96 protein-coding genes, 3 tRNA genes, 1 other RNA gene and 2 pseudogenes (1 of these 102 running past the window's edge) are annotated in these 115343 nt (G+C 59.2%); 75 read left to right on the forward strand and 27 right to left on the reverse strand.

Annotation, left to right across the window (positions count from 1 at the left end):
- The first annotated feature begins 121 nt into the window (after window positions 1-121).
- From recC to yfiB, 6 genes are all read left to right on the forward strand, one after another.
- Window positions 122-3571 (forward strand): exodeoxyribonuclease V subunit gamma, encoded by a 3450-nt coding sequence (recC, locus tag VC35_RS06500; protein ID WP_046038604.1) that lies wholly within the window; start codon window positions 122-124, stop codon window positions 3569-3571.
- Window positions 3571-7260: an exodeoxyribonuclease V subunit beta gene (recB, locus tag VC35_RS06505; RefSeq protein ID WP_046038606.1), complete on the forward strand. Its 3690-nt coding sequence runs from the start codon at window positions 3571-3573 to the stop codon at window positions 7258-7260. The genes recC and recB overlap by 1 nt, the downstream gene beginning before the upstream one ends.
- Complete coding sequence (gene recD, locus VC35_RS06510; RefSeq protein WP_046038607.1) at window positions 7257-9359, forward strand: exodeoxyribonuclease V subunit alpha; 2103 nt, start codon at window positions 7257-7259, stop codon at window positions 9357-9359. Before recB ends, recD begins: the two co-directional genes overlap by 4 nt.
- 119 nt (window positions 9360-9478) lie before the next feature.
- Window positions 9479-10054, forward strand: coding sequence for a regulatory sequestration protein YfiR (gene yfiR / locus VC35_RS06515; RefSeq protein WP_046038609.1), 576 nt, complete (start codon window positions 9479-9481; stop codon window positions 10052-10054).
- Window positions 10051-11319, forward strand: coding sequence for a diguanylate cyclase DgcN/YfiN (dgcN, locus tag VC35_RS06520; RefSeq protein ID WP_046038611.1), 1269 nt, complete (start codon window positions 10051-10053; stop codon window positions 11317-11319). Before yfiR ends, dgcN begins: the two co-directional genes overlap by 4 nt.
- A gap of 5 nt (window positions 11320-11324) precedes the next feature.
- A complete protein-coding gene (gene yfiB, locus VC35_RS06525; RefSeq protein WP_046038612.1) occupies window positions 11325-11825 on the forward strand; it encodes an outer membrane lipoprotein YfiB in 501 nt (166 codons plus the stop codon).
- Here yfiB and VC35_RS06530 read toward each other — a convergent pair.
- Window positions 11822-12769, reverse strand: coding sequence for a LysR family transcriptional regulator (locus tag VC35_RS06530; protein WP_046038614.1), 948 nt, complete (start codon window positions 12767-12769; stop codon window positions 11822-11824). The two genes, yfiB and VC35_RS06530, sit on opposite strands and share 4 nt — an antisense overlap.
- 150 nt (window positions 12770-12919) lie before the next feature.
- Here VC35_RS06530 and VC35_RS06535 point away from each other — a divergent pair, with 150 nt between their 5' ends.
- Both VC35_RS06535 and mmsB read left to right on the forward strand, forming a co-directional pair.
- Window positions 12920-14446, forward strand: a complete 1527-nt coding sequence (locus tag VC35_RS06535; protein WP_046038615.1) for a CoA-acylating methylmalonate-semialdehyde dehydrogenase — start codon at window positions 12920-12922, stop codon at window positions 14444-14446.
- Between the two features lie 10 nt (window positions 14447-14456).
- The gene (mmsB, locus tag VC35_RS06540) at window positions 14457-15344 is read left to right on the forward strand and encodes a 3-hydroxyisobutyrate dehydrogenase (protein WP_046038616.1); all 888 of its coding nucleotides are present in this window, start codon (window positions 14457-14459) and stop codon (window positions 15342-15344) included.
- A 226-nt stretch (window positions 15345-15570) separates the two neighbouring features.
- On the opposite strand, the gene VC35_RS06545 is transcribed toward mmsB, so the two are convergent.
- Together VC35_RS06545 and VC35_RS06550 are read right to left on the reverse strand one after the other, a co-directional pair.
- A complete protein-coding gene (locus tag VC35_RS06545; RefSeq protein WP_046038617.1) occupies window positions 15571-15915 on the reverse strand; it encodes a cupin domain-containing protein in 345 nt (114 codons plus the stop codon).
- Window positions 15916-16035: 120 nt separating this feature from the next.
- A complete protein-coding gene (locus tag VC35_RS06550) occupies window positions 16036-16914 on the reverse strand; it encodes a LysR family transcriptional regulator (RefSeq protein WP_046038618.1) in 879 nt (292 codons plus the stop codon).
- Window positions 16915-17042: 128 nt separating this feature from the next.
- Here VC35_RS06550 and VC35_RS06555 point away from each other — a divergent pair, with 128 nt between their 5' ends.
- Window positions 17043-17807 carry a sulfite exporter TauE/SafE family protein gene (locus VC35_RS06555; protein WP_046038619.1) on the forward strand — a complete coding sequence of 255 codons (765 nt, stop codon included), beginning with the start codon at window positions 17043-17045 and terminating at the stop codon, window positions 17805-17807.
- Here VC35_RS06555 and VC35_RS06560 read toward each other — a convergent pair.
- Entirely contained in the window at window positions 17797-18111 is a 315-nt protein-coding gene (locus tag VC35_RS06560) for a putative quinol monooxygenase (protein ID WP_046038621.1), read from the reverse strand. The genes VC35_RS06555 and VC35_RS06560 overlap by 11 nt on opposite strands.
- Before the next feature lie 162 nt (window positions 18112-18273).
- On the opposite strand from VC35_RS06560, the gene mdaB reads away from it, so the two are divergent.
- The 8 genes from mdaB to VC35_RS06600 all read left to right on the forward strand — a co-directional run bounded on the left by mdaB (window position 18274) and on the right by VC35_RS06600 (window position 27004).
- Window positions 18274-18864 (forward strand): NADPH:quinone oxidoreductase MdaB, encoded by a 591-nt coding sequence (gene mdaB / locus VC35_RS06565; protein ID WP_046038623.1) that lies wholly within the window; start codon window positions 18274-18276, stop codon window positions 18862-18864.
- A gap of 228 nt (window positions 18865-19092) precedes the next feature.
- Window positions 19093-20004: a LysR family transcriptional regulator gene (locus VC35_RS06570; RefSeq protein WP_046038625.1), complete on the forward strand. Its 912-nt coding sequence runs from the start codon at window positions 19093-19095 to the stop codon at window positions 20002-20004.
- Window positions 20005-20107: 103 nt separating this feature from the next.
- On the forward strand, window positions 20108-21001 hold the full coding sequence (locus VC35_RS06575) for an NAD-dependent epimerase/dehydratase family protein (RefSeq protein WP_046038626.1): 894 nt from the start codon (window positions 20108-20110) through the stop codon (window positions 20999-21001).
- A 201-nt stretch (window positions 21002-21202) separates the two neighbouring features.
- Window positions 21203-22648 (forward strand): SulP family inorganic anion transporter, encoded by a 1446-nt coding sequence (locus tag VC35_RS06580; RefSeq protein WP_046038628.1) that lies wholly within the window; start codon window positions 21203-21205, stop codon window positions 22646-22648.
- A 185-nt stretch (window positions 22649-22833) separates the two neighbouring features.
- Entirely contained in the window at window positions 22834-24183 is a 1350-nt protein-coding gene (locus VC35_RS06585; protein WP_046038629.1) for a GntP family permease, read from the forward strand.
- A gap of 14 nt (window positions 24184-24197) precedes the next feature.
- On the forward strand, window positions 24198-25058 hold the full coding sequence (locus tag VC35_RS06590) for a MurR/RpiR family transcriptional regulator (RefSeq protein ID WP_046038631.1): 861 nt from the start codon (window positions 24198-24200) through the stop codon (window positions 25056-25058).
- Window position 25059: 1 nt separating this feature from the next.
- On the forward strand, window positions 25060-26517 hold the full coding sequence (locus tag VC35_RS06595; protein WP_046038633.1) for an N-acyl-D-amino-acid deacylase family protein: 1458 nt from the start codon (window positions 25060-25062) through the stop codon (window positions 26515-26517).
- Window positions 26518-26635: 118 nt separating this feature from the next.
- Window positions 26636-27004, forward strand: coding sequence for a glyoxalase superfamily protein (locus VC35_RS06600; RefSeq protein WP_007994548.1), 369 nt, complete (start codon window positions 26636-26638; stop codon window positions 27002-27004).
- Window positions 27005-27030: 26 nt separating this feature from the next.
- On the opposite strand, the gene gliR is transcribed toward VC35_RS06600, so the two are convergent.
- Window positions 27031-28059, reverse strand: a complete 1029-nt coding sequence (gene gliR / locus VC35_RS06605) for an AraC family transcriptional regulator GliR (protein ID WP_046038637.1) — start codon at window positions 28057-28059, stop codon at window positions 27031-27033.
- Between the two features lie 210 nt (window positions 28060-28269).
- On the opposite strand from gliR, the gene VC35_RS06610 reads away from it, so the two are divergent.
- The 8 genes from VC35_RS06610 (at window position 28270) to VC35_RS06645 (ending at window position 38855) form a co-directional block, all read left to right on the forward strand.
- Window positions 28270-29865, forward strand: coding sequence for an FAD-binding oxidoreductase (locus tag VC35_RS06610; RefSeq protein ID WP_046038639.1), 1596 nt, complete (start codon window positions 28270-28272; stop codon window positions 29863-29865).
- A gap of 5 nt (window positions 29866-29870) precedes the next feature.
- The gene (locus tag VC35_RS06615) at window positions 29871-31466 is read left to right on the forward strand and encodes a glycerol-3-phosphate dehydrogenase/oxidase (RefSeq protein ID WP_046038640.1); all 1596 of its coding nucleotides are present in this window, start codon (window positions 29871-29873) and stop codon (window positions 31464-31466) included.
- Window positions 31467-31486: 20 nt separating this feature from the next.
- On the forward strand, window positions 31487-33055 hold the full coding sequence (locus VC35_RS06620) for an FGGY-family carbohydrate kinase (protein ID WP_046038750.1): 1569 nt from the start codon (window positions 31487-31489) through the stop codon (window positions 33053-33055).
- 239 nt (window positions 33056-33294) lie between these two features.
- On the forward strand, window positions 33295-34584 hold the full coding sequence (locus VC35_RS06625) for a phospholipase C/P1 nuclease family protein (protein WP_046038641.1): 1290 nt from the start codon (window positions 33295-33297) through the stop codon (window positions 34582-34584).
- A gap of 60 nt (window positions 34585-34644) precedes the next feature.
- Window positions 34645-36600: a DUF1302 domain-containing protein gene (locus VC35_RS06630; RefSeq protein WP_185754753.1), complete on the forward strand. Its 1956-nt coding sequence runs from the start codon at window positions 34645-34647 to the stop codon at window positions 36598-36600.
- A gap of 132 nt (window positions 36601-36732) precedes the next feature.
- On the forward strand, window positions 36733-38106 hold the full coding sequence (locus VC35_RS06635) for a DUF1329 domain-containing protein (RefSeq protein ID WP_046038643.1): 1374 nt from the start codon (window positions 36733-36735) through the stop codon (window positions 38104-38106).
- Between the two features lie 87 nt (window positions 38107-38193).
- Window positions 38194-38439 (forward strand): FitA-like ribbon-helix-helix domain-containing protein, encoded by a 246-nt coding sequence (locus VC35_RS06640; protein WP_046038645.1) that lies wholly within the window; start codon window positions 38194-38196, stop codon window positions 38437-38439.
- The gene (locus VC35_RS06645) at window positions 38436-38855 is read left to right on the forward strand and encodes a type II toxin-antitoxin system VapC family toxin (RefSeq protein ID WP_046038647.1); all 420 of its coding nucleotides are present in this window, start codon (window positions 38436-38438) and stop codon (window positions 38853-38855) included. Before VC35_RS06640 ends, VC35_RS06645 begins: the two co-directional genes overlap by 4 nt.
- A 138-nt stretch (window positions 38856-38993) precedes the next feature.
- Here VC35_RS06645 and VC35_RS30280 read toward each other — a convergent pair whose 3' ends face one another.
- Together VC35_RS30280 and VC35_RS30285 are read right to left on the reverse strand one after the other, a co-directional pair.
- Complete coding sequence (locus VC35_RS30280; protein ID WP_404942349.1) at window positions 38994-39857, reverse strand: methyl-accepting chemotaxis protein; 864 nt, start codon at window positions 39855-39857, stop codon at window positions 38994-38996.
- A 42-nt stretch (window positions 39858-39899) separates the two neighbouring features.
- A pseudogene (locus tag VC35_RS30285) lies at window positions 39900-40913 on the reverse strand (methyl-accepting chemotaxis protein); the annotation flags it as partial.
- Window positions 40914-41173: 260 nt separating this feature from the next.
- On the opposite strand from VC35_RS30285, the gene pmrG reads away from it, so the two are divergent.
- From pmrG to VC35_RS06665, 3 genes are all read left to right on the forward strand, one after another.
- Window positions 41174-41845, forward strand: a complete 672-nt coding sequence (pmrG, locus tag VC35_RS06655; RefSeq protein WP_046038650.1) for a lipopolysaccharide core heptose(II)-phosphate phosphatase PmrG — start codon at window positions 41174-41176, stop codon at window positions 41843-41845.
- A gap of 34 nt (window positions 41846-41879) precedes the next feature.
- Window positions 41880-42713 (forward strand): phosphatase PAP2 family protein, encoded by an 834-nt coding sequence (locus VC35_RS06660; protein WP_046038652.1) that lies wholly within the window; start codon window positions 41880-41882, stop codon window positions 42711-42713.
- A 341-nt stretch (window positions 42714-43054) separates the two neighbouring features.
- Window positions 43055-44107, forward strand: coding sequence for a metallophosphoesterase (locus tag VC35_RS06665; protein WP_259674429.1), 1053 nt, complete (start codon window positions 43055-43057; stop codon window positions 44105-44107).
- Window positions 44108-44261: 154 nt separating this feature from the next.
- Here the strand turns inward: VC35_RS06665 and VC35_RS06670 are convergent, their stop codons facing one another.
- Window positions 44262-45668: a DUF2252 domain-containing protein gene (locus tag VC35_RS06670; protein WP_046038653.1), complete on the reverse strand. Its 1407-nt coding sequence runs from the start codon at window positions 45666-45668 to the stop codon at window positions 44262-44264.
- 142 nt (window positions 45669-45810) lie between these two features.
- Between VC35_RS06670 and VC35_RS06675 the strand changes: the two genes are divergently transcribed.
- The gene (locus VC35_RS06675) at window positions 45811-46719 is read left to right on the forward strand and encodes a YeeE/YedE thiosulfate transporter family protein (protein ID WP_046038654.1); all 909 of its coding nucleotides are present in this window, start codon (window positions 45811-45813) and stop codon (window positions 46717-46719) included.
- A 166-nt stretch (window positions 46720-46885) separates the two neighbouring features.
- On the opposite strand, the gene VC35_RS06680 is transcribed toward VC35_RS06675, so the two are convergent.
- On the reverse strand, window positions 46886-47248 hold the full coding sequence (locus tag VC35_RS06680; protein ID WP_046038655.1) for a DUF6124 family protein: 363 nt from the start codon (window positions 47246-47248) through the stop codon (window positions 46886-46888).
- A 332-nt stretch (window positions 47249-47580) separates the two neighbouring features.
- On the reverse strand, window positions 47581-48042 hold the full coding sequence (locus VC35_RS06685; RefSeq protein ID WP_046038657.1) for an isochorismatase family protein: 462 nt from the start codon (window positions 48040-48042) through the stop codon (window positions 47581-47583).
- A gap of 282 nt (window positions 48043-48324) precedes the next feature.
- Here VC35_RS06685 and VC35_RS06690 point away from each other — a divergent pair, with 282 nt between their 5' ends.
- The 6 genes from VC35_RS06690 to VC35_RS06710 all read left to right on the forward strand — a co-directional run bounded on the left by VC35_RS06690 (window position 48325) and on the right by VC35_RS06710 (window position 56260).
- Window positions 48325-48588 (forward strand): hypothetical protein, encoded by a 264-nt coding sequence (locus VC35_RS06690; RefSeq protein WP_046038659.1) that lies wholly within the window; start codon window positions 48325-48327, stop codon window positions 48586-48588.
- A gap of 365 nt (window positions 48589-48953) precedes the next feature.
- Window positions 48954-49097, forward strand: a complete 144-nt coding sequence (locus VC35_RS29480; protein WP_404942348.1) for a hypothetical protein — start codon at window positions 48954-48956, stop codon at window positions 49095-49097.
- A 195-nt stretch (window positions 49098-49292) separates the two neighbouring features.
- The gene (locus VC35_RS06695) at window positions 49293-52301 is read left to right on the forward strand and encodes a type I restriction endonuclease subunit R (protein ID WP_185754754.1); all 3009 of its coding nucleotides are present in this window, start codon (window positions 49293-49295) and stop codon (window positions 52299-52301) included.
- Window positions 52291-53511: a restriction endonuclease subunit S gene (locus VC35_RS06700; protein WP_046038662.1), complete on the forward strand. Its 1221-nt coding sequence runs from the start codon at window positions 52291-52293 to the stop codon at window positions 53509-53511. Before VC35_RS06695 ends, VC35_RS06700 begins: the two co-directional genes overlap by 11 nt.
- Window positions 53511-54635 (forward strand): AAA family ATPase, encoded by a 1125-nt coding sequence (locus VC35_RS06705; protein ID WP_046038664.1) that lies wholly within the window; start codon window positions 53511-53513, stop codon window positions 54633-54635. The genes VC35_RS06700 and VC35_RS06705 overlap by 1 nt, the downstream gene beginning before the upstream one ends.
- A 5-nt stretch (window positions 54636-54640) precedes the next feature.
- Window positions 54641-56260, forward strand: a complete 1620-nt coding sequence (locus VC35_RS06710) for a type I restriction-modification system subunit M (protein WP_046038666.1) — start codon at window positions 54641-54643, stop codon at window positions 56258-56260.
- 323 nt (window positions 56261-56583) lie between these two features.
- Here the strand turns inward: VC35_RS06710 and VC35_RS06715 are convergent, their stop codons facing one another.
- Window positions 56584-56916 (reverse strand): hypothetical protein, encoded by a 333-nt coding sequence (locus tag VC35_RS06715; RefSeq protein WP_046038755.1) that lies wholly within the window; start codon window positions 56914-56916, stop codon window positions 56584-56586.
- Between the two features lie 535 nt (window positions 56917-57451).
- On the opposite strand from VC35_RS06715, the gene VC35_RS06720 reads away from it, so the two are divergent.
- From VC35_RS06720 to VC35_RS06740, 5 genes are all read left to right on the forward strand, one after another.
- Window positions 57452-57988, forward strand: coding sequence for a LasR-specific antiactivator QslA (locus VC35_RS06720; protein WP_046038667.1), 537 nt, complete (start codon window positions 57452-57454; stop codon window positions 57986-57988).
- Window positions 57989-59059: 1071 nt separating this feature from the next.
- A complete protein-coding gene (locus VC35_RS06725) occupies window positions 59060-60457 on the forward strand; it encodes a YfjI family protein (protein WP_046038669.1) in 1398 nt (465 codons plus the stop codon).
- Window positions 60444-60797, forward strand: coding sequence for a hypothetical protein (locus tag VC35_RS06730; protein ID WP_046038671.1), 354 nt, complete (start codon window positions 60444-60446; stop codon window positions 60795-60797). Before VC35_RS06725 ends, VC35_RS06730 begins: the two co-directional genes overlap by 14 nt.
- Window positions 60781-61761 (forward strand): integrase domain-containing protein, encoded by a 981-nt coding sequence (locus VC35_RS06735; RefSeq protein ID WP_046038673.1) that lies wholly within the window; start codon window positions 60781-60783, stop codon window positions 61759-61761. Before VC35_RS06730 ends, VC35_RS06735 begins: the two co-directional genes overlap by 17 nt.
- Window positions 61758-62027, forward strand: a complete 270-nt coding sequence (locus VC35_RS06740; protein ID WP_046038675.1) for a hypothetical protein — start codon at window positions 61758-61760, stop codon at window positions 62025-62027. Before VC35_RS06735 ends, VC35_RS06740 begins: the two co-directional genes overlap by 4 nt.
- 146 nt (window positions 62028-62173) lie before the next feature.
- Here VC35_RS06740 and VC35_RS06745 read toward each other — a convergent pair whose 3' ends face one another.
- The 9 genes and pseudogenes from VC35_RS06745 to VC35_RS06780 form a co-directional block, all read right to left on the reverse strand.
- Window positions 62174-63430: an integrase domain-containing protein gene (locus VC35_RS06745; protein ID WP_046038677.1), complete on the reverse strand. Its 1257-nt coding sequence runs from the start codon at window positions 63428-63430 to the stop codon at window positions 62174-62176.
- Window positions 63431-63617: 187 nt separating this feature from the next.
- Window positions 63618-64014, reverse strand: a transfer-messenger RNA (tmRNA) gene (gene ssrA / locus VC35_RS28695).
- 94 nt (window positions 64015-64108) lie between these two features.
- Window positions 64109-64387, reverse strand: coding sequence for a hypothetical protein (locus VC35_RS06750; RefSeq protein ID WP_046038678.1), 279 nt, complete (start codon window positions 64385-64387; stop codon window positions 64109-64111).
- 330 nt (window positions 64388-64717) lie between these two features.
- On the reverse strand, window positions 64718-64993 hold the full coding sequence (locus VC35_RS06755) for a hypothetical protein (RefSeq protein ID WP_046038679.1): 276 nt from the start codon (window positions 64991-64993) through the stop codon (window positions 64718-64720).
- Window positions 64994-65195: 202 nt separating this feature from the next.
- A complete protein-coding gene (locus tag VC35_RS06760; RefSeq protein WP_046038680.1) occupies window positions 65196-68006 on the reverse strand; it encodes an FAD-binding and (Fe-S)-binding domain-containing protein in 2811 nt (936 codons plus the stop codon).
- The gene (locus tag VC35_RS06765) at window positions 68003-68674 is read right to left on the reverse strand and encodes a LutC/YkgG family protein (protein WP_046038681.1); all 672 of its coding nucleotides are present in this window, start codon (window positions 68672-68674) and stop codon (window positions 68003-68005) included. Before VC35_RS06765 ends, VC35_RS06760 begins: the two co-directional genes overlap by 4 nt.
- Window positions 68674-70128 (reverse strand): LutB/LldF family L-lactate oxidation iron-sulfur protein, encoded by a 1455-nt coding sequence (locus VC35_RS06770; RefSeq protein WP_046038682.1) that lies wholly within the window; start codon window positions 70126-70128, stop codon window positions 68674-68676. The genes VC35_RS06765 and VC35_RS06770 overlap by 1 nt, the downstream gene beginning before the upstream one ends.
- On the reverse strand, window positions 70125-70949 hold the full coding sequence (locus VC35_RS06775; protein ID WP_046038683.1) for a (Fe-S)-binding protein: 825 nt from the start codon (window positions 70947-70949) through the stop codon (window positions 70125-70127). The genes VC35_RS06770 and VC35_RS06775 overlap by 4 nt, the downstream gene beginning before the upstream one ends.
- Window positions 70950-71099: 150 nt before the next feature.
- Window positions 71100-72794: pseudogene (locus VC35_RS06780) on the reverse strand (lactate permease LctP family transporter).
- Window positions 72795-73055: 261 nt separating this feature from the next.
- Between VC35_RS06780 and VC35_RS06785 the strand changes: the two are divergent.
- Window positions 73056-73823, forward strand: coding sequence for a GntR family transcriptional regulator (locus VC35_RS06785; protein ID WP_046038685.1), 768 nt, complete (start codon window positions 73056-73058; stop codon window positions 73821-73823).
- Window positions 73824-73994: 171 nt separating this feature from the next.
- Here VC35_RS06785 and smpB read toward each other — a convergent pair whose 3' ends face one another.
- On the reverse strand, window positions 73995-74477 hold the full coding sequence (gene smpB / locus VC35_RS06790; protein WP_008057382.1) for an SsrA-binding protein SmpB: 483 nt from the start codon (window positions 74475-74477) through the stop codon (window positions 73995-73997).
- Window positions 74478-74595: 118 nt separating this feature from the next.
- Here smpB and VC35_RS06795 point away from each other — a divergent pair, with 118 nt between their 5' ends.
- The 3 genes from VC35_RS06795 to VC35_RS06805 are packed head-to-tail and all read left to right on the forward strand — an operon-like array spanning window position 74596 to window position 76748.
- Window positions 74596-75999, forward strand: coding sequence for a sodium-dependent transporter (locus tag VC35_RS06795; RefSeq protein ID WP_046038688.1), 1404 nt, complete (start codon window positions 74596-74598; stop codon window positions 75997-75999).
- A 7-nt stretch (window positions 76000-76006) separates the two neighbouring features.
- Complete coding sequence (locus VC35_RS06800) at window positions 76007-76441, forward strand: type II toxin-antitoxin system RatA family toxin (protein ID WP_046038689.1); 435 nt, start codon at window positions 76007-76009, stop codon at window positions 76439-76441.
- Window positions 76434-76748, forward strand: coding sequence for an RnfH family protein (locus tag VC35_RS06805; protein ID WP_046038690.1), 315 nt, complete (start codon window positions 76434-76436; stop codon window positions 76746-76748). Before VC35_RS06800 ends, VC35_RS06805 begins: the two co-directional genes overlap by 8 nt.
- 61 nt (window positions 76749-76809) lie before the next feature.
- Here VC35_RS06805 and VC35_RS06810 read toward each other — a convergent pair whose 3' ends face one another.
- Entirely contained in the window at window positions 76810-77337 is a 528-nt protein-coding gene (locus VC35_RS06810) for an outer membrane protein assembly factor BamE (RefSeq protein WP_046038691.1), read from the reverse strand.
- A 97-nt stretch (window positions 77338-77434) separates the two neighbouring features.
- Here VC35_RS06810 and fur point away from each other — a divergent pair, with 97 nt between their 5' ends.
- A complete protein-coding gene (gene fur, locus VC35_RS06815; RefSeq protein WP_003197684.1) occupies window positions 77435-77839 on the forward strand; it encodes a ferric iron uptake transcriptional regulator in 405 nt (134 codons plus the stop codon).
- 77 nt (window positions 77840-77916) lie between these two features.
- Here fur and recN read toward each other — a convergent pair whose 3' ends face one another.
- Window positions 77917-79590, reverse strand: coding sequence for a DNA repair protein RecN (recN, locus tag VC35_RS06820; RefSeq protein ID WP_008047468.1), 1674 nt, complete (start codon window positions 79588-79590; stop codon window positions 77917-77919).
- 240 nt (window positions 79591-79830) lie between these two features.
- Here recN and grpE point away from each other — a divergent pair, with 240 nt between their 5' ends.
- From grpE to VC35_RS06860, 8 genes are all read left to right on the forward strand, one after another.
- Window positions 79831-80397, forward strand: coding sequence for a nucleotide exchange factor GrpE (gene grpE / locus VC35_RS06825; protein WP_046038692.1), 567 nt, complete (start codon window positions 79831-79833; stop codon window positions 80395-80397).
- Between the two features lie 102 nt (window positions 80398-80499).
- The gene (gene dnaK, locus VC35_RS06830; protein ID WP_046038693.1) at window positions 80500-82416 is read left to right on the forward strand and encodes a molecular chaperone DnaK; all 1917 of its coding nucleotides are present in this window, start codon (window positions 80500-80502) and stop codon (window positions 82414-82416) included.
- 295 nt (window positions 82417-82711) lie between these two features.
- Window positions 82712-83836 carry a molecular chaperone DnaJ gene (gene dnaJ, locus VC35_RS06835; RefSeq protein ID WP_046038694.1) on the forward strand — a complete coding sequence of 375 codons (1125 nt, stop codon included), beginning with the start codon at window positions 82712-82714 and terminating at the stop codon, window positions 83834-83836.
- A 10-nt stretch (window positions 83837-83846) separates the two neighbouring features.
- A complete protein-coding gene (gene dapB, locus VC35_RS06840; protein WP_046038695.1) occupies window positions 83847-84650 on the forward strand; it encodes a 4-hydroxy-tetrahydrodipicolinate reductase in 804 nt (267 codons plus the stop codon).
- Between the two features lie 259 nt (window positions 84651-84909).
- On the forward strand, window positions 84910-86046 hold the full coding sequence (gene carA / locus VC35_RS06845; RefSeq protein WP_046038697.1) for a glutamine-hydrolyzing carbamoyl-phosphate synthase small subunit: 1137 nt from the start codon (window positions 84910-84912) through the stop codon (window positions 86044-86046).
- Window positions 86047-86163: 117 nt separating this feature from the next.
- Entirely contained in the window at window positions 86164-89385 is a 3222-nt protein-coding gene (carB, locus tag VC35_RS06850; protein ID WP_046038699.1) for a carbamoyl-phosphate synthase large subunit, read from the forward strand.
- A 2-nt stretch (window positions 89386-89387) separates the two neighbouring features.
- A complete protein-coding gene (gene greA / locus VC35_RS06855; RefSeq protein WP_046038757.1) occupies window positions 89388-89864 on the forward strand; it encodes a transcription elongation factor GreA in 477 nt (158 codons plus the stop codon).
- Window positions 89865-89892: 28 nt separating this feature from the next.
- Window positions 89893-90297, forward strand: coding sequence for a hypothetical protein (locus VC35_RS06860; protein WP_046038759.1), 405 nt, complete (start codon window positions 89893-89895; stop codon window positions 90295-90297).
- Between the two features lie 9 nt (window positions 90298-90306).
- Here the strand turns inward: VC35_RS06860 and VC35_RS06865 are convergent, their stop codons facing one another.
- On the reverse strand, window positions 90307-90615 hold the full coding sequence (locus VC35_RS06865; RefSeq protein WP_007942889.1) for a YhbY family RNA-binding protein: 309 nt from the start codon (window positions 90613-90615) through the stop codon (window positions 90307-90309).
- A 105-nt stretch (window positions 90616-90720) separates the two neighbouring features.
- Between VC35_RS06865 and rlmE the strand changes: the two genes are divergently transcribed.
- From rlmE to VC35_RS06950, 17 genes are all read left to right on the forward strand, one after another.
- Window positions 90721-91353 (forward strand): 23S rRNA (uridine(2552)-2'-O)-methyltransferase RlmE, encoded by a 633-nt coding sequence (gene rlmE / locus VC35_RS06870; RefSeq protein WP_046038702.1) that lies wholly within the window; start codon window positions 90721-90723, stop codon window positions 91351-91353.
- A 199-nt stretch (window positions 91354-91552) separates the two neighbouring features.
- The gene (gene ftsH / locus VC35_RS06875) at window positions 91553-93463 is read left to right on the forward strand and encodes an ATP-dependent zinc metalloprotease FtsH (protein WP_015093436.1); all 1911 of its coding nucleotides are present in this window, start codon (window positions 91553-91555) and stop codon (window positions 93461-93463) included.
- Window positions 93464-93471: 8 nt separating this feature from the next.
- The gene (gene folP, locus VC35_RS06880) at window positions 93472-94323 is read left to right on the forward strand and encodes a dihydropteroate synthase (protein ID WP_046038707.1); all 852 of its coding nucleotides are present in this window, start codon (window positions 93472-93474) and stop codon (window positions 94321-94323) included.
- Window positions 94324-94339: 16 nt separating this feature from the next.
- Complete coding sequence (glmM, locus tag VC35_RS06885; RefSeq protein ID WP_046038709.1) at window positions 94340-95677, forward strand: phosphoglucosamine mutase; 1338 nt, start codon at window positions 94340-94342, stop codon at window positions 95675-95677.
- A gap of 66 nt (window positions 95678-95743) precedes the next feature.
- The gene (tpiA, locus tag VC35_RS06890) at window positions 95744-96499 is read left to right on the forward strand and encodes a triose-phosphate isomerase (protein WP_046038710.1); all 756 of its coding nucleotides are present in this window, start codon (window positions 95744-95746) and stop codon (window positions 96497-96499) included.
- Between the two features lie 4 nt (window positions 96500-96503).
- Window positions 96504-96887 carry a preprotein translocase subunit SecG gene (secG, locus tag VC35_RS06895; RefSeq protein WP_017336473.1) on the forward strand — a complete coding sequence of 128 codons (384 nt, stop codon included), beginning with the start codon at window positions 96504-96506 and terminating at the stop codon, window positions 96885-96887.
- A gap of 22 nt (window positions 96888-96909) precedes the next feature.
- Window positions 96910-96995, forward strand: a tRNA-Leu gene (locus tag VC35_RS06900).
- 97 nt (window positions 96996-97092) lie between these two features.
- Window positions 97093-97169: transfer RNA gene (locus tag VC35_RS06905), tRNA-Met, on the forward strand.
- 138 nt (window positions 97170-97307) lie between these two features.
- On the forward strand, window positions 97308-97766 hold the full coding sequence (rimP, locus tag VC35_RS06910; protein WP_007915250.1) for a ribosome maturation factor RimP: 459 nt from the start codon (window positions 97308-97310) through the stop codon (window positions 97764-97766).
- 59 nt (window positions 97767-97825) lie between these two features.
- Window positions 97826-99307, forward strand: coding sequence for a transcription termination factor NusA (gene nusA / locus VC35_RS06915; protein ID WP_007900474.1), 1482 nt, complete (start codon window positions 97826-97828; stop codon window positions 99305-99307).
- A gap of 27 nt (window positions 99308-99334) precedes the next feature.
- Window positions 99335-101860 carry a translation initiation factor IF-2 gene (gene infB, locus VC35_RS06920; RefSeq protein ID WP_046038713.1) on the forward strand — a complete coding sequence of 842 codons (2526 nt, stop codon included), beginning with the start codon at window positions 99335-99337 and terminating at the stop codon, window positions 101858-101860.
- Between the two features lie 159 nt (window positions 101861-102019).
- Window positions 102020-102421 (forward strand): 30S ribosome-binding factor RbfA, encoded by a 402-nt coding sequence (gene rbfA, locus VC35_RS06925; protein WP_007973108.1) that lies wholly within the window; start codon window positions 102020-102022, stop codon window positions 102419-102421.
- A gap of 3 nt (window positions 102422-102424) precedes the next feature.
- Window positions 102425-103342 (forward strand): tRNA pseudouridine(55) synthase TruB, encoded by a 918-nt coding sequence (gene truB / locus VC35_RS06930; protein ID WP_046038714.1) that lies wholly within the window; start codon window positions 102425-102427, stop codon window positions 103340-103342.
- 117 nt (window positions 103343-103459) lie between these two features.
- Complete coding sequence (gene rpsO, locus VC35_RS06935) at window positions 103460-103729, forward strand: 30S ribosomal protein S15 (protein ID WP_003177875.1); 270 nt, start codon at window positions 103460-103462, stop codon at window positions 103727-103729.
- A gap of 206 nt (window positions 103730-103935) precedes the next feature.
- A complete protein-coding gene (gene pnp, locus VC35_RS06940) occupies window positions 103936-106041 on the forward strand; it encodes a polyribonucleotide nucleotidyltransferase (protein WP_007915263.1) in 2106 nt (701 codons plus the stop codon).
- A 253-nt stretch (window positions 106042-106294) separates the two neighbouring features.
- A tRNA-Thr gene (locus tag VC35_RS06945) sits at window positions 106295-106370 on the forward strand.
- Window positions 106371-106661: 291 nt separating this feature from the next.
- Window positions 106662-106967, forward strand: coding sequence for a DUF6388 family protein (locus VC35_RS06950; RefSeq protein ID WP_046038717.1), 306 nt, complete (start codon window positions 106662-106664; stop codon window positions 106965-106967).
- An 83-nt stretch (window positions 106968-107050) separates the two neighbouring features.
- Here the strand turns inward: VC35_RS06950 and nadC are convergent, their stop codons facing one another.
- The gene (gene nadC, locus VC35_RS06955) at window positions 107051-107899 is read right to left on the reverse strand and encodes a carboxylating nicotinate-nucleotide diphosphorylase (RefSeq protein WP_046038718.1); all 849 of its coding nucleotides are present in this window, start codon (window positions 107897-107899) and stop codon (window positions 107051-107053) included.
- A gap of 263 nt (window positions 107900-108162) precedes the next feature.
- Between nadC and VC35_RS06960 the strand changes: the two genes are divergently transcribed.
- The 5 genes from VC35_RS06960 (at window position 108163) to VC35_RS06980 (ending at window position 114160) form a co-directional block, all read left to right on the forward strand.
- Window positions 108163-109917, forward strand: coding sequence for a DUF1631 domain-containing protein (locus tag VC35_RS06960; protein WP_046038722.1), 1755 nt, complete (start codon window positions 108163-108165; stop codon window positions 109915-109917).
- Between the two features lie 62 nt (window positions 109918-109979).
- Window positions 109980-110540: a 1,6-anhydro-N-acetylmuramyl-L-alanine amidase AmpD gene (gene ampD, locus VC35_RS06965; protein WP_046038724.1), complete on the forward strand. Its 561-nt coding sequence runs from the start codon at window positions 109980-109982 to the stop codon at window positions 110538-110540.
- Complete coding sequence (ampE, locus tag VC35_RS06970; protein WP_046038725.1) at window positions 110537-111373, forward strand: regulatory signaling modulator protein AmpE; 837 nt, start codon at window positions 110537-110539, stop codon at window positions 111371-111373. The genes ampD and ampE overlap by 4 nt, the downstream gene beginning before the upstream one ends.
- A 186-nt stretch (window positions 111374-111559) precedes the next feature.
- The gene (locus VC35_RS06975) at window positions 111560-113590 is read left to right on the forward strand and encodes a methyl-accepting chemotaxis protein (RefSeq protein WP_046038727.1); all 2031 of its coding nucleotides are present in this window, start codon (window positions 111560-111562) and stop codon (window positions 113588-113590) included.
- A gap of 180 nt (window positions 113591-113770) precedes the next feature.
- Window positions 113771-114160 (forward strand): hypothetical protein, encoded by a 390-nt coding sequence (locus tag VC35_RS06980; protein WP_046038728.1) that lies wholly within the window; start codon window positions 113771-113773, stop codon window positions 114158-114160.
- On the opposite strand, the gene VC35_RS06985 is transcribed toward VC35_RS06980, so the two are convergent.
- Both VC35_RS06985 and cra read right to left on the reverse strand, forming a co-directional pair.
- Window positions 114161-114937, reverse strand: coding sequence for a TatD family hydrolase (locus VC35_RS06985; protein WP_046038730.1), 777 nt, complete (start codon window positions 114935-114937; stop codon window positions 114161-114163). It abuts the gene before it with no gap.
- Window positions 114938-114940: 3 nt separating this feature from the next.
- Window positions 114941-115343: the 3' end of a catabolite repressor/activator gene (gene cra, locus VC35_RS06990; RefSeq protein ID WP_046038732.1), read on the reverse strand. Its footprint extends 593 nt past the window's final position; 403 of the gene's 996 nt are visible here — the last part of the coding sequence; its start codon lies off the right edge, out of view — the gene reads right to left on this strand; the stop codon is at window positions 114941-114943.

Raw genomic sequence — 115343 nt, forward strand, 5'->3', positions numbered from 1 at the left:
GGGGTTTTGTTTTTGTCCGCAAGAAAGTTCGCACAGCAACAATGAGCAGGTTCACGCTGTCACCGTCTCCCGACAATGCTAAGGTTCGCCCCTGGCGTTTGTATTTTCCAAGGAAGCCTTTATGCCGGACGCGACGTCCCTCAGTGCTGGTTTTATGGTGGTTCACGGCAACCGCCTGGACGAGTTGCGCAGCCTGGTGGTCAGCTGGATGCGGCGCTACCCGCTGGCTCCCCTGGAGAATGAGATCGCGTTGGTGCAAAGCAATGGCATTGCCCAATGGCTGAAGCTGGCACTGGCGGAAGATTCTGAAGAAGACGACATGGGAGGCTGCGGCATCGCTGCCGCCATCGACGTGCAGTTGCCCGGCAGCTTCATGTGGCAGCTCTATCGCATGGTCCTTGGCCGCGACGAAATTCCGGTCAAGTCCCTGCTCGATAAAGCCCCGCTGACCTGGCGTCTGATGCGCCTGCTGCCGCAGTTGATCAACCAACCGCACTTCGAGCCGCTGCAGCGTTTCCTGACCCATGACACCGACCTGCGCAAACGCTATCAACTGGCTGAGCGCCTGGCGGATCTGTTCGACCAATACCAGGTGTACCGAGCAGACTGGCTCGAAGACTGGGCGGAAGGTCGACATCAAACAAGAAACGCCAGAGGCGAAGCCAAACACCTGACCCCGGCCAATTGCTGGCAGGCAGAGTTATGGCGCACACTCTTGCTGGATGTGGGAGCAGAAGGCATGGCGCAAAGCCGTGCCGGCGTCCATCAGCGGTTTGTCGAACGCATCAACAATCTCGAAACAGCCCCCAAGGGATTACCCTCGCGAGTGATCGTTTTCGGGATTTCTTCCCTGCCTGCTCAGGCCCTGGAAGCACTGGCGGGACTGGCACGATTCAGCCAGGTCCTGCTGTGCGTACACAACCCATGTCGTCATCATTGGGCAGACATCGTCGCCGATAAAGACCTGTTGCGGCATCAATACAAGCGTCAGGCCCGCAAGAGCGGCATGCCGGTAGTGATCGATCCGCAAACCCTCCACCAGCATGCTCACCCGCTACTGGCCGCGTGGGGCAAGCAGGGGCGGGACTACATCAACCTGCTCGACAGTTATGACGATCCCAACAGCTATCGTTCGGCATTCCGTGACGGGCGCATCGACCTGTTCAGTGATGGTCAGCCGCTGAATGTGCTCAACCAGTTGCAGGACGACATCCTCGAACTGCGCCCCCTCAACGAGACTCGGGAGCGTTGGCCGGCTATCGATCTGCAGAAGGACGAGTCGATCCGTTTTCACATCGCCCATAGCGCCCAGCGAGAAGTCGAGATCCTCCACGATCAACTGCTCGCGCGCTTCAGCGCCGACCCGACACTGCGGCCCAGGGACATCATCGTGATGGTCCCGGACATCGACAGCTACGCACCGCATATTCGTGCCGTGTTTGGTCAGCTTGACCGCCAGGATCCACGCTTCATTCCGTTTACCCTGGCTGACCAGGGCCAGCGTGGTCGCGATCCATTGCTGATTGCTGTCGAGCACCTGCTCAAGCTGCCCGACAGCCGATTCCCCGTCAGTGAAATTCTCGATCTGCTGGACGTCCCCGCGCTGCGCGCTCGTTTTGGCGTCGAGGAGCGTGACCTGCCGACGCTGCACCGCTGGATCGAAGGTGCCGGCATTCGCTGGGGGATGAATGCCGAGCAACGTGCCGGGCTTGGGCTGCCGCATGAACTGGAGCAAAACAGCTGGCGTTTCGGCTTGCGACGGATGTTGCTCGGTTATGCCGTCGGCAGCGCCGATGCTTATGAGGGTATCGAACCCTACGACGAGATCGGTGGTCTGGACGCTGCGCTCATCGGTCCGCTGGTTGCATTGCTGGACGCGCTGGAAGTGGCTCACCACGAACTCTCTCAGCCTGCATCGCCGGGGCAATGGGGCTTGCGCTTGCAGGCTTTGGTGCAGTTGTTCTTCCTTGCCGGTAACGAACACGATGACTACTTGCTGGCCCAGCTCGAAGAACTGCGCGAGACCTGGCTCGAGACCTGTGAATCTGTAGGGTTGCAGGACGAGTTGCCGCTGACCGTTGTCCGTGAAGCCTGGCTTGCAGGTCTGGATCAGGGCCGTTTGTCCCAGCGTTTTCTGGCCGGAGCGGTCAACTTCTGCACCTTGATGCCCATGCGCGCCATCCCGTTCAAACTGGTGTGCCTGCTGGGCATGAATGACGGCGATTATCCGCGCGCGCAACCGCCGCTGGATTTCGATCTGATGGGCAGTGATTACCGTCCGGGTGACCGCTCCCGGCGTGAAGACGACCGCTACCTGCTACTGGAAGCCTTGCTGTCGGCAAGGGACCAGCTCTACATCAGTTGGGTGGGCCGCAGCATCCGCGATAACAGCGAGCGACCTGCCTCGGTGCTGATTGGCCAGTTGCGTGACCACTTGGCCAGCGGTTGGCGATTGCTGCAAGGCGACGAGGATCTGCTGGAAGCCATGACTCGCGAACACCCATTGCAACCCTTCAGTGCTCGCTACTTTCACGACGGGGATGAGTCGTTCAGCTACGCCAGTGAATGGCAGGTGCTTCATCAGGCGGCAGAGCATCAGGCAGGCGCCGAAGTGCTCGGGCCCCACGTCCAGGACGAACCACTGAGCCTCGGTCAGGTGCAGGATTTCCTGCGCAATCCGGTACGGCACTTTTTCAGCCAGCGACTGAAGGTCTTCTTCGAGGCGGCCGAAGTGCCGTTGGCCGATGAAGAGCCCTTTGTCCTGGATGCGTTGCAGCGTTACAGCCTCAGCGACCGTTTGCTCGAAGCCGCGCTGGCAGATCCTGGAAATTCCGGGCAGGCATTGGAGGATCAGGCGAAGCGCTTGCAGAACAGCGGACTGCTGCCCATGGCCGGATTCGGTGAGTGTCTGCAACGCGAGTTGATCGAGCCATTGCCTGACTTGCTGCAACGCCACCAACAGCTCCTGACGTTGTGGCCAACCCCCCTCAGCAGCGCGTTGCCGGTCAGTCTTGAACTGCAAGGCCTGCACATCGAGGGCTGGCTCAGCGGCCTGCATCAGCGCGCCGATGGTGGATTGCTGTCTATCACTACGATTCCCAACAGCATCGGCTCGATCAAGTCGCGCAAATGGCATCGATTGACACGCCCGTGGGTCAATCATCTGATGGCTTGTGCCAGTGGCATGCCACTGACCACCGCATTGGTGGCCAGCGACGACAGCCTGTTGCTCGGTCCACTGGACCAGTCCACGGCGCAGACAATTCTCGGTGACCTGTTGATGGCCTGGCAGTCGGGTATGCGCCAGCCTCTGCCGATCGCGGTCAAGACAGCCTTCGCGTGGCTGGGGCAAACCGACCCGGTCAAAGCCGAGGCCGCTGCGCGCAAGGCCTATGAAGGGGATGGACAAACGACGGACGGAGAGCGTCGCGAAAGCCCGGCACTCGCCCGTCAATTCGCCGATTACGATGCCTTGGTCGCCGACGAGACGTTCCCCCTGTGGTGTGACGCGCTCTATCGCCCGCTTCTTGAAGCACCCTGGCGTTCACTGTCCAGCGAGGAGTCGCGCTGATGAGCACAAAGACACCTCTGGCCCTGGCATTCCCGTTGCGCGGCAGTCAACTGATCGAAGCCAGCGCCGGGACCGGCAAGACCTTCACCATTTCCGCGTTGTACCTGCGTCTGGTGCTTGGCAATGGCGGGGAGGACAGTGGTTTTGGACGTGAGCTGTTGCCACCGCAAATCCTCGTCGTGACCTTCACCGACGCCGCGACCAAAGAACTGCGCGAACGCATCCGCACGCGGCTCGCCGAGGCCGCACGCTATTTCCGCGATGAAACACCGGCCCCCGACAGCCTGATTGCCGAGTTGCGCGACCAGTACTTGCCCGAGCAGTGGCCCGGCTGCGCAAACCGCCTGGATATCGCCGCCCAGTGGATGGACGAGGCGGCGGTGTCGACCATCCACAGTTGGTGCCAGCGCATGTTGCGCGAGCACGCATTCGACAGCGGCAGCCTGTTTACCCAGACCCTGGAAACCGACCACAGCGACTTGCTGGGGGAAGTCCTGCGCGATTACTGGCGGCTGTTCTGTTACCCGATGCAAGGTGATGCCTTGAATTGGGTGCGCAGCAATTGGGGCGGGCCGGCGGCGCTGCTGCCGCGGATTCGTGCGCTGTTCGCCAGCGAGCGGGATACCCTTGAAGGGAAAGAACCCGCCGAAGTGATTTCGCAATGCTTGCAAGAGCGACGGGCTGCCCTGATCGAACTCAAGAAGCCTTGGTTGGAGTGGGCGGACGAATTACTTGCGATCTGTCACCAAGGCGTTGCCGGCAAGGCGGTCGATGGTCGCAAGATGCAGGCACGCTATTTCGAGCCCTGGTTTGAAAAAATCAAAGCCTGGGCCGAGGACGAATCCCTCGAGCAACTGGATATCGGCACTGGCTTCACTCGTCTGACCCCGGATGGCATGGCTGAAGCCTGGAAGGGTGAGGCGCCTCGACATCCGGGGCTCGATGCGATGGCCGGCCTCAAGGCCTGCCTCGATGGGTTGCCGACACCTGATGCCGCCGTACTGCAACATGCGGCCCGCTGGGTCGGGGCGCGATTCGAGGAAGAGAAACGCCGCCGCGCGGAAATGGGTTTCGACGACATGTTGCTGCGCCTTGATGCGGCCTTGCAGTCTGATGGCGGCGAACGCCTGGCAACCCTGATTCGTGAACAGTTTCCGGTCGCCCTGATCGATGAGTTCCAGGACACCGACCCGGTGCAGTACCGGATCTTTGAGAGCATCTACCGGATTGAAGAGAACAGCCCCGAGTGCGGTCTGTTCCTGATCGGCGACCCGAAACAGGCGATCTACGCTTTTCGCGGCGCCGACATCCATACCTACCTGCGCGCCCGGCAGGCCACCACTGGCCGCCTGCACACCCTGGGCACCAACTTCCGCTCAAGCCATGGCATGGTCAACGCGGTGAACCATGTGTTCGAGCGCGCCGAAGCCCGGGCGTCAGGCCGCGGCGCTTTCCTCTTTCGGCAGAAGAATGGCGACAACCCGGTTCCGTTCACGCCGGTTGCCTCCCAAGGTCGCAAAGAAGTCTTGCGCATCAATGACCAGGCAATCCCGGCCTTGAACATCTGGCACTTGCCGGCCGAACAACCGTTGTCCGGTGCGGTGTACCGGCAACAACTGGCGGCTGCGTGCGCCAGTGAAATCACGGCATTGCTCAATGGCGGGCAGCAGGGGCATGCGGGGTTCTCCCAGGATGGCAAAGCCTTCAGGGGCCTGTTGCCGGCGGACATCGCCATCCTGGTCCGCGACGGCAAGGAGGCGCAGGCGGTTCGTGCGCAACTGGCCGCCCGTGGCGTGCGCAGTGTTTACCTGTCGGACAAGGACTCGGTGTTCGCCGCCCAGGAGGCGCATGACGTGCTGACCTGGCTCAAGGCCTGTGCCGAGCCGGATGTCGAGCGACCGCTGCGGGCCGCGTTGGCCAGCATCACGTTGAACCTATCGCTGACGGAACTGGAGCGGCTGAATCAGGACGAGTTGGCCTGGGAAGCCCGGGTCATGCAGTTCCGTGGTTATCGCGAAGTCTGGCGCAAGCAGGGCGTACTGCCGATGCTGCGACGCTTGCTGCACGACTTCCGTTTGCCCCAGGCGCTGATCGCCCGCAGTGACGGCGAGCGCGTGTTGACCAACCTTCTGCACCTTTTCGAACTGCTGCAACAAGCCGCCGCCGAACTCGATGGCGAGCAAGCCCTGATCCGGCATTTGTCCGAGCATCTGGCGTTGTCCGGGCAGGCTGGCGAAGAGCAGATCCTGCGTCTGGAAAGTGATGAACAATTGGTCAAGGTCGTGACCATTCACAAATCCAAGGGCCTTGAGTACCCCTTGGTGTTCCTGCCGTTCATTTGCTCTGCGAAACCGGTGGATGGCAGCCGCCTGCCGTTGCACTACCACGATGAATCCGGCAATGCCCAGGTCACGTTGGAACCGACGGCAGAATTGATTGCCCTGGCTGACGATGAGCGTCTGGCCGAGGATCTGCGCTTGCTCTATGTCGCCCTGACCCGGGCGCAACACGCCTGCTGGCTGGGGGTGGCCGACCTCAAGCGCGGCAACAACAATGGCTCGGTGCTGCATCTGTCGGCATTGGGTTATCTGCTGGGCGGCGGTGCGCCGTTGGCCGAGTCCCCGGCGTTGCAGCTTTGGTTGCGGGATCTGCAACAGGACTGCCCGGCGCTGGCGTATGCCGAGATGCCTGAAGCGACAACGGTGCATTACCAGCCACCGCAAAACGACGCGGCACTGCTGGTTCCGCTGGTTCCGAAACGCAAGGCCAGTGAGAACTGGTGGATCGCTTCCTACAGCGCGCTGCGCATTGGCGACACCCTGAGTGTCGGCACCGACGAAGCGCCGGAGAGCCCGCAGGCGCAAAAACTGTTCGATGACGAACGCCTCGACCCACAGGCGCCCAGGGAAGTGGTGGCCGGTGGCGGCGATATCCATCGCTTCCCGCGCGGCCCGAACCCCGGCACCTTCCTCCATGGCTTGCTCGAATGGGCGGGAGGCGAGAGTTTTGATGCGGCACCGCAAGAGGTGATCGACGCCATTGCCCGTCGCTGCAACCGTCGAGGCTGGGAGGGCTGGATCAGCACCTTGAGTGACTGGCTGCAGCATCTGCTCAAGTCGCCGTTGCAACTGGGCGACGGCCAGGCACCGGTGATATTCGGCCAGTTGACGCAGTATCAGGTCGAGATGGAGTTCTGGTTCGCCAGCCATAAGGTCGATGTGCTCAAGCTCGATGCGCTGGTGTGCCAATACACCCATAACGGCGTGGCCCGGGTCGCCGCGGAACCGGTGTTGCTCAACGGCATGTTCAAGGGCTTTATCGACCTGACGTTCGAACATGACGGCCGCTATTACGTGGCCGACTACAAATCCAACTGGCTCGGCGTCGATGATGCGGCCTACACCGCGCAGGCAATGGAACAGTCGATTCTCGACAACCGTTATGACCTGCAATACGTGTTGTACCTGTTGGCCCTGCACCGCCAGCTCAAGGCGCGGCTCGCCGATTACGACTACGACCGGCATGTCGGCGGTGCGTTGTACCTGTTTTTGCGCGGTACGCGTGCGGCCAGCCAGGGTGTGTTTTTCGCCCGGCCGCCAAGAGAGCTGATCGAACGTCTGGACAGGCTGTTCCAGGGCAAGCCAGAGCCCAAGGCCGAGCCCGCCTGGGAACAGGGAGTACTGATATGAGTCGCACATTCGCCGATTTGTTGCCCACATCGCTGGCAGCCGAAAGCCTGGCCGATCTGGCACCGCTGAGTCGTGCCGACGACTTGCTGTTGTTGCTCACGCGTTGGGTCGAGCGTGGCTGGTTGCGCGCGCTGGACAAAGCCTTTGTGGCGTTTCTGCATGAACTGGCCCCGGAAGATGATCCACTGGTGTTGCTGGCAGCCGCACTGACCAGCCACCAGTTGGGTCACGGGCATGTCTGCCTCGACCTGTTCGAGACGCTGAAAGAACCGGACTTCGCTCTGTCATTACCACCCGAAGGGGACGTGCAAGGCGGCGCGATGCTGTTGCCCTCGCAATTGCTGGGATCGCTGGACGGTGCTCATTGGTGCAAGGTGCTGGCCGCCAGCAACCTGGTCGCGCTGGCCGCTGACAGTCGTGACAACGTGCGCGACCGGCCTCTGGTGTTATCGGGCAAACGCTTGTACCTGCGCCGCTATTGGGCCTACGAGCGGCGGATCGACCTTTCGTTGCGTGAGCGTTTGACGGAACACGAATCTACGCCGAGCGACTTGCTCCAGCGCCTCACCGGTTTGTTTGGTCCTGCCCGGCCGGGTGAGGTGATCGACTGGCAGAAGCTGGCTTGCGCCCTGGCGACCCGCAGTGCTTTCAGCATTGTCACGGGGGGACCGGGAACCGGCAAGACCACCACCGTCGTGCGCTTGCTGGCATTGCTCCAGGCGCCGGCGGTCGAGGCCGGCATGCCCCTGCGCATTCGCCTCGCTGCACCGACCGGCAAGGCCGCGGCGCGTCTGACAGAATCCATCAGCCAGCAAGTCCGGACCTTGAAGGTCACGGAGGACGTTCGGGAAAAGATCCCCTCCGACGTCACCACCGTTCACCGCCTGCTCGGCAGCCGGCCCGGGACTCGTCATTTCCGCCATCACGCGGGCAATCGCCTGCCGCTGGATGTGTTGGTGGTGGATGAGGCCTCGATGATCGACCTGGAAATGATGGCCAATCTGCTCGACGCCTTGCCGGCCCATGCGCGCCTCGTGCTGTTGGGTGACAAGGATCAATTGGCTTCGGTAGAGGCCGGTGCGGTATTGGGGGATCTTTGTCGCGACGCGGAGGCTGGCTGGTACAGCCCGCAGACACGCCAGTGGCTGGAAACCGTCAGTGGCGAAAACCTGCAGGCCAGCGGGTTGCAGGAGGACGTGCAGGGCACTCATCCATTGGCTCAACAGGTCGTGATGTTGCGCCATTCCCGGCGATTCGGTGAAGGCAGCGGCATTGGCCAACTGGCTCGCTGGGTCAACCAGCAGCAACCCGAAGAAGCCCGCAAGTTGTTGTCGGCGCGCAGCCATGACGATGTGTATTGCCTGGCCCTCAAGGGAGAGCAGGATCGGGCCCTGGAGCGCTTGCTTCTAGACGGCCATGGTGAGGGGCCGCAGGGTTATCGACATTACCTGAGCGTGCTGCGCAATCAGCGGCCGTCACTGGACAGTCCGCTGGAAGACTCGTGCTGGATTGATTGGGCTCGACAAGTGTTGCAGGCCTTCGACGCATTCCAGTTGTTATGTGCCGTGCGCAAGGGGCCGTGGGGTATCGAGGGCTTGAACCAGCGGGTGACGGACGCATTGCTCAGGGCGCGCCTGATCGACAGCGACCAGCAGTGGTACGAAGGTCGCCCTGTCCTGATGACCCGCAACGATTACGGGCTGGGTTTGATGAACGGCGATATCGGCATTGCCCTCAAGCTCCCTGAACAGGAAGGCCACGGAAAACAGGTTTTGCGCGTGGCATTCCCACGCAATGATGGCCAGGGCGGTGTGCGATTTGTCCTGCCCAGCCGTCTGAATGATGTCGAAACCGTGTACGCCATGACCGTGCATAAATCCCAGGGCTCGGAGTTCGCACATACCGCGTTGATTCTTCCCGATGCCTTGAATCCGGTACTCACCAAGGAGCTGATCTACACCGGCATTACCCGGGCCAAGGACTGGTTCACCTTGATCGAGTCCCGTGCGGGCGTGTTTGAAGAGGCGGTGAAACGCCGGGTCAAACGCTTGAGCGGGCTGATGCTGGAGCTCAAGGGCGGCAGCGAGCCGACAGTCTGAAAGGTCAGTAACAGGCTGTAGGAAAATGTCCGAGGCTGCGTAGTACGTGGCCTCGCTGGCATTTCGTTGCTGTGCTATCGTTGCGGCATCATTTCGCTACGGTCGAAGAGTATCCCTGCATGAAGGTGGCTGTCAGGACGACAGAGCGCGTCGTTGGCTGTAGAAAAGCGCTGCTTGCCATTCTTCTTTGTCTGCTGGCCAGCGTCGTTTTCGCTCAATCGCAAGCCCCGGTGGGCAAGGCGGACCAACGCGCCAAAGCGGTTACCCAGGTGATCCTCGGAATCCTCAGCTATGCCCGCTGGCCCGTCGAGCCTTTACTGCTGCGCCTGTGCCTGGTCGGCCCTACCGAATACACCGACGATCTGGTCAAGGGCACGACCCAGGCGACGGGGCGACCTGTCACGGTGCAACGCTTGTTGGCCGACAACCCTTCAATTGTCAGTGACTGTGATGCGGTTTATATCGGCAAGCTGACTGGCGTAGAACGCAGCCGATTGTTCGCCGCGTTGATCGGGCATCCGGTGTTGAGCATCAGTGAGAACGACGAGCAATGCACCGTCGGCAGCCTGTTTTGCTTGCGGGTGAGCGACGAGCAGGTGTCGTTCGAGGTCAATCTCGACTCTGTCGCCCGCAGCGGCGTACGCATTCATCCGAGCGTGTTGCAACTATCCCGCCGCAAGCCGGCGGCGCCATGAAGTTAATGAGACCGGGCAGCCGCCCGACTTTGCATTCGGTCATCGGTCGCGGCAACCTGCTCGTTGCGCTGGTGGGCGTTGTCATGGCCAGTGTTTCACTGACGTTGCTTGGCGTGCTGGCCTTGCGCGTATACGCCGATCACAACCTGCACCTGATCGCTCGTTCGATCAGCTACACCGTGGAAGCCGCGGTGGTGTTCAACGACAAACCCGCCGCAACCGAAGCGCTGGCGTTGATTGCCTCCACCGAGGAAGTGGCCGACGCCGAGGTGTTCGATCAACAGGGCCAGTTGCTGGCCCGCTGGCAACGACCGGAAACCGGTTGGGTGTCCGATCTCGAATTGCACATCGCCAAAGCGTTTCTGGAAGAACCTATGAGCATGCCGATCACCCACCAAGGGCGGGAAGTCGGCAGCATCAGGCTCACCGGTCATGGCGCCAGCCTGATGCGGTTTTTGCTCAGCGGTCTGATGGGCATCGTAGTGTGCACGGCCATCAGTGCCTGGGTTGCACTCTTCTTGGCGCGCCGACAACTGCGCGGGATCACCAAGCCGCTGCGCAACCTGGCCGCTGTTGCCCACGCCGCGCGCAGTGAACGGGCCTTCGACAAGCGCGTGCCGCCTGCCGACATTGTTGAACTCGATGATTTCGGCAACGACTTCAATGCCCTGCTCGATGAACTCGAGGCCTGGCAGTCGCACCTGCAAAGCGAAAACGAATCCCTGGCTCACCAGGCCAGCCACGACAGCCTCACCGGATTGCCCAATCGGGCGTTTTTCGAAGGTCGCCTGATGCGCGCGTTGCGCAGCGCCAACAAGCTCGGCGAGCGAGTGGCGGTGCTGTTTCTCGACAGCGATCGCTTCAAGGAGATCAACGACAGTTTCGGCCATGCGGCGGGTGATGCGGTGTTGGTGGCCGTGGCCAACCGGGTTCGGGCGCAACTGCGGGAAGGGGACCTGGTGGCGCGCTTGGGTGGCGATGAGTTTGCCGTGCTGCTGACGCCGCTGCACAAGACCGAAGACGCCGAACGGATTGCCGACAAGATTCTGGCCAGCATGGACATGCCGATTCCATTGCCGGGCAGCACCCAGGTATTGACCTCTCTCAGTATCGGCGTCGCGGTGTACCCGGATCATGGCGCAACGCCGGGTGCCCTGCTCAACGCCGCCGATGGCGCGATGTACCAGGCCAAGCGCCTCTCCCGAGGCGCACAGTACACGGCAGGGTCGGAGCACCCCGCCGCCGATGTTCAAAACAGGAGCTGATTTCCGTGTTCACATTCAACCCGCGTTCCCTGCGTTTTTTCACCCTGACACTGCTCGTGGCCTTATTGAGCCTGACCGGTTGCCAGACCACCCCCAAAGGCCTGACCCCGGCGCAAATCGCCGTGCTGAAACAGCAGGGGTTCGAGCTGACAGACGATGGCTGGGCTTTCGGCTTGTCCGGCAAGGTCCTGTTTGGCAGTGACGACGACAGCCTGAACAAGCAGAGCACCGACATTGTCGAGCGCATCGGCAAGGCGCTGCTGGGGGTAGGTATCGAGCGGGTACGGGTCGATGGTCACACAGACGCCTCGGGCAAAGAGGCCTACAACGAGCAACTGTCCGTGCGCCGGGCGAAAAGCGTGGCCAAGGTGCTCAACACCGTCGGCATGAAACAGGAAAACATCCAGCTGCGTGGCTTGGGCAGCAGCGTGCCGGTGGCCACCAACAACACCTCCAGTGGCCGCACCGAAAATCGCCGGGTGGCGATTGTGGTCAGCTCCGACTAATCGGCAAACAGCATCTCCCGGCTTTCTCCCATCAGCAGGCCCTGATTCTGCTCGGTGACCTGGCGGATGTAATCCCACAACAGGGTGATCCGCTTGAGCTTCCTGAGATCCTCGCGGCAGTACATCCAGAACTGTCGGGTGATATTGATTTCCTGCGGCAACACCGGCAGCAGGCGCGGGTCCTGGGTGGCGAGGAAGCACGGCAGGATCGCCAGTGAGCGTCCTTGCTGCGCGGCCACGAACTGCGCGATCACGCTGGTGCTGCGCAGGTTGGCGCTGGCGCCGGGCAGTACGTTGGCCAGGTACAGCAGCTCCGAGCTGAACGCCAGGTCGTCGACGTAACTGATAAACGAATGTTTGGCCAAGTCTGCCGGGCGGCGGATAGGCGGGTGGTTGTCCAGATAATCCTGGGTCGCGTACAGCTGCAATCGGTAGTCGCACAGTTTGCAGCAGACGTACGGGCCATGCTCCGGACGCTCCAGGGCGATGACGATGTCGGCTTCGCGCTTGGACAGGCTGATGAAGTGCGGCAGCGGCAGGATATCCACAGAAATGGCCGGATAGGTGTCGACGAAGTGGCTCAGCTGCGGCGTGATGAAAAAACTGCCGAAGCCTTCGGTGCAGCCCATGCGTACATGACCGGACAGCGCCACGCCGGACCCGGAAACCTGCTCGCACGCCATGTGCAGGGTGCTTTCGATTGACTCGGCATACCCCATCAACCGCTGGCCTTCGGCGGTCAGGATAAAGCCGTTGGTCCGGGATTTTTCGAACAGCAAAGTGCCCAGCGCCGTTTCCAGGGAGCTGATGCGCCGCGACACCGTGGTGTAGTCCACCGCCAGGCGCTTGGCCGCAGTGCTGGCCTTGCGGGTGCGGGCGACTTCGAGGAAAAACTTGAGGTCATCCCAGTTCAACGAGCCGAGGGAGGTGATGTTTTTTTGCATGTTGGACCGGTTTTTATGTGCGTTCTTATTAGAAGTTTGCACATCTATACTCCAAAAACAGTCCGTTAACCAATTCGCGGCACACGCCTCATCTCAAGGCGACTTTCTCGCCTTGGCTCCCAAGATAAAAACAAAGATCTGGAGACCCACATGAACGCATCGCTCACGCCCAACGAAACCACCGTGCAAAAGGTCAAGCTGTTGATCGACGGCCAGTGGGTCGAATCCAAGACCACCGAATGGCACGACATCATCAACCCGGCGACCCAGCAGGTGCTGGCCAAGGTGCCGTTTGCCACCGCCGAAGAAGTCGATGCGGCCATCAGCGCCGCCCATCGCGCCTTCCAGACCTGGAAGCTGACCCCGATCGGCGCCCGCATGCGCATCATGCTCAAGCTCCAGGCGCTGATTCGCGAACACTCCAAGCGCATCGCCGCTGTCCTCAGCGCCGAGCAGGGCAAGACCATTGCCGACGCCGAAGGCGATATTTTCCGTGGCCTGGAAGTGGTCGAACACGCTTGCTCCATCGGCAGCCTGCAAATGGGCGAGTTCGCTGAGAACGTCGCCGGTGGCGTCGACACCTACACCCTGCGCCAGCCAATCGGCGTGTGCGCCGGCATTACCCCGTTCAACTTCCCTGCGATGATTCCGCTGTGGATGTTCCCGATGGCCATCGCCTGCGGCAACACCTTCGTGCTCAAGCCGTCCGAACAGGACCCGATGTCGACCATGCTGCTGGTGGAGCTGGCCATCGAGGCGGGCATTCCGGCCGGCGTGCTCAACGTCGTGCATGGCGGCAAGGACGTGGTGGACGGGCTCTGCACCCACAAGGACATCAAGGCGGTTTCCTTCGTCGGTTCAACCGCCGTCGGTACCCATGTCTACGATCTGGCGGGTAAACACGGCAAACGCGTGCAATCGATGATGGGCGCCAAGAACCACGCCGTGGTGCTGCCGGACGCCAATCGCGAACAAGCGCTGAATGCGCTGGTGGGTGCCGGTTTCGGTGCTGCCGGTCAACGCTGCATGGCCACCTCGGTGGTGGTGCTGGTGGGCGCGGCCAAGCAGTGGCTGCCTGATCTCAAGGCGCTGGCGCAGAAGCTCAAGGTCAATGCCGGCAGCGAGCCGGGCACCGATGTCGGCCCGGTGATCTCGAAAAAGGCCAAGGCGCGGATTCTCGACCTGATCGAGAGCGGCATCAAGGAAGGCGCGAAACTGGAGCTGGACGGTCGCGAGATCTCGGTCCCGGGTTACGAGAAGGGCAACTTTGTCGGCCCGACCCTGTTCTCCGGCGTGACCACCGACATGCAGATCTACACCCAGGAAATCTTCGGCCCGGTGCTGGTGGTGCTGGAGGTTAATACGCTTGATGAGGCCATCGCTCTGGTCAACGCCAACCCGTTCGGCAACGGCACGGGCCTGTTCACCCAGAGCGGCGCTGCGGCGCGCAAGTTCCAGAACGAAATCGACGTCGGCCAGGTCGGCATCAACATCCCGATTCCGGTGCCGGTGCCGTTCTTCAGCTTCACCGGTTCGCGCGGTTCCAAGCTCGGCGACCTCGGCCCGTACGGCAAGCAAGTGGTGCAGTTCTACACTCAGACCAAGACCGTCACCAGTCGCTGGTTCGATGACGACAGCGTCAACGACGGTGTGAACACCACCATCAACCTGCGATAAGGAGCCGGACATGAAAATCGCTTTTATCGGTCTGGGCAATATGGGCGCGCCGATGGCGCGCAACCTGATCAAGGCCGGCCATGCTCTGCGCCTGGTGGACCTGAACAAAGCTGTGCTGGCGGAACTGGAACAGCTGGGCGGCAGTATCAGCCCAACGGCCCGCGAAGCTTCAGAAGGCGCCGAGCTGGTCATCACCATGCTGCCTGCCGCGGTGCATGTACGCAGTGTGTGGCTGGGTGAAGACGGCGTGCTCGCCGGTATCGGCAAAGGTGTGCCGGCCGTGGATTGCAGCACCATCGATCCGCAGACCGCGCGGGACGTAGCCACCGCCGCTGCCAAACAGGGTGTGGCCATGGCCGATGCACCGGTCTCTGGCGGCACCGGTGGTGCAGCCGCCGGGACGCTGACCTTCATGGTCGGCGCCACGCCGGAACTGTTCGCCACCCTGCAACCGGTACTGGCGCAAATGGGCCGCAACATCGTCCATTGTGGTGAGGTCGGCACCGGGCAAATCGCTAAAATCTGCAACAACCTGCTGCTGGGTATCTCCATGGTCGGCGTCAGCGAAGCCATGGCGCTTGGCGATGCATTGGGCATCGACACCAAGGTGCTGGCGGGCATCATCAACAGTTCCACCGGGCGTTGCTGGAGTTCGGAGATGTACAACCCGTGGCCGGGCATCGTTGAAACGGCGCCGGCGTCGCGCGGTTACACCGGTGGTTTCGGTGCTGAACTGATGCTCAAGGATCTGGGGCTGGCCACTGAAGCGGCGCGTCAGGCGCACCAGCCGGTGGTACTCGGCGCGGTGGCCCAGCAGTTGTATCAGGCGATGAGTTTGCGTGGGGAGGGTGGGCAGGACTTCTCGGCGATCATCAACGGCTATCGCAAGCCGCAATAACGGTTGGTGACAAGCGGATTTTGTGGCGAGGGAGCTTGCTCCCGCTGGTTCGCGCAGCGGACCCAAATGCGGAGAATGTGGAGTCTCAGACAAACCGAGTTTGTTGACTTTGCGACTGCTTCGCAGCCGAGCGGGAGCAAGCTCCCTCGCCACAGGGTTGGAACGACTGGGTCTGAAAGCATATTTACCGGGAGATCACGTCGGGTGATCCCCCGGTTTTTTTGTATCAGGCAAACACGAAGTATTTGCGCACGGTTTCCACCACTTCCCAGGTGCCTTTCATCCCCGGCTCAACGACGAAAATGTCGCCGGCGCGCAGGTGGATCGGCGCCATGCCTTCCGGGGTGATGATGCAGTAGCCTTCCTGGAAGTGGCAGTACTCCCACTTCACGTATTCCACGTACCACTTGCCCGGCGTGCAGATCCAGGTGCCCATGATCTTGCTGCCGTCTTCGCTGGTGTAGGCATTGAGGTTGACGGTGTGCGGGTCGCCTTCGAGTTTTTCCCATTTACAGGCGTCGAGCACGGGCAGCGGGTGAGTGTCGCGAAGAACGGTAATCGGTGCGGTCATGATGACTCCGGGCAGTGGGCTCAAGAACTGAAGTCGCACCCTATAGCGCCTGTCCCGCGATCAGTTGTCTGTGGTCGACACTGAGGTGTCCAGAAACGCGCCCCTTGCTCAATCTTCCGGCTAGGCCAACGCTTGCAGCAACGCCTTGGCGTAGCCGGGCAGCGCGGCGAAGTCGCGGGCGCAGATCAAGAGCCTGCGCTGTGCCCAGGGCTCTTGCAGGCAGAGGCTCTTGAAAGACGGTTCGTTGGACCACCGATCGACCGCCGCCAGGGGCACGATCGCCAGTCCCGCCCCTCGGGCGACCATGCGCATCACGCCATCGAAGCCATCGGCACGGATGCGGATCTGCATGCGCAGGCCAGCGTGCAGTGCCTGTTCTTCCAGGTACACCGCCAAGGCGCTGTTGGCATTCAGGCTGACGTAGTCGTGATGCAGCGTGTCGGTGAAGCTCACTGAGGTCGCCTGTGCCAAGGGATGTTCCCGGGGCATGATCAGCACCAGCGGATCATCGCGGAACGCTCGGGTCTGCAAGTCATCGGTGTCCACCGCGTCGGAAACGATGCCGAGGTCTGCCGCCCCTTGGCGCAAGGCGTGGGTGATGCGGGTGCTGGGCAGTTCCTGCAAGTCGATGTCGAGGTTGGGGTGGCTATGCAGGAAATCCGCGAGCAACTCTGGCAGGTACTCGGTGATTGCCGTGGTGTTGCACAGCAGCCGCACCTGGCCTTTGACGCCCTGGGCGTATTCGGCCAGTTCCTGTTGCAGGCGTTCGGCCTGTTGCAGCAGGATCCGGGCGTGTCGGGCCAGGGCATTGCCGGCCGGTGTCGGGCTGACCCCGCGACGATTGCGCTGAAGAAACTCGACGCCCAGCGACGCCTCCATGGCGCGAATTCGCGCACTGGCCGCTGCCAGGGACAAATGACTGCGTGCGGCGCCGGCGGTGATGTTGCCGGTGTCGAGGATGTTCAGGTACAGGCGCAGGTCGGTCAGGTCGAAGTGCATTACAACAATCCCAAGTTGTGTGTTGTCTGGAAGGACGCCATCGCGATTATTTAGCCTCTTGTGTGGAGAGAGGCTGCCTCAGTATATGGCAGATTTTCAATCGACCCCCGCGGGCTCACCATGGCCCCATGAATACACTCTCGGCGTTTTATCAGAATCTCGGCGTAGCCCTTTCGCTGTTGGTTATCGGCACCTTTGTGCTGGCCGGCATGATCAAGGGCGTGATCGGTCTCGGCCTGCCGACCGTTGCCATGGGGTTGCTCGGTCTGGCTATGGCGCCGACGCAGGCTGCGGTGCTGTTGATCATTCCGGCGACCTTGACCAACGTCTGGCAACTGGCATTCGGCGGGCATCTGTCGGGGCTGGTCAAACGGTTGTGGCCGATGCTGCTGGCGATTTTTATCGGCACCGGGGCAGGCACACTGTGGATCGGCATGAGCGGTGGCCATTGGGTGGTGCGGGGGTTGGGGGCGGCATTGTTGCTGTATGCGCTGAGCGGGTTGTTCCTGCCGACTGTGCACGTGGGGCGGCGCAATGAACGCTGGCTCGGTCCATTGTGTGGCGTGCTGACCGGCGTCATCACTTCGGCCACCGGCGTGTTCGTGATTCCGGCGGTGCCCTATCTGCAAGCGCTGGGCTTGAGCAAGGACGAGCTGGTGCAGGCGCTGGGCCTGTCGTTCACCGTCTCGACCCTGGCGCTGGCCGGTGGCTTGCTATGGCGTGGCGCGCTTGGCGGGGGCGAGTTGAGCGCATCGTTGCTGGCGCTGATCCCGGCGATGCTCGGCATGTGGCTAGGGCAATCGCTGCGCCAGCGGATCAGCGCCCTGTGGTTCAAGCGCGTGTTCTTCGTTGGCCTGGGTGTGCTCGGCGGCCATTTGCTGATCAGCGGCTAGCGGACGACGGGCTGATCATCTCGATGGCGCGGATCTCGAAGTCCCGTTCCAGGTATTCATCACGCTGCGCGAGGAACTGCTTCATGTGCGGCAGGTTCGAGTGCTCGTCGAGGTGGGCCCGGGATTGCCAGATCTCGTAGAAGATGAACAGGGTCGGGTCCTGTTGGTCGCGCAACATGTGGTATTCGATGCAACCGGGTTCGGCCCGGCTCGCTTGCACGTAGCCGCTGAAAAATGCTTCGAAGGCATCGGATTTTTCCGGTCGGGTCTTGGCGTGCAGGATGAAGCCCTGGATTTCACTCATCTACATCTCTCCTCAAATCAGAATTGGCGCCAGTCTAAGGCAACAATCACCTGTTGATTCGTGCTTGTAGGTCAAATGAATTTTGCCAAATCGACGCTTACTCCACGCGAGGTCGATCGGTACTCTGCCGCCATCCGATTCCCGACCTTCCCGAGACCTCTCATGAAAAAAGTCCTGTTGCTCAATGGCGGCAAAAAATTTGCGCACTCCGACGGCCGCTACAACACCACCCTGCATGAAACCGCGTTGAGCGTGCTGGATCGCGGTGGCATGGATGTCAAAACCACCTTCATCGACGAGGGTTACGACGTCGCCGAAGAAGTGGCCAAGTTCCTCTGGGCCGACGTGATCATCTACCAGATGCCCGGTTGGTGGATGGGCGCACCGTGGACCGTGAAAAAGTACATCGATGAAGTCTTCACCGAGGGCCATGGCAGCCTCTATGCCAGCGACGGTCGCACCCGTTCGGACGCATCGCAGAAGTACGGCAGCGGCGGTCTGATTCACGGCAAGCAGTACATGCTGTCGCTGACCTGGAACGCCCCGCAGCAAGCCTTCGACGACCCAAGCGATTTCTTCGAGGCCAAAGGCGTGGACGCGGTGTACTTCCCGTTCCACAAGGCCAACGAGTTCCTGGGCATGACCGGTTTGCCGACGTTCCTCTGCGTGGACGTGATGAAGCGTCCGAACATCGAAGGCGACGTGGAGCGCTATGAGCAGCATTTGGCTGAGGTGTTTGGTCTCAAGGCGTAACTGTCAGCTACTATCGAAAGCCTGAGTCTGTGTTCGGGCTTTTGTGGCGAGGGAGCTTGCTCCCGCTGGTGCGCGAAGCGGACCCAAAACCAGCCTGCTCGGTGGTTCAAGTTGTCTGCGTCAAACCATTTACGACGGCTTCGCCGCCGAGCGGGAGCAAGCTCCCTCGCCACAAGGGTTCTTCTCAGCTTGGAAGAACCGGCGCCGGACTATCGATAAGGGACACACGTGAAAGCCAGATCCGATGAATTGCAGGTTTTCGTCTGCGTGATTGAATGCGGGTCGATTTCCGCAGCGGCCGAGCAGGTGGGGCAAACGCCTTCGGCGGTCAGCCGTACGCTGTCGCGGCTGGAGGCCAAGCTCGACACCACCTTGATCAATCGCACCACGCGGCGCATGGACCTGACCGAAGAGGGCAAGTACTTCTTCGAGCACGCCAAGCGCATTCTCGATCAGATGGATGAGCTCGAAGAGCGCCTGTCCTCGCGCCAGCAAACGCCGTCCGGGCGGCTGCGGATCAATGCGGCGTCACCGTTCATGCTGCACGCCATCGTGCCCTACATCGATGAATTTCGCAGGCTCTATCCGGACATCCAGCTCGAGCTCAACAGCAATGATTTGATCATCGACCTGCTGGAGCAGAGCACCGACATCGCCATCCGCATCGGCACCCTGACCGACTCGACGCTGCATGCCCGCTCCCTGGGTTGCAGCCCGCTGCACATCGTCGCCAGCCCGGCCTACCTGGAAAAGTACGGCACACCGCAAGCCGTGGCTGACCTCGCCAACCATACGCTGCTGGGGTTCACCCAGAACGAAGGCCTCAACCAATGGCCGCTGCGTTATGTGCATGGCGACCGCTGGCCGATCCAGGCATCGATCAGCGCCTCCAGCGGCGAAACCATCCGCCATCTCGCACTGGACGGCCAGGGCATCGCCAGCCTGTCGCATTTCATGACCATCGAAGACATTCGTGCCGGACGCTTGAAAGTGTTGCTGGCCGAGTTCAACAGCGGTTATCGCCAGCCGATCAACGCGGTGTACTACCGCAACTCGCAACTGGCCCTGCGGATTCAATGCTTCCTGGACTTTATCCAGGGCAAGCTGGCCGATTATGCGAGCGCAGATTTCAAGGGCTGATTCGTGATTCCTGCGCAAAAGTGAATTGGGTCAGAGGGCATTTTTCGGCAGTGATCGCTCCTTGATACTCCTTGCATCACTTATCCACGCAGGGAGTTGCTCCATGAACGTATTCGTTACCGGTGCCGCCGGTTTTATCGGCGGTTCCATCGCCACGGGCCTGGTCCAGGCCGGCCACAACGTCACTGGTCTGGTGCGCAGCGCCGAACAAGCCGATGAACTGCGTGCACTGGGCATCACCCCGGTAATCGGTACGCTGGACGACTGCGCCCTGTTGGCCGATCAGGCGCTTGCTGCGGACGCTGTGATCAACGCCGCCAGCAGCGATCATCGTGGCGCGGTGGAAGCCTTGCTCGATGCCTTGCGCGGTGCTGGCAAAGTGTTCCTGCACACCAGCGGTTCGAGCATCGTCGGTGATGCCCCGGGCGGTAAATCCAGTGATGTCATCTACTTCGAAGACAACCTGCCGAAACCGACAGTCGACAAGGCGGCGCGCGTGGCCATCGACAACCTGATCCTGGCGGCGGCCATGGATGGCGTGAACTCGGCAGTGATCTGTAACACGCTGATCTACGGCCACAGCCTGGGCGTCCATCGTGACAGCGTGCAGCTACCGCGCCTACTCAAACAGGCGCGCAAAAGCGGTGTGGTACGCCATGTCGGCCCGGGCCAGAACATCTGGTCCAATGTGCACATCGAGGACGTGGTGGCGCTGTATCTGCTGGCGCTGACTGAAAACGTACCGGGCACCTTCTACTTCGTCGAAAGCGGTGAAGCGTCGTTCATCGACATGACCACCGCCATGGCGAAGGCGCTGAACCTGGGCGAGCCGCAGGACTGGGCGCTCAAGGATGCGGAAACCGAGTGGGGCTATGAAATGGCCAACTATGGTTTGGGCTCCAACAGTCGGGTGCGCGGCAGGCATGCGCGGGAATTGTTGGGTTGGGTGCCGAAGCGCACGTCGGTAGTGGAGTGGATTCGCGACGAGATGGTTTGAGTTCGCGATAGACCGCGTCATCGTTCATCGCGGGCAGGCTCACTCCTACATTTGATTGCATTCCTTCTGATGGAACGCGGTTAAATGTAGGCGTGAGCCTGCTCGCGATTGCGTTTCCACTGGCCCATCTGCTGGCCGCGCTGCCCCCGATTCCGTAACATCCGCACACTCTTTTTCGTCTCTCCCTGTGTGCGATCCCCCATGAAAGCAAAACGTCTACGCGCCGATGTCCTGGCCGGGCTTACCACGTCCTTCGCCCTGTTGCCCGAGTGCATCGCTTTCGCGCTGGTGGCTCATCTCAATCCGCTGATGGGGCTCTATGGCGCGTTCATCATCTGCACCCTGACCGCGCTGTTCGGCGGACGACCGGGCATGGTGTCCGGTGCGGCCGGCTCGATGGCCGTGGTGATCGTCGCGCTGGTGGTGCAACACGGCGTGCAGTATCTACTGGCCACGGTGTTGATGGGCGGGTTGATCATGATGGCGTTCGGGCTGCTCAAGCTCGGCAAACTGGTGCGCATGGTCCCGCACCCGGTGATGCTCGGCTTCGTCAACGGCCTGGCGATCATCATTGCCCTGGCGCAACTGGAACACTTCAAGAGCGGTGAAGCCTGGTTGAGCGGTACGCCGCTGTACATGATGATCGGGCTGGTTGCGGTAACCATGACGGTTGTCTACGTGCTGCCGCGCCTGACCCGCACGGTGCCGCCGGCGCTGGTGGCGATTCTCGGCGTGGGCCTGGCGGTGTATTCGCTGGGCCTGCCGACCCGCACCCTGGGCGACATGGCGCACATCGCCGGTGGTTTGCCGACGCTGGCGCTGCCGGACATTGCGTGGAACCTGGACACCCTGCGCATCATCGCGCCCTACGCGATCCTGATGGCTATGGTCGGCTTGCTGGAAACCCTGCTGACCCTGAATCTCACCGATGAAATCACCGAGAGCCGTGGCTATCCGGATCGCGAGTGCGTGGCGCTGGGGGCGGCGAACATCGTGTCCGGTGCGTTCGGCGGCATGGGCGGTTGCGCGATGATCGGCCAGACCGTGATCAACCTCAGTTCCGGCGGGCGCGGGCGTTTGTCCGGGGTGGTGGCCGGGGTGTCGATCCTGTTGTTCATCCTGTTTCTGTCGCCGCTGATCGAGCGCATTCCACTGGCCGCGCTGGTGGGGGTGATGTTCGTGGTGTCGCAACAGACCTTCGCCTGGGCCTCGTTGCGGGTGCTGAACAAGGTGCCGTTGAACGACGTGCTGGTGATCATCGCGGTGACCGTGATTACCGTGTTCACCGACCTGGCAATGGCAGTGCTCTGCGGCATCATCATTGCGGCGCTCAATTTCGCCTGGCAGCAGGCTCGGCAGTTGTACGCCGACAGTCATCTGGAGACTGACGGCAGCAAGCTGTACCGGGTGCATGGCACGCTGTTCTTCGCCTCGACCACACCCTTTCTCAATCAGTTCGATCCGGCCAATGACCCGGCGCAAGTGACACTTGATTGCCAGCACCTGAGTTTTGTCGACTACTCGGCCATCGCCGCGCTGGGCACCTTGCGCGAGCGCTACACCAAGGCTGGCAAGCACTTGCGGGTGCTGCATTTGTCCGAGCGTTGCAAGAAATTGCTCAAGCGCGCCCGGATGCAGCACGACTGAAATCAAACAGGCAGGCGCGATGAAAATCCGCCTGCCTTATTTTCATTATTTGCGACAACTCATACCTCTGCGCGACACCCCTTACCTCTGCACGAAAATTACTTTCACCTCGTTTGAAAATCACCTGCCGAAATGTTTTAAGAGTTTCACAAATATTTCGACGTGACCCTCTCGAGGAGTACCGCATGACCCTGTCCTTCGGCTATTGGCTGCTGGTGTATGCCGCTGTTGCCATCATCGCGCTGATCGTTCTGATCGCCCGTTACCGGCTCAACCCGTTCATTGTCATCACCCTGATTTCCATCGGCCTGGCGCTGGTGGCGGGCATGCCGCCGTCCGGTGTGGTGGGGGCGTACGAAGCGGGTGTCGGCAAGACCCTGGGGCATATCGCACTGGTGGTGGCGCTGGGCACCATGCTCGGCAAGATGATGGCCGAGTCCGGTGGCGCCGAGCAGGTGGCGCGGACCTTGATCGACCGTTTCGGCGAGAAGAACGCGCATTGGGCGATGGTGTGCATCGCGTTTCTGGTGGGGCTGCCGCTGTTCTTCGAAGTCGGTTTCGTCTTGCTGGTGCCGATTGCCTTTACCGTGGCGCGGCGCGTGGGCGTATCGATCCTGATGGTCGGCTTGCCGATGGTCGCCGGGCTTTCGGTGGTGCATGCGCTGGTGCCGCCGCACCCGGCGGCGATGCTGGCGGTGCAGGTGTATCAGGCGTCGGTGGGGCAGACCTTGATGTATGCGATCCTGATCGGCATTCCGACCGCGATCATCGCAGGTCCCCTGTACGCCAAATTCATTGTGCCGCGCATTCAGCTGCCGGCGGAAAACCCGCTGGAACGACAGTTTCTTGAGCGTGAACCGCGCGACAGCCTGCCGGGTTTCGGTATCACCATGGCGACCATCCTGTTGCCGGTGGTGCTGATGCTGATCGGCGGCTGGGCCAACCTGATTTCAACACCGGGCACAGGTTTCAACCAGTTCCTGCTGTTCATCGGCAACTCGGTGATCGCGCTGTTGCTGGCCACATTGTTGAGTTTCTGGACCCTCGGCCTGGCCCAGGGCTTCAACCGCGAATCGATCCTCAAGTTCACCAACGAATGCCTGGCGCCGACCGCGAGCATCACACTGCTGGTGGGCGCAGGTGGTGGCTTGAACCGGATTCTGGTGGACGCCGGCGTCACCGACCAGATCGTCGGCCTGGCCCACGAGTTTCATTTGTCGCCGCTGTTGATGGGCTGGCTGTTTGCCGCGTTGATGCGCATCGCCACCGGTTCTGCCACTGTGGCCATGACCACCGCTTCAGGCGTGGTAGCACCCGTTGCCATTGGTCTGGGTTATCCCCATCCGGAGCTGCTGGTGCTGGCGACTGGCGCCGGGTCGGTTATCTTTTCCCACGTTAACGACGGCGGTTTCTGGTTGATCAAGGAATACTTCAACATGACCGTTACCCAAACCTTCAAGACCTGGACCGTGCTCGAGACGTTGATCTCGGTCATTGCCTTCGGCCTTACCGTTGGCCTTTCTTACCTGATTTAGCCGGAGCCACTTGCATGGACATCCTCTACCAGATCCGCGCCCGTCAGGACTCCTTCAGCGCCGGTGAAGGACGCATCGCCCGCCTGATGCTCGACGACGTAGGATTTGCCGCCTCCGCCAGCCTCGATGAGCTGGCGCTGCGGGCGGAGGTCAGCAGCGCCACGCTGTCGCGCTTCGCCCGCACGGTCGGCTGTAAGGACCTGCGTGACCTGCGCCTGCAACTGGCCCAGGCCAGCGGCGTCGGCAGCCGGTTTCTCGACCCTGCGGGCACGCCCGAGCAGTCGGCGTTCTACGGGCAGATCGTGGGCGATATCGAGTCGACCTTGCGCCAGCACCTGGCCGCGTTCGATGAGTCGCGTTTCGCCGATGCGGTGAAACTGCTGGGCAAGGCGCGGATGATTCACGCTTTCGGCATGGGCGGCTGCTCGACCCTGTGCAGCGATGAACTGCAAGTGCGCCTAGTGCGCCTCGGCTATCCGATTGCGGTATGCCACGATGCGGTGATGATGCGCGTCACAGCCGCCAGCCTCAGCGCCGAACACGTGGTAATTGTCTGCTCGCTGACCGGGATCACCCCGGAGCTGATTGAAACGGTGGAACTGGCGCGCAACTACGGCGCACGCATTCTGGCCATCACCCGGGCCGATTCTCCGCTGGCGCAACTGGCCGACATCGTCCTGCCCCTGCAAAGCGCCGAAACCTCGTTCATCTACAAACCCACGGCAGCGCGCTACGGCATGCTGCTGGCCATCGACGTGCTCGCCACCGAGCTGGCCCTGGCCAATCCTGAAGACAATCAAGAACGTCTGCGGCGGATCAAACTCGCCCTCGACGAATACCGCGGCGGCGACGATCACTTGCCGCTGGGAGACTGACATGCAGTACGACACGCTGATTCGCAACGCCCTGATCATCGACGGCAGCAACAGCCCCGGTTACCCCGCCGACGTGGCCATTCTCAACGGGCGCATCGAGCGTATCGGCGACTTGCGCGATGCCCGTGCCAGCGAAGAAATCGACGCGCAGGGCCATGTGCTGGCGCCGGGTTTCATCGACGTGCACACCCATGACGACACTGTGGTGATCCGTCAGCCGCAGATGCTGCCCAAGCTCAGCCAGGGCGTGACCACGGTCATCGTCGGCAACTGCGGGATCAGCGCGTCACCAGTGAGTTTGCGCGGCGATCCGCCGGACCCGATGAACCTGTTGGGCACGGCCGCTGCGTTCGTTTATCCGACCTTCCGCGACTACCGTGCGGCGGTCGAAGCGGCGAACACCACGCTGAACGTCGCGGCATTGGTCGGCCATACGGCGTTGCGCAGCAATCATCTGGACGACCTGTTTCGCACCGCCACGGCGGAAGAAATCAGTGCGATGCGCGAGCAATTGCGCGAGAGCCTGGAGGCCGGCGCCTTGGGCCTGTCCACCGGCCTTGCCTATGCCAGTGCCTTCTCGGCATCCACCGATGAAGTGATGCAACTGACCGAAGAGTTGACCGCGTTCGGAGCGGTCTACACCACCCATTTGCGCAGCGAATTCGAACCGGTGCTGGAGGCCATGGACGAGGCGTTCCAGATCGGTCGCCATGCGCAAAGCCCGGTGATCATTTCCCACCTAAAATGCGCGGGCGCCGGTAACTGGGGGCGTAGTCCGCAACTGCTGGCATCCCTCGAAGAAGCGGCGAAAACCCACCCGGTCGGTTGCGATTGTTATCCGTATGCAGCGAGTTCTTCGACGCTGGATTTGAAGCAGGTGACCGATGCCCACCGCATCACCATCACCTGGTCGACCCCGCACCCGGAAATGGGCGGCCGCGACCTGATGGACATCGCCGCTGAATGGAATGTGCCGTTGCTGGAGGCCGCTCGCCAACTGCAACCGGCCGGTGCGGTGTACTACGGAATGGATGAGGCGGATGTCCGCAGAATCCTCGCGCACCCGCTGTCGATGGTCGGCTCCGACGGCTTGCCGGAAGACCCGTTCCCGCACCCACGCTTGTGGGGCGCATTCCCTCGGGTACTCGGACATTTCAGCCGTGATGTAGGACTGTTCCCGCTGCACACCGCCGTGCACAAAATGACCGGGCTGTCGGCGGCACGTTTCGGTTTGAAGGAGCGCGGTGAGATCCGCGAAGGCCATTGGGCCGACCTGGTGTTGTTCGATCCGGCAACCATCCGGGATGTCGCCGATTTCAACGATCCGCAGCAGGCGGCGCAAGGCATCGAGGGGGTATGGGTCAACGGTGTGTTGAGCTACCGCGATGGCCAGGCCAACGGGCGCAGGGAAGGGCGGTTCCTGGCCCGGGAAGGGGATTTGCGCACGGGTTTTCAGTGAGTTTCGAGGACTGCGTCACAGTGATGGCATTTTGAGACTAAAGATTGGCATTTCCGCGCCGAATTGCTGACATCAGGCCCGGCTACACCACGGGCTTTCACCGTCTGGGAGCAACTCGATGAGCTTCGGCAAAACCACTCCGATCCTGCGTATTTTCGACGAAGCCAAGGCAGTGGAGTTCTACGTCGACTTCCTCGGTTTCAAGATCGACTGGCAACATCGATTCGAAGCGAATTTCCCGCTGTACCTGCAAATCTCCCGTGGCGAATGCGTGCTGCACCTGTCCGAACACCATGGCGACAGCACACCGGGTTCTGCCCTGCGGATCGAGACGGATGAGCTAGAGAAGTTTCAGCAGCAACTGTTGGCCAAGGAATACAGGTTTTCCCATCCGCAGATTCAGGCCATGCCCTGGGGCAGCCAGGACATGACCATCGCCGACCCGTTCGGCAATCGCTTGGTGTTCACTAACGCGATCAGCCTCTGAGCCTTCAGCCCCTCAGGCTTAAGTCTTTACCCTTCGTTCGGCACCCGGTGGGTTTGGCGAAACTCACCCGGCGGCATCCCGCGCCGGCTTTTGAACGTGCGGTGAAACGAGCGGGGTTCGGTGAAACCCAGGTACTGGGCGATGTCCTGAATCGGCAGGGTGCTGTTGAGCAGGTAATGCTCGGCCAGTTCCTGGCGCAGGTCATCGAGGATCTGCTGGTACGACGTACCGGCCAGATGCAGCTGGCGTTGCAGCGTGCGCACTGACACCGCGAGATGCTCTGCCACCTGCTCCTTGCGTGGCAGACCTTCCTTGAGCAACTTTCGCAGGATGCTTTTGACCCGCTGTTCCAGCGACGCGTCCTCCAGTGTGGCCATCAATCCCTGGGCATGTTCTTCCAGCGTGCGCAGCAATTGCGCATCGGCCTGGCGCAATGGCAACTGCAAATACGGCAACGGGACAATCAGCGCCGAATAAGGCTGATTGAACAGTACCGGGCAGTCGAAGAACTGCTCGTACTCTGCCAGCGTCGTGTCGGCCGGACGGGCATGTTCCAGCCAGACGGCGGCCGGCGACATTTGCGTGTCGGCGATCCAGCGCGCGTATTGCAGCCAGGAACCGAGCACGTTTTCCACCAGGTGTCGGCGAATTCGCGGGCGCTGATGGCGGCATGTCCAGATCAGGTGCACCTCGCTGCCTTGCACCTCGGCGCGGCTGACGCCCATGTCTCCCACCAGCTTCTCGAACGGCATGATGCGGCTCATGGCGTCGCCCAGTGTCGCGCAGTTCATGGTGATGTAACCGAGCACGCTCCAGGAGTTGGGCAACACAAAACGCGCGGCGTTGAGACCGAACAACGCATCGCCCGAGTGTTCGCAGAAATAGTCGAGCAGCCGTTCATGGGCTTCACCCGGCAACCGTAGGCTGTTGTCACTCAACTGCTGTGCCTGCAACCCGGCAGCCGCCAACGCAGGCTCGATGGCCATGCCCAGTTGTTCGGCATGACGCAGGTATTTGAGCAGTGGCGGAACTGAAGTGAAGCCCAGGGATTGCATGATCGTATTCCTTTGATCAAGGCCCGCGTGCGCGGATGAATGCCTTGAAAGGTAATTTGAAACCACGACTAAAGTAAATGGCTGACGCCTGCGCGACGTTTGACTCAATTGGCTACTCGAACTGGCCGGATGCGACCGTGACACTTTCGGACGGCTGACTAGTATGGGGGCCTGAAATATCACTGATCAGAACCGCAAAAGGACACACGCATGCGACGCTGGAACGGCTGGGGAGATGCAACCACGGTGGTCGAACTGCCGGCCCAGGGCGCGAGTTTTCTCGCCCGGCGGGTGGGGGACGGCCGAGCGCTGCCCGACGCGACGCTTGAGACGGCTTTGGCCCGTGTGCCCCCGTCGCGGTTGCAGCAACACTATTTGTACAGCGTGGATGCCCATGATCGTTTGCTGCATGCGCGGGGCCAGAGCCTGCCGGACTGGCTGGCGTTGCGTGAAGGCGCGTTGGGGAATTATCCCGACGCCGTGGCCTATCCCGAGACCGCTGAGCAGATTCGCAAGTTACTGCTGCTCGCCCATGAACAGGACCTGTGCCTGATTCCTTATGGCGGCGGCACCTCGGTGGCTGGTCACATCAACCCGCCGAGTTCCGCGCGGCCGGTGGTGACGGTTTCCCTGGCCCGCATGAATCGCCTGCTGGACCTCGACGAAGAGAGCCTGCTGGCGACCTTCGGCCCCGGCACCAGTGGACCGCAAGTGGAAAGTCAGTTGCGCGCCCGTGGTTACACCCTGGGGCATTTCCCGCAGTCGTGGGAGCTGTCGACCCTGGGCGGTTGGGTCGCCAGCCGCTCCAGTGGCCAACAGTCGTTGCGTTATGGGCGGATCGAGCAACTGTTCGCCGGCGGGACCCTGGAAACCTTTGCCGGGCCTTTGGAAATTCCATCCTTTCCGGCCTCGGCGGCCGGGCCCGATCTGCGGGAAGTGGTGTTGGGCTGTGAGGGGCGTTTCGGGATCATTTCCGAGGTGAAGGTGCGGGTCAGCGCACTGCCTGCCGATGAACGTTTCTATGGGGTGTTTCTGCCCGATTGGCCCAAGGCGCTGCAAGCCATCCGCCAGTTGGCCCAGGCGCGCGTGCCGCTGTCGATGCTGCGCCTGTCCAACGCGGTGGAAACCGAAACGCAGCTGGCGTTGGCCGGTCACCCGCAGCAGATCGCCTGGCTGGAAAAGTATCTGGCCCTGCGCGGCGCCGGTGCGGGCAAATGCCTGCTGACGTTCGGCGTGACCGGCAATCGTCGGCAAAATGCGCTGTCTCTGCGTCAGGCCCGGCAGCACCTCAAGGCGTTCGGCGGGGTGTTTACCGGCACCTTGCTCGGCAAAAAGTGGGCGCAGAACCGTTTTCGTTTTCCCTACCTGCGCGAAAACCTGTGGAACGCCGGTTACGTGGTGGACACCCTGGAAACGGCCACTGACTGGAGCAACGTCGACAACCTGCTCACGCTGATCGAAAACAGCCTGCGCGACGCCCTGGCTGCCGAAGGCGAGCGGGTGCATGTCTTCACCCACCTTTCCCATGTCTACGGTGAAGGATCGAGCATCTACACCACCTATGTGTTTCGCCCGGCGGCGGACTACCCCGCCACCCTGGCGCGCTGGCAGGCACTCAAGCAGGCGGCCAGCCAGACCATCGTCGACAACCATGGCACCATCAGTCACCAGCATGGCGTGGGCAAGGATCACGCGCCGTACCTGCGGCGTGAGAAGGGCGCGCTGGCGATGGACACCCTGCAGGCACTGAGTCGGCATTTTGATCCGGCCGGGCGACTGAACCCTGGCACGCTGTTGCAGGAGTGACGGCCATGAGCCTGGACTGGAACGCGGCGTGGCGACAGCAGGTGCTGCCGACGCTGGCGGATGAAACCTGGGACCTGATCGTCATCGGCGGCGGCATCAGCGGTGCCGGTATCCTGCGCGAAGCCGCGCGCCGTGGCTGGCGCTGCCTGCTGCTGGAGCAGCGCGATTTCGCCTGGGGCACTTCCAGTCGCTCCTCGAAAATGGTCCATGGCGGCTTGCGTTACATCGCCAAGGGCCAGTGGCGCCTGACCCGCGACTCGGTGCGCGAACGCCAGCGCCTGCTTGACGAAGCGCCGGGGCTGGTGGAGCCGATGAGTTTCATGATGCCGCATTACCGTGGCGGTTTTCCCGGGCCACGGGTGCTGGGTGGTTTGCTGTCCATCTATGACGCCTTGGCCGGACGGCGCAGCCATCGCTTCCATGACGCGCAACAACTGCGTTATCTGGCGCCTGGGGTGAAGGAAGATGACCTGCTGGGCGGCACCTGTTTTGTCGATGCGCTGACGGATGATGCCCGTCTGGTGATGCGCGTATTGGGCGAGGCCCGTGCCGACGGCGCCGTGGTGCTCAACGGCGTGCGCGTGCAGCAATTGCTGCGTGAAGAGGGGCGCGTTTGTGGGGTTCAGGTCGAAGACTGCGAGGGCGGCGGATCACTGACATTGCGTTGCGGAGTGCTGGCCGTGGCCACCGGCGCGTGGGCCGAGCGCTTGCGCCTGCCCGACGCTCCTCGCCAGTTGCGCCCGTTGCGTGGCAGTCATCTGTTGTTGCCGGGCTGGCGCCTGCCAGTGGCGCAAGCCTTCACCTTCCTGCACGAGCGTGACCGTCGACCGGTGTTCGTTTTTCCTTGGGAGGGCGCCACGGTAGTCGGCACCACGGACCTCGATCATCACGGCGATCTGGACCAGAGCGCGAGCATCAGCGTTGATGAACTCGACTATCTGCTGGCGGCCTGCAGCCAACAGTTTCCCCAGGCCGAGGTGGTCGCTGCCGATGTGCTGTCGACCTGGTCGGGAGTACGCCCGGTGGTGGGCGGTGCGGCGGGTGAGCGACAAGACAAACCGTCGAATGAAACCCGTGAGCATGTGCTGTGGCAGGAGCCTGGTTGCGTGACCCTGGCCGGCGGTAAGCTGACCACCTTTCGCCCGCAGGCCATCGAAGTGCTCAAGGCCTGCGCGAGCATGCTCGACCGTCCATTCGTTGATGACGCCGCGCCGGTGTTTGCCGTCGTGCCGCCGCAGGCGATCCCTGGGCTCAGCGTCAGCCGGTGGCGACGCCTGGCCGGGCGGCATGGCCGTGACCTGCCGAGGCTGGCGCAACTGATCACCGAACTGGGCCACGACACCGTCGGCGGCACAGACACCTTGTGGGCGGAGCTGGCCGTTGCCTGCGATGGGGAAATGGTCCTGCACCTGGATGACCTACTGCTGCGCCGAACCCGTCTGGGCCTGTTGCTGCCGCGCGGTGGTGAGGATTATTTCGCTGCCATTCGCCAACTCTGCCAACCGCGACTGGGCTGGGACGATGAGCATTGGCAGCAGGAATTACAGCGTTATCGGGCGTTGTGGCAACGCCATCATGGTTTGCCGGATGCCGCGCATTGATGCCCATTGAAGAGAGCTCCATGGATAACCACCCGAACAAGCGTTACCTGTTGGCCATCGACAACGGCACCCAGAGCGTGCGCGCGCTGCTCTTCGACCTGCAGGGCAATCTGCTGGGCAAAGGCAAGGTCGAGTTGCAGGCCTATTACTCGACTCAACCTGGCTGGGCCGAGCAGGACCCGGAGTATTACTGGGCAAAACTGGGTGAGGCCTGCCAGCAGTTGTGGCAACAAACCGGCATCGATCGTTCACAGATTGCCGGTGTATCCCTGACCACCCAGCGCGGCACCGTGATCAATGTCGATGCCCATGGCAAGGCACTGCGCCCGGCGATCCTGTGGCTCGATCAACGCCAGGCCGAAGTCAAAGGCGGCATCAAGGGACCGTGGGGCTGGCTGTTCAAACTGGTCGGCGCGCAAGCCACGGTGGACCACTTTCGCGCCCAGGCCGAGGCCAACTGGATCGCCCGCCATCAGCCTGACGTCTGGGCGGCGACCGACAAATTTCTGCTGCTCTCGGGGTTTCTCACCCATCGCCTTTGCGGGCGCTTTGTCGATTCGGTGGGCTGTTGCGTCGGTTACCTGCCGTTCGACTTCAAACGCCTGAAATGGGCCGCCCCCACCGATTGGAAATGGCAGGCGCTGGCGGTGCGTCCAGAGCAACTGCCGAACCTTCACAAGCCCGGTGAAACCCTGGGCTACATCAGCGCCGAGGCCAGCCGCCACACCGGCATTCCCGAGGGGCTGCCGCTGATCGCCGCAGGTGCCGACAAGGCCTGCGAAGTCGTGGGCTCCGGCGTCGTCGACCCAGGCACCGTGTGCCTTTCCTACGGCACCACGGCGACGATCACCAGCACCCGCTCGCGCTACCTGGAAATCGTCCCGTTGATTCCGCCTTACCCGTCCGCGGTGCCGGATCAATTCAACTGCGAGGTGATGATTTATCGCGGCTACTGGATGGTCAGCTGGTTCAAGAACGAGTTCGGCCTGCGGGAAATGCAGCAGGCCAAAGCCCAGGGCGTGGAGCCCGAGCAACTCTTCGATGCGCTGGTCGACGCGGTGCCGCCGGGTTCCATGGGGTTGATGCTGCAACCCTACTGGTCGCCCGGCATCCGCGAGCCGGGTGTGGAAGCCAAGGGCGCGATGATCGGCTTCGGCGACGTGCATACCCGCGCGCACATTTACCGGGCGATCCTCGAAGGCCTGGCGTATGCCCTGCGTCAGGGCATGGAGAAGATCGAGAAACGTTCGAGGGTCTCCGTCACTCGCCTGCGCGTTGCCGGCGGAGGTTCGCAGAGTGATGCCGCGATGCAACTCACGGCGAACATTTTTGGCCTGCCGGCCGAGCGTCCGCATGTCTACGAAGCGTCCGGCCTGGGCGCGGCGATTTGCTGTGCGGTGGGCCTGGGGTTGCACGCGGATTTCCCCACGGCGATGGCTGCCATGACGCGGGTCGGTGCGGTATTCATGCCGCAACCCGAGGCGCAGCAGATCTATGAGCGACTGTACAAAGAGGTCTACCTGCGCATGTATCGACAGCTCAAGCCGTTGTACCAGAGCATCCGCAAAATTACCGGTTACCCCGCCTGAAATAACACCGTAGATCCCTGTAGGAGCGAGCCTGCTCGCGATGGCGGTGTGTCAGTCAAAGTAACTGTTGGCTGACACACCGCCATCGCGAGCAGGCTCACTCCTACAATGTCCGGTGGTGTTTTCACGCCACCTCATGTGGCGCTATCGGAGAACTTTTCTGGTGAGATTGGACAGTGTCAGGGGCAGGGTCGGTTGTTAGGCTCAACCCCCACAGCACATCCAATAAGAACCAAGCAATGAAGCTGACATTCCTCCTGTTGCTGCTTTGTGCAACGGCCCCGACAGCCTGGGGCTGGTCGAACCATACGGTGGGCAGCTACCTGGCGTTGCAGGATTTGCCGGCGTTGCGTGATGCACCGCAGGTCGAAGTCGAGCCGCTGGAACAGTTTCTTTCGCAGCAATACCAGGCCGTGAGTGCGCTGCTGGATGAGCAGGAGCTTTTCGCCCGCGAGCACTTCGCCCAATACCCGCCGCGCCCCGACAACCTGCGATTGCCAGCCGTGCCCGGGGACAATCTGCGCCACGACTTCCTCACCGCACTGCGCATCAATCCCTGGATTCATCTGGCGATGGTCATCCAGCCGGTGCCGGGCAAGGATCTGCCCGAGCGTGAACACCTCAAGGCCGAACAAGTCATGGTGGAGCAGACGCTCTCACCGTGGAATCGCCAGCGCTTCATTCTTGTGGCTGACCATGAACAAGTCGCGCCTCTGGCCGTGTTGGCCAGCGCCGCCGACGAGCCGGATTACGGCCACGACATCAACCTGTTCAGCGACAACCCGGGCGAAGTGGGCGCGTTGTACGACTTCGGCCCGCAGCCTTTCGGTGACGCCCGGTTTCAGTACAGCTCCCAGGCGCCGTTCCATATGGGGTTTTTCCATGAAAGCCCGGTGGTGTATGCCGCCGCCGGATTTCTTCAGCGCAGCTGGCCGGACTGGCGCGCCTACCAGTACATGGGGTTGGCGCGACTGGCGTTTGCCACTGGCCATCCTTACTGGGGTTATCGATTTCTCGGTTGGGGCCTGCACCACGTTCAGGACCTGACCCAGCCGTATCACGCCAAGCCGCTGCCCGGTGTGGAACTGGCGAGCCTGCTGGTGCTGGAAGGCAAGGCCCTGGCCGGCTTCGATGCGGACAAACATGCGGCCATCGAACGGGTCGCCACCCGGCACATGGAAGTGGAGAAATATCAGTCGACCTGGCTTCGTCGCCTGCTGCGCGCCGGCCAGGCACACCCGATGCTCGACGCTTATGCCGACTCTGCACAGGACGCCCGCTATCCGCCGTACTCGGTGGACTACCTGCGCGAAGTAGTGAGTGCCGAGTCTGTCGACGAATCGGCGGCATTTGATGAAGCCATCGGCCAGTGGCTGGACACGGCACCGATCACCAGCGATTTCAGCAACGGTAATCAGCTGCAGCGCGAAGACTTCGATCATCCGGCACTTAACCGGCAGCTGTTCAAACTGCTGGGGCATTTCGGCGCCCACAGCCGGATTTACGCCCGTGCGGGATTGGCGCCATAGCCATCGCAGCAACAGTGTCAGAACACAAAAACAATAAAACCAGGGAAAGGGGAACAGATCATGAACACTCGATTTCGCCTGTCTGGCGCGGCGCTTCCCGGCGTGGGCCTGGCAGGGCTGCTGCAACTGTGCGCGGTCGACGGCGTGCAGGCCAAGGAGTTCAGCGTGCTGGACAACCAGGTCACCGGTTCATTCGACAGTACCCTGTCCTATGGGCGCTTGTGGCGGGTCCAGGGCCGGGACAAGAACAACGATGACGTCAACACCAACGACGGCAATCGCAACTTCGATACCGGGTTGGTTTCCGAGGTGTACAAGATCACCTCGGAGCTCGAGGCCAACTATCAGAACTACGGGATGTTCGTGCGCGGTACCGCGTTCTATGACACGCAACTGATGGACAAGCGCAACGATTACTACCGCAACAACAACCCGTCGCAACCCAGCCAGAGTTTCCCGCAGGACGACCACTTCACGGACCAGACCCGCGATATCGCCGGCAGCCGGGTGGAGATGCTCGACGCCTACCTCTATGGCAACTGGGACGTCGCGCAGATGCCGCTCACGGCACGCATAGGGCGCCAGGTGTTCAACTGGGGCGAGGGGATTTTCTACCGAGGCGGGATCAACACCACCAACCCGGTGGATGCGGCCAAGTACCGTTTGCCCGGTGCCGAAGTCAAGGAAGTGCTGGTACCGGTGGAAGCGCTGAGCTTCAACATCGGCCTGACCGACAGCCTGACCATGGAAAGCTTTTACCAGACGAACTGGAAGGAAACCCGCATCGACCCGGTCGGCACGTTCTACTCGCAGACGGACCTGTTCGCCGACGGCGGCAACACCGCCTACAACAACTTTACCGGTACCGCCCTGGACACCCCGGTGCCTGGCTTCGGCAATGTGATCGGTCTGTACAGTGCACTGGGCAACAACCCGTTGCTCAACCAGGCCCTGAGCACCACCGGCCTGTACGCCAACGGGGTCACCCCGGCCTTTGGCAACACCGTCAAAGTGGCCTCGGTCGGCAAGGATGACAACGCGCGCAACGACGGCCAGTTCGGTTTCGCTTTTCGCTACATCGTAGAAGAGCTCAACAGCACCGAGTTCGGGTTGTACATGGTCAACTACCACGCCAAGGAACCAACCATTTCCGCCGATCTGGGCGGGTACAAGGGCATCGACATGAATGCCCTGACCAACCTGTTGGCCGGTGTCGCCGGCAGTCAGGCGGGGCAACTCGCCAATGGCCTGGCGACCGTGGATGTGCTGGGCAATATCCAGGCACATCGACGCTACGCCGAAGACATCCGCATGTACGGCTTCAGTTTCAATACCACCCTGGGCCAGGCGTCGGTGTTCGGTGAAGTGGCCTATCGGCCGAACCTGCCCATCGGGGTCGCCGCCACCAACGACCTGATCGGCGACCTGGCCAACGGCGCCGCCGCAGCGGCAGGCGGCCAGACCATCAACATCGGCGGGCAGCAGGTCACGCTCGACAGCCAGATCAATAACGCCGAGCGGGTGGAAGCGTTCAACACGTCCCTGGGCACGATCTACAACTTTGGCCCGAGCCTGTCATTCGACTCGATGTTCGGCGTATTCGAACTGGCGTCCGAGCACCTGCGGGGCAGCAGCCTGCAATACACCGCGTATGACGGCAGTACCCGTTACTTCGCTGGCACCGGTAACTTTTCCTATGTGTCCGGCGGCGAGCGCAGCGACCAGGTCAACCGCAACTCCTACAGCTACACCGCGATGCTCAACGGCACCTGGAACGACGTGTATGCCGGGGTCAACGTCTCGCCTTATGTCGTCTACAAGGATGACTTCGAGGGCAACAGCTATCAGGCGGGCAACATCATCGAGGGCCGAAAGGCCTACACCCTGGGGATCAAGGCCAACTACCAGAACAAGCTGGAGGCCGAGCTGCAATACACCGAGTTCTACGGCGGCGGGCAGGACAACGGCCTGCGTGATCGCGACAACGTTGGCTTCAACCTCAAGTACTTCTTGTGAGTTCCAACTCATCCCCCTGTAGGAGTGAGCTTGCTCGCAATGACGGACTTTCAGTCGAAGTTGATGTTGGCTGACACACCGCTATCGCGAGCAGGCTCGCTCCTACAGGTTTTTGTATTTCGGAGAACGATCATGTTTCACACTTCACGACTGACCAAGACCACGCTGGCGCTGTTCCTGAGCCTGGCCGCCGGCAGCGCGCTGGCCGCGGTCACGCCCCAGCAGGCCGAGCAATTGAAGACCACGCTGACGCCGCTGGGGGCCGAGCGTGCCGGCAACGCGGCCGGGACCATTCCGGCCTGGAGCGGCGGCATCACCCAGGCGCCGGCGGGCTACAAGCCAGGCCAGCATCACCTTGATCCCTATGCGGCGGACAAGCCGCTCTTCACCATCACCAAGGCCAACCTTGAACAGTACAAGGCCCACCTCAGCCCGGGTCAGATCGCACTGTTCAACAGCTACCCCGACACCTTCCAGATGCCGGTCTATCCCTCTCGCCGCTCGAGCTCGGCGCCGCAGTGGCTGTACGACAACACCTTGAAAAATGCGACCTCGGCCAAGCTGCTCGATGGCGGGACCGGTTTTGCCGATGCCTATGGCGGTGTGCCGTTCCCGGTGCCCAAGGATGGCATCGAGGTGCTGTGGAACCACATCACCCGTTATCGCGGCATCTATGTGGTCCGTCGTGCCTCCGAAGCGCCGGTACAACGCAACGGCAGCTTCGCGCTGGTGACCTCGCAGCAGGAGGGACTCTTCAATTATTACCGCTCGGGCGGGCAGTTTGCCGACCTGAAAAATATCCTGTTCTACTACCTGGCGTTCGTGAAGAGCCCGGCCCGGCTGGCGGGCGGTGCAGCACTGGTTCACGAGACCCTGGACCAGCTCAAGGACCCGCGCCAGGCCTGGGTCTACGACGCCGGCCAGCGCCGTGTGCGCCGGGCGCCGAACCTCGCGTATGACACCCCGATCGCCTCATCCGACGGCCTGCGCACGGCGGACGATACGGACCTGTTCAACGGCTCGCCAGACCGCTACGACTGGAAGCTCAAGGGCAAGCAAGAGGTCTACATTCCCTATAACAATTACAAAGTCGGCAGCCCTGAGGTGAAGTACGAGCAGTTGCTCACGCCGGGCCACCTCAATCCGCAATTCACCCGTTATGAGCTGCATCGGGTCTGGGTGGTCGAAGGCACGCTCAAGCCAGGCGCGCGGCATATCTATTCCAAGCGCGTGCTGTTTCTGGACGAAGACAGTTGGGGCGCCGCATTGGTGGATCAATACGACGGGCGAGGGGAGTTGTGGCGGGTGTCGATGGCCTACCTGAAAAACTTCTACGACCTGCCCACCACCTGGAGTGCGCTGGACGTATTCCATGACTTGCAGGCGCGTCGTTACTACGTGCAGAACCTGGATAACGAAGAGCCGGGCACAGTGGACTTCGCCCAACCGGTACCGGAAGACGCTTACTTCATGCCGTCGGCATTGCGCCAGCGCGGGACGCGGTGATATTGGCCATTCGGAAGATTGCCGGGTTTTGGTTTGCCAGGATGTGCTAGCCTGCAATCAATGATTTCATTGATTGCAGGAGGCATCATGGCCAGCATCACAATTAGAAACCTTGATGAGAAGCTCAAGGAGCAACTGCGCATCACAGCGGCTCATAACGGACATTCCATGGAAGAAGAGGCTCGCCTGATTCTGGGCAGGGCCTTGGCGACAGTTGATCGCGCCGGTGGACTTGGAAGCAGGATCCGCAACAGATTCAGCGCTCTCGGTGGAGTCGAGCTTGATCTGCCAGAGCGTTCAGAGAAAGCAACGGCGGTGGATTTTTCTGAATGATAGTGCTCGATACCAACGTTCTTTCAGAGTTTATGCGAGTCGAGCCTGAAGCCAGGGTGCTTGCCTGGGTTGATGCGCAGCCGGCGATGGATCTGGCAGTCAGTACGGTAACGGTGGCGGAAATACTCCACGGCATCGCACGCCTGCCTTCGGGCAAGTGCAAACAAAAACTTGAAGCCCATGCCATGGCCATGTTCGAAGAGGACTTTACCGGACGCATTTTGCCGTTCGATGCCCATGCCGCTGTTGAGTACGCAACGCTGACGGCAGGTGCTGAGGCAAATGGGCGTGCGGTTTCAATGGCAGATGCGCAAATTGCCGCCATTTGCCGAAGTCATGGGGCGGCAATAGCCACCCGCAATGTTCGAGATTTCGAGTTCAGCGGTGTTGAAGTGATAGATCTCTGGATGAGCTGAGTTCCCCTGTAGGAGCGAGCTCGCTCGCGAAGAACTTGCCAGCGCCGCGATCATTCAGAATGCACGCGTTATCGTTGACAACCATCGTCGGAGCGCCGCCCGGAGCAAGCTCGCTCCTACAGGACGAGCCTGAAGTCATCACACGCGGAAGTGGCTCACCATCTGCTGTAATTGACCACCCAGCCGCGCCAGTTCAACGCTGGACTTGGCGGTCTCATCGCTCGCCGCGGCGGTCTGTTCGGACACATCGCGCACGTTGATGATGCTGCGGCTGATCTCCTCGGCCACGGCGCTTTGCTGTTCGGCAGCGGCGGCGATCTGCTGGTTCATCGACTGGATATTGGACACCGTGCGGGTGATGTTCTCCAGTGACTCGCCGGCCTTGCGGGTCAGGGCCACGCTGCTGTCGGTGAGGACGCGGCTGTTGTTCATCACGGCAGACACTTGTTGCGTGCCGTTCTGCAGGCCGGCCACCAGGCCTTCGATTTCCTCGGTGGATTTCTGCGTACGCTGGGCCAGGCCGCGGACTTCGTCGGCCACCACCGCAAAACCACGACCGGCTTCACCGGCACGGGCCGCTTCGATGGCGGCATTGAGCGCCAGCAGGTTGGTCTGTTCGGCGACGGCCTTGATCACGTCCATGACGCTGCCGATCTTGTCGCTTTCCTGTTGCAGCACGCTCATGGCCTCGGTGGAGCGCACCACTTCGCTGGCCAGGCGCTCGATCTGGGCGATGGCTTCGTTGACCACTTTGTCACCCTCACGGGCTTCGCAGTCCGCCGCCGCAGCGGCTTGCGAGGCTTCTTCGGCGTTGCGCGCGACTTCCTGCACGGTGGCGGTCATCTCGTGCATGGCGGTGGCGACCTGATCGGTCTCGACTTTCTGGCTGTTGACCCCGGCACTGGTCTGCTCGGTCACGGCCGACAGCTCTTCGGCGGCGCTGGCGATCTGGGTCACGCCGTCGCGGATGCCGCTGATCAAGTCGCGCAGGGTTACGCCCATGCGCGCGATGCCTTGCAGCAACACGCCGAGTTCGTCGCGACGGGTGACCAGCACGTTGTGGGACAGGTCACCGCTGGCGATGCGATCGACCACCGCCAGGGTTTCGCGCAATGGCCGGGTGATCTGGCGAGTGATGACCACGGCGGCAATGATGCCCACCAGCAATGCCAGCAACGTGCTGATCAGTTGCAGGGTACGGGCCTGGGCGCTTTCGGCGTCGCGTCGGTCGAGCTGGATCTGATACAGCTGATCGCTCTGGGACACGATGGCGGCGCCCTGGTCGGTCATTTCCTTGCGCGCTTGCACCGCGTCATTGCTGGCGGCCTTGTAGGCCTGCAAGGCGTTGCGGTAGTTGCTCAACGCGGTTTCCAATTGACGCAGGGCGTCTTGCTGGGAATCGGCGAAGTGCGCGTTCAGCGGTTTCAGGCTGGCGATGGCGGCGTCCAGTTGGCCGACAGCTTTTTGCTCGGTCTCGGCATTGGTACTGGCGGTGTAGCCGCGCACTTCGTAGCGGGCCAGCAGGAACGCTTCCTTGGCCGCGGTGATGGCCTGGAACTGTTCGAAGCGCTGGTCGCTCAACGGCATTTGCTGCACGCGGGTATTGATGTCATTGATCAGCGTGTTGGCGGTTTCGGCGTTGGCACTCATGGCGTCACGGGCGCTGTTGCCGGCGCGATAGGCACTGCGCATCTTGCCCAGGGACGTCCTGTAGGTGTCGATGACGGCGCCTTGCTCTCGCAGCAGCTTGAGGTTTTCCGGGCTCTTGAACTTCGCCAGCAGGGCTTGCTGCTGGGCCGAGAAGGCGTCGAGGGTGGTCTGCACGCTCTGTGCGGCGGTTTCGTCGCCGTTGGTCAGCATGTATTGCAGGCGGACCACGCGCAGCTTGGTCAGGCCGGCGTTGAGTTGGGTGATGTCGCTCATCCAGTTGCTGCGGTCGATCAACCCGCCCAGGCTGGTCCAGCCGGTCAGGGCCAGGACGCAGGTCAGTGCCAGGACCAGGCCAAACCCCAGGCCCAGCTTCAGGTTCACGCTGATGTTACCGAACCAGCTATTCATCACATTCCTCCAGGAACTTGGTACTTCTTTATCGTCGGTTGGCTGGAAGATTGTTTTTTTTGGAAGCCGCCAAGCTGTGTAAGCAGGATGTATCGGCAGCAATCCCTGGAGCTGAAAGGATTTTTCCGCAGGGTTTGTGTAACAAGATTTTTACAGCGCTTTTGAGCTTTTTTTCACATACGTTTCACCAGTCACCGACGCGCCTTTCTTTAACCTGCCGGGATCTAATGGGGTAGTGTTTGCTGGCGAGGCGGCGTGATGTGGAATTAAGACTGAGTCTTTTCGGAAAAAAACGCTCGATCGATCTGAACCGCTTCGCCCGCTATCGCAACGCTGCGGTGGTGTTGGCCTCGGCGCTGCTGGTCATTCCGCTGACCTTGTTTTTGTTGCGTCCCGCCACCGCACCGGACCTGGCTCACGGCAATGTGGCCGGTGCACAGGCTTTGATGGCGGGATGGGCCAAGGGCGACATCATCGTGCTGGTGCGTCACGTCGAGCGCTGCGATCACTCCTCGGCGCCTTGCCTGGTTGGCAACGATGGCATTACCGAGCGCTCTCGCAGTGTTGCCGAGAGCCTTGGGGCACAGTTCAAACACCTTGGCCTGGGCAAGGCCGATATCTACAACAGCCCGATCCTGCGCACTGCACAGACTGCCAACTTCATGTTCAACAAGGTTGGCGCGGGGGAAGACTGGCTGATCAGTTGCAAGGGCACCATGCTGCGCGAGACGCTTGCGCATAAAGTGGCCGGGCGTAACCTGATTCTGGTGACCCACAGCGAGTGCATGGAGCAACTGGAAAAAGACCTCGAGTTACCGCCTTCGACCCTGGGTTATGGCGCTTCACTGTTTTTTTCCGCCGAAACCCCGCAGACTCCGCGCATGCTTGGCTTTATCGACGCTTCCGACTGGAACTCGGTAAGCACTCATTGAGTTTTTCCCTCTTCTTTCTGAATCAGGATTCACAATGCTGACCGCCTCTCGCTACCGCTTTTACTGGGTGAATTTTGGTATTCCGCTGGCCTGCGCGGTCGCGGTGTTCCTGATGTTCGACATGACCAGCATCGACATCGCCTTCAACAATTACTTTTTCGATCCGGTGACGCAGACGTACCCGTTGGACCAGGTCCATCTGTTCGAAAAGATCACCCACAAATGGGCGCGGATCATTCCGAACTGGACCGGCGAAATTGCGATTATCGGTGCCTTGCTGTCGTTTCTCTGGCCGCGCCTGAAGGCTGAAAAGCACTCGAAAATCATCGCTTTCCTGGAAAAAATCAAAGTCGCACCGGTGCTGCGCTTTGCCACCCGCCATCGTCGCGACTTTCTCTACGTGGTGTTTGCGTTCTCCATCAGCACCGGGGTCATTCACTACCTCAAGGGCCACACCAGCGTGTATTGCCCGATCGAGACGACCCTGTACGGCGGCAAAATGGAGCACATCGAGTGGTATGAGAATTTCGACCTGCTCAAGACCGCAGGTGACGGTCGCTGCTGGCCGGGCGGACATGCGTCGGGCGGTTTCACCATGCTGGCGTTGTACTTCGTAGCTCGCCGCTATCGCTGGCGCTACTCGAAAGCGATCATGTACGGCTCGCTGACCCTCGGTTTCATTTATGGCACCACACGGGTACTACAAGGGTGGCACTACATGTCCCACACCTTCTGGGCCGGGATCTTCGTGTGGCTGGCGTGTTTGCTGACGGCGCTGGCGTTCTACGGGCGAGCGAGGCTGGAACAGCCCGTGCTCTCCAAAGCGCAACAACCGGTGCCGATGGCTCAGACTCAGCCTGTGAATTGAGTTGGCGTTGAACTGAAAAACCCGCAACCCGAAAGGGTTGCGGGTTTTTTTTGCCCGGGGAAACCTTCAGAAAGCTCAGGGTTGGTGTGCGACTGCGATCAACGGTACAGCAGGCGCAGAGGCGGTTTTTCCAGAAACGGTTCGCTGAAAAGTCGCAGGCAACACAGTGCACGACATGACTTCTGGCTACCGGAAAAGGAAGGCCGAAAAAAACAGGCTGGAAAAAAGTGTACGGAACGATTTCTTAACAAATCGTGAACAAATGCTGTGATCTATTGGGGGGGTAGATCGATCTTTATTTCGTCACCCTGTCTGGCTTTCCAAGCCCAGTGAGTCCCTGAGTGAAACGCACAAATTCCACCTCGATTTCTGCAAAACGTTTGGTGCTCCGAAGGATTGTGCTTGGCTCCGGCATTGCCTTCGCTCTTTTGTTGGCGACCGTTGGTTACTGGCTGTTTACGCCACCATCGCCGTACGTTCCGTTGAGCCGTCTGGACCCTGCATCGGTGTCGATGATCGCGGTGGGCGATCAGGGTAGCGGTGACTTGCAACAGTGGCGGGTGGGGCAAGCCATGGAGCGGGTTGCGTCCAGGGAGGGGCGCCTGGACATGGTGGTTTTCCTTGGCGACAACTTCTATGGCAAGCCATTGACCAGCACCCACGATCTCCACTGGGAAACCCGATTCGAGCGTGTCTATTGGGGCCATTGGCTCAGTCATGTGCCGTTCTACGCAGTGCTGGGTAACCACGATTACCCGGTGTCGCAAAAATACGAGATCGAGTACGGCCAACAGCACAAGGGATCGGGCCGTTGGCAGATGCCGGCGAATTTCTACATCAAGGATTTCGGTGACGTCGACGGGCGGCCATTGGTGCGGATGGTGTTCCTCGATACCTCGGCGCCACGTGAGAGTTTGCAGCAGCAAATCGACTTGATCGATCAGGCGTACCAGGCACCCGGACCGGCACCGGTATGGCGAATAGCCGCGTCCCATCACCCGGTGCGCAATCAAGGCCAGCATGGCGAGGAGTCGGATCTGCTCACACGGCTCTTGCCAGTGTTGCAACGCAACCACGTCGATCTGCTTTTGTCAGGTCATGATCACAACCAGCAGTTGCTGTTGCGTGCAGGTGAACCCGCGTGGGTGATTTCCGGGGCGGGTGGCAAGAGGCTGTATGCCTTGCAAGCGCCAACACCGGATAGCACCTTTACTGACTCGCGGGCTGGTTTTGCCAAACTTGACCTGAGCGCCACTCAACTCAGGCTGGGGTATTACAACGACCGCGGCGATCTGGAGTCCGGCTTTCGCTGGGCCAGAGATTGCCAGTGGATGGCCAAAGGCTGTTTGCTGCCCGAGCAATCGCAAGGGAGCGTCGCGCAGGTGGCACAGTGATTGGCGCAAACCCGCAGGCAAAAAAAAGCCCGCGGGAGGGCGGGCAAACCGTAGTTTCTTGAATGAGCGAGTGCAATGTACAGGCAGTAACGGAACCGTGGGGTGAAGAAAAGTTCATCTGGATCAACGCCCCGTACCAGAGCTTGCGACACCGCTACGGCAAATGATCCGCAGCAAAGTCGGCTTCCGACCGGGCACGCAAACGGCCCTTGCGGCAGGCTTGCTGGAACCGCTCGAAATCACGTTCGTTCTGCTCGGTATAGCCTTTAGCATATTTATAGAGCGCGTCGGCCAGTGCGTCGCTCTTGCCGATGTAGCCGCTGATCACTGCCGCTTGCCCGGAAGACTTGGCATGGGCGCGAGCCAGGGCCCGGCCGCAGAGCCGGCCATAGACGGCGAATGCGTCGCCATCGAAGGTCTCGAGTTCGGCAGAAATCTTCATGTCGCGCAATTGCCGCACATAGAAATGCCGCCCACTGGGGCCGGTGGTCCAGCCGAGGAACAAGTCGCTGGCCGATTGCATCAACCGCTGGCCGTCGACCACCCGTTGCCCCTCATGCCGTATTCGCGACCTGGTCTTCACGTAGCCGGCGAGCACCGAGCGTCGCGCTTCCTTGAATTGCAGGAACAGCGGGAACTCCTGATCGTCGGTCAGCAGCGCCACGAGGCAACGGGTGCCGACACTGCCGACGCCCACCACTTTGAACGCCATGTCCTGAACGTGAAAACGCGACACCAGATCACGGCGGTCCGCTTGCAGGGTGCCGCGGTAGTCGCGCATGAAGGTGTCGTAGAGCGGGCGCCAGTCCGAGAGGCGCAACCAGTCATCATCGGCGTCCAGCAGTGTGGTGTTTTTGTGCAGGTGGAAAATTTCCGGTAGGTCATCGCGAATGATCAGACGGCCATGGGCGTCGCGTTCGCTGATTTTCGGCAGCAGTTCGGCGTGGGTGCGCCGTTCGGCTTTGGCGATGGCGCGTTCCACATGCTCCAGGGTGCTCTTGTTGGCCTGCGCCAGCAGGTCGTCATAGCTGATGGATTCGTACCAGGTTTCCAGCGCACTCTGTTCGGCGCACTCCAGCATGGTCTGCTGATAGGCGTGCACCACTTCGTGGCAGATCGTTTCTTCAACGGATTCCCCATGGCGCAAGTCGCGGGCGGCCACCAGGAAGCTCGCCACCAGGCGTTTCAAGTCCCACTCCCACGGCCCGGGATGGGCTTCGTCGAAGTCGTTGACGCTGAACAGCAGGTTGCGCTCAGGCGTTGCGAAACCGCCGAAGTTCATCAAGTGGCTATCGCCACAAATCGGCGAAACCAGCCCCATGTTCGAGGTGCCCGCCAGGTCGTGGGCCTGCAGCAACGCGTTGCCGCGATAGAACGTGAACGGTGAAACCAGCATCCGTCCGTAGCGCAACTCCACCAGCGATTTGATGCGTCCTTCACTCGACGCCTTGATCAGCGGTATGGGGTCGCGGTCGACATTGCCCAAGGCTGCTTGCGAACTGCGGGAGCACTTCTTGCGCGCATTCTTGCCTTGCTTCAAACGGTCGGTGAGGGTGGTCATGGAGGCCTATTCGACAGGGGTTGTGGGGCAATTGCGGATTGAGTGTAGAAGGGCTTTGCGGGTTCGTCCGAAGTGTTTGCGCAACGACTAATCTGTCTGTCAGGCATCGACTTGATGCCATCACCCGGAAACAAGGAGGCCCGTGTTTTCATTGCCGGTTTCACTGCTGCTGGCGTTCCTCATCGGCTGGGTCTCTCAGCGCATGGGTATGTGCCTGGTCAATGCCATGGGGCTGCTGCTCAAGCGTCGGCCGACCCTGTTCGTGTCGTTGGTCAGTTGTGGTCTGTTCGGTCTGTTGCTCGCACCGCTCTACGCCTTGTCTGGCGTCAGTCAGCCGCTGTTCATCCCTGAAGTTGGCTATCTGTCACTGGTCGGTGGCGGTTTGTTGTTCGGCCTCGCCTCGGTACTCAACGACGGATGCAGTGTCGGCACCCTCACCAAGCTCGCCAGCGGCAACCTCAACAAGGTCTTCACCATTCTCGGCTGGGTGCTGGGCATCGTACTGTGGCATCACCTGAACATGTTGCCCGAACACCGGGCGCTGCAAATGCCGATGATCACCAGCCGTCATTACTGGCTGGTCATTGGCATCGTGCTGCTGATTTTGCTGTTCCTGATCCGGATTCACGGCGACAGACACCTGGTGCTGTCGAGCTTGCTCCTGGGGGCGTTGACCAGTGCTCTCTACGCCTTTGAACCGTTGTGGACGCCCAGCGTGTTTTTCTACGATCTCTCGCAATCGTTCTGGGTCTCGAGCGACACATCATTGACTACCCCGCGTGTGGCGGTGTTCGCCATGCTGATGCTGGGCATGCTCTGTTACACCTTGCATCGCCGCACGTTCAACTTTCAGCGGTTTGCAGCGATGACAGCGGGCAGGCATTTGCTCGCAGGCGTGTTGATGGGGACCGGTGCGTCGATGATGCTGGGCGGCAATGACTCGCAGATTTTGTTGGTGTTTCCGACGCTGACTTGGGTGGGAGCGGTGCCGTTGGTGTCGATTGTGTTGGGGATATTGGTGGGGGTTGGGGTTAAGCGGCTGCGTGCTTGATGATCGCGGCTCTGGAGTTGGACGACCTCAATGAGACCGTCCATTTTTCAAGGATCAAACCTGCATCCGCAACCGCCGTCCAACCACATCCAGCGGTGCTTCGGCGTCGATCAGCAGCGACGCGATGGTGCAGTCGATGCCGGTCATCGGCATGTATCGATCCATCTCAAGCCTCCACTTCGTTGAGAGGCGCGATGTTGTCCAGTGCCCGGTTTACCAGCAATTGCGCCAGCACGGCCAACTGCTGGATCGCCAGGGCGATGTTGCGACGCGAACTCTCAAGCTCGCAGGCAAGGTCGGTGCTCATGACGTTGAGCGAGGCGAGGGTTTCACTGGCGTGGGTGAGCAGGGACGGTGTGTCGATGTTGGGGCGGAGGGTGAAGACGTGGCTGATGGGGTCGAGGTGATTGGGATTGCGCAGGCGGGCGCTGATGGTGGGTTCGGTGGTTTTGGAGAGTTGGGATAAGTCGATTTTGTCTTCAGCTAAATTAGCTGGGGTTTCCGGGGGATTGGGGCTGTTCTTTTTCAAGATGGCATTCCTCACACTGTTTAGAGAAGCTGCCATCCCCTGCTGTCAAACAGGATTGGGTGGCAGCTATACGCGGGTTGACAGACCGGAAGTGTGAGAACCCGGTGCACCCGAAGGTGCCCCGCGCACAGCCGCCATAATCGTGACTACATGCGCGAATGCATGCTGTCTGATTTGGGAGGTGTGAAGATTACACTTTCAGCCTGTCAAAGCCGATCGCTGATTTGCAGCGACCCCTGAAGGCTATCGTCGAGAAGTTGCGTCCGCCAGTTCATGAAAGGCGATGCGTTTTGCGGGAAATGTCCTAGGACGCGGTGAAGTCGTTGCATCGATCACAGGTCACTTGATCTCACCGTGTGCTTGAAATGATGCTCCCAAAGCCTGACCCCCAACCCGCCCGTCCGGTCCAGCGATGACCCCACCGTCAAATCCGTAATCAACGTCGGTTGCAAACCCGCATCAAACAGCGCAAATCCCGCCGCCAGGCAACAGGTCTCGGTCTGCAGGCCGCACACCAGTACGCGTTCGACGTTGAGGCTTCTCAGGTAGTCGATGGTTTCCGGTGTGGGCGCGTAGCCGTGCTTGATAAAGATGCGGTCGGCCGGGATCAGGCTGTCATCGTTCGGCGCGGGGTGCCAGCCGAGCTGTTTTTCAAAGGGGGTTATGGATTCGTCATGGCGCTCGACCGTGGCGACACTGGGCAGGGTGCCGATGAGCGCCTGGATACCGTCGATCAGCCACTGCGGTGGGGCGAAGCCGGGTTGTACGTCGATGATCAGGAGGGCTTGGCGCATGGGCTTCTCCGAGGGGATGGCAGTGATAGGGGCGACTGTGGATGCAAAATATTCTGGCTGGTCGCGCTGGCAGGCCAGCTGCGAAGCTCAGCCGTTACCGATGCCCATATTGCAACCATGCACATAGCGGCATTGCGCGACTGTCCATGTGACCCTATCGTCAGATTTTACCTGCCACAAAGTGCTTTTGTGAGTTGTGGGCGTACGATGTAACTCACGTTTTCGCTGAATTCCTGGGGGAGCGAACGAAGTGACCGAGCGATGTTGAATTGGAGAAAAGTCATGATTCGCAAGCACTACTTGAAAGCCCTGGCGACGCTGCTCATCGCCGCTGGCGTGCAGTGGCTGATGCTGCCCGTCTACGCGACCGAGCAGGGTGAGCAGCGACGTGAAGCTCGCGATACCAGGCAGGAAGGGCGCTCCACTGCCCGGCAAACCAAGGATGTATGCAGGAAGGGCAGTGACAAGAGCAACGTGGAATGTCGCCAGGACAAGCGCAGCACCAAGCAGGATACCCGTCGCACAGCCCGGGACATCAAGTACTGATCGTTAGTGTGGGTTCTGCATCAGACTGTTGCAGGGCTTGCGATGCAGCCAGAAACAACAAAGCCCGCACAGGGCGGGCTTCGTTGGTGTCTCAATTGGTGGGCCGGGGTAATCTGAATCTGTTAATTAAGTTATTGATTTATAAAATTAATATCGGTTTTTGTTTTTGGCTGGAATACCACTTGGAATACCACCTGGAATGCCGTGCGAAATTGGCCACCCGTTTGCATTCGATCTGACCACCGATTGCATCGGAGTTGACCAGCACACTTCGTAACCATGGTTGGCAGTTAACTGCGTATAGCTGCCGGTGACGACAGGCAGAAATCGGCCAGAAGTGGGCGGTCGTCGTCCGCGACGAAGCCGTGCCTAACCGCTGCCTGGGCAGCGACATTCCCGCGGTAGGGCTGATCGGCGGCTACGACAAAGACCGCACAGCCCTGCCCGAGCGCCACGGGATTCTGCATCACAGCGTAGCGCGCGCCTGGACGGAGCGAGGCTTGGGCTAAACGTGCGCCGTAGGATGTGTTGAGCGAAGCGATACCCATCGGCAGCGATCGCGGCAACAGCAAAAACAATGATGGGTATCACGCAGCTCAACTGATCCTACGAACTACGAACGCAGGCCCTTTCCAGCTAACATGTGGCGAATCACAATAGTCATGTTTTACTACGGGCCATATGAAGATCGCAGAGCACCATCAATGAGTGAGCAAAGAATCGAACAAGGCTTTATAGACAAGCTAGTTGAGCTCAAATACACCTACCGCCCAGATATCAGAGACCGCGCCTCACTGGAGCGCAACTTTCGCGATAAATTCGAGGCACTCAACCGCGTTCGCCTCACTGATGGCGAATTCGCACGCCTGCTCGACGAGATCGTCACCCCTGATGTGTTTGCGGCGGCGCGCACCCTGCGCGAGCGTAATGCGTTCACCCGCGAAGACGGCACTCCTCTGAACTACACACTGGTCAACATCAAAGACTGGTGCAAAAACACCTTTGAGGTGGTTAACCAGCTACGCATCAACACCGACAACAGCCACCACCGCTTCGACGTCCTAATCCTTATCAATGGTGTTCCGTGCGTTCAAGTGGAACTCAAAACGCTGGGTATCAACCCGCGGCGCGCCATGGAGCAGATCGTCGAATACAAAAACGACCCCGGCAACGGCTACACCAAAACGCTGCTGTGCTTCCTGCAATTGTTCATCGTCAGCAACCGCGACAACACCTACTACTTCGCCAATAATAGCGCCCGTCATTTCTCGTTTAACGCTGATGAGCGCTTCTTGCCCATATATCAGTTTGCTGACGAGGCAAATAAAAAGATTACCTACCTCGACAGCTTCGCCGAGACCTTCCTCGTCAAATGTACGCTTGGCCAAACACTTAGCCGCTACATGGTGCTCATTGCCAGCGAGCAAAAGCTCATGATGATGCGCCCGTACCAAGTCTATGCAGTCAAAGCCATCGTCGAGTGCATCCAGCAAAACTGCGGCAATGGCTATATCTGGCACACCACCGGCAGCGGCAAAACGCTCACGTCCTTCAAAGCCTCTACCTTGCTCAAGGACACCCCAGAGATCGAGAAATGTCTCTTTGTGGTGGACCGCAAAGACCTCGACCGCCAGACCCGTGAAGAATTCAACAAGTTCCAGGAAGGCTGCGTCGAAGAAAACACCAACACCGCTGCGCTGGTGCGTCGGCTGCTGTCCGAGGACTACGCTGACAAAGTTATCGTCACCACCATCCAGAAGCTCGGCCTCGCCCTGGATGAAAACAGTAGACGTAACAAGCAGCGCAAACGGAACGACCAGCTCACCTACAAAGAGCAGTTGGCCCCACTGCGCGACAAACGCATTGTGTTCATCTTCGATGAATGCCATCGCTCCCAGTTTGGCGAGAACCACAAAGCCATCAAGGAGTTCTTCCCCAAAGCCCAGCTCTTTGGCTTTACCGGCACGCCCATCTTCGAAGAAAACGCCTCACGCGTAAAAGTGGAAGACCAGCAGGCCTCTTACCAAACCACAGAAGAGCTTTTTCAGAAGCAGTTGCACGCTTACACCATCACCCACGCTATTGAAGACGCCAACGTGCTGCGCTTCCATATCGATTACTTTAAACCAGAGGGCAAAAAAATGCCCAAGCCTGGGGAAGGTTTGGCCAAGCGAGCCGTAATCGAAGCCATCCTCGCTAAGCACGACATGGCCACCTCCCAGCGTCGTTTCAATGCCATTTTGGCTACGGCCAGCATCAACGACGCCATCGAATACCATAGCCTGTTTGCCGAGTTGCAACATGCCAAACAACTGGCCGAACCTGACTACCCGCTGCTGAATATCGCCTGTGTATTCTCGCCGCCAGCTGAAGGCAATGCGGACGTAAAGCAGATTCAGGAAGACCTGCCGCAAGAAAAGCAGGACAACGAAGAAGACCCAGAAAGCAAAAAAGCAGCGCTCAAAGCCATCCTGGGTAGCTACAACGCCCGTTATGGCAGCAACCACAGCATCAGCGAGTTCGACCTCTATTACCAAGACGTGCAAAAGCGCATCAAAGACCAACAGTGGCCCAATGCTGACCACCCACATACGCAGAAAATCGACATCACCATCGTGGTCGACATGCTGCTCACTGGCTTCGATTCCAAATACCTGAACACGCTCTACGTGGACAAAAAACTCAAGTACCACGGTTTGATCCAGGCGTTCTCGCGTACCAACCGCGTACTTAACAGCACCAAGCCCTACGGCAACATTCTTGACTTCCGCCAGCAGCAAGATGCTGTAGATATCGCGATTACCCGGTTCTCCGGCGAACAATCCGGCAAACAGGCCCGCGAAATCTGGCTAGTTGACAAGGCTCCCGTAGTTATTGAAAAACTACAGGCTGCCGTGCAAAAGCTTGATGACTTTATGCAATCGCAAGGCGTGGCCTGCGCACCGGAGGCCGTGAATAACCTAAAAGGAGACGATGCCCGCGCTGCTTTTATTAGCCACTTCAAGGAAGTGCAGCGTCTCAAAACCCAGCTTGACCAATATACCGACCTCACTGAAGACAACGCCGCTGCCATTGAGCACATCCTGCCCAAGGAAAACCTGCTGGGCTTTCGCGGTGCTTATTTGGAAACAGCCCAGCGCCTCAAGGCTCAGCAAGATAAGCACAGCAAAGACAAAGATGGCAAAGCCAATGCAGTTGACCAGCTCGATTTCGAGTTCGTGCTCTTCGCCTCCACCGTTATTGACTACGACTACATCGTGGGGCTGATGTCACGCTTCTCGCAGCAAGAGCCCAGCAAGCAGAAAATGAGCCGCGAACAGCTGATTGGCCTGATTCAGGCTGATGCCAAGTTTATCAACGAGCGCGAGGACATTGCCGCCTATATCGCTACTCTTAAGGCCGGTGAGGGGCTGAGCGAAACCGCTATCCGGGACGGCTATAGCCGCTTCAAGCAACACAAAGACACCGCCGAACTCGCCGCTATCGCAGACAAACACAACCTGGCCCCAGCAGCCTTACAAGGTTTTGTGGATGGCATTCTGCAACGCATGATCTTCGACGGCGACCAGCTAAGTGACCTGATGGCCCCGCTCGACCTCGGCTGGAAAGCACGCGCCCAAGCAGAGCTGGCGTTGATGAAAGAACTCCACGACCTACTTATTAAACGCGCCCAAGGCCGCGAAATATCAGGACTTAGCGCGTATGAGCAGTAAGACAAATACAACCAGTTCGATGGAAGACAGCACGCCCACGCTGGTGCCGAAACTGCGGTTTCCGGAGTTTCGGCAGGCAGAGGGCTGGAAGTTTACCCCTCTAAATCGCTTGGCGATTCGTGCTAAACAGAAAAATCGAGACGAAAAAATTGATCGTGTGCTAACCAATTCTGCTGAATTTGGTGTAGTAGATCAGAGAGATTTTTTTGATAAGGACATCGCTACGCAAGGAAAACTTGAAGGCTATTTTGTTGTTGGGCTGGGCTGCTACGTCTACAACCCACGCATATCGTCAACAGCGCCAGTAGGCCCCATATCAAAGAACAAAATTGGCACAGGAGTAATGTCGCCGCTGTATACAGTCTTTAAATTCAAAGACGATAGGAACGATTTTTACGAACATTTTTTCAAGACTACCGGCTGGCACACCTATATGCGGCAGGCATCTAGCACTGGTGCACGCCACGATAGGATGGCCATATCAAGCGACGACTTTATGGCAATGCCTTTGCCTGTGTCGTCACCAGACGAACAACAAAAAATCGCTGATTGTCTGAATTCACTGGACGCATTGATAGTCGCTCAACGCAGCAAAGTGGACGCGCTCAAGACCCATAAAGAAGGGCTGCTGCAGCAGCTTTTCCCACGCGAAGGCGAAACCCAACCTAATCTGCGCTTTTCTGGCTTCCGAGAATCATGGATCGTAAATAAGCTCGATAGTCTTTGCATCAGTATTTCATCGGGTCGAGATAAGCTCAATCCTGAAGGAGCTTTTGATCTTTACGGATCGACTAGCATCATCGGAAAAACGACAAGCCCAAGCTTTAGCGGCGAACGAATACTAATCGCCAGAGTTGGAGCAAATGCTGGCCTATTAACCAAAGCAAAAGGTTCGTTTGGCGTAACTGACAATACTATTGTGGTCAGCCTAAAGCCTTCAATCAATATTGATTTTATCTTTTACTACCTGGAAAGCATCAATATAAACAGACTCATCTTCGGTTCGGGTCAGCCACTAATAACTGGAAGTATCTTAAAAAAACTGCCAATTCTGGTGCCATCCGATCTGGAACAACGAAAGATCTCTGCCTGCCTGTCATCACTTGGTGACCTGATCGTTACCCAAAGTCTTAAGCTTGAAGCCATAAAGGCCCACAAAATGGGCTTGATGCAGCAGCTCTTCCCATTATTTGCAGAGATCGACGTCTGATGCCTTCTTCTTTTGCTAATTTAACGAATTTAGCACTCCACTTACGAGATGCATTGAATACTAAAAAAATTGTTATTCTCTACGCTTTCAATGGCACTGGAAAAACACGTCTTTCTACAACATTCAAAGACCTTGGCAAGATTGATGGCGAGCCTGACACACTTTATTTCAACGCATTCACCGAGGACCTGTTTTACTGGGATAATGACCTTGAGGAAGACCGAGAGCGGAAGCTTAAAATAAACCGCAACTCGCGGTTCATCACCGCACTGTGGGAGCTGGAGATGGAAACGCGAATTCGCCCGTTTCTTGCTCGCTATGCGGACTTCGACTTCCGAATTGACACCGAAAATTGGGAAGTTGTCTTTTCTCGAAAAATACCTAATCCAAACTTCGATGAGAACGCAACCAGCCCTCTAGAAGAACGCACCAAGATGGAAACTCATATTAAAATTTCCCGAGGTGAAGAAAATATCTTCATCTGGTGCTTCTTTCTCGCCGTTGTTCAGTTAGTGCTGGATGACACAGAATCTTATAGCTGGGTAAAGTACATTTATATCGACGATCCAATCTCCTCTCTCGACGAGCATAACGCAATAACCGTTGCCAATCATCTGGCGCAATTGTTAACCAAAACAGACAAGATGCCTAGAACAGTTATTTCATCGCACCATGTTCTCTTCTTTAACGTCCTAAGCAACGAACTGAAGAAGAAGGCCTATCGTCACTTTGTCAAAAAGGGGGCGGCTCCAGAAAACTATATCCTTGAGGACACAACCAGCAAGCCATTCCTACACCACCTTGCGACACTGGCTGAACTTAATGAGTCAATTGCCACAGGTGCCATATATACGCACCACTTCAACATGCTGCGCCGCGTAATGGAGCAAACAGCGAATTTTTTCGACTTGAATAGCTGGGATGACTGCATCAAAATTGAGAATGATGACCAAGATAAAACTTTACACAAAAGAATCATTGATCTAATGAGTCATGGCGATTATTCGATATACGAGCCGAGGGAAATGATGGGCGAAAACAAAGAGCACTTCCAAAAAATCTTCAGAAACTTTATTGCCACTTACCCTTTTAACGAAGCGCTGTTTTCCAGCGAAACGAATTAATCACTATGACCGAAAACCAAAAGAAACTCGGAAAAACCCTATGGGCCATTGCCGATCAATTGCGCGGAGCTATGGATGCGGATGATTTTCGCGACTATATGCTGTCCTTCCTCTTCCTTCGTTACCTCTCCGACAACTATGAAATAGCGGCGAAGAAGGAACTTGGAAAAGACTATCCAGAGTTGCCCACTGACGCCTTGCTAAAAACGGGGGCAGCGACTCCTCTTCAAGTCTGGTATGAGGAGAACAAGGCGGACATCCCCGCCTTCGAGAAGCAGATGCGCCGCAAAGTGCATTACGTCATCGAGCCGGCACATCTATGGAACAGCATCGCCAATATGGCACGCACTCAGGACGATGATCTGCTCACTACGCTGCAAGCGGGCTTTAAATACATCGAAACCGAGTCCTTTGAGAGCACCTTCCAAGGCCTTTTCTCGGAAATCGATCTGGGGTCCCCCAAGCTGGGCAGGAGCTATACGGAGCGCAACACTAAGCTCTGCACCATCATCCAAAAGATCGCCGAGGGCCTAGCAGACTTTTCCACAGATAGTGATGCACTGGGCGATGCTTACGAATACCTGATCGGCCAGTTTGCCGCTGGTTCAGGCAAGAAGGCGGGCGAGTTCTACACCCCCCAACAAATTTCCGACATCCTTTCCGCTATAGTCACCCTTGACAGCCAAAACCCCAAAACCGGGCCCAAAAAGCGCTTGGAAAGTGTGTTGGACTTCGCCTGCGGTTCCGGCTCGCTGCTGCTTAACGTGCGCAAGCGCATGGGGCAGCATGGCATTGGCAAGATTTATGGCCAGGAAAAGAACATCACCACCTATAACTTGGCCCGCATGAACATGCTGCTGCACGGGGTGAAGGACACCGAGTTCGCGATTTACCATGGCGACACTTTGAGCAACGACTGGGGCATTCTACGCGAGCTAAACCCTGCTAAAAAACCCACGTTTGATGCCATTGTCGCTAACCCGCCCTTCAGCTACCGCTGGGACCCCACGGAAGCCCTGGCCGATGACGTGCGCTTCAAAAACCACGGACTAGCACCTAAATCGGCTGCCGACTTTGCCTTTCTGCTGCATGGCTTTCACTTTTTGAAAGACGAAGGCGTGATGGCCATCATCCTGCCCCACGGTGTGTTATTCCGTGGCGGTGCTGAAGAGCGCATCCGCACCAAACTGCTAAAAGACGGCCACATCGATACCGTGATCGGCTTGCCATCTAACCTGTTTTATTCCACAGGTATCCCTGTCTGCATTCTTGTGCTCAAGAAGTGCAAGCAACCGGACGACGTGTTGTTTATCAACGGGGCTGAACACTTCATCAAAGGTAAGCGCCAGAACCAACTGACCGATGAGAACATCGCCAAGATCATCGATACTTACCAGTTCCGTAAAGAGGAGCCCCGCTATGCTCGTAGGGTGGAGATGGGGGAGATTGAAAAGAACGGCTACAACCTGAATATTTCCCGCTACATCACTACCGCGAGCGCAGAGACAGACATTAACCTACAAGCCGTGAATGACAAACTGGCTACGTTAGAAGAAACCATTCAAGCGGCACGGGACAAACACAATGTGTTTCTGAAAGAGCTGGGCCTGCCATGCTTAATGTGAACCGCGAGACGACTCAACGAATTAGCACAACAAGGCACTAAATAGAGAATAATGCCTCGTTATGCGTCTACAAATAACTGAAAGATTAAAAGGGGACGATTTATTTATAGGGCCGACCGGCCGCTTTTGGCCGGTTTATGCCTATCGGTACCCTCGGCATCGGGGGAGCGTTCAGCTAGGGACGATACTGCGAATGATACTGTACTGTAAAACTAGCGATACCATCACCGTAACTGAGGTTTAAGTGATCAAGCGACACGAACTCGCCGGTTGGGCGACTCGCGGTAACAGCAAGCGATTCAAGGCCAAATTAGAATGGCCGCTTACATCGACTTGACCGAAATAACCTCCACAAACTTGAATTTTTTTCTAGCCGTCTTTTTAGCTTCTTGCTCCGCAACTAGGGTGCTCAGTGTATCGACCTCATGTACTTCCTCGTGCATTTTGCCTTCAAACTCATTTCCCACCCGCAGCGTGACTCTCAGCCTGGGCGTAAAGGCTTTTGACGCTTTCTTTTTCTTCGCTGCCTTTACCGGTTGCACGGTCACGACATCCGGAACGGTGTCTTGCACGTGTGAGTTAATTGCCGGTGCAGGGGACTTAGACTCACTGAATAGCGCCCGGCGCATCTCTTCTTCCGTCAACTCTATATTCATATCATTTCTCAGAAGGGTGTTATGTACAGCCTGATCGATTCTATCAGTGTGGCCGGACTCGGCGGTAAATCGTCGTTGGGTCAGACCTGAGGCGATAGAGGGCCACCAGATACCTGCGAGCATCAGCGTCTGGCCGGCAGCCTTCGTTCGGACGCATATCTTATTGATACTGCATGCTTGTGTTGTCGCTGCTTCACATTTACGCTTTGTCCGTCGCGGTCAGTCCCGTGACCGGGTGTCAGAACCTGAATTGTTCGAGGCGCATGGCGCCATAGCCAGCAATTAAGTGCTTACAGAGGCTTAGCTGCCGCTTTTCTATGGCGGTCCGTGCGGGGCAGGCTTCGGCCTGGCCGGTTCCCTCGGACGCCGGTTTCTGACCCCCGTACGGTCCGCCACCCATTTCGTGTCAGAACGGCTGGGTGGACGGTTCCTTAACTGTCCGAGGAGATAAGGAAAATGCCCTGTCCCCCTTTTAAGCTCGTGCGCCACCCCGGCCGTTTGTTTTGTACTTCAAACTATCTCGGAGGATTCCGTGATGTTTGATCTCTCGCTTCTAATCGGCCTTCCCAAACCCAACACCATCGATACTGCATCGCTTACCCCTGAAGATGCCGCAGTTAAACTACGGCAGGCTGCCACGCTTCGGCTAAATGGAGCGCAGAGTATTCTGCTTCATTTTCCGCAGGACGTTGAGCTGGCCGTAGAACTGCTGGATGACGCGGCAGTGCTTTTCGACAAGGCCTTTCGCTATTTGACTGGCATCCCGGCTCAGCGCGTTCATCAACAGATCGGTGAGTACGTCTCTGTTCCGTCCGCAGAAGGTTCGCCCGCGATTCAAACCCCCTGGGGTGATGAGTTCGCTCCGGCGATTAAGGATGGCGTTCGGTGTGCTGAGACCTGGCTTGAAGGCTCATCATTACCATTATGGTGGGCGCTGTCGCAGAATCGAAAACGTCATCGTCCAGGTGATTTTCAGGAAGCGTTCGAGGCCGGTTTTCTCCTGCGTTTGCAGCAGACGCTGATCAACCTTCGTGAAGTCGCGGCATCCCGACCAACAAGTTTCGATGCTTGAGGCTCTAATTGACGTTTGAGACTTTGCTTTTCCCGCCAAACCCTCCGATCCAGCGATCTTTGATCGCGCCGATCGGAGGGTTCACCCGCTCTTTCTTGAAGCCACCTCGTTCCACCCTCCCATTTCAAATATGATTAGCGCCACGCCGTTGTTTATCCGTCATTAATTGCCCGTGATCTCTATCGAGTATCGCGCAGTGCCAGAGCGTCAGAGCGGGGGTTGTCGTGGGGCTATGCTCGAGAGTTGGCGACACCGGCGACACCGGCGACAACCCTGGCAGAATGGGGCCTGGAGCGTGGCGACAAAAGTGGCGACAGTCGCCATTTTCTGAGCGCTTTTGCCATGATGCTTGACGCGACTTTTCGCGTGGGTGTAAAAATTGGCGCACGGACCGCTGTCGTTGACAGCACCAGCCCAGGTAGCCAGAACCTTTAAGGCTACGCCACTTGTGTGGTGGTTCTTCCGAAGTGCGATTAGCGTCCGGCGGCTCGCACGGTCACTCCCCAAGAGTGATGGACGCCTACTCGACTGATCTGCCCACCGCGGCAGACGATGGACCTTCCTCGCTGCACTGCAGCAACCTCACCTCTCGGCACACTTCGCTGCGCCAATCCGCGCCCGTCTCTTTCTCCTTGAAAGAGACGGGCGCTCGTACCACTGCTGCAAGCCACGTCGTACAAGGCATTGCCGCAACTCTCCTCGTGACAATCGGCCTGACAAATCCGATTCGTCGCCATCCGCAATAATACAGGCACCGGTGCCGCAGCCTAAGGAAAGGCTGCATCTGACTGACAGTCAGGCATGCCCCAGGTGTCGATGTTTTTGCCTTCTCCCACTCAGGATCTCCAGGTGCCGAACTCGTCAGTCGGTACAGCCTCCACCCGCCCGTGTCTTTGGATACGTCAAGGAGGTCAGGTTCATGGGGTCATGCCCTCGCTCCCGGCCGTAAGGAGCCGTGCGTTCCACGTCAGTGAACACCTCGCAGGCCGCAGGGGCCTTGATCCCTGATAACACTCAACAGCCGTGGCGGGACTACGTGAGGACAACCAGCAATTACCGAGGAGAGAGCCCATGCAGCAGTTAGATCCGAAGCTTGAACTATCACGACCGCTAATTGAGTCAAACCCCGTGGCCGAGCCTTATCCGGTCCAGGCACTGGGTGGAATTCTTGGGCCTGCGGTTGAGCGCATGGCCGAGGTCATCGGCGTGCCCCAGGCACTGGCCGCACAATCGGTCTTGGCTGCCTCGGCGCTGGCCACTCAAGGTCATGCGGGCTTGCAACTCGATGGACGAAATTACCCCCTGTCGCTGTTCCTGATTACAGTGGCCGCGTCAGGTGATCGCAAGACCGCGGCAGATCGTTTTGCATTGCTGCCAGCACGGCAATGGGAGCGTGAACAGTGGCAGCGCTATCGCGAACAACTTGCCCGGTACCGTGCCGCACAGCGACAGGCGCAGCGTATCAAGCCCGGCGATCCTGAGCCCGCAAACGGAATGTCGCTCGAAGCGGAGCCCTCAGCCCCTAGACTGATCACCACGGACCCGACTATCGAGGCCCTGATCAAGGGGCTCTGTCATGACCTGCCTAGCATGGGTCTGTTCTGTGATGAGGGTGGACAATTCCTCGGCAGCAGCACCATGAGTCGGGATAACCGTTTGAAAGCGGTCACGACCTTGTCGTCACTCTGGGATGGCAGCCCGATAGATCGCGCGCGTTCCATGGTTGGTGAAAGCTTGCGAGCCTATGACCGACGCTTGAGCCTGCACCTGATGCTGCAACCGTATTTGGCCATGCAGTTACTCAGTGACCCGTTGCTGCAGGGGCAAGGCATTCTAGGGCGCTGCTTGATGACCTGGCCCACCAGTCTAGCCGGGCAACGTAGCTACCAGGCTGTCGACTTGTCCAAAGACGCTGCCCTCAAGCGCTATCATCACCGCCTTTCGGCTCTGTTTTATCAGCCTTGGTCACTTTCCGCTGACGGAGCCTTGCAACTGTCAAAGCTGAGCCTCAGTCCGCTCGCGCGTCGTCGCTGGATTGATTTGCATGATGCTATCGAAGCTCAACTGGGTGAGTTTGGCGAGCTCGCCAGCGTGCGGCCCAGCGGTTCGAAGGCCGCCGACAACCTTTTGCGCGTCGCCGGCATTTTGGCCGTTGTGGAGGAGAGCAGTGTCGTGGAGGTCGACCATATCCAGCGGGCCTCGGCCTTAGTTGGCTACTACCTCACCGAGATGCAGCGCCTGACCGAGCAGGAGCCGGTGTGCAGGGTAAAAGAAGAGGCGGACCGGCTGTTGCGCTGGCTGCAGGTCAAGGATTGGAAGCGCTTCAGTATTCGAGATCTGAATCGCAACGGTCCCCGCTTTGCCCGCAAGAGCAGTCGTCATGCCGCAAAGCTGCTGGTCGAGTTGATTGATCATCAGTGGTTGATCTCCGACGGCCACACCTTCGAGGTGCGCCATGTTCAATCTTGATGAAGCGCTGCGCAACCATCTGGCTCAACGCCAAAAGGAGCCGAAAGTGCGATTTGTCGCCGGTACTGTCGCCACTTTGTCGCCACGCTCAAAGGCAGGCAAGGCAAGGGGTGTCGCCGTTGTCGCCGGTGTCGCCACCCTCCATAGAACTATCACCTCGACGACCTCCATTATCCAATGGTTGGAAGAGCAGGGCGCGCATCTTTACGTCACCGACAACACGCTGTGTTTTCGCCCGACTGATTGGGCTCAGTTCGCGATTGTAAGTGCGCACTGGCGAGCCCTTTTGCATGATCTCGCAGCAGCCGATCAGGAACAGAAAAATGGCTCGGGTCGGTAAGCGAGCAGGGCGCAATTTCGGCTACGGTCGCCAGCTCAGCTATGCCGGACCGCAAGCACTGAAAGAGCTGTTTGGCGACGGCCATTTTGCTACCGTCAAAGCCCATAGTGATCGCTGGCAGGCCTTCGTGCGTTGGTGTCTATCCGAGGAAGGGCCGAGGCTCAATGATGCGCGACAGATCGACCGCGAAGTCCTAATGCGGTACGCCGTCCACGTGCGGGAGCAGGTTGATCAGGGCAACGTCGGCATCGCTACCGCGCAGAACCGACTGTCCAGCGTGAACCGAACGATGGCTGCGCTGCGCGGTGATCAATACGTCAAAATCCCGAGTCCAAGTAAGGCGCTTGGCTTGCAGCGCTCAAGCGTGCGTAGTGAGGCGCCACAAGGCCAAGACCGTGTGCAGGTCAGGCTGATTGCGCAAGCGCTGTCAGAGCGACAGCAACTGAGGGTGAGTGCCATCGTGCTCCTCGCTCGGGAGACCGGCATGCGCCTGCGTGAAGCGATCTTGGCGGACTTGCCCCGGCTGCAACGTGAGGCTCGGCAACTGGGCAAGATCAATATCCAGGACGGCACCAAAGGCGGTCGATCAGGCGCATCGGCACCGCGTTGGATTGCGGTCACGGATCAAGTTCGTGGCGCCCTCGACAGGGCCAGCGAGGCCTCACCCAAGGGCAGTCGGAGTCTGTTAACACCTGATGAAAGCTACAAAGATTTCTTACAGACAATCGTACGACCGGCGCGGGACATCATGCATGAGCATGGATTGAAAGGCTTTCATGAACTGCGGGCGGCTTACGCCTGTGAGCGCTATGAACAACTGACCGGCTTCTCCGCGCCCATCAATGGCGGTCGTGGTCAACGAGAGGATCGAGCACTCGATCAGCGTGCACGTCAGCAGATCAGCCACGAGTTGGGGCATAACCGCATCGACGTGGTGAGTGCCTACATCGGAGGTCGTCGATGAAGTCCGAGTTCGATATGGCGTTGTTTCTGAGCCCCGTGCTCAAAGGTGCGCATGCCACGCGGCAGCGGCATATCAGGCAGGCAGAAAGGATGCACGAGGCGATTCGTGAGCGCTGGAGTTGTGCGACCCCTTGGTCCTGGAAGGAAAAGCACACCAGATGGTTTTTAGAGCACTACCTGCGTTGCTCAGCACCAGCGACCATCTATTACTATGAGTTAACAGCAGGGCTGATCCGCCGCAGAAAGACGCAACTCGTGGTTGTCTGATAGATCTTTAAGCGTGAGCCCCTAAGTATGGGAATGCGGAGCCTTCCCATACTTAGGGGCTTGGCCGAAGAAGCGCAGGCATGCGGCTGATTTAGCGACAGTCGCCACTTCAGTCGCCCTGCTGCACTGCACGAATTGTCGCCTGCTCAGCGTATCGGCACGACGTTACGGTCCCTGGTTTGATTGATGGCGGATGCCGACAGGCTGCCGGTGGCTGCCTTCTGGATATGTTCACTCCACCAGGCCATCATCGGACGCCGGCGTTCGATGTAATCCGCCCGGTTGTAGGCGCTTCGAACTTCGTCTTTATCGACATGCGCCAGCGCGACTTCGATTAGCTCCGGATCCCATCCATGCTCATTCAGAATTGTGCTGGCCATGGAGCGCATGCCGTGGCTGACTAAGCGGTCCTGAAAGCCCATTCGTTTCAATGCCATGTTGGCTGTCTGGCTATTCGCGTGGGTGCGCGGATTTCTATCTGACGGGAACACATATTCCCTGTGGCCGCTATGGGGCTTAAGCGTCTCCAATAACGAGAGTGCATGTTCGGTCAGCGGGATTGTGTGCGGACGACGCTTTTTCATTCGCTCCGGAGGGATGGTCCAGATGCGTTTTTCGAAGTCGATGTCTGCCCATCGGGTAGTCGCCGCTTCGGCAGGGCGGGTCATAGTGTGTAGCTGCCATTCGATCAGGCAGCGGGTCGTCCGCTTGATGCTGGCGTTCGCGATTTCCATCATGAGCTCCGGAAGCTCATCTGGTGGTAGCGCTGCCATGTTCTCTTTCTTAGGTTTCTTGAACACCGCTCGAATGCCGCTGAGAGGGTTGGCAAAGATCATTCCGGAATTGACCCCGTAGGTCATGATCTCGTTAAGGCGCTGGCTCACTCGCTTAACTGTCTCGAGGCTGCCTTTGGCCTCAATCGGACGAAGGAGCTTGATGACCATTGGGGCGCTGACTTCGGAGAGAGGCGTTGATTTCATGCTCGGAAAAACATGCAGTGTGAGGGAGCGCCAAATGTCTTCGGCATACGCCGGCGTGACGGAATCCTTCTTCAGCTCGAACCAGGCGGAGGCCACGTTCTCGAAGGTGTGTTCCGTTTCCGCTCGTTTGGCTTCCTGTAGCTCATTGCGCTGAGCTTTTGGGTCGATGCCCTGTGCAAGCAGCTCTCTGGCCTCAACGGTTTTCTTCCTCGCTTGCGCAAGAGAAACCTCGGGATAAGAGCCGAGTGCCATGTTGATTCGATTTTTGGTGACGGGATGCCGGTAGTTGAAATTCCACTGCATCGAGCGATTGACCCTGACTCGCAGTTGGAGCCCGTCGCCATCCGTGAGGACGTAATCCTTGTCTTTCGGTTTGACCGCCTTGAGCTGGCGGTCGGAGAGGCGGGTGGTTTGAGCGCACATGAGAAGTACTCCATGACACCTTTTGGTATTCCCAAGATTAGCGCCGGGTAGCCGGGAATACCATTGGGAATACCAAACTGCCTGGAACTCAAAAAGCCTGGAAAGCCTCCCGTGGCCCTGAACCTCCCGTATTTACTGGATTGCAGGCACAAAAAAAGACGTCCGTGGACGTCTTTAGTTGATCAAATGGTGGAGCCGGGGGGATTTGAACCCCCGTCCGCCAGTACTCCGCTGTCGGTACTACATGCGTAGCCGTGTCTATTAAGTTAACCCTCAGCGACCCGACGGGCAGGGTGCTTTGGGCGAGTTGTGTAAGTTTTAGCCGCTTCGTCCACAACGTACTGCACGGCGATTCTGTTCTATATGACAATCACTTTGGGTTTACAGACATCCCCTGGTGATTGCTGGACCCGAAGGTACCAGAAGCTCAGGGCTAAGGCTGCTTACGCAGCGAGAGCGAATTCCTGGCCGTAGTTATCGTCATTGGCAACTATAAGTAGTTGCAACAGTGGATTTACGAGTTCTGTTACCAACTCGGCATGCACCTAAAGTTTCGCAACCGGCGTCGAATCCTAAACGGCCCCGAGCCTGATGCTCTGTGAATCAAGTGAGCAGCAGGCCTATACAGTGTACGTCATCGCGCCCCGGAAGGCCAACCCGAAGGTTGACCACCACAGATCATGGGTTTGGCTGGTTGCTCTGTCTGTCAGCGAGTGCCAATGCCTGGGTGGCCTCGGTGACGCATTTTCTGTCGTCTCCGGAGGCTTGTGAGGCTTCGGCGCTGGATATCAGCCTTTTGATCTCCATTGAGGTGTTTGTGGCGTTCGCCGGCAGCGCATTCACTTTGCCTTTGAGCTCTTGCAGCTTGCTCGTACAAAGGTTGTTGTCCGCCGCAAATACAGGAGAGGCCAGCATTGCTGCTGAAATGAACAGGCCAGCGAGTGTGGTGCGTTTCATGGGTATCTCCTTGAGCTGATGGTCTCAGTGCTGCCGTATGAACGGACGGCCAAGCCGAGCCCGAAAAATCAGCCACGATCTGATGGGGCCTACCTCAAAGACTACGATTCAACGCAAGAATTCGGTTTTTTCAGACAATGTGTCGAGCTTTTCCAGGGATGGGGGGACACATTTCCAGAGACCAGATGCAACAAAACCCGCAACTGGCGGGTTTTGGTTTGCTTCGTAGCGGGCGCAGCCGGGCTTTGAACTCCCGGCCGCCAGTACTCCGTTGTCGATGTACGCCAACGTGGCCCGCAAGGTCAACCCGAAGGTTGGCCTTGAACTGAGTTACTTCCCGCCTTTGTGCGCGTTCGTGACGTCCATAATGGTTTGGTTGGTCTCGGCGATGCAATCATTAGTACCTGCCTTGGTGCCTTTTGCCTGGTCGGCTTTGGCTTTCTTGACGGAGGCCTCCACCTGGTCAAGCATTTCCCCGGGGATCTGTGCCTTGCCGTTTTCGATGGTTTGCAGGTTGACCGCGCATTGGTCTTTTTCGGCCGCAAACGAAGTGGAAGCCATCATGGAAGCAGCAACGAACAAACCTAAAAGCACAGAACGATTCATGTGTTTCTCCTTGAACTGAAGGGCCAGACATTGCTGGCCATCAAATCGGTCTACCGAGTTTTTGGAAGGTCCCGCATTAGCGGGACTTCATCAGTGGACTGCGGCGGCACTTCAGGGTTCTTTTTTCTGCTGTAGAGCTGTCGATTCCGACAAGAAGCGTTAACGAAGGGCACCTTTATGCACCTTCCTTTAGATCCTGCTATCAGGGCACCCTAGCCTGGGTAACGCGGTCCACCAGATAGACTAGTCCGTGGTAGTCAATGCCGCCATGTTGCGTCAGACCGATCTCACAGGTGCGGCTGGTGGAGATCCCCTCGCTGCACTGCTGCACCGCGTCCTTGAGCGTGCGCAACGAATGGGCGTTCAGCTCCGGGGTGGTGAAGCCTTTGTCGCCGGCGAAGCCACAGCAGTGAATACCTTCGGGAATGATCACGTTTTTGCTGCACTTGCGCGCCAGGTCGATCAGCGCCTGGCTTTCCCCGAGGTGCTGGGTGCTGCAGGTTACGTGCACGGCGATGAGGGCCTCCTGAGGCGTGAAATCCAGGCGATCCATCAGGTGAGTGCGGATGAAGCGTACCGGGTCATACAAGTCCAGACGGACTTCGCCGAGGTCTTGAACCAGGCGCAAGGTGCAGGGGCTGGTGTCGCAGTAGATCGGGTCGAGCCCGCCACGGCTGGCGTGGAGCAGGGCGCCGATCAGTTCCTGTCGTTTGTGTTCGGCTTGTTCGGCGTAGCCTTTGGAGGCGAATGGCTGACCGCAGCACAGGTTGTCGAGGTTGTCCGGGAAAACCACCTGATAGCCGGCCTTTTCCAGCAGGCCTCGGGTCTTGTCGTGCAGCGACATTTGCTCCGTATCGCCCGCTGCCGGGCCCATGGCGCGGGACACACAGGCCGCCAGATAGACCACGCGCGGGCGCGCATCCGTCACCGTCGGGCTGAAGCGAATGGCTTTTTCCGGTTGCGGCATCGCGTTGGTCCATTGCGGGACCTGACCCTTGGACAGGCGCGTCAACGTTGCCGACAACTTCGCCAATCTCGGCGCCCCCAGCAATATACGCGCACCATTGGCCACGTGCAGGGTGAAGCGTGCACCTTGCAGGGCCGTGGCGAAATGTCCTTCAAGCCAGTTGGCGGTTTTCGTATGCGTCGCCTTCCGGCTACGCAGCTTTTTCACCAGTTCGCCGGTATTGATGCCTACAGGGCAACGCTGTGCGCAGAGGCCGGTCGCGGCGCAGGTATCGATGCCTTGATAGTCGTAGGCGGCTTCGAGTTCGGACGTATCGATGCCCGCGCGTTTCTTCGCCTGAATGTCGCGCCAGATCACGATGCGTTGGCGCGGGCTCAGGGTCAGGCCTTTTGACGGACAGACCGGTTCGCAGAAGCCGCATTCGATGCACTTGTCCACAATCTCGTCAGCGGCGGGCAAAGGCTTGAGGTGCTTGAGGTGGATCTGTGGATCTTCGCTGAGCACGACGTCCGGGTTGAGAATCCCGTTGGGGTCGAGCAGTCGTTTGAGTTGCCACATCAACTGGTAGGCATCGCTGCCCCATTCCAGTTCAACGAACGGTGCCATGTTGCGCCCGGTGCCGTGTTCGGCTTTCAGCGAGCCACCAAATTCCACTGCCACCAGTTGCGCCACGTCGTCCATGAACGCCTGATAGCGTGCGACTTCTTCCGGGCTGTTGAAGCCTTGGGTGAAGACGAAGTGCAGATTGCCTTCCAGGGCGTGTCCGAAAAGGATCGCTTCGTCGTAGTGATGTTTGTCGAACAGTTCGATCAGGCGGTTGACGCCGATGGCCAGTTGTTCGACCGGGAAGGTGACGTCTTCGATGATCACCGTGGTGCCGGTCTTGCGCACCGCGCCGACGGCCGGGAAGGTGTCCTTGCGGATGGCCCAGAGACGGGCGTTTTCCTGCGGGTCTTCGGTGAAGTCGACCTGCTTTTCCACCGGGAACGCCTTCAGCGACGCCATGATCTGCGCCAGTTGTTCGTGCAGCAAGGTGGACGACGCGGCGCGGGATTCGATCAGCAAGGCGCAGGCATTGTTCGACAGATGCTGTACGAAAGCGGGCATGCCGGGTTTGTCCTGCACCGAGCGCAGGCTGCGGCGGTCCAGCAGTTCCACGGCCGACACCGGTTGGCTTTTCAACACAGTGACCGCGTTGCAGCAGGTTTCGACATCCGGGAACACAATCAGGGCAGAGGCCTTGTTCGGGTGGTCGATCACTGTGTCGTAGGTCACGGCACTGATGAACCCGAGCGTGCCCTCGGAACCCACCAGTAAGTGGCTCAAGATATCCACAGGCTCGTCGAAATCCACCAGGGCATTGAGCGACAGGCCGGTGGTATTTTTCAGACGGTATTTGTGGCGAATTTTCGCAGCCAGTTCGGCGTTTGCCCGGGTCTCGCGGCCCAGGGTCGCCAAACGTTCCAGCAGGGCGGCGTGGCTTTGGCGAAACGCCGCGACGCTGGCGGCATCTTCAGTATCGAGACGACTGCCATCGGCAAGCACCAGGCGAATGCCGGCCAGGGTGTGATAGGTGTTTTGCGCCGTGCCGCAGCACATGCCGCTGGCATTGTTGGCGACGATCCCGCCGATCTTGCAGGCGTTGATCGAGGCCGGGTCCGGGCCGATCTTGCGTCCGAACGGTGCCAGCCAGGCATTGGCCTGAGCGCCGATCACCCCGGGTTGCAGGCGGATTTGCGTGCCTTGGCCGCGAATTTCGCGAGCGTTCCAGTTATCCCCCAGCACGATCAGTACCGAGTCGCTGATGGCTTGGCCGGACAGGCTGGTGCCGGCGGCGCGGAAAGTCACCGGCACCTGATCGCGTTGCGCCAGTTGCAGCAGTGCCACCACTTCGTCTTCGGATTCGACGCGGATCACCAGTTGCGGAATCAAGCGATAGAAACTGGCGTCGGTGCCGAAGGCCAGGGTCGACAGCGGGTCGTCGAAACGTCGCTCTTGAGGAATCAGTTGCTGTGCATCACGCAGGAAAGCGGCCGGTAGACTCATTGGTCCTCCAGGATCAATACCACCAGGTCTTTCGGGCCGTGGGCGCCGTACGCCAGCACTTGCTCGATGTCGGCGGTCTTCGACGGGCCGGACACTAGCAACGCGTTGGTCGGCATGCCCTGGGCCCATTCGAATTCCTGTTGTACCTGATAGAAGTTGTCGCGGATCTCGCTGGCCTTGAGCAGGGCGAAATGCACCGGTGGCACCAGGCTCATCAGACGTGGTTCTTCCCGGGTCGGCCAGAGAATCAGGCTACCCGTGGCAGCGATGGCGCCGAGGGTTCCAGTGATGCTCGCCGGGGTGTCGTTGAACAGCTCAGCCTTCCATTCTTCAGCCGGACGGTCGTAGGCCTTGAGCATTGGCAGGCCGGGATTATTCGCCCAGTGCTGCGTGATCCTTTGGCCGTGGGGCGTTGTCGGTGCGATCAGCAGACTCGGCAACTGGCGGTCCCGCAGCAATTGCGCGAGTAGCGTCGGCCACTGTTCACCGGACGTCAGATGAATTTCCGTGTGCACCGCTTCCATCAATTTGCGCAGTTGCGCAATGCGCTGCTCCGGCGCGTAGGTGTAAGGCTGGGTCACCAGATCGACATCGAAGTCGTCAGCCACCGGCGTGGTGCCTGTCAGGCTTTTACGCAGCTTGCCGAGGATATTTTGCTTGGCGCTCATCAACGGTCTCCCTGTTTGGCCAAATGTTCGCGGGCCATGTCATGCAGCGAGCGGGCAGCGGGTTTCGGTGCGCTGTGGTTTTGCGTCCACGGGCCGACGTTGCTCGGCGTGAGGGCGCGCAAACGGGTGGCGAAGAAACCGAACAGGCGATACAGCGTCGGCGAGCTGTTGAGCTTCGCCCAGGCGTTCCAGATGAACCGCTCCTTGCGCGAGTACTTGCTGCCTTGGCCGCGCATCACTTGATGGGGGCTGTCCGGGGCTTTGACGTTTTCCTCCCGAAGGCGCCGTAACAGAGCAGGGATCGGGATTTTCACCGGGCAGACTTCACCGCAGGCGCCGCACAGCGACGAGGCGCTCGGGTGATCCGGGACTTTCGCCAGGCCGACCATGTGCGGGGTGATGATTTTTCCGATAGGCCCGGGGTAAACCTCCCCATAGGCGTGACCACCGATTCGGGTGTAGACCGGGCAATGATTCATACAGGCGCCGCAGCGAATGCAGTTCAGGGTCTGGCGCAGTTCGCTGTCGGCAAAGGCCTGGCTGCGGCCGTTGTCGAGCAGTACGAGGTGTACTTCCTGCGGGCCGTCGAGTTCATGTTCCTTGCGCGGGCCGGAGATCATGTTGACGTAGGTGGTGATTGGAATTCCGAGGGCCGAGCGGGTCAGCAATGACAGCAACGGCACCACGTCGCGCAGGTTCTCGACGACTTTCTCAATGCCGGTGACGGCAATGTGCACCGGCGGCACCGTGGTGGTCATGCGGCCGTTGCCTTCGTTTTCCACCAGCAGCAGGGTGCCGGTTTCGGCCACGGCGAAGTTGACACCGGAGACGCCGATGTCCGCTTCGAAGAATTTCTGCCGCAGGACTCTGCGGCCGATCTGAATAAGTTGGTCAACGTCCTTGGTGTATTCCACGCCAAGTTTGTCGTGGAACAAGGACGCGACCTGACCGGCGTTCTTGTGGATCGCCGGCATGATTATGTGTGAAGGCTTCTCGTGGTCGAGCTGGACGATGTACTCGCCCATGTCCGATTCCAGGCATTCAATGCCCTGTTCAGCGAGGAAATGGTTCATCTCCATCTCTTCGCTGACCATCGATTTGCCCTTGATCACTTGCCGCCCCTCGTGAGCGCGGATGATCGAGAGGACGATGCCATTGGCCTCGTCCACCGTTTCCGCCCAGTGCACTGTCACACCGTTGCGGGTCAGGTTCTGTTCCAGTTGCTCGAGCAGGTCGGGCAGCTTGGAGAGCGCGCGGGCACGGATTGTATTGCCCAGTGCGCGCAAATGTTCTCTTTCATGGGCATCGCTGAACGCCGCTGCCCGTTTGCTCATCAGTGAATCCATCGCCTTGCGAAAGTTGCCTCGCAATTGCGCGTCACCCAGCGCCTTGTGAGCGCGGGTGCGGAAATCTTCTTCTACGGCGACCGTAGGAATAATCGTCGAGGTGCTCATCGGGCACCTCCGGTACGCTGCCAGAGGAAACTGGCCAGATGCTGACCGCGCAACGCTTCCTGCTGTTTTTCCAGCGAGCCGTTGATGTTCATCAAACAACCGCAGTCGGCACTCAACACCTTGTGCGCGCCAGATTCCTTCAGCGCCCGGGTCTTGTCAGCCACCATCGCGCCGGAAATGTCTGGCATACGGACGCTGAATGTCCCGCCAAAGCCACAGCATTCACTTTCGTGATCGTGATTGACCCGTTCCACGTTGCTCAACTGCGCCAATAATTCGCGGCCGTGCAGGTGGGTGTTCATCTCGCGGCGTGCCGAGCACGAGGTGTGCAGCGCCACTTTCACTGGCTCGCCGCTGTCCTTGAGCTGCACCTTGCAGACAAACAACAGGAACTCGGCCAGTTCGTAGGTTCTGGCAGCCAGCGCCTGGACCTGTTTCAACGTGTCCGGCTCGTCCTTGAACAAGTCGGCGTAATGTTCGCGCAGCATGCCCGCGCAAGAACCCGACGGCACCACCACCGGATAGTCGCCGGCAAACAGCGCCAGTTGTGAGCGCGCCACGGTCCGTGCCTGTTCGGTGTAACCCGAGGTGTAGGCCGGCTGGCCGCAGCAGCTTTGCCCTTGCGGGTATTCGACACGAATGCCTTCGCGTTCCAGTAGGTGGATCGCATCCATCCCGGCTTCCGGGTAGAACAAATCGACCACGCAGGTCCCGAACAGGTAGACCCGTGACGGTTTCTCGCTGGGGTACTGCCGAGGCTCGGGCAGTGGCGGGGCGACACGGGTCGCATTCGGCACGGCGTTGTAAAAAAGCTCGCTCATCAGGCGGTCTCCGGGTGGTCCCGGTTATTCGTCTGTCGAGGCTGCTGAATATAGAGCCGGAAGCTTTCAGCAGCCTTACAGACCGGGGTGTGAATAGCGGACGCCGGGGGCGTGGCCCAGCGTCGGTTTTTATCGTGTTGCCTGTAGCCCTTAGTGCACCAGCATGCCGGTGAACCAGTAGGCCTGGGCCAACGTGATCAAGCCGACAATCGTTGCAAAGAATAGGCTGTGCTTGAGGGTGAAGCGGAACAGATCCGATTCTTTACCCACCAGGCCGGTCGCGGCACAAGCCACGGCGATCGATTGTGGCGAGATCATCTTGCCGGTCACGCCGCCACTGGTGTTCGCCGCCACCAGCAAGGTGTCGTTGACACCGATCTGGTGTGCGGTGGTCGCTTGCAGCGAACTGAACAGGGCGTTGGACGAGGTATCGGAACCGGTGAGGAACACGCCCAGCCAGCCAAGGAATGGCGAGAAGAACGGGAAAGCTGCACCCGTCGCCGCCAGTACCAGGGCCATGGTCGAGGACATGCCCGAGTAGTTGGTCACGAAGGCAAACGCCAGCACCATGCCGATGGACAGGATTGGCCAACGCAGTTCGTAGAAGGTCTCCTTAAAAGTGGTCAGACCAATTTTGAGATTGACCTTCAAGACCAGCATCGAGATGAGCGCCGAGAAGAAAATCGCTGTGCCAGTGGCGGAAATCGGGTCCAGTTTGAACACTGCCGGAATGGCGGTTGGCGCGGCCACGATCGGTGCAACCTTGACTACCATCTGGTCCAGGTGCGGGATGGCGAAGTTGAATACGAAGCTGTACATCGAACCGCCGGCGGCGAACATCGCCTTGAACGGCTTCAGGGTCCAGATGGTGACCAGTACGGTCAGGATCAGGAACGGCGACCAGGCCTTGAATATTTCCCCAAGGCTGTAGGGCGAAGCCATGGTGGTGCGCTTCTGGCCGAAACCACCGACGCTGGCGCTCACCACGGAGGCCGAGACAGCGCCGACGATGTGTTGGCCGGCGGCGCGTTTTGGTTGCCAGACTTTCAGGAACAGGGTCAAGGAAATCAGGCTGACCAGGGCCGAGGTGATATCCGGCAGTTCCGGGCCGATGAAGTTCGAGGTGAAGTACTGGGTGACGGCAAAGCTCAAGCCGGCCACCAGGGCTGCCGGCCAGGTTTCCCGCACGCCGCGCAGGCCGTCCATCATGAACACCAGCCAGAACGGCACGAACAGCGACAGCAGTGGCAGTTGGCGGCCGGTCATGGCGCCGATCTTGAACGCGTCGATGCCGGTGACTTGCCCGGCAACGATGATCGGAATGCCCAGGGCGCCGAAGGCCACCGGCGCGGTGTTGGCGATCAGGCACAGGCCAGCGGCGTACAGCGGGTTGAAGCCAAGACCTACCAGCAGCGCGGCGGTAATCGCCACGGGTGCACCAAAACCGGCTGCACCTTCGAGGAAGGCACCGAAGCAGAAACCGATCAGCAGGACCTGCAGGCGCTGGTCATCGGTGATTGACAGGACCGAACTGCGGATGACTTCAAACTACCCGCTCTTGACCGTCAGTTTGTAGAGGAACACCGCTGCCACGATGATCCAGGCAATCGGCCACAGGCCATAAGCGAAACCATACCCGGCGGCGGCGAACGCCATATCGACCGGCATCTGGAAAGCGAAGATCGCCACCAGGATCGACAAAGCCAGGGTGATGCTGCCGGCCACATGCCCTTTGAGGCGGAACACGGCCAAAGCCAGGAAGAAAAATACGATGGGGATGACGGCGGCGAGTGCGGACAGGCCGAGGCTGCCGAGCGGGGTATAGAGCTGTTGCCAGGTTTGCATATGGGGTGGCCCCTAATTGTTGTTGGTCAGGCACTGATCAGCGTTCTTGGATAATTGGTAAGACCAATTTACAATCGCTGTTGGCTAGGGTAAAAGCCTTGTAGGCGGTGTGTCAATTTGCCGCCCTAAAACTTTTGTCGAATGCAAAGTGCGCAGGTCGTCTGTCTGGTATGACCAAATGCGCTGTGGCAGGTGCTGGCGCGGCGCCGATAGGCCAGAATAGAGCCCCGGCGAGCCGTCGGATCGTGGAGTAATCGAGTTATGGGGTTTGATCAGATTCGTCAGCGCCGTTTGTCTGACGATATTGTCGAGCAGCTTGAGGGCATGATCCTCGAGGGCACGCTGAAAGCGGGTGAGCGCTTGCCGGCCGAGCGCGCGCTGGCCGAGCAATTTGGCGTGTCACGCCCTTCGTTGCGCGAAGCCATTCAGAAGCTGACCGCCAAGGGCCTGCTGGTCAGCCGCCAGGGCGGCGGCAACTATGTGGTGGAATCACTGGGTAGCACCTTCAGTGATCCCTTGTTGCATCTGCTGGAAAGCAATCCCGAGGCGCAACGCGATCTGCTGGAGTTTCGCCATACGCTGGAAGCGTCTTGCGCCTACTACGCGGCGTTGCGTGCCACGGAGGTGGATCGCGAGCGGCTGACCGCGGCATTCAACGAATTGCAGGACTGCTATTCGCGTCACGAAGAAGTGAGTCGTGCCGAAGAGGGGGCGGCGGACGCAAGCTTTCACCTGGCGATCGCCGAGGCCAGCCACAATGCCGTGTTGCTGCACACCATTCGCGGGCTGTTCGACCTGCTCAAGCGCAACGTGGTGACCAACATCGGTGGCATGTACAAGCAACGCACTGAAACCCGCGACATGCTGATCACGCAGCACCGGGAGTTGTATCAGGCGATTATCGAAGGGCGGGCGGAGCAGGCGCGAGAAGTTTCCAGTCGACACATTCTGTATGTGCAGGAGGTGCTGGAAGAAGTGCGTCAGGAAGTGCAGCGCATGGCCCGGGCGGAGCGGCGCAAGGGGATGTGAGGCGGTAGCTTGATTGTGGCGAGGGAGCTTGCTGTGGCGAGGGAGCTTGCTCCCGTTCGGCTGCGCAGCAGTCGTTAGCAGTTTTTGTGAGGGGGGCCGTCAAGCGAGGGGCGCTTCGCACCCCAGCGGGAGCAAGCTCCCTCGCCACAAAGTCGCATCAGGGCAGAAAAATCAGTCTTCCTTGCCCTTGTTGCGCACCGCGCGCTGCAACTCGCGACCGGCGTCGCGTTCGCGCTCAGTGTCGCGCTTGTCGTATTCCTTCTTGCCCTTGCCCAGGGCGATCTCGCACTTGACCATGTGCTTGCTCCAGTACCAGGACAGGCACACGCAGGCGTAACCCTTTTGCTGCACGGCCGCGGCCAGCTTTTCCAGCTCGCGCCGGTTGAGCAGCAATTTACGGGTGCGCACCGGGTCCGCGATGACGTGGGTGCTGGCGGTCGTCAGGGGCGTAATGTGGCTGCCGAGCAGCCAGGCTTCGCCATCCTTGAGCAGTACGTAGCTGTCAACCAGCTGCAGCTTGCTTGCCCGCAGACTTTTTACTTCCCAGCCGGCCAGGACCAGACCAGCCTCGAAACGATGTTCGATGAAGTAATCGTGTCGCGCCTTTTTGTTTTGCGCGATGGTCCCTGTTGGGTGTTTCTTCTGTTTAGCCATAGGGGCGGCATTATAGGGAGTTGCACGCGAGTCGGCTACGGTGTTGCTACGTGCTTGAGCAGGTTGATTGAATCCCGGACAATGCGGCCTCTTTTTTGAACGCTTGGGCGTGATAACGATGTCGACAGACAAGGTTTCTGTCCACGGCAGTTGGGCTAGCCGCTGGGTCTTCATACTCGCCGCGACCGGTTCGGCCGTGGGGCTGGGTAGTATCTGGAAATTCCCGTACATGGTCGGCGTCTATGGCGGCGGCGCCTTCGTGTTGATGTTCCTGGCCTGCATCGCGCTGATCGGGGTGCCGGTCATGCTGGCGGAAACCCTGATCGGCCGGCGTGCCCGGCAGAGCCCGGCCAATGCATTGAAGAACCTGGCGGTGGAGGCGGGGCACTCGGCCAAATGGTCCTGGGGCGCGTTTGCCGGGATGATCACGGCGTTGCTGATCCTGTCTTTCTACAGTGTGGTCGGCGGCTGGTCGCTGGACTACATCATCGACATGGGGCGTGGCGATTTTCAGGGCGCGACGCCTGATCAGGTGGGGGCTTACTTCGGCAATGTGATCGCCGATCCCTGGCGCCTTACACTTTGGCACACGATTTTCATGCTGTTGTCAGCGGTGGTGATCGCCAGGGGCGTGGTTGCCGGGCTTGAGCGCAGTTTGCGCATCATGATGCCGTTGTTGTTCGTGATGATCCTGGTGCTGCTGGGCTACAGCATGACCACCGGGCATTTCATGGACGGCGTGCATTTCATGTTCGACTTCCACCCGGAAAAGGTCCTGGACGGCTTGTTGCCCGCGATGGGGCATGCGTTCTTTTCCCTGAGCGTGGGCGTCGGCTCGATCATGATCTACGGCGCCTACATGCCGAAGAACTCGTCGATCTCAGGGACGGTTGTTGGTGTGGCGCTGCTCGACACCTTCGTTTCCCTGGTGGCCGGCCTGGCATTGTTTCCGATTGTTTTCGCGGCGGGCCTGAATCCGAGCGAAGGGCCGGGGCTGATGTTCGTCAGCCTGCCGTTTGCCTTCGGTAACGTGGCGTTCGGGCAATTGATGGGGGTGGTGTTCTTCGTGCTGGTGGCGGTCGCTGCCTGGAGTTCGGCAATTTCCCTGCTGGAACCGATGGTGGCTTACCTGGTCGAGCGCACTAAAGTGAGTCGTACCTGGGTGACCTTCTGGCTGGCTTTCAGCTGCTGGTTTGTCGGCCTGGGTACGGTGTTCTCCTTCAATATCTGGAAAGAGGCCAAGTTCTTCGTGAACGAAGGCGGGATGTTCCACCTCTACCAATGGGGAGCCGCGGGTGGCCTCGACTTCTTCGGTGTGATCGATTTCTTCACCTCGCGACTCATGCTGCCGCTTGGCGGTTTGTGTTTCGTGGTGTTTGCGGGCTGGATCATGGGGCGTGAAGCGGTGCGCGACGAGCTGTCGATCCGTAACCCTGCGCTGTTTGGCCTGTCCTTGTTCTTGATGCGCTATGTGGCGCCCATCGGCATTCTCGTAGTGTTTGCCGCCCAGCTGTGGAAGTGACGCTGACATGACGACACACATTTCACGTTCGGCCTTGCTGCCGTACCCGGCGCAAGCGCTGTATGACCTGGTCAACGACGTGGCGCGCTATCCGGAATTTCTGCCGTGGTGCTCGTCGGCCGAAGTCCTGGAGAGCTCACCTGAGCATATGCGGGCGAGCGTCGGTGTGGCGAAGGGCGGCCTCAGCCAGCATTTCGTGACGCGCAACACGCTGGTTCCGGGGCAGTCGATCGAAATGAACCTCGAAGAGGGCCCTTTCACCCAATTGCATGGCATCTGGGTATTCAAGGCGCTGACCGACAAAGCCTGCAAGATCAGCCTCGATTTGTCGTTCGATTATGCTGGGCCATTGGTTCGCGCCACCCTGGGGCCGCTGTTCAATCAGGCGGCCAACACTTTGGTGGATGCGTTCTGCCAGCGCGCCAAGCAGATACATGGTTGAGGTCATGATTGAAGTCGAGGTGGTCTACGCGGCCGTAGACCGTCAGGTGCTGCTGACAGTGGTCGTACCTGTCGGAACGACCGTGCGGGCGGCCTTGCACAGGTCGGCCGTGGCAGAAGAGTTTCCGGAGCTGGATCTGACCCATTGCCCTGTGGGGATCTTCGGCAAGTTGGTAGCTGACGCGGAGAGTCGGGCAGTCCAGGCCGGGGATCGCATCGAGATTTACCGCCCGTTGCTGGCCGATCCGAAAGAGGTGCGCCGACTGCGCGCGGCGAAAGCTGCCGAGGCCAAAGCGCGGAATCAGTGAGTGGCTGGAACGCCAGACAATAAAAAGCCCGGGCATGCCGGGCTTTTTATTGCGTCGCAAATTACTGCGGCGAGGTGTCCAGCGGTTGCGGTGTCGGGACCGGAACGGTTTCTACACCGTCGACGTCCTTCTGGATCTGATCCAGCAACGAACCTGGCTTGACCGGCTTTTCCGGTTTTGGCTTCTCGACGTTCTCTGCCGGGGCAGGCACTGTCGTGCCGCTGTCCTTGCCGAGAATGGCTTCGTCACGGCTCACGCCTGGCATGAAATCACCGGAGAGGCTGACAAGCTGATCATTTGGGTTGAAGATAACGCTGATGCGTTCCTGTTGGCGTTCACCGCCACCCGGTTGCAGGCTGTACAGATAATCCCAGCGATCGGCATGGAACGTGTCGGTCAGCAGAGGGTTGCCCATGATAAACCGTACTTGCTTACGGGTCATTCCCGGGCGTAACTGGTCTATCATGTCCTGCGTGACGACATTGCCCTGCTGGATGTCGATTTTGTAAACCCCGGGGAATGAACAACCGGCGAGTGCGAGCAGTCCCACAAAGGTGAAACTGGTTAGCAAGAGCTTGGTGTTTTGCATCGGTGGGCGACTTCCACTATCTTGGCTGGGACAACGTAAACGCCGATCATACCCGCATTAAGAGAAGCTGCGAAGCAGCATCGCGAGAAAGCTGACCATGGTTGAAAATAGCGAACTACGCAAAGCCGGCCTCAAAGTGACCCTGCCACGGGTCAAAATTCTGCAAATGCTCGACTCCGCCGAGCAGCGCCACATGAGTGCCGAGGATGTCTACAAGGCCCTTATGGAGGCTGGTGAGGACGTCGGTCTGGCCACGGTTTACCGTGTTCTGACCCAGTTCGAGGCAGCTGGCCTTGTGGTGCGGCACAACTTCGACGGAGGCCATGCGGTCTTCGAGCTGGACGACGGAAAGCATCACGACCATATGGTCAACGTCGAAACCAGCGAAGTGATCGAATTCTTCGACGAAGAAATCGAGCGGCTTCAGAAAGCAATCGTCGACAAGTATGGCTTCGAGATGGTTGATCACAATCTGGTGCTGTACGTGCGCAAGAAAAAGTAAGCATGTCGCGCGAACTCAGGTTCGCGAAACGAACGAAGGCGACCCCAGGGTCGCCTTCGTGCTTTTATTTATTCAATTCAAGCTTTTGCGGCCACCACCATTTTTTTGGCATGCGCCAGGGATTCCTTGGTGAGATCGATGCCGCCCAGCATTCGTGCGACTTCTTCGACGCGGTCGTTTTTGCTCAGTTTGGAAACGGCCGTGCGGGTGGCATCTTCGCCGCGTACTTTATGCACGAACAGATGTTGATGACCTTGCGCCGCGACTTGCGGCAAGTGGGTCACGGTCAGTACCTGCCCGCGTTCTCCGAGGCGACGCAACAGTTGGCCGACGATTTCCGCCGTCGGACCACCGATACCAACGTCCACTTCGTCAAATACCAGAGTGGGAACGCGAGAGGTCTGTGCGGTGATCACCTGGATCGCCAGGCTGATCCGTGACAGCTCGCCACCGGATGCGACTTTTGCCAAGGCTTTTAATGGTTGTCCCGGGTTGGCGCTGACCAGCAGCTCAACTTGTTCAAGCCCGTTAGGCAGCAGTTCGTCGCTGCTGTTTGGACGCAGTTCGATGGTGAAGCGCCCGCCAGGCATGCCCAGGCGCTGGATTTCCTGTTCCACGGCGCTGGCCAGGCTGCTCGAGGCTTGATGACGCAGGTCGCTCAGTTCCCGAGCCTTTTCCTGATAATGGCGAGCGTATGAAGACAGCTCATCGCTCAGCCGCTCGATGGATTCGTCGTTGGCGTTGAGGGTTTCGATTTCATCCAGCAGTTTCTGCTGCATCTCGGCGACTTCGGTCGGCTGGATGCGGTGTTTGCGCGCCAGGGTGTAGATCGCGTCGAGGCGCTCTTCGAGGTATTGAAGGCGCGACGGATCGGCGTCGAAGTTGTCGAGGAAGCGGTTCAGTTCACCAACGGCCTCTTCAACCTGGATCTGTGCACTGGTCAACAAGCTGCTGGCTTCGCCCAGCGCCCCGATCGAGCTGTTCACGCTGGACAGGCGATTGAGGCTGGCGGTGAGGGCGTTCAGTACATTTCCGGAATCACTTTCACTGCATTGCTCGACGACTTGCCGGCAGATGCCGAGCAAGGTCTCGGCGTTGGTCAGGTTCTTGTGTTCCTGCTCAAGCTGCTCCAGTTCGTTGTCGCCAAGGCCAAGGTTTTCCAGCTCCTCAAGTTGATAGCTGAGCAACTGATGGCGGGCGCGTTGCTCATCGCCGGAGTTGGAGAGTCGCTCCAGTTCCTGGCGGGTCTGGCGCCAGCGCTGGGCGGCGAGTTGAACCTGGCGGGCAAGATCGGTTGCGCCAGCATATTCATCGAGCAGGCGACGGTGGGTGTCGGTCTTGAGCAGGGATTGGTGCTCGTGCTGGCTGTGAATGTCGATCAGCAGCTCGCCCAGCGCCTTGAGATCGCCAAGCGGGCAGGGCGTGCCGTTGATGTAGCCGCGCGAGCGCCCTTCGGATGTGATCACCCGGCGCAGGATGCACGGGCCGTCGTTTTCGAGGTCGCGCTCGGCCAGCCAGGCGCTGGCTTCCGGAATGTCGACCAGATCGAAGGTGGCCAGGATATCGGCCTTGTCGGCGCCGGGGCGGACCACGCCGCTGTCGGCGCGATCGCCCAGGGTAAGGCCCAGCGCGTCGAGCATGATCGACTTGCCCGCGCCGGTTTCCCCGGTGATCACGCTCATCCCGCGATCGAGTTCGAGATCGAGATGTTCAACGATGGCGTAGTTGTGTACGGACAGGTGCACCAGCATATGGGCCGCTCCCAGGTGTTAGGTCTGGTTATTTATACAGTGTTTTGTTTCTGGCTGACAATGCCCCTCGTTAGCTCGATTCGCTCGGTCCGACGAAAGCCTTATTGCGACCGGGAATGACAAAGCAGTTGTTTTTTGTAGGGTTAATCGTCGTACCCCCTTGAAGCCGGATTTTGCGGCCCCATATAGCTGGGCAGAAGCGCGAGTTGAGCTCGCGGACGAAATTGAAAGGAGAAATCTATGGCTGACGAACAGACAGTGGATACGCAAAACCCAGACGCCAACCAGGCGCCCGAGGCTTCGGGTGATGACCTGGCGGCTCGTGTACAAGTGCTCGAAGAGCAACTGGCAGGCGCTCAGGATCAGGCTTTGCGTGTAGCCGCCGATCTGCAGAACGTCCGCCGTCGCGCCGAGCAGGATGTGGAGAAGGCTCACAAGTTCGCGCTGGAAAAATTCGCCAGCGACCTGCTGCCGATCGTCGACAGCCTGGAGCGTGGCCTGGAATTGTCCAGCCCGGATGACGAAAGCATCCGTCCGATGCGCGAAGGCATCGAACTGACCCTGAAAATGTTCCAGGACACCCTCAAGCGTTATCAGCTTGAAGCGATCGATCCCCATGGCGAACCGTTCAACGCCGTTCACCATCAGGCAATGGCCATGCAGGAAAGCGCCGATGTCGAGCCGAACAGTGTTCTGAAGGTGTTCCAGAAGGGCTATCAGCTCAATGGTCGCCTGCTGCGCCCGGCGATGGTCGTGGTCAGCAAGGCGCCTGCGCCGGTTTCGCCTTCGATTGATGAGCAGGCTTGAAATCCGCCGCAAGGCCCCCATTTATAAGTCAAGCGTTTAAGTGCTACCGCAGTTAGCCACCACTGCTGCGGCAACCAAATCCAAAGTTTCGGGAGAGTGAACATGGGCAAAATTATCGGTATCGACCTGGGGACTACCAACTCCTGCGTCTCCGTGCTGGAAAACGGCAAGGCAAAAGTTATTGAAAACGCTGAAGGCGCGCGTACCACGCCGTCGATCATCGCTTACGCCAACGATGGCGAAATCCTGGTTGGCCAGTCGGCCAAGCGTCAGGCCGTGACCAATCCGCACAACACCCTGTATGCGGTGAAGCGTCTGATCGGTCGTCGTTTCGACGAAGAAGTCGTGCAGAAAGACATCCAGATGGTCCCTTACAAGATCGTCAAGGCTGACAACAGCGACGCCTGGGTTGAAGTGAACGGCCAGAAAATGGCGCCGCCACAAATCTCGGCTGAAATCCTGAAGAAAATGAAGAAGACCGCCGAAGACTACCTCGGCGAGACCGTGACTGAAGCGGTGATCACCGTTCCGGCCTACTTCAACGACAGTCAGCGTCAGGCGACCAAAGACGCCGGCCGCATCGCTGGCCTGGACGTAAAACGTATCATCAACGAACCAACCGCAGCCGCTCTGGCTTACGGCATGGACAAGGCCAAGGGCGATCACACCGTGATCGTTTACGACCTGGGTGGTGGTACTTTCGACGTTTCCGTGATCGAGATCGCTGAAGTCGATGGCGAGCACCAGTTCGAAGTACTGGCTACCAACGGTGACACGTTCCTGGGCGGTGAAGACTTTGACATTCGTCTGATCGACTACCTCGTCGATGAATTCAAGAAAGAAAGCGGCATGAACCTCAAGGGCGACCCGCTGGCTATGCAGCGCCTGAAAGAAGCCGCTGAAAAAGCCAAGATCGAACTGTCCTCGAGCCAGTCGACCGACGTGAACCTGCCGTACATCACTGCAGACGCCACCGGTCCTAAGCACCTGAACGTGAAGATCTCCCGCGCCAAGCTCGAAGCGCTGGTGGAAGACCTGGTTCAGCGCACCATCGAACCTTGCCGCATCGCAATGAAAGATGCCGGTATCGAAGTTGGCGCGATCAACGACGTGATCCTGGTGGGCGGTCAGACCCGTATGCCACTGGTTCAGAAGCTGGTAACCGAGTTCTTCGGTAAAGAAGCTCGTAAAGACGTCAACCCGGACGAAGCTGTTGCCATGGGTGCTGCCATCCAGGGCGCGGTACTGGCCGGTGACGTGAAAGACGTTCTGCTGCTCGACGTCAGCCCGCTGACCCTGGGTATCGAAACCATGGGTGGCGTGATGACCGCGCTGATCGAGAAAAACACCACGATTCCTACCAAGAAATCGCAAGTGTTCTCGACCGCCGACGACAATCAGGGCGCCGTGACCATTCACGTGCTGCAAGGCGAGCGTAAGCAAGCCGCACAGAACAAGTCCCTGGGCAAGTTCGACCTGGCCGACATTCCACCAGCTCCACGTGGTGTGCCGCAGATTGAAGTGACCTTCGACATCGATGCCAACGGCATCCTGCACGTAGGTGCGAAGGACAAGGCTACCGGCAAGACTCAGTCGATCGTGATCAAGGCCAACTCCGGTCTGTCCGACGAAGAAATCGAGCGCATGGTGCGTGATGCCGAGGCGAATGCCGAGGAAGACCGCAAGTTCGAAGAGCTGGCTGCTGCCCGTAACCAGGGCGATGCACTGGTTCATTCGACGCGCAAAATGGTTACCGATGCCGGCGATAAAGTGACCGCTGAAGAGAAAACTGCAATCGAAGCTGCCGTAGTTGCCCTGGAAGCCGCCGTTAAAGGCGACGACAAGGCTGCTATCGACGCCAAGGTTGAAGAGCTGTCGAAAGTCTCCGCTCCAGTGGCGCAGAAGATGTACGCCGAACAGGCTCAGCCTGCTGAAGGCGCTGCACCGCACGACGACAAGGCGGAAAAGGCTGACGACGTTGTCGACGCCGAGTTCGAAGAAGTCAAAGACCACAAGTAAGTTGTTGGTCGGCCGGTTGACTGCCTTAAGGCGGTGACTGGTAGGATGTCGCCGCGCGGGAGCTTGCTCCCGCGTTGGCGTATCTGGAATACGCGAATTTTTACAGCATGCGACAGCGTTCGCGTGCTGGTGGTATGGCCGGAAATGCTCCTGCTTTTCGCGCCGCAAGTACCGCAAGAATCAAAGACCAGGATCGTTGAATTGACGTGAGTTGGGTCCGGGCCTGTATTGGGGCTCAACGAGTTCGGCAAACTCAGGAGGGTTTTGTCGGACGTCCTCAAGAGTGCAAAGACTTATGGCAAAGCGTGACTATTACGAAGTATTGGGTGTTGAGCGTGGCTCAAGCGAAGCGGACCTGAAAAAGGCCTACCGTCGCCTGGCAATGAAGCATCACCCGGACCGTAATCCCGATGACAAAGCGTCGGAAGACATGTTCAAAGAGGCCAACGAGGCCTACGAAGTGCTGTCCGATTCCGGCAAACGCGCGGCATACGATCAGTACGGTCATGCCGGTGTTGACCCGAGCATGGGTGGCGGCGGTGCCGGTTTCGGTGGTCAGAACTTCTCCGACATCTTTGGCGATGTCTTCAGTGACTTCTTCGGTGGCGGTCGCGGCGGTTCCCGTGGCGGCGCTCAGCGCGGCAGTGACTTGCGTTACACCCTGGAGCTGGACCTCGAAGAGGCGGTGCGCGGTACGACCGTGAACATCCGCGTTCCGACGCTGGTCAACTGCAAGCCGTGTGATGGTTCCGGCGCCAAGAAAGGTTCGTCGCCGGTGACCTGCCCGACTTGCGGCGGTATCGGCCAGGTGCGCATGCAGCAAGGTTTCTTCTCGGTGCAGCAGACCTGCCCGCGCTGCCATGGCCAAGGCAAGATCATTTCCGATCCGTGCGATTCCTGCCACGGCGAAGGTCGTGTCGAAGAGTACAAGACCCTGTCGGTGAAAGTGCCGGCCGGTGTCGATACAGGTGACCGCATTCGTCTGTCCGGCGAGGGCGAGGCGGGCGCTCACGGTGGTCCGACGGGTGACCTGTACGTGGTGATCAATGTGCGCGAGCACTCGATTTTCCAGCGCGATGGCAAGCACCTGTTCTGCGAAGTGCCGATCAGCTTCGTCGATGCGGCGCTGGGTGGCGAGCTGGAGATTCCGACCCTTGATGGCCGGGTCAAGCTGAAGATCCCTGAGGGGACTCAGACCGGCAAGCAGTTCCGTGTTCGCGGCAAGGGCGTTGCGCCTGTGCGCGGCGGCGGAGCCGGTGACCTGATGTGCCGCGTAGCGGTCGAGACTCCGGTCAATCTGAGTCGTCGCCAGCGTGAAATGCTCGAGGAATTCCGTAGTTCGTTGGCGGACGACAACAGCCATTCACCGAAAACCACTGGTTGGTTCGAAGGCGTGAAGCGCTTCTTCGGCGATTTGTAAGGAGACAGGCATGCGACGTATTGCAGTGATGGGCGCCGCCGGGCGCATGGGCAAGACCCTGATTGAAGCGGTGCAGCAAACCCCGGGCGCCGGTCTGACGGCGGCGGTGGATCGTCCCGACAGCACGCTGGTCGGTGCGGATGCCGGCGAGCTGGCTGCGCTGGGTCGAATCGGCGTACCTCTGTCCGGTGATCTGGATCGGGTGGTCGACGAGTTCGACGTGCTGATCGACTTCACGCACCCGACGGTGACCTTGAAGAACCTGGCTTTCTGTCGTAAGCACGGCAAGGCCATGATCATCGGTACCACCGGTTTCAGCGTTGAAGAAAAGCAGTTGCTGGCGGAGGCGGGCAAGGACATTCCGATTGTCTTCGCGGCCAACTTCAGTGTCGGGGTCAACCTGTGCCTGAAGTTGCTCGACACAGCCGCTCGCGTATTGGGTGACGATGTCGATATCGAAATCACCGAAGCTCACCATCGGCATAAAGTCGATGCGCCGTCCGGCACTGCCATGCGCATGGGTGAGGTGATTGCCGATGCGTTGGGTCGCGATCTGAAAAAGGTGGCGGTGTATGGTCGTGAGGGTCAGACCGGCGCTCGTGATCGCGAGACCATTGGTTTTGCCACTGTGCGCGCTGGCGACATCGTTGGTGATCACACTGTGCTGTTCGCCGCCGACGGCGAGCGTGTCGAGATCACTCACAAGGCGTCCAGTCGCATGACCTTCGCCAAGGGCGCGGTACGTGCTGCTTTGTGGCTGGACGGGCGCGAGCCTGGCCTTTACGACATGCAAGACGTGCTCGATCTGCGTTAAGATGCACCCGAAATCGGGCTCGCGCACAGCGTTTGAGCCCGGTTTTGTTCCGCCAAGCGACGACCTGTCGCATTCTCCAGCCTTTAAGGCTCATTGGCGGTAGACCAAAAATGCCTTTTTCTGTAAGCTACAGCTTTAGTGTGTCCACTAAAAGCGCGCAGAATAATTCAGTGAAGAAGCGGGGTGACGTGTCCATACGTCACTCCGCTTTTTTACAACCTGCGATCGCCCTTTCAGGCTTTATTTACGGGAGGTCTTCTTGACTAAGCCAGCCATACTCGCCCTTGCTGATGGCAGCATTTTTCGCGGCGAAGCCATTGGAGCCGACGGTCAAACCGTTGGTGAGGTGGTGTTCAACACCGCAATGACCGGCTATCAGGAAATCCTTACCGATCCTTCCTACGCCCAACAGATCGTTACCCTGACTTACCCGCACATCGGCAACACCGGCACCACGCCGGAAGACGCCGAGTCCAACCGCGTCTGGTCTGCCGGCCTGGTCATCCGTGACCTGCCACTGGTGGCGAGCAACTGGCGCAACACGATGTCCCTGTCCGACTACCTGAAGGCCAACAATGTTGTGGCCATCGCCGGTATCGACACCCGCCGCCTGACGCGCATCCTGCGTGAAAAAGGCGCGCAGAACGGCTGCATCATGGCCGGTGACAACATTTCCGAGGCCGCCGCCATCGCCGCCGCCCAGGGTTTCCCTGGTCTGAAGGGCATGGACCTGGCGAAAGTCGTCAGCACCAAGGAAAGCTACGAGTGGCGCTCGACTGTCTGGGATCTGAAAACCGACAGCCATGCAACCATCGAAGCCTCCGAGCTGCCGTACCACGTGGTTGCCTACGACTACGGCGTCAAGGTGAACATCCTGCGCATGCTGGTCGAGCGCGGTTGCCGCGTGACCGTCGTGCCTGCGCAAACCCCTGCTGCCGATGTGCTGGCACTGAAGCCGGACGGCGTGTTCCTGTCCAACGGCCCTGGTGATCCGGAGCCTTGCGACTACGCGATCCAGGCGATCAAGGACGTGCTGGAAACCGAGATCCCGGTCTTCGGTATCTGCCTCGGTCACCAACTGCTGGCCCTGGCCTCCGGCGCCAAGACCCTGAAAATGGGTCACGGCCACCACGGTGCCAACCACCCCGTCCAGGACCTGGACAGCGGCGTGGTGATGATCACCAGCCAGAACCACGGTTTTGCCGTAGACGAAGCGACCCTGCCGGCCAACGTTCGCGCGATCCACAAATCGCTGTTCGATGGCACCCTGCAAGGTATCGAGCGTACCGACAAGAGCGCCTTCAGCTTCCAGGGTCACCCGGAAGCCAGCCCTGGCCCGAACGACGTAGCGCCATTGTTCGATCGCTTCATCACCGAGATGGCCAAGCGACGCTGATCGCTCGCCCTGATGTAGCAAAGCTTAAGGGTGGCCCCACACCGGTGGCCCCCTCAAGGCTTCAGAGATTGAACAAGACGGCTTGCCGACTGACCTGCGGATTTGAGTGACAAACCCATGCCAAAACGTACAGACATTAAAAGCATCCTGATTCTCGGTGCTGGCCCGATCGTGATCGGCCAGGCCTGCGAATTCGACTACTCCGGTGCCCAGGCCTGCAAAGCCCTGCGCGAAGAGGGTTACCGCGTCATCCTGGTGAACTCCAACCCGGCCACCATCATGACCGACCCGGCCATGGCCGACGCCACCTACATCGAGCCGATCAAGTGGCAGACCGTTGCCAAGATCATCGAGAAAGAGCGTCCGGACGCGCTGCTGCCGACCATGGGTGGCCAAACCGCTCTGAACTGCGCCCTGGACCTGGAGCGCGAAGGCGTTCTGGAGAAGTTCGGCGTAGAGATGATCGGTGCCAACGCCGACACCATCGACAAGGCTGAAGACCGTTCGCGTTTCGACAAGGCGATGAAGTCCATCGGCCTGGCGTGCCCGCGCTCCGGTATCGCCCATAGCATGGAAGAGGCCAATGCGGTCCTCGAGAAGCTCGGCTTCCCGTGCATCATCCGCCCGTCCTTCACCATGGGCGGCACCGGTGGCGGTATCGCTTACAACCGTGAAGAGTTCGAAGAAATCTGCGCCCGTGGTCTGGACCTGTCGCCGACCAAAGAGCTGCTGATCGACGAATCGCTGATCGGCTGGAAAGAATACGAAATGGAGGTTGTCCGCGATAAGAAGGACAACTGCATCATCGTCTGCTCCATCGAAAACTTCGACCCGATGGGCGTGCACACCGGTGACTCGATCACCGTGGCTCCTGCACAGACCCTGACCGACAAGGAATACCAGATCCTGCGTAACGCCTCCCTGGCGGTATTGCGTGAGATCGGCGTGGAAACCGGCGGTTCCAACGTTCAGTTCGGTATCTGCCCGAACACCGGCCGCATGGTCGTGATCGAGATGAACCCGCGTGTATCCCGTTCCTCGGCACTGGCTTCGAAAGCCACCGGTTTCCCGATCGCCAAGGTCGCGGCCAAGCTGGCTGTGGGTTACACCCTCGACGAACTGTCGAACGACATCACCGGCGGCAAGACCCCGGCGTCCTTCGAACCGTCCATCGACTACGTCGTCACCAAGCTGCCACGCTTCGCGTTCGAGAAGTTCCCCAAGGCTGACGCACGCCTGACCACTCAGATGAAGTCGGTGGGTGAAGTCATGGCCATCGGCCGTACCTTCCAGGAATCCCTGCAGAAAGCCCTGCGCGGTCTGGAAGTTGGCGTTTGCGGTCTGGACGAGAAGGTTGATCTGGCCAACCCGGAAAGCATGAGCGTTCTCAAGCGCGAGCTGACCGTGCCGGGCGCCGAGCGTATCTGGTACGTGGCGGACGCAATGCGCGCCGGCATGACCGTCGAAGACATCTTCGGCATGACCATGATCGACCCTTGGTTCCTGGTGCAGATGGAAGACCTGATCAAGGAAGAAGAGAAGGTCAAGACCCTGGGTCTGACCAGCATCGACCGCGATCTGATGTTCCGCCTCAAGCGCAAAGGCTTCTCCGATATGCGCCTGGCCAAATTGCTGGGTGTGACCGAGAAGAGCCTGCGTGCTCACCGCCACAAGCTGGAAATTTTCCCGGTCTACAAGCGCGTCGACACCTGCGCTGCCGAGTTCGCCACCGATACTGCCTACCTCTACTCGACGTACGAGGAAGAGTGCGAAGCGGCGCCATCGGGTCGCGACAAGATCATGATCCTGGGTGGCGGTCCTAACCGTATCGGCCAGGGCATCGAGTTCGACTACTGCTGCGTACACGCGGCGCTGGCCCTGCGCGATGATGGCTACGAGACCATCATGGTCAACTGCAACCCGGAAACCGTTTCCACCGACTATGACACTTCCGATCGCCTGTACTTCGAACCAGTGACCCTGGAAGACGTGCTGGAAATCGTCCGCGTCGAGAAGCCAAAAGGCGTGATCGTCCAGTACGGCGGCCAGACCCCGCTGAAACTGGCTCGTGCCCTGGAAGCCGCCGGCGTGCCGATCATCGGCACCAGCCCTGACGCCATCGACCGTGCCGAAGACCGTGAGCGCTTCCAGCAGATGGTCCAGCGACTGAACCTGCGTCAGCCGCCAAACGCCACCGTGCGCAGCGAAGACGAAGCGATTCGTGCCGCCAGCAAGATCGGTTACCCGCTGGTGGTCCGTCCGTCCTACGTACTGGGCGGTCGTGCGATGGAAATCGTCTACGAAGAAGAAGAACTCAAGCGCTACCTGCGTGAAGCGGTTCAAGTGTCCAACGACAGCCCGGTGCTGCTGGACCACTTCCTCAACTGCGCCATCGAAATGGACGTGGATGCGGTCTGCGACGGCAAGGACGTGGTAATCGGCGCGATCATGCAGCACATCGAGCAGGCTGGTGTTCACTCCGGTGACTCCGCGTGCTCGCTGCCGCCGTACTCGCTGCCTGCGCACATCCAGGACGAGATGCGTGACCAGGTCAAGAAAATGGCCCTGGAGCTCGGCGTGGTCGGCCTGATGAACGTTCAGTTGGCGCTGCAAGGCGACGACATCTACGTTATCGAAGTCAACCCGCGCGCTTCCCGTACTGTGCCGTTCGTGTCCAAGTGCATCGGTGTTTCCCTGGCAATGATCGCTGCTCGCGTCATGGCCGGTAAGACCTTGAAGGAAATCGGCTTCACCAAGGAAATCATCCCGAACTTCTACAGCGTGAAAGAGGCGGTGTTCCCGTTCGCCAAATTCCCTGGCGTTGACCCGATCCTCGGCCCAGAGATGAAGTCCACCGGTGAAGTGATGGGCGTAGGCGACACCTTCGGTGAAGCGTTCGCCAAGGCCCAGATGGGTGCCAGCGAAGTATTGCCGACCGGTGGTACTGCGTTCATCAGCGTTCGTGACGACGACAAGCCACTGGTTGCGGGCGTGGCCCGTGATCTGATCAACTTGGGCTTCGAAGTGGTTGCCACTGCCGGTACTGCCAAGCTGATCGAGGCTGCAGGCCTGAAAGTGCGCCGTGTGAACAAGGTGACCGAGGGTCGTCCGCACGTGGTCGACATGATCAAGAATGACGAAGTCACGCTGATCATCAACACCACCGAAGGTCGTCAGTCGATCGCTGATTCGTACTCCATTCGTCGTAATGCCCTGCAGCACAAGATTTACTGCACCACCACCATTGCTGCTGGCGAAGCCATCTGTGAAGCGCTGAAGTTCGGTCCCGAGAAGACTGTGCGTCGCTTGCAGGATCTACACGCAGGATTAAAGGCATGAGCATAACGAAGTACCCAATGACCGTTCAGGGCGCTCGCGCCCTGGAAGAAGAGCACACTCACCTGACCAAGGTCGTTCGTCCGAAGCTCAGCCAGGACATCGGTACGGCCCGCGAGTTGGGTGACTTGAAGGAAAACGCCGAATACCACGCTGCCCGTGAGCAGCAGGGTATGGTCGAGGCGCGCATTCGTGACATCGAGGGCCGGATTCAGAATCAGGTCATCATTGATGTCACGACCATTCCTCATACTGGCAAAGTGATTTTCGGCACCACTGTTGAAATCGCCAACGTCGAAACTGACGAGCGCGTCACCTATCACATCGTGGGTGAGGATGAGGCTGACTTCAAACTGGGCAAAATCTCTGTCGGTTCGCCACTGGCCCGCGCCTTGATTGCCAAGGAAGAGGGTGATGTGGTCGCCGTGAAAACGCCTGGCGGCGTTATCGAGTACGAGATTGTCGAAGTTCGCCACGTCTGAAGGCTGGCGCCCGTTTCGTGCGGGCGCCATGCTTTGGCAGCTGACCCAGATGTTATGGGTCGGCGGCTTGTGGCTGTTGCAAATCGGTCTGTTGCCGGTGCTGGGACGAATTGGCCTGGCGCCGCTGCTGATCGATGAAATCGCAGGCATGCTCAATACGCTGGTAGTGGGATTCGCTACGGCGTGTGTGATATTTCAGGCTTTGGTGCTGGTTAAGGCCGATGGCCTTGCCAGTCTATGGCGAGATATTCGCGGGCAGCTGCTATTGATGGCGCTGTGTGCGTGCGCGATGTACTTCGCGGTGCGTTTCGGCTGGCCGAATGCCGATCGTTGGCAGGCGTTCAGCTATCTTGTTCTGGGCTTTTCCGGGCTGGTGCTGGTGTTGCAGCCGGTGCCGGGATGGAGTGGCAGGGTGCGCGAAGCACACCCTTGACCCTTGCCATCACTTGAAGCGATGGACGTTCGACAGCTGCTTGTTGACGCTGAAGTTCTTGCGGTAGATCAGTGCCATCTTGCCGATGACCTGGACCAGATCCGCTTTGCCGACCTTGCAGAGCTCTGCAATGGACGCCAGGCGCGATTCGCGATCGAGGATGTTGAGCTTGATTTTAATCAGCTCGTGATCCGCCAATGCGCGTTCGAGTTCGGCTAACACACCTTCAGTCAAACCGTTGTCAGCCACAATCAAAACTGGTTTCAGATGGTGGCCAATGGATTTGTACTGTTTCTTCTGCTCTTGAGTGAGCGGCATAATCTGACCCCTGCGTCTGATCTTGTAAAAAGCGGCGGCCAGTTTACCCGAGCGAGTCCGGGACCGCCCAGTTAATCACGACCCGTTTTATTTTCGAGGTGGCCCGTGGCCCGTTCCAAGACAAGCCTTAACTGGCTGAAAGAACATTTCAACGACCCATTCGTCAAAATGGCACAAAAAGACGGGTACCGTTCCCGCGCCAGCTACAAGCTGCTGGAGATCCAGGAAAAGGATCGTCTGATTCGTCCGGGCATGAGCGTAATCGACCTTGGTGCGGCCCCCGGTGGGTGGTCCCAGGTGACCAGTCGTCTGATTGGCGGGCAGGGAACACTGATCGCTTCTGACATTCTGGAAATGGACAGCATTCCGGACGTGACCTTCATTCAGGGGGACTTTACCGAGGATGCCGTGCTGGCCCAGATCCTCGAGGCCGTCGGAAAAAAGGAAGTAGACCTTGTGATTTCCGATATGGCCCCCAATATGAGTGGATTACCGGCCGTAGACATGCCGCGAGCGATGTTCCTGTGCGAATTGGCACTGGATCTTTCGACCCGGGTGCTCAAGCCCGGTGGTGATTTTTTGATCAAGATCTTCCAGGGCGAAGGCTTCGATGAGTTCCACAAGAGCGTTCGCCAGCAGTTCGAGAAGGTGCAGATGCGCAAGCCGACCTCGTCGCGCGACCGTTCTCGCGAGCAGTACCTGCTGGGTCGCGGTTTCCGCGGACGCAGTGAAGGTTGAGTGAATTTTCGATCAGGGTGATAGGTTTTTTGTATTACGCCTTGTCAGAATTAGCGAATATTGTGTAGGAAGTGTTTCACAAAGGGTTACAGACGGCGCCTGCCAAGTTGTAGGTAATGTAGTAAGTTAGGCCGGTGAATATCATGCGAAGCGCGCGTCAGTAGCGGAGCTTGCTTCAGAGGGTAGTTAATTGAACGATATGGCAAAGAATCTGATCCTGTGGTTGATCATCGCGGCTGTCCTGGTGACGGTGATGAACAACTTCTCCAGCCCTAACGAGCCGCAGACCCTCAACTATTCCGACTTCATCCAGCAGGTCAAGGATGGCAAGGTCGAGCGCGTGGCGGTTGATGGCTACGTGATTACCGGCAAACGCAACGATGGCGACAGCTTCAAGACCATTCGCCCGGCGATCCAGGACAACGGCCTGATCGGTGACCTGGTGGATAACCACGTCGTGGTCGAAGGCAAGCAGCCTGAACAGCAATCCATCTGGACTCAGCTTCTGGTTGCCAGCTTCCCTATCCTCGTGATCATCGCCGTGTTCATGTTCTTCATGCGGCAGATGCAGGGCGGTGCCGGTGGCAAGGGCGGGCCGATGAGCTTCGGTAAAAGCAAGGCGCGCCTGCTCTCGGAAGATCAGGTGAAAACGACCCTGGCTGACGTTGCCGGTTGCGACGAAGCCAAGGAAGAAGTCGGCGAGCTGGTCGAGTTCCTGCGCGACCCAGGCAAGTTCCAGCGCCTGGGTGGCCGCATTCCTCGCGGTGTGCTGATGGTCGGTCCTCCGGGTACCGGTAAGACCTTGCTGGCCAAGGCCATCGCCGGCGAAGCCAAAGTGCCGTTTTTCACCATTTCCGGTTCCGACTTCGTCGAAATGTTCGTCGGTGTCGGTGCCAGCCGTGTTCGCGATATGTTCGAACAGGCCAAAAAACACGCTCCATGCATCATCTTCATCGACGAAATCGATGCGGTCGGTCGCCATCGTGGCGCCGGCATGGGTGGTGGTCACGACGAGCGCGAGCAGACGCTCAACCAGTTGCTGGTTGAGATGGACGGCTTCGAAATGAATGACGGCATCATCGTGATTGCTGCGACCAACCGTCCTGACGTACTGGACCCTGCGTTGCTGCGTCCGGGCCGTTTCGACCGCCAGGTTGTGGTCGGTCTGCCGGACATCCGTGGTCGCGAACAGATTCTCAAGGTTCACATGCGCAAAGTGCCGATGGGCGACGACGTTGCTCCGGCCGTGATCGCCCGTGGTACTCCAGGCTTCTCCGGTGCTGACCTGGCGAACCTGGTGAACGAGGCGTCCTTGTTCGCCGCCCGTGCCGGCAAGCGCATCGTCGAGATGAAAGAGTTCGAACTGGCGAAAGACAAGATCATGATGGGCGCCGAGCGCAAATCCATGGTCATGTCCGAGAAAGAAAAGCAGAACACGGCTTATCACGAAGCAGGCCACGCCATCGTGGGGCGTGTCGTGCCAGAGCATGATCCGGTGTACAAAGTGTCGATCATCCCGCGCGGCCGTGCGCTGGGTGTGACCATGTTCCTGCCGGAAGAAGATCGTTACAGCCTGTCCAAGCGTGCGTTGATCAGCCAGATCTGTTCGCTGTACGGCGGTCGTATCGCTGAAGAAATGACCTTGGGCTTCGATGGCGTGACCACCGGTGCTTCCAACGACATCATGCGCGCCAGCCAGATTGCGCGGAACATGGTGACCAAGTGGGGGCTCTCGGAGAAACTCGGCCCGTTGATGTATGCCGAAGAAGAGGGCGAAGTGTTCCTCGGTCGCGGCGGTGGCGGTCAGAGTGCAAGTTTCTCTGGCGAAACAGCCAAGTTGATCGACTCCGAAGTGCGCAGTATCATCGATCAGTGCTACGGCACGGCGAAGCAGATTCTCACGGATAACCGTGACAAGCTTGACGCGATGGCCGATGCCTTGATGAAGTACGAAACGATCGATGCCGAGCAGATCGACGACATCATGGCGGGTCGTACGCCTCGCGAGCCACGCGACTGGTCGGGTGGCACGGGTACTTCCGGCACCCCTCCGGTGGTGCAGGATGAGCGTCCGGAAACACCGATCGGTGGTCCTGCTGCTGACGTATAAGGTTTGAAATGACTTCTGTTCAGTCCTCGACCCGGTTGCCTTGCGGCAACCGGGTTCTTGATTTGGCCCAGACGCATGTCATGGGTATTCTCAATGTCACTCCTGATTCTTTCTCCGATGGTGGCCAATACAGCCAGCTCGACGCGGCCATGCGCCACGCCGAAGCCATGGTGGCGGCCGGCGCTACGCTGATCGATGTCGGTGGCGAATCCACTCGTCCTGGTGCCAGGGCGGTGTCGCCACTGGAAGAGCTGGAGCGCGTAGCGCCCATTGTCGAACGCATCAGTCGCGAACTGGACGTCATCATCTCGGTCGACACCTCAACGCCATCCGTCATGCGTGAAACTGCGCGCCTGGGTGCCGGGCTGATCAATGACGTGCGTTCGTTGCGTCGCGATGGAGCCCTGGATGCTGCAGCGGCCACCGGGCTGCCGGTCTGCCTGATGCATATGCTGGGCGAGCCGGGCGATATGCAGGACAATCCGCAGTATCAGGATGTCACCAGGGAGGTCGGTGAGTTTCTCTCCGAGCGCATGCATCAGTGTTCATTGGCGGGAATTGCGGCTGAGCGGATCATTCTTGACCCCGGCTTTGGCTTCGCCAAAACCTTGCAGCACAATCTGAGTTTGTTCAAACATATGGAAGCCCTGCATGCCTTGGGGCGACCCCTGTTGGTCGGGGTTTCGCGAAAGAGCATGATTGGTCAGGCGTTGAATCGTCCGGTGGGAGACCGTCTGTATGGTGGTTTGGCGCTCGCGGCGCTGGCTTCGGCGAAAGGTGCGCGTATATTGCGCGTCCATGATGTAGCCGAAACAGTGGATGTGGTGCGGATGATCGCCGCAGTGGAATCAGCCGAATAAGAATGATGGAGCACTTATGAGCAAAAAATATTTTGGCACCGATGGTATTCGTGGGCGTGTCGGTGAATACCCGATTACTCCTGACTTCATGCTCAAGCTCGGCTGGGCTGCAGGTATGGCATTCCGCAAGATGGGCGCCTGCAAGGTACTGGTAGGTAAGGACACCCGGATCTCCGGCTACATGTTCGAGTCTGCGCTTGAAGCAGGGCTGACGTCGGCAGGTGCCGATGTAATGCTGCTGGGACCGATGCCGACTCCGGCTATCGCCTATTTGACGCGTACTTTTCATGCCGAGGCTGGCATCGTCATCAGTGCGTCGCACAATCCGCATGATGACAATGGCATCAAGTTCTTCTCCGGCAATGGCACCAAGCTGCCGGATGAAGTCGAGCATATGATCGAAGAGTTGCTCGATACGCCAATGACCGTGGTTGAGTCGAGCAAGATCGGCAAGGTGTCGCGAATCAACGACGCCTCCGGCCGTTACATCGAATTCTGCAAGAGCAGCGTACGCACCGGCACCAGTTTCACGGGGCTGAAGATCGTGGTCGACTGTGCTCATGGGGCCACCTACAAAGTGGCGCCGAGCGTGTTCCGCGAGTTGGGTGCCGAGGTCGTGGTTCTCTCCGCGCAGCCCAATGGTCTGAACATCAACGAAAACTGCGGTTCGACCCATATGGGGCAACTGCAGGCTGCCGTCCTGGCTGAAAAGGCGGACCTGGGCATTGCCTTCGATGGCGATGGCGATCGCGTGCAGATGGTCGATCACACGGGGGCGGTAGTTGATGGTGATGAGTTGCTGTTCATCATTGCGCGTGACCTGCATGAGCGTGACAAGTTGCAAGGTGGTGTGGTCGGCACTCTGATGAGTAACCTGGGGCTGGAGCTGGCCCTGGCCGACCTGGGCATTCCATTCGTGCGCGCCAATGTCGGTGATCGCTATGTGATCGCCGAACTGCTTGAGCGCAACTGGATTGTGGGCGGGGAAAATTCGGGGCACGTGGTGTGCTTCAGTCACACCACCACCGGTGACGCAATTATTGCCGCGCTGCAGGTGCTGATCGCGCTGAAGCGCCGGGATGAAAGCCTGGCGCTAACCCGACAGGCGCTGCGCAAGTGCCCTCAGGTACTGATCAATGTGCGATTCGGTGGCGGCGCAAGCCCACTCGATCATCCGTCGGTCAAGGAAGCCAGCGAGCGTGTGACCAAGGCCATGGCGGGTCGGGGGCGTGTGCTTTTGCGCAAGTCCGGAACCGAACCGCTGGTGCGTGTGATGGTCGAAGGCGAAGACGAAACGCAGGTTCGTGGCTATGCCGAAGAGCTGGCAAAACTGGTTACTGAAGTTTCTGCCTGAATTCGGCTTGCCAGCCATGATTGTGTTGGGTAACATCTGCGCCCACTTTGACCGACGAGGTACAGCATGCGTCGCCCTATGGTAGCTGGTAACTGGAAGATGCACGGTACCCGCGCCAGCGTCGCTGAGCTGATCAACGGCCTTCGTGACTTGGCCTTGCCGAGCAGTGTTGATGTCGCGGTATTCCCGCCTTTCCTGCATATCAATCAAGTGATTGATGGCCTGGAAGGGAAGTCGATTTCGGTCGGCGCGCAGAATTCTGCGGTGGAATCCGGGCAAGGTGCGTTGACCGGTGAAGTTGCTCCGAGTCAGTTGGTGGATGCGGGTTGTTCCCTGGTGCTTGTCGGGCACTCCGAGCGCCGCCAGATCATGGGCGAGCAGGATGCAGTGCTGATCCGCAAGTTCGCAGCGGCACAGGCATGTGGCTTGATTCCGGTGTTGTGTATAGGGGAAACCCTGGAGCAGCGTGAAGCCGGAAAGACTCTTGAGGTTGTCTCGCGTCAGCTGGGCAGTATCATTGAGGAGCTGGGTGTCGGTGCCTTTGCCAAGGCAGTGATCGCTTACGAGCCGGTCTGGGCCATTGGCACCGGGCTGACTGCAACGCCACAACAGGCGCAGGATGTGCATGCAGCCATTCGCGCCCAGTTGGCGGCAGAGAATTCTGAAGTCGCGCAAGGTGTGCGGCTTCTATACGGCGGCAGCGTGAAGGCGGCCAATGCGGTCGAACTGTTCGGCATGCCGGATATCGATGGGGGCCTCATTGGTGGGGCTTCCCTGAATGCAGATGAGTTCGGTGCGATCTGTCGCGCCGCGGGAAACTGAAAAAATGCTGGAAACAGTCGTAGTCGTTTTTCATCTGCTGGGTGCATTGGGCGTAGTAGCTCTGGTTTTGCTGCAGCAGGGTAAAGGTGCGGATGCTGGCGCGTCTTTCGGAGCAGGTGCTTCAAATACTGTGTTCGGAAGCCAAGGTTCCTCTACCTTTCTTAGTAAGTTTACTGCTATACTTGCCGCAGGTTTTTTCATAACCAGCTTGGGGTTAGGTTACTTTGCTAAAGAGAAGGCTCACCAGCTGACTCAAGTAGGTCTCCCAAATCCAGCGGTACTGGAAGTTCCAAAGCAACAACCGGCTTCTGATGATGTCCCGGTGCTTCAAGAGCAAAAGTCGGCTACTCCAGCGACTGACGTGCCTCCAGCTCAAGAGCAGAAGTAAGAAGGGTTTCAAACGTAGTATTGCCGAGGTGGTGGAATTGGTAGACACGCAACCTTGAGGTGGTTGTGCCCATAGGGTGTAGGGGTTCGAGTCCCCTTCTCGGTACCAATTAGTCAGGAGAGCCCGCTGTTGCGGGCTTTCTTGCAGGTGGAAGGTTACATTGACCCTGTAGGGGATCGGTCGTATACTTCCGCCCCAGCTTTGTCGCGGGGTGGAGCAGTCTGGTAGCTCGTCGGGCTCATAACCCGAAGGTCGTCGGTTCAAATCCGGCCCCCGCAACCAGTTTAAGGAGCCCCTTTTAAGGGGCTTTTTGTTAGCTGGACACTTTCAACGCCGCTGTTCGACGGCGTTTCAAGGATGGGCGTTTCGCCCATTTTTTTATTTTGCATAGCATGCACATACATGCACTAGGGGGTTCAGGTGTCGAGCAAGCTAGAAGAGTTGCAGGCCTTGCTGGCCCCGGTGGTCGTGGCCCTAGGCTATGAATGCTGGGGTATCGAGTTTTCGGCTCAGGGTCGTCACTCGATGTTGCGCGTTTATATCGATAAAGAAGGCGGCGTGCTGGTGGACGATTGCGCCATCGTCAGCCGTCAGATCAGCGGTGTGCTGGATGTTGAAGATCCAATCTCCGTTGAGTACACCCTTGAAGTTTCCTCGCCTGGCATGGAACGCCCTCTGTTCACTCTTGAGCAGTTTGCAAAATTTGCCGGTGAACAAGTGAAGATCAAGCTGCGCTCGCCTTTTGAAGGACGACGCAACTTTCAGGGCCTTCTGCGCGGCGTAGAAGAGCAGGATGTCGTGGTGCAGGTAGATGACCATGAGTTCCTGTTGCCGATCGATATGATCGACAAGGCCAACATTATTCCCAGTTTTGACTGAGGCGTGCCAGATACTGCGGATCCCGCGGATCCAATGGCTTGCGAAAGGCGAGGCGTACGATGAGCAAAGAAGTACTGCTGGTTGTTGAGTCGGTATCCAATGAAAAGGGCGTACCGGCAAACGTGATTTTTGAAGCGCTGGAGCTGGCCCTGGCCACTGCTACCAAAAAGCGTTTCGAAGACGAAGTTGATCTGCGTGTGGAAATCAACCGCCACACGGGTGCATACGAGACATTCCGTCGCTGGACGGTCGTCGAAGAAGCAGACCTGGACGATCCGGCCATCGAAACCTGGCCGAGCAAGGTTGCCGAAACGCATCCTGGCGCCAAGGTCGGTGACGTCGTAGAAGAGAAGATCGAGTCCATCGAGTTCGGCCGCATCGCTGCACAGACTGCCAAGCAAGTCATTGTGCAGAAAGTTCGCGAAGCCGAGCGCGCTCAGGTTGTTGACGCTTATCGCGAGCGCCTGGGTGAAATCATCTCCGGCACCGTGAAAAAAGTCACCCGCGACAACGTGATCGTTGATCTGGGCAACAACGCTGAAGCGTTGCTGGCCCGTGAAGACATCATTTCTCGCGAAACTTTCCGGGTTGGCGTGCGTCTGCGTGCGCTGCTCAAGGAAATCCGCACCGAGAACCGCGGCCCGCAGTTGATCCTGTCGCGTACCGCGCCGGAAATGCTGATCGAGTTGTTCCGCATCGAAGTGCCGGAAATCGCTGAAGGCCTGATCGAAGTAATGGCAGCATCCCGTGACCCGGGTTCGCGCGCCAAGATCGCGGTCCGCTCCAAGGACAAACGCATCGACCCGCAGGGCGCTTGCATCGGTATGCGCGGTTCGCGCGTCCAGGCAGTGTCGGGTGAGTTGGGCGGTGAGCGTGTGGACATCGTCCTGTGGGACGACAACCCGGCTCAGTTCGTGATCAATGCAATGTCGCCGGCTGAAGTGGCGGCAATTATCGTTGACGAAGATGCCCATGCAATGGACATCGCCGTTGGCGCAGACAATCTGGCTCAGGCCATTGGTCGGGGTGGTCAGAACGTGCGTCTGGCTAGCCAGTTGACTGGCTGGACCCTGAACGTGATGACCGAATCGGACATCCAGGCTAAGCAGCAAGCAGAAACCGGCGACATCCTGCGCAACTTCATCGACGAGCTGGAAGTCGACGAAGACCTGGCGCAGGTGCTGGTAGATGAAGGCTTTACCAGCCTGGAAGAGATTGCCTACGTACCGTTGGAAGAAATGCTCAACATCGACGGCTTTGACGAAGAAACCGTCAACGAGCTTCGCGCTCGCGCCAAGGATCGTTTGTTGACCAAAGCCATCGCTACTGAGGAAAAGCTGGCAGACGCCCATCCGGCCGAAGACCTGCTCTCGCTTGAGGGTATGGACAAGGATTTGGCGATGGAACTGGCGGTGCGCGGCGTAATTACCCGCGAAGACCTGGCCGAGCAGTCTATTGACGACCTGCTCGACATCGACGGCATTGACGATGATCGTGCCGGCAAGTTGATCATGGCCGCCCGAGCCCACTGGTTCGAGTAATTAGGCGCGGCCTGAGGAGAGAAGTGCATGACGCAAGTCACGGTGAAACAACTGGCCGATGAGGTCAAAACACCGGTAGAGCGCCTGTTGCAGCAGATGCGTGAGGCAGGTCTGCCGCACACCGCCGCCGAAGAACATGTGACTGACAGTGAGAAGCAATCGTTGCTGACTCACTTGAAAAGCAGCCACAAGGCGAAAGTGGAAGAACCACGCAAGATTACGCTGCAGCGTAAAACCACCAGCACCCTGCGTGTTGCTGGCAGCAAGAGCATCAGCGTTGAAGTACGCAAGAAGAAAGTCTTCGTACAACGCAGCCCGGAAGAAATCGAGGCCGAGCGCAAGCGTGAACTGGATGAACGTCGCGCAGTAGAAAATGCTGCCCGTCAGAAGGCTGAAGAAGAAGCCAAGCGTCGCGCCGAAGAAGAAGCGCGTCGCCAGCCTGCTGCTGCGCCGAACGCTCAAGCCGAACCTGTTGCAGCGCCTGCTGCGGTGGCCGAGCCAGTTCGCGAAAGCGCACCGGTTGTGGCAGCCGCTCCGGCTCCTGCGGCCGATACCCGCAAGCGTGACGAACAGCGCCGTCCGGACAAGCCACGTGCCGACGATAATAGTCGTCGCGGTAGCAGCGATGGCGAGCGCAAAAACGCTCCGCATCGTGCTTCGGTCAAAGAGAAAGCGCCTGCTCCACGCGTTGCCCCACGTACTACCGACGAAGAAAGCGACGGCTTCCGTCGTGGTGGTCGCGGCAAGGCCAAGCTGAAGAAACGCAACGCTCACGGTTTCCAGAGCCCAACCGGCCCTGTAGTGCGCGAAGTGAAGATCGGCGAGACCATCACTGTTGGCGATCTCGCCCAGCAGATGTCGGTCAAGGCTGCTGAAATCATCAAGTTCATGTTCAAACTGGGTACTCCAGCGACCATCAACCAGGTACTGGATCAGGAAACTGCCCAACTGGTTGCCGAAGAGCTGGGCCACAAAGTGACCCTGGTCAGCGACACTGCCCTGGAAGATTCCCTGGCCGAGTCCCTGAAGTTTGAAGGTGAAGCGTTCTCCCGTGCACCAGTCGTGACCGTAATGGGCCACGTTGACCACGGTAAGACCTCGCTGCTCGACTATATCCGTCGTGCCAAGGTAGCTGCAGGCGAAGCCGGCGGTATCACCCAGCACATCGGTGCGTACCACGTTGAAACTGATCGCGGCATGGTCACTTTCCTCGATACCCCGGGTCACGCTGCGTTTACCGCAATGCGTGCTCGTGGTGCCAAGGCGACTGACATCGTGATCCTGGTCGTTGCAGCGGACGACGGCGTGATGCCGCAGACCATTGAAGCTGTCCAGCACGCAAAGGCTGCCGGTGTTCCGTTGGTTGTTGCAGTGAACAAAATCGACAAGCCGGGCGCTGATCTCGATCGCATCCGTAGCGAACTGTCGGTTCACGGCGTGACTTCGGAAGAGTGGGGCGGCGACACCCCGTTCGTATCGGTTTCGGCGAAAGTCGGTACTGGCGTGGACGAGTTGCTCGAAGCTGTTCTGCTGCAAGCTGAAGTTCTGGAACTGAAAGCGACTCCTTCGGCTCCTGGCCGTGGCGTCGTGGTTGAATCGCGTCTCGACAAAGGTCGTGGCCCGGTTGCTACCGTTCTGGTTCAAGACGGTACCCTGCGCCAAGGCGACATGGTGCTGGTCGGTTCGAACTATGGCCGCGTTCGCGCCATGCTCGACGAGAACGGCAAGCCAATCAAAGAAGCTGGTCCTTCCATCCCTGTCGAGATTCTCGGCCTGGACGGTACCCCGGACGCTGGCGACGAGATGAGCGTAGTTGCTGACGAGAAGAAAGCCCGTGAAGTGGCTCTGTTCCGTCAAGGCAAGTTCCGCGAAGTCAAACTGGCCCGTGCTCACGCTGGCAAGCTTGAAAACATCTTCGAGAACATGGGTCAGGAAGAGAAGAAGACGCTCAACATCGTCCTCAAATCCGACGTCCGTGGTTCGCTGGAAGCGTTGAACGGTGCCTTGAACGGCCTGGGTAACGACGAAGTGCAAGTGCGTGTTGTTGGTGGCGGCGTCGGTGGTATCACCGAGTCCGACGCTAACCTGGCGCTGGCCTCCAATGCTGTACTGTTCGGCTTCAACGTGCGTGCCGATGCTGGCGCTCGCAAGATCGTCGAGCAGGAAGGTCTGGATATGCGTTACTACAACGTGATCTACGACATCATCGAAGACGTCAAGAAAGCCCTCACCGGTATGCTGGGCAGCGATGTTCGCGAGAACATCCTGGGTACCGCTGAAGTGCGTGACGTGTTCCGTTCGCCGAAGTTTGGCGCGATCGCCGGTTGCATGGTTATCGAAGGTGTTGTTCACCGTAACCGTCCAATCCGTGTACTGCGTGAAGACATCGTTATCTTCGAAGGCGAGCTGGAATCCCTGCGCCGCTTCAAGGATGACGCTTCCGAAGTACGTGCCGGCATGGAATGCGGTATCGGCGTCAAGAGCTACAACGACGTCAAAGCTGGCGACAAGATCGAAGTCTACGAGAAGGTCCAGGTTGCTCGCAGCCTCTAACTCGCGCACTTCAAGGGCCACGGCGAGCCGCCGCATGCAAGTGCGCGGCACGGCGTCAGGACTCTAAACGCAACGCCCGGTCTGGCTTTTGTCAGGCCGGGCGTTTGCCGCTTTCAGACCTCACGGGTTTCACCTTGGGGCAGTAACAGGTAACAAGACATGGCAAAAGAATATAGCCGTACCCAACGTATCGGCGATCAGATGCAGCGTGAGCTGGCACAGCTGATCCGTCGTGAAGTCAAAGACCCGCGCGTCGGCCTGGTCACCATTACCGCTGTTGAAGTCAGCCGTGACGTCGGTCACGCCAAGATCTTCATCACCGTGATGGGGCAGGACAGCGCCGAAGAAATCGCACAAAGCATCAAGGTGCTCAACTCCGCCGCCGGTTTCCTGCGCATGCAGCTGGCTCGCGAGATGAAGCTGCGCAGCGTTCCACAGCTGCACTTCCACTACGACGAAAGCGTCGTGCGTGGTGCGCATCTGTCGGCATTGATCGAGCGCGCAGTGGCTGAAGACAATCAGCATCCGGTTGCGGCAGAAGCCGAAGACACCAAGGAGTAATCGGTGGCTCAGGTCAAACGTATCCGTCGTAACGTCAGCGGCATTATCCTTCTCGACAAGCCGCTGGGGTTCACCTCCAACGCGGCCTTGCAGAAGGTTCGCTGGTTGCTGAACGCCGAAAAGGCAGGTCATACCGGCAGTCTCGATCCCTTGGCCACCGGCGTGTTGCCGCTGTGCTTCGGCGAGGCCACCAAGTTCTCGCAATACCTGCTCGATTCCGACAAGGGTTATGAAACCCTGGCGCAACTGGGCAAGACCACCACCACGGCGGATGCCGAAGGTGAAGTTTTGCAGGAGCGCCCGGTGACCGTTGGTCGCCCCGATGTCGAGGCTGTACTGCCGAAATTTCGTGGGCAAATCAGTCAGATACCGCCGATGTACTCGGCACTCAAGCGTGATGGCCAGCCGCTGTACAAGCTGGCTCGTGCAGGCGAAGTAGTGGAGCGCGAACCGCGTTCTGTTACTATTACGCGCTTGGAATTGCTGGCCTTCGAAGGTGATACTGCGCGGCTGGCGGTGGATTGCACTAAAGGCACCTATATCCGCACCCTGGTGGAGGATATCGGTGAGCAACTCGGTTGTGGCGCTTACGTTGCAGAACTGCGACGTACCCAGGCCGGGCCATTCACCCTGGCGCAGACGGTTACCCTCGAAGAGCTGGAAGCGGTACATGCCGAAGGCGGCAACGAAGCGGTCGATCGCTTCCTGATGCCATCGGACAGCGGCCTGCTGGATTGGCCACTGTTGCAGTTCTCGGAAGCGAGTGCGTTCTACTGGCTCAACGGCCAGCCGGTACGTGCCCCGGATGCTCCGAAGTTCGGCATGGTGCGGGTACAGGATCACAATGGTCGCTTCATCGGTATCGGTGAAGTGAGCGAAGACGGGCGCATCGCGCCACGTCGACTGATTCGGTCAGAATGACCGAACGAGGGTGGCTGTCAACAGGCACGGTCACTACTCATTTTTAGATACAGGGATTTGTCCCTGGCCTGTTGAAACTGTTTTTCTGAAACAGTTTCCTGATAAAAGGATTGCCTCATGGCTCTCGACGTTCAAGAAAAAGCTCAAATCGTAGCTGACTACCAGCAAGCTGTTGGTGACACTGGTTCGCCAGAAGTGCAAGTTGCACTGCTGACCCACAACATCAACAAGCTGCAAGGTCACTTCAAGGCCAACGGTAAAGATCACCACTCCCGTCGTGGTCTGATCCGCATGGTAAACCAGCGTCGTAAGCTGCTGGACTACCTGAAAGGCAAGGATCTGGGTCGCTATCAGACTTTGATCGGTCGCCTGGGTCTGCGTCGCTAATAAGCGATTGCGCTAGAGGTTGGTTGTCTGTCGTGCACCAGCGGGTTTCCCGCCGGCGCATGGCAGGCTCCCAGCCTCAAGTTTTATCTGGATACCTGCTTTGCCTGAGTAACACCTGGACAAGCCAGTCGGGCCGATTCCCGACATTGCCCAAGAATTTCGCAAGAAACCAGTTCCCCCAAGAGCCACAAAGAAGGTAGGACACCGTGAACCCGGTAATCAAAAAATTCCAGTTCGGTCAGTCGACCGTTACCCTCGAGACTGGCCGTATCGCCCGTCAGGCCTCCGGCGCAGTATTGGTCACCGTTGACGACGACGTCAGCGTATTGGTGACTGTAGTCGGTGCAAAACAAGCCGATCCAGGCAAGGGCTTCTTCCCTCTGTCTGTTCACTACCAGGAAAAGACTTACGCTGCCGGTAAGATCCCAGGCGGTTTCTTCAAGCGCGAAGGCCGTCCTTCCGAGAAAGAAACCCTGACTTCCCGACTGATCGACCGCCCGATCCGTCCGCTGTTCCCGGAAGGCTTCATGAACGAAGTGCAGGTTGTCTGCACCGTCGTTTCCACCAGCAAGAAGACCGATCCGGACATCGCTGCGATGATCGGTACCTCGGCTGCGCTGGCGATCTCCGGCATTCCTTTTGATGGCCCGATCGGCGCTGCCCGCGTTGCGTTCCACGAAAGCACCGGCTACCTGCTGAACCCGACTTACGAGCAACAGGCTGCTTCGAGCCTGGACATGGTCGTTGCCGGTACTTCGGACGCCGTACTGATGGTTGAATCGGAAGCCAAAGAGCTGACCGAAGACCAGATGCTGGGCGCGGTACTGTTTGCTCACGACGAGTTCCAGGTTGTGATCAACGCCGTTAAAGAACTGGCCGCTGAAGCTGCCAAGCCAACCTGGACCTGGGCTCCTGCGCCAGAAGCCACCGAACTGCTGGGCGCTATCCGTGCCGAGTTCGGCGAAGCGATCTCCCAGGCCTACACCATCACCGTCAAGGCCGACCGTTACGCTCGCCTGGGCGAGTTGAAGGACCAGGTCGTTGCCAAGCTGTCCGGTGAAGAAGGCCAGCCTTCTTCCAGCGAAGTCAAAGCGGCTTTCGGCGAAATCGAATACCGCACCGTTCGCGAAAACATCGTTAACGGCAAGCCACGTATCGACGGTCGCGACACCAAGACTGTCCGTCCGTTGAACATCGAAGTCGGTGTTCTGCCAAAAACCCACGGTTCGGCTCTGTTCACCCGTGGCGAAACCCAGGCTCTGGTCGTTGCAACTCTGGGTACTGCCCGTGATGCACAGCTGCTGGACACCCTGGAAGGCGAGAAAAAAGACCCGTTCATGCTGCACTACAACTTCCCTCCGTTCTCGGTAGGCGAGTGTGGTCGCATGGGTGGCGCTGGTCGCCGCGAAATCGGTCACGGCCGTCTGGCCCGTCGTTCGGTTTCGGCCATGCTGCCTGCCGCTGACGTGTTCCCGTACACCATCCGTGTTGTGTCGGAAATCACCGAATCCAACGGTTCGAGCTCGATGGCTTCCGTTTGCGGCGCTTCCCTGGCCCTGATGGACGCTGGTGTGCCGATGAAGGCGCCGGTTGCCGGTATCGCCATGGGTCTGGTTAAAGAAGGCGAGAAATTCGCCGTCCTGACCGACATCCTGGGTGACGAAGACCACCTGGGCGACATGGACTTCAAAGTAGCCGGTACCGCCAAAGGCGTCACTGCGCTGCAGATGGACATCAAGATCAAGGGCATCACCGAAGAAATCATGGAGATCGCTCTGGGCCAAGCCCTGGAAGCGCGCCTGAACATCCTCGGCCAGATGAACCAGATCATTGGCCAGTCGCGTACCGAACTGTCGGCCAACGCTCCGACCATGATCGCGATGAAAATCGACACCGACAAAATCCGTGATGTCATCGGTAAAGGTGGCGCGACCATTCGTGCGATCTGTGAAGAAACCAAGGCTTCGATCGACATCGAAGACGACGGTTCGATCAAGATCTTCGGCGAGACCAAGGAAGCGGCTGAAGCAGCACGTCAGCGCGTTCTGGGTATCACCGCTGAAGCCGAGATCGGCAAGATCTACGTCGGTAAGGTTGAGCGCATCGTCGACTTCGGCGCATTCGTCAACATCCTGCCGGGCAAGGACGGTCTGGTTCACATCTCCATGCTGAGCGACGCTCGCGTTGAGAAAGTGACCGACATCCTGAAAGAAGGCCAGGAAGTGGAAGTACTGGTACTGGACGTGGACAACCGCGGCCGTATCAAGCTGTCCATCAAAGACGTGGCTGCAGCCAAGGCTTCGGGCGTTTAATTACGCCTCACGCCTGACCGCTTCAACGTTGTAAAAAAATGCCCCGCCGTGAAAACGGTGGGGCATTTTTATGTGCCGCAATTAACTGTGGCGAGGGAGCTTGCTCCCGTCGGGTTGCGCAGCGACCCAATGTTTTGCTGTGGGCCGATGGTTTTACGACTGCTGCGCAGCCGAGCGGGACGGTGCGGCGTTCCGACAAGCTCCCTCGCCACAGGTTGCCGCAACTCATAAGCGATGCTAGGTTTAGCCCACCGCCCGTGTAGCTCAGCCGGTAGAGCAGCGCACTCGTAACGCGAAGGTCGCAGGTTCGATTCCTGTCTCGGGCACCATATCCCCCTCGGTCATTTCACCTTTCTGCTCAGGTCCTCGACGGTACGCTTGAGGTTCTCGCCGTCATCAAAACATCGTGTGCACAACTTTTTGCGGGGAGATGCAAAGAGACGTGTAAATCCTCAGCCAAACGTCCTATATTCGGAGCCTGCCTGAGCACCGCCCAGCAGTTTTCAGATGATCCAGAATGGTTCTGAAGGCCAGATAAACCGGGCCTGATCCGGTTTTTGTGTCAGAGAGATCCTTGAAGATCCAGATCCATCTTCCATTCCCAGATCAGCGAGAACGCCATGACCGTTAAAGAGATGACCCAGGAAGCCCGACACGAAGAAGCGCTGAAGAAGTACGTGCTGGATAACCACGAACTGATGGACGAGATCAAGGACTTGAGTCCCGATGATCAGAAAGACCAGATTCAATGGGCTTTCGAGGACGAGGCCGAAGCCCAGGGCTTGCAGCCGTGGGAATTGAGCCTCAAATACACGTCGACACCGGAAGAGTACGAAGCAGAACGCCTGAAGCTGCATAAAGAAGCTGCCGAGGTGTTGGGCGTCGAGTGGGAAGAGTACTGCGAGATGAACAATCTGGTGGTTTGAGAGCAGATTCAAGCTTCAAGCGGCAAGCTACAAGTCAAAGCAGATCCGCTTGAAGCTTGCAGCTTGCCACTTGTAACTGCACCTCAGAGACTCAAACGCATCGACAGATCGACCGCCTTCACATCCTTGGTCATCGCACCGATCGAAATGTAATCCACCCCGGTCTGTGCAATCGGCAGCAACGTGCTTTCGTTGATCCCGCCGCTGGCCTCCAGCTTGGCCTTGCCGGCGTTCAAGCGCACGGCTTCGCGCATGTCGTCCAGGCTCAGTTCATCGAGCATGATGATGTCGGCACCGGCCGCCAGCGCTTCTTTCAATTCATCCAGGCTTTCCACTTCAACCTCGACCGGTTTGCCCGGGGCGATCTTGTGGGCGGCGGCGATGGCCTGCGCGATGCCGCCGCTGGCGGCGATGTGGTTTTCCTTGATCAGGAAGGCGTCATACAGGCCGATGCGGTGGTTATGGCAACCGCCGCAGGTTACGGCGTACTTTTGCGCCAGGCGCAGCCCCGGAATTGTTTTGCGGGTGTCCAGCAGCTTGACCTGAGTCTCGGCCACGAAGTCCGCCAGGTATTGCGCACGGGTCGCCACGCCGGAGAGCAGTTGCAGGAAGTTCAGGGCGCTGCGTTCACCGGTCAGCAGCGAGCGCGCCGGGCCTTCGAGGTGGAACAGCACCTGATTGGGCGTCACCCGTTCACCGTCGGCAACCTGCCAGTGTACCGCCACCCGTGGGTCCAGTTGCCGAAACACGTTATCCACCCAGGCGGTGCCGCTGATGACGGCCGCATCGCGGGTAATGATGGTGGCTTTGGCCAGGCGCTCGGCCGGGATCAACTGCGCGGTGATGTCGCCGCTGCCGATGTCTTCACGCAACGCACGGCGCACGTTGGCTTCGATTTCGGCGGTCAGATCGGCGAGACGTAGGTTCGGCATAACGGACTCCACAAACAAAGTGGCTCGATTATAGGGCCATGGCACGGACCAACCCAAGGCATCAGAGCGTTACGTTGGCACCGGCACCTACATTTGGTCGAATCCCTGCCGTTGTCGCGTTGGTCATCGTTGCCGAGCAAACACCTGTTTGAGGGCAGATGCAGAGTCTTCTGGCACAAAGGGGAGTTTTTACAAGATAATCCGCCTTGTATTTGACGTCATGAGTTTGACGAGTCGAAGCATCACCGTTCCAGGGAGGCCGAATGCACAACGACGGGAATGTAGTGCCTTTGCACAAGGCAACTACCGACCAGGTGGCTCACTCGCCACTCGCCCGACTGCCGGCGATTCTTCTCCAGGTTCGCGACAAGGCCGCGCAACAACTGCGGCACGGATTGCAGGCACTGTTCGACAACGCCGACGACACCCTCTTCGAAATGGCCGACCGCGCCCGCTGTGGCGTCGAGCAAAACATCTTCTTTCAAGCGATGCGCGATTTGCGCCTCAAGCGCAAAAGCATCGAGCGGGTTTTTCTCGAACAGTTTTTCGCCGCGTTTATCCGTCTCGGCCAATACGAAAGCGCGCTTGCGGCCTTGCCCCAGGCCCTGGCGGCCGATACCTCGACGGTGCAACCCGATGTAGAGCTCGAGCGCACGGTCGCGGTGCAAGCGATGGTCAGCCGGGTGCTGGACCGCGACGGTTTCGCCCTGGACCAACTGACGGCCCGGCTCTGCGCCTTGTTGGGCAAGGCGCCGGGCGATCTGCACAATCCCCTGGGCCCAGCGATGCTCTGCGAGTACTTTTTGCAAGCCGCACGCCAGCTGGGGCTGGAGATCAAGGTCAAGCTGATCATCCTCACGTTGTTCGAACGTTATGTCCTCAGCGAGACCGATCAGCTTTACGCAGAAGCCAATCAGCTGCTGCTCGCCACCGGTGTGTTGCCCGACCTGAAACCGGCGCCGGTGTGTCGTACTACCGACCGACCTGACATCAGCGTTCAGGATGGACCGACCGATGAGGGCCCCGATCCGGTCTGCTTGCCGATCGATGAAAGTGTCCAGGAGGCTTTCGCCGCGTTGCAGGTCCTGCTGCTCAACGTTCGCGGCAGCCTGTCGCCTGTGCTGGAAGTCAGTGCCACGGCACAGCCGATTTCCACGCGCGATCTGTTGCGCCTGCTTTCGCACTTGCAGCAATACGTGCCGGCACCGGCGGCCGTCGATGATTTTGATCTGCACAACCAGCTCGAACAGTTACTGACCCGGGTCAGTGTCAAAAGCGGCAGGTCACGGGTTTTCGGGGAGGCCGATGAGGATGTGATCAACCTGGTCGCCATGCTTTTCGAATGCATGCTCGATGATCGCAACCTGCCGGATTCCCTCAAGGTACTGATCGGCCGATTGCAGATTCCACTGGTCAAGGTGGCGGTGCTCGACAAGAGTTTCTTCAGCCGCAGCAGTCATCCGGCACGGCGTCTGCTCAACGAAATCGCCAACGCAGCCATGGGGTGGGGAGTCAGTGACGATCATGAGCGTGACAACCTTTACGTGCGCATCGACCAGGTCGTACAGCGTCTGTTGAATGACTTTGTCGATGATCCGGCGATATTTTCCGAACTGCTGGCCGACTTTCTCGCGTTTACCCAGGATGAGCGCCGTCGCAGCGAGTGGCTTGTGCAGTGCGTTCGCGACGCCGAGCACGGGCGGGCCAATTCGCCTGGGAAGGCGTCGATGATGGTCGAGGTGCAGGAGCCTGTCGATCAAATGCATCCAGGCTGCTGGGTGGAGTTTCAGGAAGACCCGGAAAATACCCTTCGCTGCAAACTGGTGGCTGTCATTGAAACCACCGGCAAATACATCTTCGTCAACCGCACTGGCATGAAAGTGCTCGAGCGCAGCCGCACCGACCTGGCCCAAGAGCTGCGCAACGGCGTGGCGCGAGTGCTTGACGATACCTTGTTGTTCGAGCGGGCACTGGAGTCGGTGATCGGCAACCTCAAGCGACTCAAACGCGGCAAGTGATCGCGCCCCGGGGGATTATCGCGGCATACTGTGCCAACACAGTCGACGTTGAAGGAATCGGTATGCAGTTGGACCCCGCGAGCGGTTGGATTCAGGGAGTGCATCACTGCCCCTCACCCAACTTCAATGCGCGCCCCACAGGCGAAGTTTCCCTGCTGGTGATCCACAACATCAGCCTGCCGCCGGCGCAGTTCGCCACCGGCAAGGTGCAGGAATTTTTCCAGAATCGTCTGGATGTCACCGAACACCCCTATTTTGAAGGGATCGCGGATTTGCGGGTGTCGGCGCACTTTCTGATCGAGCGTGATGGTACCGTCACCCAGTTTGTTTCGTGCCTTGAGCGTGCGTGGCATGCGGGGGTCTCGAGCTTCGAGGGACGGGAAACCTGTAACGATTTTTCCGTGGGCATCGAACTCGAAGGCACGGATGATCTGCCGTTCACCGACGCGCAATACAGCGCGTTGACAGCCCTGACCCGCCAGTTGCAACAGGCGTTCACGGCAATCACCACGGAGCGCATCTGCGGGCACAGTGACATTGCACCGGGGCGCAAAACCGATCCAGGGCCGGCGTTCGACTGGGCACGCTATCGTGCCGCCTTGGCACAAGAGGAAGGACGATGAGTTTTCTGGTGTTGCTGTTGGCGGTGTGGATCGAGAAGTTCTCGGCCTTGCGCCATCGGGTTCAGCGTGACAATGGCTGGACACACGAGCTGAACAAACTTGAAGCCAGCCCGCGACTTTCGAACCGACCATGGCTGGTGCTGGCGGCACTGGTCTTGTTGCCGGTGGCGTTGCTGGCTTTGCTGCTGGTCGTCATCGAGCCGGTGGCCTACGGGTTGCTGGCGTTGCCGATCCATTTGCTGGTGGTTATCTACAGCCTGGGGCGCGGTGATCTGCTGGGCGATCTCGGGCCGTTCCGCGATGCCTGGCGTCGGGAGGACCTGCAAGCGGCGGCCCATGTCGCCAAGCGCGACCTGGATATCTGTGCAGACAATGGCGAGCAGCTACTGGAGCAGGTCGAAGGGCATTTGCTGTGGGAGGCCTACCAGAGCTTTTTCGCGGTGATTTTCTGGTACTTCCTGTTGGGACCGGTCGCGGCGCTGAGTTATCGGCTGCTGGCGCTGGCCGAAGAACACGGGAAAAACCCTGCAGTGGTCGAGCGCGCCGGGCAACTGCGTCACGCCTTTGACTGGTTGCCGGTGCGTCTGCTGGCGGCGAGCCTGGCGTTGGTCGGCAATTTTGTCGCGGTCAGTCGGGTCATGCTGCATGAGCTGCTGAACTGGAACATCAGCGCCGCGCAATTGATCGTGAAAGTCGGGCTGGTGGCCGGTGAAATTCCGGCACCGGTGACCGGTGCGGAAGGTATCAACAATCTGGACCGCATTTGGGCGCTGCTGCTGCGTGCGGCGGTGCTCTGGTATGCTGGGTTTGCATTGTGGACGGTCCTGCATTAGTCCAGCAGTCAATGCCCCCTCGCCACTGGGCGATCACTAGTCCGAAGTGCTTCGCCCTGTCGTTAACCTTAAGTTACAAAGCCTCCTGCCGATTTAAGTTATACAGAGATAGCGCCGAATAGTGGCTATCTGCTGTCTGTCTGCGCCTGCCAATAAAAAAAATAAGAAATTGAAGGGAGACATCCAGTGAAGAGCTTGCTCTATCCCGCTGTCGCACTGATGAACCGCCTGAGCTTCGGCATGAAGTTCAGCCTGATCAGCGTACTGTTCCTGGTGCCGATGCTGGTGACCAACTTCTATCTGGTGCGTGACTCCTATCGCGAATTCCAGGGCACGCGCATCGAACTGCAAAGTCTCGACCTGTTGGGCAACAGCCTGGCGTTGCGGCGCGATCTGGAAACCCTGAACAACCTGGTGCAGATCAATGTCAGCCTCGGCCAATCCGGCAAGGCCGGCAATGTCGAATCGAAAATCAGCGCCCTTGAGCAGAATATTTTGACTCGCCTGCAAGGGCTGACGGCGATGACCGGCGACCCGGAGCAGGTCGCGGTGTTTGATGGCAAACGCGATGAAATGATCGCCGCGTTCAAGGCCCAGCAAACGGAAAACTCCCTGCAAAGCAAAAGTGCCTTGATCGGCAAGCTGGTGGGCAGCGCGCAGATTTTCAGCCAGCTCATCACCAGCCAGTCCGGCCTCAGTCGCGACAACCAGAGCGACATGCGCCAGTTGAGCGAACTCGTCACCCTCGTCACGCCACGGGTCACCCAGATCCTGGGCGAAGGTCGGGCAATGGGCTCTTATTCGCTGGGGCAGGGGTTCATCAATTCGGCTTCAAGTACCCGTTTCGATGAATTGCTGGCGCAGATTGAAAAGCTCCAGGCCGAGTATGGCCTGAAGTTGCAGGATGCCCTGGGTTCCAGCAAGGCTGCGCGTGAGACCTTGGCCGCTCAGGCCGATAGCAGCCGGGCATCCTTGAAGAAAGCCAGCGAGCTGTTCGAAGAGCAAGTGGTCATGGCCGATACCCTCGATGCACCGTGGCAGGGCTTTTACGATCAGGTCACTGCCCTGATGGACCAGACCTACCAACTCAATGAAGCAACCCTGAAGTATCTCGGCCCGCAGTTGCAGCAACGCCTGGACCAGAACCGTACACACATGATCTTGCAGGCCGTGGCGCTGTCTGTGGTGTTTGTACTGATCTTCTACCTCTACGGCGGTTTCTATGCCTCGACCCGCACCACGCTCAAGCGCCTGGGAGCTGTGATGGACAAGGTGGCGGCCGGCGACATGACCGTGACCTTCAGCGCCCACAGCCGCGATGAGCTGGGGGAGTTGGGTGAGGTGTTCAACGGCACCGTGAAAAAGATCCATGACCTGATCGAGCGGGTGGGGCAGACCGTCAGTGAAGTCGAGCGTCAGGCCGGGCAAGTGGAAAACGTTTCCGCGCAAAGCAACCAGGCCGTCGCCGGGCAGCGCACGCAGATCGAACAAGTGGCTACGGCCATGAACCAGATGTCAGCCACTTCCCAGGAGGTCGCGCGCAGTGCCGCCGCGGCGGTGAGCAGTGCCCACAGTGTCAACGACGAGACCATCAGTGGCCGCGGCCTGGTGGAGTCGCAGCAAGGCAGCATTGCCGCGCTGGCCAACGAGATCGATCAATCGGTGCTGGTGATCAACCAACTGGCCAGCGACAGCCAGTCCATCAGCCGCGTACTCGAAGTGATCAAGAGCATCGCCGAGCAGACCAACCTGCTGGCGCTCAATGCCGCCATCGAGGCCGCACGGGCCGGTGAGCAGGGCCGTGGTTTCGCCGTGGTAGCCGATGAAGTCCGGACCCTGGCCAAGCGAACCCAGCAATCGACCGAAGAAATCGAACAGATGATCGCCAGGCTCCATGGTGGTGTCGGCGCGGCGGTCAAGGCCATGGGTACCAGCCATGAAATGGCCAGCGGCACGGTGGGGCAGTCGGAGAAGGTCCAGCAGGCGCTGGAAAACATCCTGGGAGCGGTCGGCATGATCGTCGACCAGAACCAGCAGATTGCCGCCGCCGTGGAGCAGCAAACCGCCGTGGCCCACGACATCGACCAGAACATCGTCGAGATCAATCGCGCCGGCGAGCGTACCGCTGAAGGTGCGCATCAGACCGAAGACGCCAGCCGGGCGTTGTCGGCCCAGGTCGTGGAGTTGAAGCAGTTGATCAGCGCGTTTCGGGTCTGAAGGCGTCCTGGGATCCTGTGGGAGCAAGCCCGCTCCCACAGGGTTTGGAGTGCTGTCGGAAAGTTTTGTAATACTTTTTCCCTTTCCAGGTGGGAGTCCTCCTGATTCTCTTCGTGCGCTGGCATTTTGAGTTCAATCAAGGAAGATTAACGCGGCTTACCGCCTGGAGGAGGCTTGCTCATGTCTGCTGCAACAATAGGAGTCCAGGGGCGCTGTGCGCATTGTCAGCGCACGTTGCTGCTGCAACCCTGGCAACTCAATGCCATTGCGATCAATGAAGCGTTTACCTGTACTCACTGTCAGAAACGCGTTCAGTTAAGTTGTCCGGAACAGATCCGGCGCTTCAAGTCCCTCGACTCTTTTTCACTGTTGCGCGCCAGCCTGCGGGTGATGGTCTGCACCGCATTGCTGGTGGCGTTGGTGATGGAGTGGGTGGGAATGCTCAGCGTCATCGAACAGCTGAATGCTTCGCTGATCGTCTTGTTCGTGTATTTCGCGGTGGTCCGTTACTTCCGTCGGCGCCAGCACCTGACGCTGATCCTGGAAGTTGCCAGGGCTCACGCTGACTGATTACCAGCCGAACACTTCGCAGCTGTTGGCGGTGCTGGCAGCCGCCAGTCGTTCCGGGCTGATCGCCATCCATTGCGCCAGTGCCGTGCAGATCGCCGGCAGGTGTGCCGGGCTGTTGCGCTGGCCGGGGAACATGGCAGGGGCCATGTCCGGGGAGTCGGTTTCCAGCACCACCGAATCCAGTGGCAGTTCGCCGAGCACGCGGTGCATGCGCAGCGCCTGCGGCCAAGTCGGGGCGCCACCAAGGCCGAGCTTGAAACCAAGCTTGATGTATTCCCGAGCTTCCTCCTGGCTGCCGGCGAAGGCGTGGATGATGCCGGCCCGTTTCAGGCGAAAGCGTTTGAGCGTGGCAATCACCGCCGCATGGCTACGCCGCACATGGATCAATGCCGGAAGCGCGAAATCCGCCGCCAATTGCAATTGCGCCTCGAACAACGCCTGCTGGCGGTCGCGGTCCAGGGTTTCGATGAAGTAATCCAGGCCGATCTCGCCGACGGCACACAGTTGTCGATGGCCAGCCAGACGGGTCAGCCAGTCGGCGAGTTCGCTGAGGTGTTGCGGGCGATGATCGTCCAGGTAAACCGGGTGCAATCCGAACGCGGCGTGCAGGTCGGGATCACTCTGCACCAACTCCCATACTCGCTGCCAATTGGCCTGATAAACCCCCAGCACCACGATCCGCCGCACCCCGAGGGCGCGGCTTTCGGCCAGCAGCGCCTGACGGTCAGCGTCGAAGTCCGGAAAATCCAGATGGGTGTGGGTGTCGATCAGCTCCACGGTTCAGTCCTGGCGAATACGCTGCTTGAACGTGCGCGCGATGGCTTGTACGCCAGGCCGGTAATCAGACTGCTCGATGGCTGCCAGGGCCAGCGCGAGGGCCTTGTCGGCGATCAACTGGTGTTGCTGGGCCATGGCGTTGACCGGTAGCGGCAGGAAGTCCAGCAACTGGGTGTCGCCGAATGTGCCGAGTCGCAGCGGGCGGTTTTTCAACGGGAAGTCGTGCAGTGCATCGAACACGCCCTGAAGCAGCACATAGGATGTGGTCACCAGGGCATCGGGCAAATGGCCCAGACGCTGCAGCAACTCTTCCATCAGTTGTTTGCCGCACTCGCGGCTGAAGGACTCACCTTCTTCGATCAGCACCTCGCCGTTGAACCCGGCGAGCGCCTCTTTGAAGCCGGCG

The sequence above is a fragment of the Pseudomonas fluorescens genome, assembly GCF_000967965.1.
Classification (GTDB): Bacteria; Pseudomonadota; Gammaproteobacteria; order Pseudomonadales; family Pseudomonadaceae; genus Aquipseudomonas; species Aquipseudomonas grandcourensis.

Bases quoted from the DNA above. Each gene is read 5' to 3' on its own strand.
- recC (WP_046038604.1), top strand. From the start codon at position 122: ATGCCGGACGCGACGTCCCTCAGTGCTGGTTTTATGGTGGTTCACGGC.
- recB (WP_046038606.1), top strand. From the start codon at position 3,571: ATGAGCACAAAGACACCTCTGGCCCTGGCATTCCCGTTGCGCGGCAGT.
- recD (WP_046038607.1), top strand. From the start codon at position 7,257: ATGAGTCGCACATTCGCCGATTTGTTGCCCACATCGCTGGCAGCCGAA.
- yfiR (WP_046038609.1), top strand. From the start codon at position 9,479: ATGAAGGTGGCTGTCAGGACGACAGAGCGCGTCGTTGGCTGTAGAAAA.
- dgcN (WP_046038611.1), top strand. From the start codon at position 10,051: ATGAAGTTAATGAGACCGGGCAGCCGCCCGACTTTGCATTCGGTCATC.
- VC35_RS06530 (WP_046038614.1), bottom strand. From the start codon at position 12,769: ATGCAAAAAAACATCACCTCCCTCGGCTCGTTGAACTGGGATGACCTC.
- VC35_RS06535 (WP_046038615.1), top strand. From the start codon at position 12,920: ATGAACGCATCGCTCACGCCCAACGAAACCACCGTGCAAAAGGTCAAG.
- mmsB (WP_046038616.1), top strand. From the start codon at position 14,457: ATGAAAATCGCTTTTATCGGTCTGGGCAATATGGGCGCGCCGATGGCG.
- VC35_RS06545 (WP_046038617.1), bottom strand. From the start codon at position 15,915: ATGACCGCACCGATTACCGTTCTTCGCGACACTCACCCGCTGCCCGTG.
- VC35_RS06550 (WP_046038618.1), bottom strand. From the start codon at position 16,914: ATGCACTTCGACCTGACCGACCTGCGCCTGTACCTGAACATCCTCGAC.
- VC35_RS06555 (WP_046038619.1), top strand. From the start codon at position 17,043: ATGAATACACTCTCGGCGTTTTATCAGAATCTCGGCGTAGCCCTTTCG.
- VC35_RS06560 (WP_046038621.1), bottom strand. From the start codon at position 18,111: ATGAGTGAAATCCAGGGCTTCATCCTGCACGCCAAGACCCGACCGGAA.
- mdaB (WP_046038623.1), top strand. From the start codon at position 18,274: ATGAAAAAAGTCCTGTTGCTCAATGGCGGCAAAAAATTTGCGCACTCC.
- VC35_RS06575 (WP_046038626.1), top strand. From the start codon at position 20,108: ATGAACGTATTCGTTACCGGTGCCGCCGGTTTTATCGGCGGTTCCATC.
- VC35_RS06580 (WP_046038628.1), top strand. From the start codon at position 21,203: ATGAAAGCAAAACGTCTACGCGCCGATGTCCTGGCCGGGCTTACCACG.
- VC35_RS06585 (WP_046038629.1), top strand. From the start codon at position 22,834: ATGACCCTGTCCTTCGGCTATTGGCTGCTGGTGTATGCCGCTGTTGCC.
- VC35_RS06590 (WP_046038631.1), top strand. From the start codon at position 24,198: ATGGACATCCTCTACCAGATCCGCGCCCGTCAGGACTCCTTCAGCGCC.
- VC35_RS06595 (WP_046038633.1), top strand. From the start codon at position 25,060: ATGCAGTACGACACGCTGATTCGCAACGCCCTGATCATCGACGGCAGC.
- VC35_RS06600 (WP_007994548.1), top strand. From the start codon at position 26,636: ATGAGCTTCGGCAAAACCACTCCGATCCTGCGTATTTTCGACGAAGCC.
- gliR (WP_046038637.1), bottom strand. From the start codon at position 28,059: ATGCAATCCCTGGGCTTCACTTCAGTTCCGCCACTGCTCAAATACCTG.
- VC35_RS06610 (WP_046038639.1), top strand. From the start codon at position 28,270: ATGCGACGCTGGAACGGCTGGGGAGATGCAACCACGGTGGTCGAACTG.
- VC35_RS06615 (WP_046038640.1), top strand. From the start codon at position 29,871: ATGAGCCTGGACTGGAACGCGGCGTGGCGACAGCAGGTGCTGCCGACG.
- VC35_RS06620 (WP_046038750.1), top strand. From the start codon at position 31,487: ATGGATAACCACCCGAACAAGCGTTACCTGTTGGCCATCGACAACGGC.
- VC35_RS06625 (WP_046038641.1), top strand. From the start codon at position 33,295: ATGAAGCTGACATTCCTCCTGTTGCTGCTTTGTGCAACGGCCCCGACA.
- VC35_RS06630 (WP_185754753.1), top strand. From the start codon at position 34,645: ATGAACACTCGATTTCGCCTGTCTGGCGCGGCGCTTCCCGGCGTGGGC.
- VC35_RS06635 (WP_046038643.1), top strand. From the start codon at position 36,733: ATGTTTCACACTTCACGACTGACCAAGACCACGCTGGCGCTGTTCCTG.
- VC35_RS06640 (WP_046038645.1), top strand. From the start codon at position 38,194: ATGGCCAGCATCACAATTAGAAACCTTGATGAGAAGCTCAAGGAGCAA.
- VC35_RS06645 (WP_046038647.1), top strand. From the start codon at position 38,436: ATGATAGTGCTCGATACCAACGTTCTTTCAGAGTTTATGCGAGTCGAG.
- VC35_RS30280 (WP_404942349.1), bottom strand. From the start codon at position 39,857: ATGGGCGTAACCCTGCGCGACTTGATCAGCGGCATCCGCGACGGCGTG.
- VC35_RS06660 (WP_046038652.1), top strand. From the start codon at position 41,880: ATGCTGACCGCCTCTCGCTACCGCTTTTACTGGGTGAATTTTGGTATT.
- VC35_RS06670 (WP_046038653.1), bottom strand. From the start codon at position 45,668: ATGACCACCCTCACCGACCGTTTGAAGCAAGGCAAGAATGCGCGCAAG.
- VC35_RS06685 (WP_046038657.1), bottom strand. From the start codon at position 48,042: ATGCGCCAAGCCCTCCTGATCATCGACGTACAACCCGGCTTCGCCCCA.
- VC35_RS06690 (WP_046038659.1), top strand. From the start codon at position 48,325: ATGATTCGCAAGCACTACTTGAAAGCCCTGGCGACGCTGCTCATCGCC.
- VC35_RS06695 (WP_185754754.1), top strand. From the start codon at position 49,293: ATGAGTGAGCAAAGAATCGAACAAGGCTTTATAGACAAGCTAGTTGAG.
- VC35_RS06700 (WP_046038662.1), top strand. From the start codon at position 52,291: ATGAGCAGTAAGACAAATACAACCAGTTCGATGGAAGACAGCACGCCC.
- VC35_RS06705 (WP_046038664.1), top strand. From the start codon at position 53,511: ATGCCTTCTTCTTTTGCTAATTTAACGAATTTAGCACTCCACTTACGA.
- VC35_RS06710 (WP_046038666.1), top strand. From the start codon at position 54,641: ATGACCGAAAACCAAAAGAAACTCGGAAAAACCCTATGGGCCATTGCC.
- VC35_RS06715 (WP_046038755.1), bottom strand. From the start codon at position 56,916: ATGAATATAGAGTTGACGGAAGAAGAGATGCGCCGGGCGCTATTCAGT.
- VC35_RS06720 (WP_046038667.1), top strand. From the start codon at position 57,452: ATGTTTGATCTCTCGCTTCTAATCGGCCTTCCCAAACCCAACACCATC.
- VC35_RS06725 (WP_046038669.1), top strand. From the start codon at position 59,060: ATGCAGCAGTTAGATCCGAAGCTTGAACTATCACGACCGCTAATTGAG.
- VC35_RS06730 (WP_046038671.1), top strand. From the start codon at position 60,444: ATGTTCAATCTTGATGAAGCGCTGCGCAACCATCTGGCTCAACGCCAA.
- VC35_RS06735 (WP_046038673.1), top strand. From the start codon at position 60,781: ATGGCTCGGGTCGGTAAGCGAGCAGGGCGCAATTTCGGCTACGGTCGC.
- VC35_RS06740 (WP_046038675.1), top strand. From the start codon at position 61,758: ATGAAGTCCGAGTTCGATATGGCGTTGTTTCTGAGCCCCGTGCTCAAA.
- VC35_RS06745 (WP_046038677.1), bottom strand. From the start codon at position 63,430: ATGTGCGCTCAAACCACCCGCCTCTCCGACCGCCAGCTCAAGGCGGTC.
- VC35_RS06750 (WP_046038678.1), bottom strand. From the start codon at position 64,387: ATGAAACGCACCACACTCGCTGGCCTGTTCATTTCAGCAGCAATGCTG.
- VC35_RS06755 (WP_046038679.1), bottom strand. From the start codon at position 64,993: ATGAATCGTTCTGTGCTTTTAGGTTTGTTCGTTGCTGCTTCCATGATG.
- VC35_RS06760 (WP_046038680.1), bottom strand. From the start codon at position 68,006: ATGAGTCTACCGGCCGCTTTCCTGCGTGATGCACAGCAACTGATTCCT.
- VC35_RS06765 (WP_046038681.1), bottom strand. From the start codon at position 68,674: ATGAGCGCCAAGCAAAATATCCTCGGCAAGCTGCGTAAAAGCCTGACA.
- VC35_RS06770 (WP_046038682.1), bottom strand. From the start codon at position 70,128: ATGAGCACCTCGACGATTATTCCTACGGTCGCCGTAGAAGAAGATTTC.
- VC35_RS06775 (WP_046038683.1), bottom strand. From the start codon at position 70,949: ATGAGCGAGCTTTTTTACAACGCCGTGCCGAATGCGACCCGTGTCGCC.
- VC35_RS06785 (WP_046038685.1), top strand. From the start codon at position 73,056: ATGGGGTTTGATCAGATTCGTCAGCGCCGTTTGTCTGACGATATTGTC.
- smpB (WP_008057382.1), bottom strand. From the start codon at position 74,477: ATGGCTAAACAGAAGAAACACCCAACAGGGACCATCGCGCAAAACAAA.
- VC35_RS06795 (WP_046038688.1), top strand. From the start codon at position 74,596: ATGTCGACAGACAAGGTTTCTGTCCACGGCAGTTGGGCTAGCCGCTGG.
- VC35_RS06800 (WP_046038689.1), top strand. From the start codon at position 76,007: ATGACGACACACATTTCACGTTCGGCCTTGCTGCCGTACCCGGCGCAA.
- VC35_RS06805 (WP_046038690.1), top strand. From the start codon at position 76,434: ATGGTTGAGGTCATGATTGAAGTCGAGGTGGTCTACGCGGCCGTAGAC.
- VC35_RS06810 (WP_046038691.1), bottom strand. From the start codon at position 77,337: ATGCAAAACACCAAGCTCTTGCTAACCAGTTTCACCTTTGTGGGACTG.
- fur (WP_003197684.1), top strand. From the start codon at position 77,435: ATGGTTGAAAATAGCGAACTACGCAAAGCCGGCCTCAAAGTGACCCTG.
- recN (WP_008047468.1), bottom strand. From the start codon at position 79,590: ATGCTGGTGCACCTGTCCGTACACAACTACGCCATCGTTGAACATCTC.
- grpE (WP_046038692.1), top strand. From the start codon at position 79,831: ATGGCTGACGAACAGACAGTGGATACGCAAAACCCAGACGCCAACCAG.
- dnaK (WP_046038693.1), top strand. From the start codon at position 80,500: ATGGGCAAAATTATCGGTATCGACCTGGGGACTACCAACTCCTGCGTC.
- dnaJ (WP_046038694.1), top strand. From the start codon at position 82,712: ATGGCAAAGCGTGACTATTACGAAGTATTGGGTGTTGAGCGTGGCTCA.
- dapB (WP_046038695.1), top strand. From the start codon at position 83,847: ATGCGACGTATTGCAGTGATGGGCGCCGCCGGGCGCATGGGCAAGACC.
- carB (WP_046038699.1), top strand. From the start codon at position 86,164: ATGCCAAAACGTACAGACATTAAAAGCATCCTGATTCTCGGTGCTGGC.
- VC35_RS06860 (WP_046038759.1), top strand. From the start codon at position 89,893: ATGCTTTGGCAGCTGACCCAGATGTTATGGGTCGGCGGCTTGTGGCTG.
- VC35_RS06865 (WP_007942889.1), bottom strand. From the start codon at position 90,615: ATGCCGCTCACTCAAGAGCAGAAGAAACAGTACAAATCCATTGGCCAC.
- ftsH (WP_015093436.1), top strand. From the start codon at position 91,553: ATGGCAAAGAATCTGATCCTGTGGTTGATCATCGCGGCTGTCCTGGTG.
- folP (WP_046038707.1), top strand. From the start codon at position 93,472: ATGACTTCTGTTCAGTCCTCGACCCGGTTGCCTTGCGGCAACCGGGTT.
- glmM (WP_046038709.1), top strand. From the start codon at position 94,340: ATGAGCAAAAAATATTTTGGCACCGATGGTATTCGTGGGCGTGTCGGT.
- tpiA (WP_046038710.1), top strand. From the start codon at position 95,744: ATGCGTCGCCCTATGGTAGCTGGTAACTGGAAGATGCACGGTACCCGC.
- secG (WP_017336473.1), top strand. From the start codon at position 96,504: ATGCTGGAAACAGTCGTAGTCGTTTTTCATCTGCTGGGTGCATTGGGC.
- nusA (WP_007900474.1), top strand. From the start codon at position 97,826: ATGAGCAAAGAAGTACTGCTGGTTGTTGAGTCGGTATCCAATGAAAAG.
- infB (WP_046038713.1), top strand. From the start codon at position 99,335: ATGACGCAAGTCACGGTGAAACAACTGGCCGATGAGGTCAAAACACCG.
- rbfA (WP_007973108.1), top strand. From the start codon at position 102,020: ATGGCAAAAGAATATAGCCGTACCCAACGTATCGGCGATCAGATGCAG.
- rpsO (WP_003177875.1), top strand. From the start codon at position 103,460: ATGGCTCTCGACGTTCAAGAAAAAGCTCAAATCGTAGCTGACTACCAG.
- VC35_RS06950 (WP_046038717.1), top strand. From the start codon at position 106,662: ATGACCGTTAAAGAGATGACCCAGGAAGCCCGACACGAAGAAGCGCTG.
- nadC (WP_046038718.1), bottom strand. From the start codon at position 107,899: ATGCCGAACCTACGTCTCGCCGATCTGACCGCCGAAATCGAAGCCAAC.
- VC35_RS06960 (WP_046038722.1), top strand. From the start codon at position 108,163: ATGCACAACGACGGGAATGTAGTGCCTTTGCACAAGGCAACTACCGAC.
- ampD (WP_046038724.1), top strand. From the start codon at position 109,980: ATGCAGTTGGACCCCGCGAGCGGTTGGATTCAGGGAGTGCATCACTGC.
- ampE (WP_046038725.1), top strand. From the start codon at position 110,537: ATGAGTTTTCTGGTGTTGCTGTTGGCGGTGTGGATCGAGAAGTTCTCG.
- VC35_RS06980 (WP_046038728.1), top strand. From the start codon at position 113,771: ATGTCTGCTGCAACAATAGGAGTCCAGGGGCGCTGTGCGCATTGTCAG.